Consider the following 113,338-nt stretch of genomic DNA (forward strand, 5'->3'; position numbering starts at 1 on the left):
CGGAAAATCCCGGCCGCGCCGCGTGGATGAACACCGCCGAGCCGTGCCCCGCGACGCGCGGCCGGGTGTTGTGGTCGATCACCAGCACGAGGTCATAAAGCGCGTCGTCGCGCCACATGCGCTCATGGGAGGTCGCGACCGGCAGCGCGACCGGGCGGTTGTAGCGCCGGTCCGCGGGATCATCGCTCCAGCCGTCCCCGGGCCGGATGGCGGCGAGCGGCAGGCGCGTCTTCGGCCGCGCCATGCGGTCGGGCCGATAGAGCGCCCTCAGGATGCGGTAGCGGCCGACCGGGGTGCGGCCATCCCCTTCCCGCTTGCGCACGGCGGGGCCGGCGCGGCCGAGCGCCACGGGAATGGCGCGTCCGCCGGCGATCAACAGTCCGAAATGACGGGCGCCGGGCCGGCGGCGCACGAGGAGGCGTGAGATGCCCACAGGATGTTCACCCTTCATACCGCATCAATTTACCTATAAAGCTCGCCCCAAGCGCCGGGAAATTTGCATGCGCGCTCCGGCATGCTGTACTTGCGCGATTCGCGCGCCTCACAGGGCGCAGGAGGATTGACATGGCCAACGCCTGGAAAATCCTGGTGGTCGAGGACGACCCGGAGCTGCGCGACGCCCTCGTCGAGCAGTTGACGATCCAGGAGGAGTTCGAGCCGGTGCCGGCAGAGACCGCCCAGGCGGCCATCGAGACCGCCAAGAACGGCGCCATCGACATCGTCATCATGGACGTGGGCCTGCCTGACATGGACGGCCGCGAGGCGGTGCGGCACATGCGCCGCAACGGCTTCAAGGCGCCGATCCTGATGCTGACCGGCCACGACACCGACAGCGACACCATCATGGGCCTGGAGGCGGGGGCGAACGACTACATCGTCAAGCCGTTCCGCTTCGCGGTGCTGCTGGCGCGCCTGCGGGCGCAGATGCGCTCGCACGAGGCGAGCGAGGACGCGGTGTTCGCCATCGGCCCCTATTCCTTCCGGCCCGGCGCCAAGCTGCTGCTCACCGAGCGCGGCTCGAAGATCCGCCTGACCGAGAAGGAAACCGCGATCCTGCGCTACCTCTACCGCGCCGGGAAGACGCCGGTGCCGCGCGAGACGCTGCTGCAGGAGGTCTGGGGCTACAATTCCGGCGTCACCACCCACACGCTCGAAACCCACATCTACCGCCTGCGGCAGAAGATCGAGCCCGATCCCTCCAATCCCACGCTTCTTGCCACCCAGGCCGGGGGATACAAGCTCGTTCCCTGAGCAGAAGGCCGCCCCGATGCCCGCCCGCCGAAAGAACCGCCCTTGAGCCTGGAGACGGACATCGCCCTGCTCCGGCAGGTGCCCACGTTCGACATCCTGAACGGGGAGGCGCTGCGCATCCTCGCCATCAGCTCCGAGCAGAAGGTGCTCGCCGAGGGCGACGTGCTGTTCAAGGCCGGGGACGACGCCGACTGCGCCTATGTGCTGGCCTCCGGGCTGCTCCACTTCATCCGCGAGAAGGAGGGCGTGGAGCCGGAGCTTCTGCACGCCCTGGAGCCGGTGGCGCTGATCGGCGAGACCTCGCTCATCCTTGCCAACAAGCGGCCCGCGACGGCGGTGGCGGCAGCGCCGTGCGTGCTCATGCGCCTGTCGCGCTCCACCTTCGTGCGCACGCTGGAAGGCTTCCCGGACGTGGCGCAGCGCATGCGCAAGATGTTCGCGGCGCGCCTCGAGGCGACCCTCGGCGCGCTCGGCACCGTCGCCGCGCGGCTGGAGAGCGAGGGCCTCGGTCCGCGCCGCCGCTGAGGCCGTCCGGCTTCAGGCGTTCCAGAACGCCTTCATCTCGTCGCCGTCGGCGAGACCGCGCTCATGGCCGTTCTTCAGGCACGGCTCGATCCATTTCGGATCCATCAGGCTGTCCACGAACGTGACGCCGGGCAGAAGGCCCACCACCTTCAGCACCGTCTTCGTGCCCTGGCTCTCCAGGGTGGCGACCTCCGCGTCGAGCGTGTTGGGCAGGCCTGAGGTGCGCAGGCCCACCTTTACCGCATCGGCGCCGCCGTCGGAGAGCGAGATGACGAGCGCCCGCGCGACGCCGGCGACCACGTCCGCATGGGTGCTGGTCTGGCAGATGCCGCCATCCATGCACAGGCGGTTCTTCAGCCAGATCGGACCCATCGAGCCGGGAAGCGAAGAGCTGGCGGCGCAGGCGACGTTGATCGGGATGCCGTCCGCGGCCGACACCACGAGGCGCTCGCCGGTGTAGCAATCGTTGGCGGTGGTGTGGAGCTTGGGCGACGGCCAGTCCGCTTCGCCGATCAGGTGCCGCACCGTGGTCGGATACTGGCCGCCGCCAGCCGGATTGCGCGCGGCCATCGCGGTACGACCGATCGCCTGGATGGTGGCCGGATCGGCCTGCGTCGCGCCGTTCGCGGCGGCGCGGGCGCGCAGCTGGCTGGGATTGGGCGCCTGGGTCGGGATCAGGTCCGCGAACAGCCCCGGAAACCGGCCGAGGAAGCTCAATTCCGCCGAAAGCCGCCAGAGGTGGCCGCCCATCAGCGCGGCGCCCATCACCGAACCGGCGGACGTGCCGACCACGATGTCGGCGGTGGCGAGATCGACGCCCTTGGTCTTCAGGCCGTGGAAATAGCCGGCCATCCATGACGCGAGATAGGCCCCGCCGCCGCCGAGCACCAGGCCGCGCTCTTTGCCGGCGCCGAGGCGCGGCTCATAGGGGATGGGATGGGCAAGGCCGTCGTCCCAGGCGCCGGCCGGCACCGCGGGGGCGGGCGCCGCACCGCCCGGAGCCCCCTGCGCTCGCGCCTCGCCGGCCACGAGCGCGGCCGCGCCCAACGCCAATATGTCTCGCCGCCGCATCATCCCGGCCTCCCTTGAATACTCCCTCGGCAGGATACAGCCCTTGCCGCCGAAGGCGAGCGCGAACCGCCCCCCATTGAACGGACGCAACTCGGAAACGGTCAAGGAATCAATTGGATACCGCATCACCCGAAGGTGAGGGCCACCGGCACGTGGTCGGAGGGCTTCTGCCAGGAGCGGGCTTCCTTCAGCACCGTCATGGCGCGGGCACGGGGCGCCAGCGAGCGGCTCGCCCAGACGTGATCCAGGCGGCGGCCGCGGTCGTTCACGGTCGGGTCGGGCGAGCGGTAGCTCCACCAGGTGAACAGCTTCTCGGCCGGCGGCACCATGTCCCGCATCACGTCCACCCAGGGGCCGGACGCCTGGAAGGCGCCGAGCTTCTCGACCTCCACCGGGGTATGGCTGACCACGGTGAGGAGCTGGCGGTGGCTCCAGACGTCGGTCTCCAGCGGCGCGATGTTGAGGTCGCCCACCACCACCGCATGGCGGTCGGGATCCGCCGCGTCGGCGCGCAGGGTCGGCCACGCCGTCACCTCGTCGAGGAACGAGAGCTTGTGGGCGAACTTGGGGTTCAGCTCCGGGTCCGGCACGTCGCCGCCGGCGGGGACGTAGAAGTTATGCACCGTCACCGGCTTGCCGAGCCCGGCCTCGGGGCCGAGCGTGACGCTCACATGGCGCGCATCGCCCTTGCCGCAGAACTCGCCGCGGCCGATGTCCACGAAGGGATGGCGCGAGAACGTCGCAACCCCGTGCCAGCCCTTCTGCCCGTTGAGCGCGATGTGCTCGAAGCCCATGTCGCGGATGGCGTTGAGCGGGAACTTGTCGTCCTGGCACTTGGTCTCCTGCAGGCACAGCACGTCCGGCTTCAGCCGCTCCACCACCTCGCGCACGATGGGCAGGCGGATGCGCACCGAATTGATGTTCCAGGTGCAGACGGTGAGGGACAAGGCGGAGCGCTGTTCCGGTATCGGGAGGAGGGTCCCAAGCCTTAGCCGCCTCGCCGGCAAGGTGCAAGGCGGCAGCTTCGATCCCGCCGGGGGCGATGGCCGGCGCCGCTCAAGCCGGCAGAGCGGCGCCGAGGCCCACCGCGATCTGGGCCGTCATGGCGGCGATGATCGCGCCATAGTCGCCGGCGCCGAAAATGGCACTGCCGGCGACGAAGGTGTCCGCCCCCGCGGCGGCGATGGCGGCGATGTTGTCCACTTTCACCCCGCCATCCACCTCCAGGCGGACGTCGCGGCCCGACGCGTCGATCAGAGCCCGGATGCGGGTGAGCTTGCCGAGCGCGCCGGGAATGAAGGCCTGCCCGCCGAAGCCGGGATTGACCGCCATGACCAGCACCAGATCCAGCTGGTCCAGCGTGTGGTCCAGGACCGAGAGCGGCGTCGCCGGATTGAGCACGAGGCCCGCCTTCACGCCGCGGGAGCGGATGAGCTGGAGCGAGCGGTCCACGTGCTCGGACGCTTCCGGATGGAACGAGATGAGGTCGGCGCCCGCGTCCGCGAACGCCTCGATCATGGCGTCCACCGGCTTCACCATCAGATGCACGTCGATGGGCGCCGCCGTGAGCGGCCGCAGCGATTTGAGCACCAGCGGGCCGATGGTGAGGTTGGGCACATAGTGGTTGTCCATCACGTCGAAATGGATCCACTGCGCCCCCGCCGCCAGCACGGCGTCCACCTCCGCGCCGAGCCGGGCGAAGTTGGCCGAGAGGATCGAGGGGGCAATGACGGGCGGCTGGCGGGCCATCAGTGCACCACCTGGCTGAGCCATCCGGAGGCGTAGCGCTTCGCCATGTCGTCGAGATCGATGGGCCGGATCTTCTCCGCCTGCCCCGCCGCGCCGAACGCCTCGAAGCGGGCGATGCAGACCTTGCGCGCCTCATCCATGGCGGCAGCGAGGAACTTGCGCGGGTCGAACTCGGACGGGCTGTTCGCCGCCACCCGGCGCAGGCCGGCGGTCATGGCGAGGCGGATGTCGGTGTCGATGTTCACCTTGCGCACGCCGTGGCGGATGCCCTCCTGGATCTCCTCCACCGGCACACCGTAGGTTTCCCGGATGTCGCCGCCATACGCGCGGATGTCCTCCAGCAGGTCCTGCGGCACGGACGACGAGCCGTGCATCACCAGGTGGGTGGTCGGAATGCGCTGGTGGATCGCCTTGACGCGGTCGATGGCGAGGATGTCGCCGGTGGGCCTGCGGGTGAACTTGTAGGCGCCGTGCGAGGTGCCGATGGCGATGGCGAGCGCGTCGCACTGGGTCGCCTTGACGAACGCGGCCGCCTCGTCCGGATCGGTCAGCAGCTTGTCGCGGGAGAGCGCGCCCTCGGCGCCGTGGCCGTCCTCGGCCTCGCCGTGGCCGGTCTCCAGCGAGCCGAGGCAGCCGAGCTCGCCCTCGACCGAGACGCCCACGGCGTGCGCCAGCTCGGCGACGCGGGCGGTCACCTCGACATTGTAGGCATAGTCCGCCGGGGTCTTGCCGTCCTCCTTCAGCGAGCCGTCCATCATCACCGAGGAGAAGCCGGACCGGATGGCGCCGATGCACACGGCGGGGGAGGCGCCGTGGTCCTGGTGCATCACCACCGGGATCTCGGGATAGGCCTCCACCGCGGCGGTGACGAGGTGGCGCAGGAACGGCTCGCCGGCATATTTGCGCGCCCCCGCCGAGCCCTGGAGGATCACCGGCGCGGAGGTGGCGCGGGCCGCCTCCATGATCGCCTTGATCTGCTCCATGTTGTTCACGTTGAAGGCCGGCAGGCCGTAGCCATGTTCCGCCGCGTGGTCGAGCAGCTGGCGCAGGGAAACGAGGGGCATTGTCCTCTCCTTCTGGGTTCGATCGTTACCGTTGCTGTTCCCCGGACCAGCGACAGCGCAGCTGGAGCGCCGATCCGGGGTCCAGGAGAAAAGTCGGCGCAGCCGGCCGCGTGCCGGAACGCTGCGGATCAAGCCGACTTCGGCGCATTCCTGCGCTGGGTCCCGGCTCTCCTTCCACGGCGCTTTCGCTTCGTTCCAGTCGGCCGGGACTCGTCATCTCACCCGAGCGCGCGTTTCACCGCCTCGACGACCGCCGCGGGTGTGAGGCCGAACAGCGGCCACAGGTCCTTCTCCGGCGCGCTCTCGCCGAAGCGATCGATGCCGAGGGCGATGAGGCCGCCGCCGCGCATGCCGGCGAGGCCGCGCCAGCCACGCGTCACGCCCGCCTCCACCGTCACCACCGGCATGCCGCGCGGAAACAGCGCGGCGCGCGCGGTCTCGGGCAGCGCCTCGAAGCGCTCGCGGCAGGGCATGGAGACGATGCGGGTGGCGATGCCTTTCACCTCCAGCTCTTCGGCGGCGGCGACCGCGAGGCCCACTTCCGAGCCGGTGGCGACCAGGATTGCGCGCACGCAGCCCTCGCTCTCACGCAGCAGGTAGGCCCCGGCGGCGATGGCGTCCGCCTGCTCCGCGGTGCGCGGCTGGCCGGGCAGGTTCTGGCGCGACAGGATGAGGGCGGACGGCCCATCCCTGCGTGCCAGCGCCGCGCGCCAGGCCTCCAGCGTTTCCACCGCGTCGCAGGGGCGCCAGACGTCGAGATTGGGGATGAGGCGCAGGCTCTCCACATGCTCCACCGGCTGGTGGGTCGGCCCGTCCTCGCCGAGGCCTATGGAATCGTGGGTGAGCACGTAGATCACCCGCTGGCCCATGAGCGCGCTCATGCGGATGGCGTTGCGCGCATAGTCGGAGAACACCAGGAAGGTGGCGACGAAGGGGATGAAGCCGCCATGCAGCGCCACCCCGTTGGCGATCGCCGCCATGGCGAACTCGCGCACGCCGTAGAGCACCTGGTTGCCCGCCGGATCGCGCGTCACCGGGCGCGCGCCCGGATAGGTGGTGAGGTTGGAGTGGGCGAGGTCGGCCGAGCCGCCGAGCAGCTCCGGCACGATCGGCGCGAGCGCGGCGAGCGCCTGCTGGCTCGCCTTGCGGGAAGCGACCGTCTCCCGCTTGTCCATGGCGGCGTCGCGCGCCGCCGCGAACACGCTGGCGAAGCCTTCCGCGAGGTCGCCCGAAAGCCGGCGCCGGAACTCCGCCGCCTCGGACGGATAGGCGCGCTCGTAGGCGGCCACGCGCGCCTCCCAGGCCTGCTGCCGGGCGGCGCCGGCTTTGCGGGCGTCCCATTGGGCGTAGATTTCGGGGGGGAAATGGAACGGCGCATGGTCCCACCCCATGGCGGCGCGGGCGCGGGCGATCTCCTCCGGCCCGAGCGGCGCGCCATGGGTGTCCTGGTGGCCCTCTTTGGTCGGCGCACCGCGGCCGATGGTGGTGCGGCAGCAGATGAGGCTGGGGTGTTCCGTATCGGCGAGTGCGGCGGTGATGGCGGCGTCGAGCGCGGCCGGATCGTGCCCGTCCACGCGCATCACCTGCCAGCCATAGGCCACAAAGCGCGCCGGCGTGTCGTCGGCGAACCACTCCTCGACCTTGCCGTCGATGGAGATGCCGTTGTCGTCCCAGAAGGCGACGAGCTTGCCGAGGCCGAGCCGGCCGGCGAGCGAGCATGCCTCGTGGCTGACGCCCTCCATGAGGCAGCCGTCGCCGAGGAACACGAAGGTGCGGTGATCGACGATGGCGAGCCCCGGCCGGTTGAACTGCGCGCCGAGCGTCCTCTCGGCCAGCGCCAGGCCCACCGCATTGGCGAGCCCCTGCCCGAGCGGCCCGGTGGTGGTCTCCACACCCGGCGTCAGGCCATGTTCCGGGTGGCCGGGGGTGCGCGCATGGAGCTGGCGGAAGCGCTTCAGCTCGTCCATGGGCAGGTCGTAGCCGGTGAGGTGCAGGAGCGCGTAGAGCAGCATGGAGCCGTGGCCGTTCGAGAGCACGAAGCGGTCGCGGTCGGGCCATGCCGGGTCGGCGGGATTGTGCCGCAGGTGGGAGCGCCACAGCACGGCGGCGATCTCCGCCATGCCGAGCGGCGCGCCGGGATGCCCGGAGCGCGCCTGCTCCACCGCATCCATGGCGAGCGCGCGCAGCGCGGCGGTGACGGGCCAGCCGAGCGCACCCGGCGTGCGGTCAACCGCGGGGAGCGGGGCGGCGAGGGCCTCGGCGGTGGCGCTCATCGGGGTCATGGCGGTCCTCCCGGGAATGATGTTGTTTCGGGGCAGTGGCCGGCGGGCGGGCGACGGCCCTTCATCCCGCCCGGTGCTTCCTGTCCATCAGCTTCAGGATCAGCGGCGTCAGCAGGAGCTGCATGGCGAGGTCCTGCTTGTTGCCGGGGATGACGATGGAATTCGCCCGCGACATGAAGCTGTTCTGGATCATCGACAGCAAATACGGGAAGTCGATGCCGCGCGGATTCTTGAAGCGGATCACCACCATCGACTCGTCCGGCGTCGGGATCCAGCGCGCCACGAACGGGTTCGACGTGTCCACCGTGGGCACGCGCTGGAAGTTGATGTCGGTCTCGGTGAATTGCGGGCAGATGTAGCGCACATAGTCCGGCATGCGCCGCAGGATGGTCTCGGTGACGTCTTCGGTGGAATAGCCGCGCGTCGCCTTGTCCCGGTGGATTTTCTGGATCCATTCGAGATTGATCACCGGCACCACGCCGATCTTCAAGTCCGCGTGCCGGGCAACGTCCACGCCATCGGTGACGGATGCGCCGTGCAGGCCCTCGTAGAACAGAAGGTCGGTGCCCGCGTCGATGTCGCGCCAGTCGGTGAAGCGGCCCGGCTCGGCGCCATAGAGCTTCGCCTCCTCGGCATCGTGGACGTAGTGGCGGGTGCGGCCGGTGCCGCCGGCGCCGTAGTCGGCGAACAACGCCTCAAGCTCGGGCAGAAGGTTGGTCTGCGGCGAGAAGTGGCTGAAGTGGCCGTTGCCCCTGCGGCCCTCCTCGGCCATCAGCGCGCGCATCTCGAAGCGGTCGTAGCGGTGGAAGCTGTCGCCCTCCACGAAGGCGGCCTTCACCCCCTCGCGGCGGAAGATCTGCTCGAAGGTGCGCTTCACCGAGGTGGTGCCGGCGCCGGAGGAGCCGGTGACGGCGATGATGGGATGCCGGACGGACATGATGGGCTCCTTCCGGCTCAGATGAACAGGCCGCGGCGCGCGAACAGCGGCGCGCGGTCGGCTTCGCCCGCAGGGGCGAGGTGATAGCGCCGGACGCGCTCCACCTTGTCCCGCGACCCGAACACCAGCGGCGTGCGCTGGTGGACGCCGGTCGCGGTGAGATCGAGGATGTCGGTGCGCCCGTCGGTCGCCGCCCCGCCCGCCTGCTCCATCAGGAAGGCGACGGGAAAGGCCTCGTAGAGCAGGCGCAGCCGGCCCTGGCCGTAGCCTTTCCGCGCGTCGCCCGGATAGAGATAGACCCCGCCGCGGCGGAAGATCCGGTGCGCGTCCGCCACCATGGAGGCGACCCAGCGCATGTTGAAGTCGCGCTCGCGCGGGCCTTCGCGGCCGGAGATGCAGTCGTCCACATAGAGCCGCACCGGCGCGTCCCAATGGCGGTAGTTGGACATGTTGACCGCGAATTCCGCCGTGCCCTGGGGCACCCGCGCCGCGGGCTCGGCGAGGCGGAAAACGCCGTCGGCGTCGAGCACGAACGGCCAGGTGCCGGCGCCCACCGTGAGCATCAGCGCCACGTGCGGCCCGTACATGACATAGCCCGCCGCCAAGAGGCTGCGCCCGCTCTGGAGGAAGGCGGCGGGGGCCGCGCCGTCGATGCCCGCGGGGCACGCCAGCACGGCGAAGATGGTGCCCACCGAGAGGCAGGTGTCGATGTTGGACGAGCCGTCCAGCGGGTCGAGCGCCACCAGCAGCGGCGCGCCGGCCTTCAGCGGCACCGGCAGTTCGTCCTCCTCCGAGGCCACCGCCGCGACCGGGGCGGCGTGGAGCGCGGCAATCAGAAGCTCGTCGGCGATCACGTCGAGCGCCTTCTGGCCCTCGCCCGCCTCGCCGGCCGACAGCGTGGCCCCGAGGTCGCCGCCGAGCGGCCCCTCGGCGATGCGCCGGGCAAGGGCGGTCGCGCCGCGCGCCAAGGCGGCGACGGTCGCGGCGACGTCCTGCCGGCGGGCGTCCGCGCCGGCCCAGTCGTCGAGCGCGGCGGCGAGTGGGATGCCCTTGGCAAAAGTCGCGGCGGGCCGGGTTTCGGCGGTCTTCTCCAACATGGCGGTCTCCCTGAGGGGTGTCCTCCGCGCGGCCCGTTCGGCGGGCCGTCATGGTTTGGGGCGACGGACCGCCGCGGGGCGGGCCGTCAGGGGATCGGGCGGCCGGGCTTAGCCCGGCGCGGCGGGCGCATCGATGCCGCCCGCGAACACGCGGCTGGCCCGCACGTCCTCGGCGCCGATGGTGGCGAGGCGGGCGCGGTCCACCGCGCCGCCGGTCTCGAACAGGCGCAGCGACTGGCGCAGGCGCATGCGGTCGAACGCGTTGCGGATCGAGCGGGCGTTGGCGAAATTGGGCTGGCTCCGGCGCCGCCGCACATAGTCGGCGAGCGCCGCCTCCGCCTCGGGCGCGAAGGCGTAGTCGGCGCCCTCGGCCATGGCCTTGGCGATCCGGACCAGCTCGTCGTCGGCATAGTCCGGAAAGTCGATGTGGTGGGCGATGCGCGAGCGGAAGCCGGGATTGCTCTCGAAGAAGCGATCCATGCGGTCCTGGTAGCCGGCGAGGATCACCACCAGGTCGTCGCGCTGGTTCTCCATCACCTGGAGCAGGATCTCGATCGCCTCCTGGCCGTAATCGCGCTCGTTCTCGGGCCGGTAGAGATAATAGGCCTCGTCGATGAACAGCACGCCGCCCATGGCCTTCTTGAGGATGTCCTTGGTCTTGGGCGCGGTGTGGCCGATATACTGGCCGACCAGGTCGTCGCGCGTCACCGAGACCAGGTGCCCGCGCCGCACATAGCCGAGCCGGTGCAGGATGCCGGCCATCTTCAGGGCGACGGTGGTCTTGCCGGTGCCGGGATTGCCGGTGAACGTCATGTGCAGCGTCGGCGCGCCGCAGATGAGTCCCACCATCTCGCGTGCCCGGCCGACCACCAGGTGGGCCGCGATCTCGCGGATGCGGCGCTTGACCGGCTCAAGGCCGATCAGGTCGCGCTCCAGTTCCGCCAGGAACTGCGGCACCTCGCTCTGGGTGAAGAGAGCGCCGAGGTCGAGCCCTGCCTGCGCAACGCCTGCCGGTGCCGCGGCGGTCGGGGCGGGAAGGATTGCGGTGGACATGGCTCGAACCTCGGCAAGGTTGCGCGGTGGGAACGGCCGCGCGGGTGAAGCTCAGGGGTCAGAGGGCGCCGGCGCGGTGGCGCAAGGCGTAGCGCTGGGTGCGGCCTTCCACTTCGGTGCGGTCGAGGCGGAAGCCCTTTTCCTCGGCCGGGCGCTGGACGATGAAGGAGAGGCGCACCGTCTCCCAGCCGCGGGCGGAATCGAAGGCGTTCACGCGGACATAGTCCGCCGGGTGCGCCGCCTTGCAGGCCTCGATCTCCCCCATGACGCCGGCGGCGTCGGCGAGGTCGAACAGGGGCGCGCCCCACATCTCCCAATAGGTGTTGCGCGGGTGCGGATCGTCGGTGTGCTCGATGGAGACGGCCCAGCCGCGGTCGAGGCAGTACTGGACCTGGGCTGCGACCTGCGCCTTGGTGAGGTCCGGCAGGAAGGAGAAGGTGCCCTGGGTGATGCGCATCTTTCCCTCCTCAGGCGACGGACGCGGTGGGGACGAAGTCGGACGTGTCGGTGGAGGCGTAGTCGAAGGTGACCTCGCCCCAGGTATCGAGCGCGGCGCGCAGCGGGCGGCACCAACTGGCCGCCTCGATCAGAATCTCCGGGCCTTCCCTGGCGATGTCCCGGCCCTCGTTGCGGGCGAGCACCATGGCTTCCAGCGCCACGCGGTTGGCGGTGGCGCCGGCCTGAATGCCGTCCGGATGACCGATGGTGCCGCCGCCGAACTGGAGCACCACGTCGTCGCCGAACAGGTCCAGAAGCTGGTGCATCTGGCCGGCATGGATGCCGCCCGAGGCCACCGGCATGACCTTGCGCAGGCCCGCCCATTCCTGGTCGAAGAACAGGCCGCGCGTGTAGTCGGTCTTCGTCGTCATCTCGCGGCAGACGTTGTAATAGCCCTGCACGGTCATGGGGTCGCCTTCGAGCTTGCCCACCGCGGTGCCGGCATGCAGATGGTCGACGCCGGCGAGGCGCAGCCACTTGGCGATGACGCGGAACGAGATGCCGTGGCCCTTCTGGCGCGTATAGGTGCCGTGCCCGGCGCGGTGCATGTGCAGCACCATGTCGTTCTCGCGGCACCAGTTGGAGATGGACTGGATCGCGGTCCAGCCGACGATCAGGTCCACCATCACGATGCAGGAGCCAAGCTCCTTCGCGAAGTCCGCGCGGCGGTACATCTCCTCCATGGTGCCGGCGGTGATGTTGAGGTAGTGCCCCTTCACCTCGCCGGTCTCGGCCTGCGCCTTGTTGACGGCCTCCATGCAGTAGAGAAAGCGGTCGCGCCAGTGCATGAAGGGCTGCGAGTTGATGTTCTCGTCGTCCTTGACGAAATCGAGACCGCCCTTCAGCGCCTCATAGACCACGCGCCCGTAGTTCTTGCCGGACAGACCGAGCTTCGGCTTGGTGGTAGCGCCGAGCAGCGGCCGGCCGAACTTGTCGAGGCGCTCGCGCTCCACGACGATGCCGGTGGGCGGGCCGCGGAAGGTCTTCACATAGGCCACCGGCAGGCGCATGTCCTCCAGCCGGCAGGCCTTCAGCGGCTTGAACGAGAAGACGTTGCCGATGATCGAGGCGGTGAGGTTGGCGATCGAGCCTTCCTCGAACAAATCGAGGTCGTAGGCGACCCAGCAGAAATACTGCCCCGGCTGGCCCGGCACCGGCTCCACCTTGTAGGCCTTGGCGCGATAGACGTCGGCGGCGGTCAGGCGGTCGGTCCACACGACCGTCCACGTTGCCGTGGAGCTTTCGCCGGCGACGGCCGCGGCCGCCTCCACCGGGTCGACGCCCGCCTGCGGGGTGACGCGGAACAGCGCCAGGATGTCGGTGTCCTTCGGCTGGTAGTCGCCGTCCCAATAGCCCATCTGGGCGTATTTCAGCACGCCGGCGGCGTACCTCTTCTTGGCGTCGGTGATCTGTCCGATGGCGGCGTCGGCACCCATGACGGAAGCCCTCCCTCGTCGTTGCTGTTGTTGAACGAAGGTTGCGGGCCGCAGGTCTTCAGGTAAATTTCAATGATGTGAAGACAGCATTCAGGAAACCTGAAATTGCCTGCCCATTGGACCCTCCGCCAGCTCAAGATCGTGGCGCTTGCCGCGCGCTCCGGCTCCTATGCCAAAGCGGCGCAGGACATGGGTTTGAGCCCGCCCGCCGTGACCGCGCAGATGAAGCAGCTGGAGGCGGACCTCGGCCTTCCCTTGTTCGAGCGCCGCGACGGCCGTCTGCGACCGACTGCCGCTGGGCGCGAGCTGGTGGTGGCCTATGGGCGGGTGGAACTGGCCCTGGCGGAGGCCGAACGCTCGATCGAGGCGATCCGCCGGCCCGGCGAGGGCTCGGTGGTGGTGGGGGTGGTGTCGACCGCGAAGTATTTCGCCCCCATGGCGCTGGCCGCCTTCCGCGCGCGCCAGCCGCGCATCGAGCTGAAGCTGGTGGTGGGCAACCGGGAGGACATCATCGCCGGGCTCGAAAGCCTGGAGCTGGACCTCGCCGTCATGGGCCGCCCGCCCGCCGCGCTGGAGGCGGAGACGCTGGTGATCGGCGCCCATCCCCACCTCATCATCGCCCCGCCGGGACACCGGCTCGCCGCGCGCCGGCTGAAGCCCGCGCACCTCTCGCGCGAGCCGTTCCTGATGCGCGAGGAGGGGTCCGGCACGCGCATGCTCATGGCGCGCCTGTTCGAGGAGCACGCAGCAGCCCATCCGCCGCGGGCCATGGAGATCGGCTCCAACGAGACCATCAAGCAGGCTGTGATGGCCGGCCTCGGCCTCGCCTTCCTCTCCGCCCACACGGTGGCGGCGGAGCTTGCCGACGGGCGCCTGGTGGCGCTCGATGTGGACGGACTGCCGATCGTGCGGCAATGGCTCTGCGTGCGGGCGAAGGAGAAGCGCCTGATGCCGGCGGCGCTGGCGCTGATGGAATTTTTGGCGCGCGAGGGCGGCGCCTTCCTGCCGAAGGTGCCGTGAGGGCCTCCGCCAGCGTCCCTTGATCCCGCTTCATTTGCCTGCCGGAAGCGAACCCCTCTCCCCAACCCTCTCCCCGTCGGGGAGGCGGGCGCCCGCGCATGTCTGGCCGCCAACGGGAGAGCGACGGGAGAGCGGACGCCCTCAGGCGACCGCGACGATCGCCCGGCCCGCGTCATCGAAGAACGGGAACGGGCCGGGATAGGCGCCGATCTGGCTCACATGGCTCACCAGCCGGCCGCCGGTCCACAGATGCAAAGCGAGCGCGGGCGGCTCCATGTGGAAGGTGGCCGGGCCGTCCGGGGACAGATCGAGGCTCACCACATGGGCCGGCGCCGGCGCGATGGTGGCGGCGATGCCGGCGAAGGTGGTGGTGATCGCCCGGTGCACATGGCCGCAGACCAGTCCCACCACCTGCGGATGGCGGCGGATGATGGCCTCCAGCGCCGCCCCGTCGCGCAGGTTCTGCGCGTCCATGTGGGCGATGCCGGTGAGGAACGGCGGATGGTGACCGCAGATGAGCGTCGGCCGATCGGGCGCCTGCGCGAGCGCGGCGTCGAGGAAGGCAAGGCCGGCGGCCCCGAGCTCGCCATGGGGCGCGCTGGCGACCGAGGTGTCCAGCATCACGAGGCGCAGCGCAAACCCGTCCTCCACGTAATTGGCGCGGGTGCCGTCGGTGCGCGCGGCCACCTCCGGGAAGGCGGCAAGGAGCCCGGCGCTGCTGTCGTGGTTGCCCGGAATGGGCAGCACCGGCATGGGCAGGGGCGCGGCGAGCGCGCGGAAGCGGGCATATTCCTCGGGCAGGTCGAAATCCGTGAGGTCGCCGGTGACGACCACCACGTCGGGCCGGGGATCGAGCGCCAGGAGATGCGCCACCGCCGCCTCCATATGGCGCGCGGTGTCGACGCGCCCATAGGCGCGGGCGCCCTCTGGGCGGATGTGGGTGTCGGTAAGCTGGGCGATGAGCATCTGCGTCACACGAGGCTGAAGCGGTTGGGATCGAGGGCGAGGCCCATCAGCATTCCGGGGGCGATTTCGAGGTCCGGCGGCGTCTCCACCACCACGCGGACGCTGTCGGGGGTGCACAGCGTCACCTTCTGGCGCGCCCCCTGGAACTGCACCTGCTCCACCTTCAGCACCAGCCCGGCGGGCGGATCGAGCACCAGGCGGGCGGCCTCGGGGCGGAACAGCAGCGCCGCCTTCGGCATGTCCGGCGCATCCAGCGCCATCGTTCCCGCCGCGCATGCGAAGCGCCCGCCGCGCACCGTGCCTTCCAGGCGGTTGGTGGTGCCGACGAAGGAGGCGACGAAGGCATCCGCCGGACGCTCATAGACCTCGCGCGGCGTTCCCACCTGGGCGATCTCGCCCTCGCGCATAACGACGATGCGGTCGCCGAGCGCCAGCGCCTCCGCCTGGTCGTGGGTGACATAGACGGCGGTGATGGAGAGGCGGCGCAGCAGCGCGTCGATCTCGCCCCGCAGGTGCTCGCGCAGCGCGGCGTCGAGCGCCGCCATGGGCTCGTCCAGCAGGATCGCCTTCGGCCGCACGGCGAGCGCGCGGGCCAGCGCCACGCGCTGGCGCTGGCCGCCGGACAGCTGGGTGATGCGGCGCTCCGCCAGGGCGTCGATGCGCATCATCTCCAGCACTTCGTCCGCGAGCCGGCTCCGCTCGGCCTTGCCGACACCGCGCACCCGCAGGCCGTAGGCGACGTTCTCCCGCACGTTCATGTTGGGGAACAGCGCATAGGACTGGAACACCATGCCCACGTTGCGCTTCTCGATCGGCAGCGCGGTCACGTCCGCCCCGTCGAACAGCACCCGCCCGCCCGCATCCGGGCTCTCCAGGCCGGCGATGATGCGCAGCAGCGTGGTCTTGCCGCAGCCGGAGGGACCGAGCAGCACCAGGGTCTCGCCGGCCGCGACCGAAAGGTCGAGCGGCGCCAGCGCGCGGGTGCCGTCGGCAAACGTCTTGCCGCAGCCGGCGAGGGTGACGGCGGCGCCGGTCCTGGGCTTCATGGCCTTCCTCCTTTCGCGGGCGCGGCCGGCAGCGCACGCCCGAACATCTGCAGCGCCACCAGCAGCGGCACGATCAGGACGAAGAAGATCAGAGTGTAGGCGCTGGCGATCTCGAGCCGCATGGAGGCGTAGCTGTCGGCGAGGCCCACGGGCAGCGTCTTGGTGAGCGGGGTGTGCAGCATCCAGGTGAGGTTGAACTCGCCGATGGAGAGCGTCACCACCATCAGCGCGCCGGCAAGGATGCCGCCCTTGGCGTTGGGCACCACCACGTGGAAGAAGCGCTGGAGCGGGGAGGCTCCGAGCGAGGCCGCGCCCTCCTCCAGCGCCTTCACGTCCACCGCCGCGAGCACCGCCATCACCGCGCGCAGCATGAAGGGCAGCGTGTAGAGCACGTGGCCGACGAGGATGAAGAGCGGGCTCATCCGGAACGCGCGGAAGCCGCCATAAGCGAGGATCAAGGCGAGCGCGAGCGCGAGGCCGGGGATGGCCACCGGCAGCGTCACCACCTCCTCCACCAGGCGCGAGAGCCGCGACGGCTTGCGCGCCAGCGCCCAGGCGGCGGGCACGCCGAGCACCAGCGTCACGCCGAGCGTGCCGAGCGCGATGGCGATGGAGAGGCCGATGGTGCCGGAATAGAGCGCCAGCACCTCGCCAATCCAGCGCAGCGTGAGGCCGGAGCGCAGGCCCTGGAAATAGTTGGCGGTGACGCCCGCCAGCATGGAGGCGAGCGCCGGCACCAGCAGGAAGGCCGCGCAGGCGAGCGTCACCAGGAGCTGGAGGACGAAGGTGAGGCGGTGCGGGATCATGGCGCTACCCCGCCGCCGCGACGCCGGTGCCGGCCATGTTGCGGGTGAGCGCGAGCACGCCCCAGGTGATGAGGCCGAGCGCCAGCGACAGCGCCGACGCGGTGGCGAAGTTCGCGTTGAGGGTGAACTCGGTGTAGATCGTCATGGCCAGCACGTCGATGCGGGTCGCCAGCGTGAAGGCGGTGCCGAACGCACCCATGGCGGTGGCAAACGCGATGGCGCCGGAGGCGATCAGCGCCGGCGAGAGCCCCGGCAGCGTCACGTCGCGCAGCACCGCGAGCCGGCTCGCGCCCAGCGAGCGGGCGGCCTCCTCCAGCGCCGGATCGAGCTTTTCCGCGGCCGCCATCAGCGTCACCAGCACGCGCGGCAGCGAGAAATAGAGATAGCCCGCGAACAGCCCGGCCATGGAATAGGCGAACACCAGCCGGTCCATGCCGAGCGACTGGGTGAACGCGCCGAGCAGCCCCTGCCGGCCGGCGAGCAGGATGATCATGAAGCCCACCACCACGCCGGGAAAGGCGAGCGGCAAGGTGAGCGCCGATACCAGCAGCGCCCGGCCGGCGAAGCGCGTGCGCGCCAGGAACAGCGCCACCACGGTGCCGAGCGCCAGCGTCGCAACGCTCACGCCCGCCGACAGCGCGAGGGTAGCGACCAGGGTCTGGACATGGCGTGGATTGGCAAGGATGGCGAGATACTCAAAGGCCCCGTTCGGCCCCGATCCCGCCACCAGAACCAGTTCCGCCAAAGGCAGCACGAAGAACGCCGCCGCGAACGCGAACAGCGGCGCGAGGAACAGGACGGCGAGGCGGTCGGCGCTGCGCATGGCTTCGGTCCGGTGGGGTGAGGTCCCCCCTCCCCCTTGCGGGGAAGGGCGGGGGGAGGGGGTGTCAGCGGCGCTGCAAGGCGCCGGACAGCGGCACCCCCCCGCCCTGTCCCTCCCCCACAAGGGGGAGGGGATCGCGTTGTGCGGGGCGCGGGCGCGCCGCCCTTCACTTCACCTCGTTGAGGTAGGCCTCGGCGAACGCCTTCTGGGCCTGCTCCATCCGGGCGTAGTCCACCGGCTTGGCGCGGGCATAGTCGGCGGCGGGCAGGAAGCGCGCGGCCACGTCCTTGGGCAGCTCGATGGCGCGCGCCGGGCGCAGATAGGCCTTGGCCCACATGGCCTGGCCCTTGTCGGAGAGCACGTAGTCGAGCACCTTCTTCGCCGCCTCCGGATGGGGCGCGCCCTTCACCATGGACATCACGTAGGGCACCACCACCGTGCCCTCGCAGGGGATGACGAACTGGAAGTTCCCCATGTCCGAATAGCGGGCGCGGTAGGCGTTGAAGTCGTAGTCGAGCAGGATCGGGATCTCGCCCGAGAGCACGCGGGCATAGGAGGTCTGCTTCGGCACGATGGGCTGGTTGGCCTGCAGCTTCTTGAAGAAGGCGATGCCCGGCTTGAAGTCGTCGAGCGTGCCGCCCATGGCGCCGTTCACCGCCACCGCGCCCACATAGCCGACGAAGGCGGAGGTGGGATCGAGATAGCCGACGAGGCCCTTGTACTCGGGCTTCAGCAGGTCGGACCAGCAGGCCGGAACGGGCATCTTGCCGAGCGCGTCCTTGTTGATGAACAGGCCGAGCGTGCCGGAATGGATGGTGAACCAGTGGCCCTCGGGATCCTTGAGGCCGGCGGGGATCTCGGCGAAGCCCTTGGGCTCGTAGGGCTGGGTGACGCCAGCGTCCTTGGCCTTGATGCCGAAGGTGACGCCCAGATAGGTGACGTCCGCCACCGGGCTCGCCTTCTCGGCGATGATCTGGGTCAGCGACTGGCCGGAATTCTTGTTGTCCTGCGGCACGTCGATGCCGGTGTCGGCCTTGATGGCCTTCAGCATGGAGCCCCAGTCGGCCCATTCCGGCGGGCAGTTGTAGCAGATGGCGTCGGCGGCGCGGGCCGGCGCGGCGGCGGCAAGGATCGCGCTCGCGAGGGCGCCGGCGAGAAGGGCATGTTTCATCGGACGAAGCATGTGCGGTGTCCTCATTCGGATGGCGGTTCGGGTGACGCGGGAAAGGACGGGGACGCGGCATCGGGCCGGCGCGCGGACGCGACGGGCGAGGCGTCCGGGGCAGGCGCGAGCGTGCCGCCGGGCCGCAGCTCGAAGGGCAGCCGCTCCAAAGTCGGGGCGGCCGATCCGTCCAGCAATTCGAAGATCTTCTCCACCGCCCGCTCGCCCATGCGGCGGGTCGGGGTATCGACGGTGGCGAGCGAGGGGTAGGCCGCGCCCGCGAGCGCGATGCCGTCGAAGCCCGCCACCGACACGTCCTGCGGCACCTTGAGCCCGAGGGCGCGCAGCGCCGCCATCACCGAGAGCGCGAGCAGATCGTTGGAGCACAAGGCGGCGGTGGGCCGCCCCGGCGGCCCGAACACGCCGGCGAGCGCCGCGCCATGGCCCGCCGGGTCGGCGAGATAGTCGAGCTCCAGCGGCGCCTCGGCGGCAAGGCCCGCCTCGCTCATGGCGGCGAGGTAGCCGAGATAGCGCGTGCGGGCGCGGTCGGAGGTGGCGAAGCGCCCGGCCACATAGATCACGCGGCGATGACCCGCGGCGATCATCGCCTTGGCGAGGGCGAAGGTCGCGCCGGCATTGTCCACCGAGACCGCGGCCCGCTCGGTGCGGCGCGGCTCGTTGTAGATCAGCACGTAGGCAATGCCCTCGGCGTCCAGGCGGTCGAGCGTGGGGTTGTCGTCGGCGTCGGTCACGGTGAGGACGAGGCCGGCGACGCTCTGCGCCACCAGCGTCTCCACCACTTCCGGCTCGCGCGCGGCGTCGTAGTCGGTGGCGGTGAGCAGCAGCGTGTGGTGGCGCCGCCGCGCTTCCGCCTCCATGCCGGCAACCGAGGCGGCGAACACGGGATTGGTCAGGCTCGGGATCACCACGCCGAGGGTGCGGGCGCGCAGCGTCTTCAGCGAGCGGCCGATCTCGCTCGGGCGGAACCCGAGCTCCTCTATCGCCGCGCGCACCCGCGCTTCCACCTCCGCGCTGGTGCGGGCCGAGCCGTTGATGACGCGGCTCACCGTGGCGATGGAGCAGCCGGCGCGCTCGGCGACGGTGCGGATGGTGACGACGCGCGGCAAGGATATCCCCTCCGGCGCGCGATGTGGCGCGCCGAGCTGCGGTTGCGAAGCGGCAGGACCGGCGGCGCGGCGCGCCTGAAACCGTTTTCACAGCCGTTCTACCGGCCGCGTGCAACGCGCATATGACAGGGGGGATGTCGGCGGCGAGCGATGGCTCCCGCATGAAAGGGGACGGCGGGGTGCCGGGCACCATCCACAGGCCGCCGTGACAGCGCCGCACGCCTGGGCTATGGCCTGCACCCCCTTTGCGAGGAGCAGCGCTTATGGCCGCCGAGGACATCGCCCGCATCATCGCCGCCGAGATCGGCGCGCGGACCGCCCAGGTCAGCGCCGCCGTCTCCCTGATCGACGAGGGCGCCACCGTCCCCTTCATCGCGCGCTACCGCAAGGAGGTGACGGGCGGCCTCGACGACACCCAGCTGCGCACGCTGGAAGAGCGCCTCTCCTATCTGCGCGAGCTGGAAAGCCGCCGCGCCGCCGTGCTCTCCTCCATCGACGGGCAGGGCAAGCTCTCCGACGAGCTGCGCGGCAAGATCGAGGCGGCCACCACCAAGGCGGAGCTGGAAGACCTCTACCTCCCCTACAAGCCCAAGCGCCGCACCAAGGCGGAGATCGCCCGCGAGAAGGGCCTCGGGCCCCTGGCCGAGGCGATCCTGGCGGATCGCTCCGTCGCCCCGGCGGACCGCGCGGCCGCCTTCCTCACCGAGCAGGTGGCGGACATCAAGGCGGCGCTCGACGGCGCCCGCGACATCCTCGTTGAGACCTTCGCCGAGAATGCCGAACTGGTGGGCCGCCTGCGCGCGCACATGAAGACGGGCGCGGTGCTCAAGGCCAAGGTGGCCGAGGGCAAGGAGGAGGCGGGCGCCAAGTTCCGCGACTATTTCGACCATTCGGAAAAGTGGGCCACCGCCCCCAGCCACCGCGTGCTCGCCATGCTGCGCGGGCGCAACGAGGAGATGCTGACCCTCGACCTCGTGGTGGACGAGGATGCCACCACCCCGGTGAAGCCGGCCGAGCGCATCGTCGCCGAGGCCTACGACATCCCCCTCGCCAATGGCGCCCCGGCGGACGGCTTCCTGCTGGAGGTGGCACGCTGGGCGTGGCGGGTGAAGCTCTCGCTCCACCTCACCGTAGAGCTGATGGGCGAGATGCGCGAGCGGGCGGAGGAAGAGGCCATCCGCGTCTTCGCCCGCAACCTCAAGGATTTGCTGCTCGCCGCCCCGGCCGGCTCCCGCGCCACCATGGGGCTCGATCCGGGCATCCGCACCGGCGTGAAGGTGGCGGTGGTGGACGGCACGGGCAAGCTGATTGCCACCTCCACCGTCTATCCCTTCCAGCCGCGCAACGACGTGCAGGGCGCCATGGCGGAGCTGGCGCACCTCATCCGCCGCCACAATGTGGAACTGATCGCCATCGGCAACGGCACGGCGAGCCGCGAGACGGACAAGCTCGCCGCCGACCTCATCGCCGCGTTGCCACCGGACGCGTCGGGGAAGAAGCCCATCAAGGTGGTGGTGAGCGAGGCCGGCGCCTCGGTCTATTCCGCCTCGGCCACCGCCGCCGCCGAGATGCCTGACATCGACGTGTCCATCCGCGGCGCCGTCTCCATCGCCCGGCGCCTGCAGGACCCGTTGGCGGAGCTGGTGAAGATCGAGCCCAAGGCCATCGGCGTCGGCCAGTACCAGCATGACGTGGATCAGGCCCGCCTGGCGAAGGCACTCGATGCGGTGGTGGAGGACGCGGTGAACGCCGTGGGCGTGGACCTCAACACCGCCTCCGCCTCGCTGCTCGCCCGCGTGTCCGGCCTCGGCGCCTCGCTGGCGGAGGCCATCGTGGCGCACCGCAATTCGGTGGGAGCGTTCAAGACCCGCAAGGAACTCTTGAAGGTCGCCCGCCTCGGCCCGCGTACCTTCGAGCTGGCCGCCGGCTTCCTGCGCATCCCGGACGGCGCCGAGCCGCTGGATGCGTCCGCCGTGCATCCGGAAGCCTATGAGGTGGCGAAGAAGATCGTCGCCGCCTGCGGGCGCGACGTGCGCCAGATCATGGGCGACACGGCGGCGCTGAAGGCGCTGGACCCGCGCGCCTTCGTGGACGAACGCTTCGGCCTGCCCACCGTGCGCGACATCCTCACCGAGCTGGAGAAGCCCGGCCGCGACCCGCGCCCCGCCTTCAAGACCGCCACCTTCGCCGAGGGCGTCCACGAGATGAGCGACCTCAAGCCCGGCATGGTGCTGGAAGGCACGGTGACCAACGTCGCCGCGTTCGGCGCCTTCGTGGACATCGGCGTCCATCAGGACGGGCTGGTCCACGTTTCGGCGCTCGCCGATCGCTTCGTGAAGGACCCGCACGAGGTGGTGAAGGCGGGCGACGTGGTGAAGGTGCGCGTGGTGGAGGTGGACGTGAAGCGCAAGCGCATCGCCCTCTCCATGCGCAAGGACGATGCCGGCGCGCGCCCCTCGGGCGGGCGTGGCGAGGGTGCGGGCGGCGATGGCCCCCGCGGTCCGCGTCCCGGAGGCGCCCCGGGGCGCGGTCCGGGCGGGCAAGGCGGCGGCAAGGCCGGCGGGTCCGGCGCCGGACAGGGGGCCTTCGGCGCCGCCCTCGCCGATGCCATGCGGCGCAAGGGCCAATAGGAGGCCGAAGCGCCCTTTGCATCGCCCCAGGGCGCCGGCGCGACGCCGCGCCGGCCGCAGCCTCAGGAGCGCAGGCGGGCGAAACCGGCCACCGCCAGCCCGGCGGCGAGGCCGAGCACCGGCGCCCCGAGGCCGAAGGCCGAGGCGCCGGAAGCCGTGGTGGCGAAGGTCGCGACCGCCGCGAGGCGGTGCCGGTCCTCGACCATGGCGGCGGTCAGCGCGCCGGTCAGCGGCGACAGCAGCGCAAGCCCGGCTACGGTGGCGATCAGCGCGGCCGGCATGGCGGCGAACACCGCCACCATGGAAGCGCCCGCCAGCGCCAGCAGCAGATAGAAGAAGGCGTAGAACGGCCCGGTGCGCCAGCGCGTCGCCGGGTTGGGGTCCGCTTCCGGGCTGGTGCAGATGGCGGCGACGATGGCGGCGAGGTTGATGGTGATGGAGCCGAACGGCGCCGTCAGCAGCGAGGCGAGCCCGGTCGTGCCGAGGATAGTGCGCGCCGGCGGCGGATAGCCGTAGGCCTTGAGCACCGCGAAGCCGGTGAGATTCTGCGACGCCATGGTGATGAGGAACAGCGGCAGGCCGAGGCTCGCGAGCACACCGAGATCGAACTCCGGCGGGATCAGCACCAGGCGCGAGAAGGAGAGGTCGCCGAACGCCGGCAGCGGGGCGCCGAGCGCCAGCGCGAACAGAAGGCCCGCGGCGAGCGCGGCGATCACCGCAAGCTGCGGCGCGAACGGGCGCATGGCGAGGAACAGCACGACCAGCGGCAGCACGAGGAGCGGGCTCACCACCGCCTGCTCGGCGATGCCGGCGACGAAGCGCAGCAGCACCCCCGCCAGCATGCCGGCGGCGATGCCCGACGGCAGGCGCGCCACCAGCCCCGCCAGCGGCCGCACCGCCGCGCACGCCAGCGTCAGCACGGCGACGAGGAGAAACGCGCCCACCGCCTGGGGCATGGTGACGCCCTGGGCGAAGCCGGCGATCACCGCCGCGCCCGGCGTCGACCACGCGGTGACGATGGGCATGCGGTAGCGGATCGACAGATAGGCGCTGGTGGCGGCGACGCCGAGGAACACGCCGCACACCCAGGACGAGGTCTCGGCCTCCGTGGCGCCGAGCGTCTTGGCCGCCGACAGCAGCACGGCGAGCGTCCCGCCCGCGCCCACCAAGGCGGCGACCAGCGCCGAAAGCGGCACCGAGACGGGCAGGCTGGCGATGCCGGGTGGCCCGGCCCTTTTTTGTTCTGCGACGGCTTCTTCGCTCATGGCCGCCTCCCTCATTGTTCTTGTTGTGGCGTTTCCTCGTCGTCCGGCCTGCGGGGTCACGCGCCCCGCTCGTGCTCCTAGTTCTGCGCGGCGAGAACCGCCGCGAGCGCGCCCAGTGCCTGGCGGCGCGCCATGAGGCCGAGGCCCTCCTCGCTCTTCTGGTCGAGCGAGATGAAGCGCGCGAACACCGCGGTGCGCCCGCTTTTCTGGGCGAAGCCGACGAACCAGCCGAGCGGCCGGTGGGGATCGGGCAGACCGTCCCCTCCGGGCGAGAAGCCCGTGCCGGTCTTGCCGAACAGCTGCCAGCCGGCCGGCTGTTCCTGTTGCGCCAGCAGGGCCATGGTCTCGGTGACGGCCTTCTCCGAGACCTTCAGTTCGCCCTTCAGCATGCGGCGCAGGAAGTCCACCTGCTCGCGCGGCGAGATGCGCAGCGAGGACGACAGCCAGAAATGGGTGATCGGCTCCGCCCGGCCCGGCGTGCCGGAGATGTTCAGCGTGCCGTAGACGAAGCGTTCCAGATACGCCCGGATGCGCTCCGGCCCCAGTTCGCGGGTCAGCACCTGCGAATACCAGACCACGGAATTGCGCATCCAGCTCTGCGGCGTCTGCGGCCCGCGCGTGACCTCGCGGGAGGTGTCGGCGTCCGGCGGCGGTTCGAGCACCGGCTGGGTGGCGCTCTTCAGCAAGCCGGCGTCGAAGCCCATGAGGGCGAGCGGGATCTTGAAGGTGGAGGCGGGCGAATGGCGGGTCGCGCACAGGCCCTGCTTCGCCAGCACCCGGCCGGTATCGAGATCGGTGACGAGGAAGCATTCCTCCGCCGCCCGCGCCGGCATGACGCCGAGCAGCAGGAGCGACAGGACGAGGGCGCACGCCGCTGCGGGGGCGCCGCGGCGCCCCCGGTTACCGCACGCCACCTCAGGAGGCCTTGGCGGGCTTCTGGACCAGCCGCGGGCCGTAGACATGCTCCGGACCCGGGAAGGCGCGCTCGCGCACCTCCTGCGCGTAGGTCGCCACGGCCTTCTCGATGTCGGGGCCGAGATTGGCGTACTTCTTGACGAACTTCGGCACCCGCTCGCCGAGGCCGAGCATGTCCTCCAGCACCAGGATCTGGCCGTCGCAGGCGGGCGAGCCGCCGATGCCGATGGTGGGGCAGCCGACTTCCGCGGTGATGCGGCGGGCCACCGGTTCGGCGATCGCCTCCACCACGAGGGAGAAGGCGCCCGCCTCGGCGATGGCGCGGCCGTCGTCGAGGATGAGCGAGGCCTCGGCGTCGTCGCGTCCGCGTGCCTTGAACGAGCCGAGCGTGTTGATGGCCTGGGGCGTGAGGCCCACATGGCCCATCACCGGCACGCCGCGATCCACCAGGAAGCGGACGGTGTCGGCCATGCGGCGGCCGCCCTCCAGCTTCACGGCGCCGGCGCCGGTCTCCTTGAGGATGCGGGCGGCGGTATGGAACGCCTCGGTGGGGCTCGCCTCGTAGCTGCCGAACGGCAGGTCGACGACCACCAGCGCACGCTTCGTGCCGCGCATCACCGCGCGGCCGTGCACGATCATCATGTCCACCGTGACCGGAACCGTGGTCTCCAAACCGTGCATGACCATCCCGAGGCTGTCGCCCACAAGGATCACGTCCACGTGATTGTCGAGCAGGCGCGCGGTATGGGCGTGGTAGGAGGTGAGGGCGACGATGGGATCGCCTCCCTTGCGGGCCTGGATCTGGGGCGCCGTGATGCGGCGGGCTTCGGCCTGGCTGGACATGGGCTTCCTCGTCTCGTGGGCGTTGCGAGCCCCCTGGCTGGTGTTGCGCCTTCTTGTCGGGCGCCGACGGCTAGCCCATCACGGGCACGCCGATAATGTACGGATGAAATAGGTAGGCGAGAGCGAGGAAGAGCACCAGCCCCAAGCCGAGCGCCAGCGCGTCGCCGCCCCACCCCTTGGGCGCCACGGGCAGCGGCGCGCCGCGCTTCTTCAGCGCGATGCGGTCATAGACCGCCCAGGCGAGGATGACGCCGAACAGCACCATGGAGGCGGCATCGCCGTTCACCAGCAGGTGCGCCAGCGCCCAGGTCTTCACCGCCACCAGCAGCGGGTGCTTGAGCACGGCGCGGATGTGGCTCGGCACGTAGGCCGCCACCGCGGCGATGGCGGCGAGGAGCAGCAGCAGCATGGCGAGATGCCGCATCGCATGGGGCGGATTCCAGATCAGGGCCGGGCCGGCGGCGCGCCACAGCTCGTAGCCGTAGGCCGTGAGCAGCAGGCCCGAGGCGGCCAGGAGCGAATAGAAGCCCTTGTAGGCCCCCTCCCCCAGCCGGGCGATGAGGTCCGACCTCAGGCCCCTCAAGCTCGTCACCACGTGCGTGGCGACGAACAAAGCGAGACCGAGCAGCATCATCACCATGGATTGATCTCCCTTCCGCGTTCCGCCCGAAAGCGCGCGTTTCGGCCGGGAAGTCAAGCGCGGCCACGCTCAGGCCGGGCCGGGCGCCGGCGCCCGCTTTGCTCGCATCGCCACCGGCAAAACGCAAAGGTTGCGCTTGCCCGGCCTTGCTTAGTATTTCTGGGTGAGGGGGAGGGGGAACACATGGGACACGGAGCTTCTTTACTTCGCCTCATCCGCCGCGCCGCCGTCGCGCTGGCCGTGTCGGGCGTTGCGGGCGCGGCCGAGGCGGCGGTGGTGGCGCGCGTCGACCTCTCGTCGCAGCGCATGACGGTGACGGTGAACGGCGTCCCGTCTTATTCCTGGCCGGTCTCCACAGCGCGGCGGGGCTATGTGACCCCCACCGGCACCTACCGGCCGCAGCGCATGTACCGCTCGTACTTCTCGCGCAAATACTACAATTCGCCGATGCCCTACTCGATCTTCTTCCGTGGCGGCTATGCGATCCACGGCAGCACCGCCATCAGCCAATTGGGCTCGCCCGCCTCCCACGGCTGCATCCGCCTGCACCCCGGCAATGCGGCGACGCTCTACGCGCTGGTGCAGGCGCACGGCCCCGGCGACACCGTCATCCTCATCACCTACTGAGGCGGGCGCGGGCGGCCATGCGGCGGCCGCATGGCCGCCCGGCGGTGGTATCGCCAAAGCCGGGTCTTCTATTCGTCGTCTACTCATGGTATCGGCCACTGCCAACTCGAAGCGGGCTGCGTTGCGGCGATCCGTTCCGATCCCACGACGCCCGGAGCGCCCGCGTTCCGCCACCAGGAGTTGGCAATGTCCGCCCCCACCTCATCCGGCAACGGCCTCGTCGTTCCCGCGCGCTCGATGTTCCGCGAGGCGCTCACCTTCGACGACGTGCTGCTGAAGCCCGGCGCCTCCGAAGTGATGCCGGGACAGGTGAGCGTCGCCACCCAGCTCACCAAGTCCATCAGCCTCAACCTGCCGATCCTGTCCGCCGCCATGGACACGGTGACCGAATCGCGCCTCGCCATCGCCATGGCCCAGGCCGGCGGCATCGGCGTGATCCACCGCAACCTCTCCCCCGAGGTGCAGGCCGAGCACGTCAAGCAGGTGAAGAAGTACGAATCAGGCATGGTGGTGAACCCCGTCACCATCCATCCCGACGAGACCCTGGCGCACGCGCTGACGCTGATGAAGCACTATTCCATCTCCGGCATTCCGGTGGTGGAGCGCGGTTCCGGCGGGCGCGCCGGGCGCCTCGTGGGCATCCTCACCAACCGCGACGTGCGCTTCGCCACCGACCCCTCGCAGACGATCTCCGAGCTGATGACCAAGGACCGGCTCATCACCGTGCGCGAGGGCCAGGTGAACCAGGAGGAGGCCAAGCGCCTGCTCCACCAGTTCCGCATCGAGAAGCTGCTGGTGGTGGACTCGGATGACCGCTGCGTCGGCCTCATCACCGTGAAGGACATCGAGAAGGCGGTCACCTATCCCGACGCCGCCAAGGACGAGCAGGGCCGGCTGCGGGTCGCCGCCGCCACCACGGTGGGCGAGGACGGCTACGAGCGCACCGAGCGGCTGATCGACGCCGGCGTCGACCTCGTGGTGGTGGATACCGCCCACGGCCATTCCCGCAAGGTGCTGGACCAGGTGGAGCGCATCAAGCGCCTGTCCAACAAGACCCAGATCCTCGCCGGCAACATCGCCACCGTGGACGGCGCCAAGGCGCTGATCGACGCCGGCGCGGACGCGGTGAAGGTGGGCATCGGCCCCGGCTCCATCTGCACCACCCGCATCGTCGCGGGCGTGGGCGTGCCCCAGCTCACCGCCGTGCTCGACGCGGTGGAGGCGGCGGCGGCCACCGGCACGCCGGTGATCGCCGACGGCGGCATCAAGTATTCCGGCGACCTCGCCAAGGCGCTGGCGGCCGGCGCCTCGGCCGCCATGGTGGGCTCGCTGCTCGCCGGCACGGACGAGAGCCCGGGCGAGGTGTTCCTCTACCAGGGCCGGTCCTACAAGGCCTATCGCGGCATGGGCTCGGTGGGTGCCATGGCGCGCGGCTCGGCCGACCGCTACTTCCAGGCCGAGGTGCGCGACACGCTGAAGCTGGTGCCCGAGGGCATCGAGGGCCAGGTGGCCTACAAGGGCCCGGTCGGCGCGGTGCTGCACCAGCTCGCCGGCGGCCTCAGGGCGGCCATGGGCTATGTGGGCGGCAGCACGCTCAAGGAGTTCCGGGAGAAGGCGGAGTTCGTGCGCATCTCCTCCGCCGGCCTGCGCGAGAGCCACGTGCACGACGTCATCATCACCCGCGAGAGCCCGAACTATCCCACCTCGGTGTGAGGCTGCGGCCGGCCAGGCCGTCGCGCCCCGCATCGCTCCCCCGCCGAGCACAAGGCCGGCGGATCGTGCCGCCGATGGCCCGGGTGGGTTAGGTGGGAGGGTGGCGTGGGAGGGTGAGGCGGTCCGCCGCCCATGCGGCCTGTCCGCGCCTCACATGAAACAGGCCGCTTGCGCGGCCTGTTGAACCCTCGCCTCTTGAAACAGCCCGCTCACGCGGCCTGTTGAGCCGTTGCCTCTTGAAACAGTCCGCTCACGCGGCCTGTTTCTTGGGCTGCACTTCCGCCGAATAGGCGTCCATGAGCTGGTGGGTGATGCCCGTGGGGGTGAAGGTCCAGTCGGCGATGGAGCCGACCGGCGTCACCTCGGCGGCGGTGCCGGTGATGAAGCATTCCGAGAAGTCGGACAGCTCCTCCGGCTTGATGTGGCGCTCCACCACCTCGATGCCGTGCCGGCGCGCGAGGTCGATCACCGTGCGGCGGGTGATGCCGTCCAGGAAGCAGTCCGGGGTCGGGGTGTGGATCACGCCGTCCTTGACGAAGAACAGGTTGGCACCGGTGCACTCGGCGACCAGGCCGCGATAGTCCAGCATCATCGCGTCGGCATAGCCGCGCCGCTCGGCCCGGTGCTTGGAGATGGTGCAGATCATGTAGAGGCCCGCCGCCTTGGCGCGGCAGGGAATGGTGGCCGGGTCGGGCCGGCGCCACTCCGACAGATCGAGCCTCAGGCCCTTCAGGCGCTGCTCGGGGTCGAAATAGCTCGGCCACTCCCACACGCCAACGGCGAGGTGGATTTTGTTGTTCTGCGCCGAGACGCCCATCATCTCGCTGCCGCGCCACGCCACCGGGCGGACATAGGCGTTGGTCAGGTTGTTCTTCTCCAGCGTCAGGCGCTTGGCGGCGTCGATCTCGGAGATGGTGTAGGGGATGGTGAAGTCCAGCATCTCCGCCGACAGGCGCAGGCGCTCGGAATGCTCCGAGGACTTGAAGATCTCCCCGCCATAGGCGCGCTCGCCCTCGAACACGCAGCTCGCATAGTGCAGGCCGTGGGAGAGCACGTGCAGCTTGGCATCGCGCCAGGGCACCAGGGCCCCGTCGTACCAGATGAAGCCGTCACGTTGATCGAAGGGGACAGACGCCACGCTCATGATGAAAACTCCTCCTCGGCGCGCAAATGCCCGCCGCCTCCCCACGGGCCCGCATTTGCTTTGCAGCGGTGCCACATGAAGATATCTTTACGCCCGCTAAGGAAGCTGGCAACACCGCGAAAGGATCGAACGTCTGCGATATCGTCGGCGACCGATCATTTCGCGAAACAGAGTTCCTGCGTAACGATCACACCGAAAAAAGTCAACATGGCTGACATAAACATTCTCGCCGCCCCTCCCGCCCAAGCCGAGCGCGCCGCCCCGGCCGAGCGCGGCGAAGACGCGCCGCTGGTGGATCTGATCGAGCTCTTCTTCTTCGCATACCGGGATTTCGTGGGCGATCCCGACGAGATTCTCGCGCCCATCGGCTTCGGCCGCGCGCACCACCGGGTCATCCATTTCGTGAACCGGCACCCCGGCATGCGTGTCACGGACCTGCTCGACATCCTGCGCATCACCAAGCAGAGCCTCGGCCGGGTGCTCCGCGAGCTGGTGGACGAGGGTTTCGTGGAGAGCCGCGCGGGGGCCTCGGACCGCCGCCAGCGGCTGCTGTTCCCCACCCCCAAGGGCGAGACGCTGGCGCGCCAGTTCACCGAGATCCAGGGCCGGCGCATCTCGCGCGCGCTCGACGCCTGCGGGCCGAACGGCCGCGAGGGGGCCTACCGCTTCCTTCTCGCCATGATCAACCCCGATGATCGCGCCGCGGTCGAGCGGCTGATCCAGCGCGCCGACAAGGCGCGGCGCGCCTGAGACCCGCCGCCCGCGCGCCACAGACCACGAGAGCCCCGCGCGCGGCGCGGGCGCCGGGAGCATTCGATGTCCGAGACCGCCACCGCACCCTCCGCCCAGGCGCGCCTGCCGGACGACGCGCCCCATCTTCTGGTGGTGGACGACGACAGCCGCATCCGCACCCTGCTGATGCGGTTCCTGAGCGAGAACGGATACCGCGTCACCACCGCCGCCTCCGCCGCCGAGGCGCGCGCGCGGCTTGACGGGCTCGCCTTCGACCTTCTGGTGCTCGACGTGATGATGCCCGGCGAGAGCGGCATCGACCTCGCCCGCTCCCTGCGCACCACCTCCGCCGTACCGATCCTCATGCTCACCGCCCGGTCCGAGATCGCCGACCGCATCAACGGTCTGGAAGCGGGCGTCGACGACTATCTCGGCAAGCCGTTCGAGCCGCGCGAATTGCTGCTGCGCATCGGCTCGATCCTGAAGCGCGCCGCCCCGCCGCCCCAGAAGGCGATCGAAAGCGTGAAGTTCGGCGACTTCACGTTCCATCTGGACCGCGGCGAGCTGACCCGCGCCGGCGAGGTGGTGCGCATCACCGAGCGCGAGCGCGACATGCTGCGCACGCTCGCCACCGAGCCGGGCGAGACCGTGCCGCGCCTCGCGCTGGCGGGCGGCGGCGCCATCTCCGAGCGCGCCGTGGACGTGCAGGTGAACCGCCTCAGGCGCAAGATCGAGCGCGATCCCGCCAATCCCGCGCACCTGCAGACCGTGCGCGGCATCGGCTACCGGCTGGTGGTGACCCCTTGAGCACGACCGACACGGGGCTGGGGGCCCTCAGAAGCCTCGGCGTCCGGCTGGGGGAGGCCAACGCGAAATTCTCCGCGTGGCTCAACCGCGTGATGCCGAAGGGGCTCTATCCGAGGTCGCTGCTCATCATCGTCACGCCCATGGTGATCCTCCAGTCCGTGGTCGCCTTCGTGTTCATGGAGCGCCACTACAACACCGTGACGCGGCGGCTCTCGGCCTCCGTGAGCCAGGACATCTCGGCCGTGGTGGCGCTCTACAAGGTCCTGCCGCCGGACAAGGACCACGCGATCCTGCGCCGCATCGCCTGGCGCAACCTGCTGCTCAATGTCGAGGTGCTGCCGCCCGACCCGCTGCCGCCGCAGGGACCGAAGCCGTTCTTCTCGATCCTCGACAGCGCGCTCTCGCGCGAGATCGGCAAGCGCGTCAGCCAGCCGTTCTGGATCGACACCGTGGGCCGCTCCGACCTCATCGACGTGCGCATCCAGATGGACGACGCGGTGCTGCGCATCTTCGCCCCGCGCAGCGCGGCCTACGCCTCCAACTCGCACATCTTCCTGTTGTGGATGGTGGGCACCTCGCTGGTGCTGCTCACCGTCGCCATCCTGTTCCTGCGCAACCAGATCCGCCCGATCGAGAACCTCGCCGACGCGGCCGAGGCATTCGGCAAGGGGCGGGACGTGGAGAATTTCCGCCCCTGGGGGGCGCGCGAGGTGCGCCGGGCGGCGATCGCCTTCCTGGAGATGAAGCGGCGCATCGAGCGGCAGATCGAGCAGCGCACCACCATGCTGGCGGGCGTGTCGCACGACATGCGCACCATCCTCACCCGCTTCAAGCTGGAACTCGCCTTCCTGCCCGAGGGGCCGGAGGTGGAGGCGCTGAAGAAGGACGTGGACGAACTGCAGGGCATGCTTGAGGCCTATCTCGCCTTCGCCCGCGGCGATCCCGGCGAGCAGGCCCAGCTCACCGACATGAGCCAGCTCATCGAGGACCTGCGCCTCAATGCCGAGCGCGACGGCGCGGTGGCGCGCGCGAGCTTCATGGGGCCGCCGCTGGTGGAGGTGAAGGCCGAGCAGCTCAAGCGCTGCATCGGCAACCTCGTCGGCAATGCGGTGCGCTACGCGAAGACGCTGGAGATCACCGGCACGCGCGACGCGCGCTATCTCATCGTCAGCATCGACGACGACGGGCCGGGCATTCCCGAGGAGAAGCGCGAAGAGGTGTTCCGCCCCTTCCTGCGCCTCGACGACGCGCGCAACCAGGACGCCTCCGGCACCGGCCTCGGCCTGTCCATCGCCCGCGACATCGCCCGCGCCCACGGCGGCGACGTGGTGCTCGCCGACAGCCCCATGGGCGGGCTCAGGGCCACCCTGCGCCTGCCGGTCTGATGGCGCGTCATCCCGCCGGACCGCCGGCCGCCGCGTCCCGCTCCGCCAGCGCCGCCTCCAGCTCGGCGATGCGGGCGCGCATGGCGTGGACGGAGGGCGCGAGATCGGCCGCGGTGAAGCGCGGCGTGATGTGCTGCGAGCAGTTCCACTCGAACGCCTCCACCGAGATGACGAAGGCCCGCTCCACGCGCGCCTTGTAGCCGGCGTCGCTCAGCAACGCCACGAAGTCCGGGTCTGAGCCTGCGTCCACCGCGCGCATCCGCCCGAGCAGCTTCAGGCGGGCGCGGCGCGCATAGTCCATGAAGAACAGCGCGACGCGGTCGTCGGCGCTGGCATTGCCGAGGCTGATATACTGCCGGTTGCCGCGGAAATCGGCGAAGCCGATGGTCGCCGGGTCGAGGATCTTCACGAAGCCCGGCGGTCCGCCGCGATGCTGCATGTAGGGCCAGCCGGTCTCGGTGACGCTGGCGAGATAGAAGCTGTCCCGCGCGCCGATGAAGGCGGCTTCCGGCTCGCCGATGCGGTCGGGACCGTCCGCCCCGAGCCGGTGCGTGAAAGCCTCGCGGCTGCCATTGGCCGCCTGCGCGGCCAGCACGGCGGGGGTGAAGACGGTTTCCAGGAAGCGAGCGGTCATCCGAGAAGCTCCTGCGGCAGGTCGTCCAGCATCTGGCGAAATGGCGTGTGAGAACCGAGCGCGCGGGCCATCACCAGGCTGCCCTGGATCATCATCACGGCGCGGACGGCGCGGCGGCGCGCCGCGTCGGGCGGGTGGCCGGCCTCGGCGGCGAGCGCGGCGAACGCGGCGACGGTGCGCTCCAGCGACCCCTTGATGCGCTCGGCGAAGGGTCCGTCCTCCCGCCCCTGCGGCGCCAGCATGTTGAGGAGGCACGCCCGCTGGCCGCCGGCATAAAAGGCATCGAGCCCCGCGAGCGCCGCGTCGAGTCGCGCGCGCGGCGCGCCCGGCGCATCAAGCGGGGCCAGGACCTGCGCGCGAAAAGCGTCGCGCGAGCTGTCGAGCACCTGCTCCGCCATCTGCTGCTTGCCGCCGGGAAAGCGGTGATAGAGGCTCGCTTTCCTGAGCCCGGCCTCCTGCGCGAGGCGCTCCAGCGATGCACCGGAAAAGCCGGTCCGCCGGAACACTTCGGCGAGCCGCGTCAGGAGGGCCGCATCATCGGTGGTCTGGGGCCGCGCCATGGTCACATATTTTCCGAACGTTCGTTCCGGAATTTTGTGACATCATTTCCACCCCCTGGCAAGCGCGGAGCGGTGCTGCGGCATCGGGGCGCCCATGCGAAAAAGCAGGGTCTGGAAAGCAGGGTCTGGCGGCGTCCCGGACCGGCGCCGCCGGCGGCTCAGAACAGCCGGCCGCCGTCCGGCACTTTCACGGAGGGCGAGACTAGCACCACGGCGCCGTTCTCGTCCGGAAAGCCCAGGGTGAGCACCTGCGACATGACGGGGCCGATCTGGCGCGGCGGGAAGTTCACCACCGCCGCCACCTGCCGGCCGACCAGCTGCTCCGGCGTGTAGTGCACGGTGATCTGGGCCGACGAGCGCCTGGTGCCGATCTCGGGTCCGAAGTCGATGGTGAGCTTGAAGGCCGGCTTGCGCGCCTCGGGAAACGGCTCGGCGGCGACGATGGTGCCGACTCGGATGTCCACCTTCATGAAGTCGTCGAAGGAGATGGTCCCGCTCGCCGTGTCCTCGCCCGCCATGCTCGCCTCCCGGATTGAGGGGGCGACTAAGGCGTCGCACGGCAGCCGGGTCAAGGGTGGCTCTTCTTCAATCGCGCTCGGCCCCCTCACCCCAGCGCCACCACCACCCCCTCATTGGCCCGCAGCGCCAGGGCGCCGTTCACCGCCTCCCCTTCCCGGTCGCAGAAGGTGGAGAGCAGCACCTCGCCCTTCGGCCCGCCGTCCGGCAGCGCGAGCGCGAGCGGATCGCCGCCGAGATTGAGCGCCACCAGGAGCCGCTCGCCCTCGGTCTCGCGCAGGTAAGCGAGCAGCCCGCCCTGCGCGCCCAGACTGCGGTAGGAGCCGCGCGCCAGCGCCGCCCGCGACCGGCGCAGCGCCAGCAGCGACCGCGTGAGCGTGAGCATCGAGAACGGTCCGGCCTTTTCCACCTGAACGTTCACCTCGGTGAAGTCGTCCGCCAGCGGAAGCCACGGCTCCACGGTCGAGAAGCCCGCAAACGGGCCGCCGTCCCACTGCATGGGGGTGCGTGCGCCGTCGCGGCCGAGGCCGAGGCCCGGCACGCGCTTTTCCCATGGGTCCATCACCCGCTCGGGCGGCACCTCCACCTGCGCCATGCCGATCTCGTCGCCGTAATAGAGCGTCGGGGTCCCGCGCAGCGTCAGCAGCAGCATGGCGGCAACCCGCGCCTGGTCGGGCCCCACCCGGCCGGCGATGCGCGGCCGGTCGTGGTTGGAGAGCACCCAGTTTGGCCAGGCCCCTTCCGGCAGGCTCGCCTCGTAGCGGGCGATCAGGTCGTCGAGCGCGCGCGCGGTCCACGGCGCCTGGATCAGGGCGAAGTTGAACGGCAGGTGGACCCCGCCTCCCTCCCTGCCGTAATAGGCAGCCAGCCGGTCGAACGGCAGATAGGCCTCGCCGATCAGCAGACGGTCGGGGAACTCCTCGGCCACGCGGCGCATGCCGGCGATCACCCCATGGACCTCCGCCGTGTCGCAGCTGTAAAGCGGCAACAGGCGGCGATAGGGGTTCATGCCCTCCCGGAAGTCGGGATCCGGCGGGTTGTCGGGGAAGGCCGCGTCCTTCATCACGTGCAGCAGCGCATCGATCCGCAGGCCGTCCACGCCGCGCTTGAACCAGAAGCGCATCACGTCGTGCATCGCCCCCACCACCGCGGGATTACGCCAGTTGAGGTCCGGCTGCTCCGGCAGGAAGGCGTGGTAATAATATTGCCCGCTCACCGGATCGCGCGCCCAGGCGCTGCCGCCGAACTCGGAGAGCCAGTTGTTGGGCGGCCCGCCGTCCGGCGCCGGGTCGCGGAAGATGTACCAGTCGCGCGTGCTGCTCTGCGGCGAGTTGAGCGCCTCCAGGAACCAGGGATGCCGCTCCGAGGTGTGGTTCGGCACGAAATCCAGGATCACCTTGAGGCCGAGGTCGTGCGCCGCCGTCACGAGCGCGTCGAAATCGGCGAGCGTGCCGAACAGGGGATCGACCGCGGCATGATCGGCGACGTCATAGCCGAAGTCGGCCATGGGCGAGGGATAGATGGGCGAGATCCAGATCGCCGCGACACCGATGTCGGCGAGATAGGGCAGCCGGCTTGTGATGCCGGCAAGGTCGCCCACGCCATCGCCGTTCGCGTCCTGAAAGGAACGCGGGTAGATCTGGTAAATGACGCCGTCCCGCCACCACATGGGCCTCTCCCCGACTCTTTTCACACCATCATGGGCATTCGCCCGCAATGGCGGGAACCTTGCCGCCGCGCGAGCGTTGGCTCGGCAGTAGCCGGCGTCCGCAACGCTGGCCGGCTGTCCGCGGCCGTCCTTTCGACCGTCCCGCCAAGGAGCTGCCCGATCTTGCCAGCCCCGTCCCCCTGCCCGCCTTTCCGTTCAGCGCCACTCCCGCCCTGCGCAATGCGCTCCCCCGCCGGACACATCTCACAGGAGCGCGCTCATGGCTGATCCCATCACCGCCGGCGACGACCCGCTCTGGTACAAGGACGCGATCATCTACCAGCTGCACGTGAAGTCGTTCTTCGATGCCAACGACGACGGCATCGGCGACTTCAAGGGGCTGATCTCGCACCTCGACTATATCGAGGCGCTCGGCGCCACCGCGGTCTGGCTGCTGCCCTTCTACCCTTCGCCCCGGCGCGACGACGGGTACGACATATCGCTCTATGAGGGCGTCTCGCCCGACTACGGCACCATGGACGAGGCCCGCCGCTTCATCGCCGAGTGCCATGCCCGCGGCCTGCGCGTCATCACCGAGCTGGTCATCAACCATACGAGCGATCAGCATCCCTGGTTCCAGGCCGCGCGCCGGGCGCCGAAGGGCAGCCCCGAGCGCGACTTCTATGTCTGGTCCGACAACGACGCCGGCTATCCCGGCGTTCCCATCGTCTTCTGCGACGTGGAGAAATCCAACTGGACCTATGACGAGGTGGCCGGCCAGTACTACTGGCACCGCTTCTATTCCCACCAGCCGGATCTCAATTTCGACAATCCGGAGGTGCTGGAGCGCGTGCTCTCCGTCATGCGCTTCTGGCTCGATATGGGCGTCGACGGACTGCGGCTCGACGCGGTGCCCTACCTCGTGGAGCGCGAGGGCACGGACTGCGCCAGCCTGCCCGAGACCCACGCCATCCTGAGGAAGATCCGCGCCCATCTCGACGCGCACTATCAGGGCCGCATGCTGCTCGCCGAGGCGAACATGTGGCCCGAGGACACGCAGCAGTATTTCGGCGCCGACGCCGACGAATGCCACATGGCGTTCCACTTCCCGCTGATGCCGCGCATGTACATGGCGATTGCCAAGGAGGACCGCTTCCCGATCACCGACATCCTGCGCCAGACGCCGGAGATCCCGGGCACCTGCCAGTGGGCCATCTTCCTGCGCAACCACGACGAATTGACGCTGGAGACGGTCACCGACGCCGAGCGCGACTATCTGTGGAACGTCTATGCGGCGGAGCGGCGCGCGCGCATCAATCTCGGCATCCGCCGCCGCCTCGCCCCGCTGATGGAGCGCGACCGGCGCCGCATCGAGCTGATGAACGCGCTTCTGCTCACCATGCCCGGAACGCCGGTGATCTATTACGGCGACGAGATCGGCATGGGCGACAACATCCATCTCGGCGACCGCGACGGGGTGCGAACCCCCATGCAGTGGTCGCCCGACCGCAATGGCGGCTTCTCCAAGGCGGACCCGGAAAAGCTGGTGCTGCCGGTGATCCAGGATCCGCTCTACGGCTTTGCCGCGCTCAACGTGGAGGCGCAGCAGCGCGACGCCTCCTCGCTGCTCAACTGGATGCGGCGCGTGCTGGCGGTGCGCAAGCAGCACCGCGCCTTCGGCCGCGGCACGTTCCATGCGCTGTATCCCGCCAACCGGCGCATCCTCGCCTTCGTGCGCGCCCATGGCGACGAGCGCATCCTGTGCGTCGCCAACCTCTCGCGCACGCTCCAGGCGGTGGAGCTCGATCTGTCCGAGTTCGACCGCCGGGTGCCGGTGGACCTCATGGGCGGCACGCCCCTGCCACCGATCGGACGCGGCCCCTATGTGCTCACTTTGCCGCCCTACGGCTTCTACGCCTTCGCCCTCTCCGCCGAGGCGGCCGAGCCCGACTGGCGCGCCGGCGCCAGCGAGCAATTGCCGGAGTTCGCCACGCTGGTGGTGCGCGGCGGGCTGATGGACGCGCTCTCCGACCGGCACCGGGCGACGCTGGAGGAGGAGTGCCTGCCGCCCTATCTGGCGCGCCGCTCCTGGTTCCCGCTCGACGGCGCGCCGCAGGGCGTGCAGGCCGCGGCCCTGCCGCAGGTGAGGATCGCCTGGGTGGCGGTGGTGCCGAGCGCCCGCCGTCCGGTGGCGCTGACCGAGATCGAGGCGACGCGCGACGGCCGCACCGAGCGCTTCCTCCTGCCGCTCGCCGTGGTCTGGGAGGACGAGGCGCCCCCGGCGCTGGTCCCGCAGCTCGCCTTGGCGCGGGTGCGCCACGGACGGCGCGTCGGCTACCTCACCGACGGCGTGGCGCTGGAGCGCTTCGCCCATGGCGTCGTGCAGGCGGTGAGCGAGAACGGCAGTCTCGCTCTGCCGGACGGCAGCGCGCTCGTCTTCTCGGCGACCCCCGGCCTCGGCGAGGCCGCGCCGGGCCAGGACGAACCGTCCGAGATCGTCGAGATCGCCGAGCCCACGGGCACGCTGGCGGCCGCCGGCGACGTGGCGGTGAGGCTGTTCCGCCGCACCGATCCGGCGCGCGGCGCCCAGGCAGAGATGGCGCGCCGGCTGACCGAGGCGGGCTATCCCCACATGCCCGCTCTGCTCGGAACGGTGCTGCGGCGCCAGCCGGGCGGCGCGGCGATCCCCGTGCTGCTGATTTCCCGGCGGGTGCGCCACCAGGGCAACGGCTTCTCGTTCATCGCCAACCAGTTGCGCCGCGCGCTCGACGAGGCGGCCGGAGCGGGCGAGGCGGGGCGGCGGCGCTTCGACGAGGAGGTATCGGGGCTGGCGCCGTTCCTGCGCGGCATCGGCCGGCGGCTCGCCGAAGCCCATGGGATGCTCGACCCGGCGTCTTCGGGCCTGCCGGCCACGGCCGCCGGGGAGGCGGAAGCGGAGGCGTGGGCGCTGCGCGCCATGCGCGCGGCCGATCGCGCCGGCGAGCTGCTCGCCCGCACGCCGGACGGCGCGGCGGCCATCGCGCGCCGTCCGGAGGTGGCGGGCCGCATCGCCGAGCGTGCCGCCGACGTGCTCGGAACGCCGGTGTTCCCCGTCCACGGCCGGTTCGGCCTCGACCGCGTCCTGGTGGCGGCGGGGGAGGCGGTGCTGGTGGGCTTCCAGGGCGCCCGCGCCGACATCGTCGCGGCCGCGCCGGCCGGCGCCCTGCCCGCGGACAGCCCCTGGCAGGATGTCGCCTCGCTGCTCGCCTCGCTGGAGCGCGTCGCCGCTTCCGTGCCCGGCGAAGGAGACGGCATTCCGGGCCTCGGCGCGGCCATGCTGCGGGAATTGCTGGACCAGTTCCGCGCCCGCGCCGAGCGCGCGCTGCTGGCGGGCTACCTGGAGGCGGCGCCCGGGCGGCGGCTCGACCGGCCTTTCCTCGATCTGCTGCTGCTCGGGGCGCTGCTCGACGTGCTGGACGAGGCGCCCACCGCGCCTGCCGCCGCAGCGGCGCTGGGACGGCGCATCCTGGACATCGCCTCGCGCCTCGCCGACGGCCGCAGCGACGAGACGGACCATGAGATGCCTCCCGCTCCAACGTGAGCGGGGCGGTCTCAGCGGGCGCTCTCGCGCTATTGGTGCAGGCGCACGATGGTTGCATCTCCCGGCCGCCCTGCAAACGGAGGTATTCCCCCCGCGCCGGATGCACTGCGATAGTACCTCCGAATCAACCCGCCATAGCAAATCTGCCGGGTAACCTGTTCTTCTTTCTTCGCATGGAGGGATTGTCAGAATCCAGTTCTCGGCCCCACCAATCGCGACTAGGATAAACTCGGAGCGTCATCTGGCCGCGCGATGCGGGGATCGTTTCCAAGACGAACAGCAGCCGCGTCGGGGGGCGCGTCAAGGACGGGATAGGCGAGAGTGGGCGTCAGGTTTGCCGATGAGGCAGGAACACATCGCGACTTCGAAACACATCGCGACGAGAAGACTCGCGCCGCCGGAGATGTGAAATTCGGGCCGGCGGCCGAAGGAGTGGTGGCCGCACGAGCGGTGGCCGAACGAGCGGCGACAACGGGACGGCCCTCTTTCGTGGGACGCGGATGCCGCACATGAGCCAGCTGTTCAAGGTCGATCCCTTTGCGGGCGCTGGCGACGCCGAGATGCCCGTGCCGCTCGGCATCGGCACGCTCGCCGGTTTCGGCACCTCCGCCTTTCCCGCGCCGCTGCTGTGGCGCGACGGCATCGCCACGCTGCCCCGCGCGCTCTACCGTCTGCGCTTCCACAAGGGCTTCCCGCTTGAGGCCGCGATCCCGCTCGCCGGCTATCTCGCCGATCTCGGCGTGAGCCATGTCTGCGCCTCGCCGCTGCTGCGCGCGCGGCCGGGCCGCCGTCAGGGCGCCGGCGTCCTGGATTTCTCGGCCATCGACCCCGACCTCGGCGGCGCCCGGTCGCTGGAGCGCCTGTCGAGCGCGCTGCACCGGCAGCAGATCGGCCTCCTGATGGAGCTGGCGCCGGGCCACATGGCCATCGGCGGCACCGACAACGAGGCCTGGCTCGATTTGCTGGAGTGGGGCCGCGACAGCGCCTACGCCTCCTGGTTCGACGTTGACTGGCGCGCCGGGGACATCGACCTGCGCAACAAGGTGCTGGTCCCGTTCCTCGACCGCCCCTATTGGGAGGCGATCTGCGACGGCAGCCTCGCCCTCGCCTACGACGCCGCCCTGGCCGGCTTCGTGGCGCGCCACAACGCGCACGCCTTCCCCATCTGCCCCACCGACTGGGCGGCGATCCTGGAGCAGGCGGATACGCCGGCCTTCTCCGGCATGGGCGACGTGTTCCGCTCGCTCTCCGGCGTGCGGCCGGACCGGGAGGCGCTGCGCTCCGCCAAATACCGGCTCCTGACCCTCGCCGAGACCGAGGAGGGCGCGCGCGCCATGCGCGGCGTGCTCGCCGGCTTCGACGGCCACGCGGCTGACGGGCGTGCCCGCTTCGACCGCCTGCTGGAGAAGCAGAACTACCGCCTCGCCTCGTGGCGCACCGCGAACGACGACCTCAACTACCGCCGCTTCGTCGAGGCGCCCGACCTCATCGGCCTGCGGCTGGAGCGCACCGACGTGTTCGAGGCGGTGCACGCTCATGCCTTCCAGCTCTACGGCGAAGGCCTGCTGGACGGCTTCTGCGCCGCCCATCTCGATCTCATGGCCGACCCCGCGGCCTATGCCCGGCGCCTGGCGCTGAAGCTGCGCGACCTGTCCGGCCGGCGGCCCGAGGGCGCGCCGCCGCCGGTGGGCTGCATCGGCCTTCCGGCGGACCTCCTGGACGACCGGCGCGCCGCGCGCGCGCCGGCGGATGCGCCGCCGGCCACGCCGGGCGAGGACGCCATGGCCGAGGCGATCTCGCTGGCGCTGCACGATCCGCTCGCCACCCCCGCCCTCACCGACCTCTGGGCCGGCCTCTGCGGCGAGCGGCAGCCGTTCGAGGAGGTGCGCGAGGCCTGCCGCCGCACGCTGCTGGCGGAGACCTTCAGCGCGGAGCTGCAGGCCGTCGCCCGCGCGCTCCACGACGTGGCGCGCGCCACGCCGGAAGGGCGCGACGTGACCTTCGCGGCGCTCAAGCGCATCGCCCACGATCTGGCGGCCGCCTTCCCCGCCCGCCGCGCGTTCGGCGACATGGACGGCCGCACGCCTGAGGACACGGCGCTCTATGCCGCCGCCTTCGCCCGCGCCCGGCACACGCTCTCCCCCATGGACCTGCCGGTGGCGGACCTGGTGGAGCGCTGGCTCGGCGGGGAAGCGCCCCGCGCGGTGCCCGACTTCGCCCAGAGCGGCGCCCGCGCCCACGCCATCGCCCGCTTCCAGCAGCTCACCGCGAGCCTCGACCGCGCGGTCCACGAGGACATGCTCAGCGAGCGCTATGCCCGCCTGCTGTCCCGGGTCGAGCGCGGCGCCGACCCGGCGGTGATCGGCCTGCGCGTCGGCGCGATCCATGCGCGCATCGGCGCACTGGGCGCGGCTTGGCCGGCGGCGCCCATCGTCACCACCGGCCCGGAGCACAAGCGCGGCGAGGACGCCCGCATGCGCCTCGCCGTCCTTTCCGAGGTGCCCGGCGAGTGGGAGACCTTGGTGCGCCAAATGATGGATGCGGCCGGCGCGCTGCGCGGGCGCACCGATCACGGCCCCTGCCCCCTGCCGGCGGACGAGGCGCTGCTCTATCAGGGGCTCGTGGGCGCCTGGCCGCTGACGCTGCGGCTGGACGACCCGGCCGCGCTGGCCGACTTGAAGGCGCGGGCCGGGCGCTGGTTCGTCGAGGCGGTGCGCCATGCGCGCCGCGGCACCCGGCCCCTGTTCGGGAACGCCGACTACGAGGCCGGCTGCGCGCGCTTCGTCGATGCCCTGTTCGATGTGCCGGAGGGGGCGCCCGCGCGGCGTCTGCTGGCGGCGTTCGTCGAGCGCATCGCGCTGGCGAGCGTCATCAACGGCTATGCCCAGGCGGTGCTGAAATGCACCCTGCCGGGGATTCCGGACTTCCACCAGGGCACGGAGTTCTGGGACTTCGCGCTGGAGGAGCCGGACAATCTGCGCGCCGTCGACTTCCCGGCCCGCACCTCCGCGCTCGCCTCGGGCCTGCCCACCGAGGTTCTGCTCGGCACCTGGCCGGACGGGCGTGCCAAGCAGGCGCTGGTCTCCCGCCTGCTGCGCCTGCGCGCGGCCGAGCCGGCGCTGTTCGCCAAGGGCAGCTACGAACCGCTCCACGTGGAAGGCATGCGGGACGGCAGCGGCTTCGCCTTCCTGCGCCGGCACGAGGGCAAGGCGGTGATCGTCGCCGTGACGCGGCTCGCCGCCCACCTCGTCGGACCCGACCCGATGCCGCCGCGCGTGCCCACCGTGCGCTGGGGCGACACCGGCTTCGAGCTGCCGGACGGGCTCGGCGGCGCGTTCCGCGATGTGCTGACCGGCCGGCGCGCCGAACCGAGCCTCGGACGCCTGGAATTCAGCGACCTGTTCGCCGCCTTTCCGGCGGCGGTACTGACCCAGGTCGCCTGAGCGGCGGAACCGGGCCGCCACGGCTGCGTTTCCTTCCGAAAGCGCAGCGCATGACGCGCACGCATTCCGAGGCGCGGACGAAGACGTCCGTGCCGCCGAACGGAGGCTTGCCGTGACCGATCCGTTGTCCGCCGGACCCTCGCCCGCCGAGCAGGCCCGCGCCCAGAAGGCGCAGGCCGACCGCGAGCTGGACCAGGCCCTGGAGCAGAGCTTCCCGGCCAGCGATCCGCCCTCTCCCGTGCGCGACCCGTCCGTCGAACAGGCCGCCAATGCCGAGGCGGACGCCGCCGCACGCCAGGAGGCCAAGCGCCGGTCGAAGCAGCTGGACGAGGCGCTGGAGGAGAGCTTCCCCGCCAGCGATGCGCCCGCCGCCACCCAGCCCTATGGCGGGGAAACGCCCAAGACCTGACCGCGGGCACTCCGCTCACGGCCGCGGCTTCTGGGGCCGCGGGCGTCCCGGCCCGTCCTCGGGTGCGGGAATGAACTCGTCATGGTCCATGGGGATCAAGTCGAAACGGCCGCGCCGCCAGGCGTCCTTCGCCTGGTCGATGCGGTCGAGGTCGGACGCGACGAAATTCCACCAGATATAGCGCGGCCCCTCCATGGGCTCGCCGCCCAGCACCATCACCCGCGCCGGCTCCAGAGCCGTGACGGAGGTGGCGACGCCGCGCCGGATCACCAGCATCTGGCCCGGCGGGAATTCCGTGCCGTCCACCTCCACGGCGCCGCCCAAGGTGAACAGCGCACGATCCTCATGGGTCGGATCGATCGGCAGCCGCGCGCCGGCGGCGAGCTGCGCCTCCACATAGAAGGAGGGCGATGAGAGCGGCACCGGCGAGGTGGCGCCGAACGCCGTTCCCAGGACCACGCGGGCGCGCACGCCGGCGTCTTCCACCACCGGCAGCGCCTCGGTGCCCGAATGGTGGAAGGCGGGCGCGCATTCCTCGTCGCCCTTCGGCAGCGCCACCCAGCTCTGGATGCCGAACAGCGGGCCGCCGCGCGCCTTCACGGTGGCGTCGTGGCGCTCGGAATGGACGATGCCGCGCCCGGCGGTCATGAGGTTCACCGCGCCCGGCTCGATCACCCGCTCGGTGCCGAGGCTGTCGCGGTGGATCATCGCGCCCTCGAACAGATAGGTCACGGTCGACAGGCCGATATGGGGGTGCGGGCGCACGTCCTGCGCCTGGGCCGCATCGAAGCGCACCGGCCCCATGCGGTCGAAGAAGATGAAGGGGCCGATCATCTGCCCCTCGACGGAGGGCAGCACGCGCGCCACCTCCATGCCGCCGATGTCGCGGGCGCGGGGCACGATCACGGTCTCAACCGCGGCACAGCTCGCGGCATCGCCGGGCACGGGATCGGGGCAGGGCACGAAGCTCAAGGGGGCCTCCTCGCGGCGTTGGGCGGCTTGAGCCTACCGTGATCCGCGGCCGGGCGCCTCCTCCGCCGCATCACCATGTGGACATCGGGCGACGCGCGCTGGGCGCCCGCTCCCCTCCCGGCAGAGCCTCAATGGGCGCGGGAGAGGCAGAAATCCACGGCTTCCATCAGCGCGTCCTTGGCCGCGCTCGGCGGGAACAGGGCGAGCGCGTCCTTGGCGATGGCGCCGTAGTGGCGCGCGCGCTCAATGGTGTCGGAGAGCGCGCGGTGCTTGGTGAGCAGGCCGATCGCCTGGGCGAGGTGCGCGTCCGTGACCTCGCCGGTCTCCAGGCATTTCTGCCAGAAGGCGCGCTCCGGCCCGTCGCCGCGGCGGAAGGCGAGCAGCACGGGCAGCGTGATCTTGCCCTCGCGGAAGTCGTCGCCCACGTTCTTGCCGAGCTTGGCCTGGCTGCCGCCATAGTCGAGCGCGTCGTCCACGAGCTGGAAGGCGATGCCGAGATTCATGCCGTAGGAGCGGCAGGCGCCGAGTTCGGTCTTCGTGCGCTGGCCGAGCACCGCCCCCACCTCGCAGGCGGCGGCGAACAGCTCGGCCGTCTTGCCGCGCACCACGGCGAGGTAGTCGTCCTCGGAGGTGGCGGTGTTCTTGGCGGCGGCGAGTTGCATCACCTCGCCCTCGGCGATCACGCACGCCGCGTTGGACAGGATGTCCAGGCACTGCATGGAGCCGACCTCGACCATCATCTTGAACGCCTGGCCGAGCAGGAAGTCGCCCACCAGGACGCTGGCCTCGTTGCCCCAGAGCTTGCGCGCGGCGAGCTTGCCGCGGCGCATGTCGCTCTCGTCCACCACGTCGTCGTGCAGCAGCGTCGCGGTGTGCATGAACTCCACCGCGGCGGCGAGCTTCACATGGCCCTCGCCGCGATAGTCGCACAAGGCGGCGCAGGCGAGCGTGAGCATCGGCCGCAGCCGCTTGCCGCCGGACGAGATGAGGTGGTTCGCCACCTCCGGGATCATGGCGACGTCGGAGCCGGTGCGCGACAGGATGGTCGCGTTGACGCGGTTCATGTCCGCGGACACAAGGCGCACCAGAGCCTCGATGGACGGCTCGTTGGGCTCGAACGGTAGGACGAGGGCCAAAATGCGCTCCCGCTTGAGTTTATCGGAGCCGGATGCTTTTGGACGCCATCGCGGAGCGATATCGTCCAGAAGCCGGGTCCGTCTCCATTCGATCGTTGCCGCACCATAGGGATGCCGGGGGGTTGGGTGCAAGCGGCGCACCGCCGCAAGGCCCGGCACGGACCGGCGAAGAGGAGCTCATGAAGGAACTGGCGCGGACCAACGACGTGGTGCTGCTCGGGGCGATGGAGGCGCTTCTGGTGGCCGCCGACATCGGCCACATGGTGGCGGACGCCCATATCAGCGCGCTCGAAGGCTCCATCGGCATCCTGCCGCGCCGCCTCCTGGTGGTCGACGACGACGTCCCGCGCGCCCGGCGCCTGCTCACCGATGCCGGCTGGGCCTATGCGCTGCTGGATGCAGGCTGACGCCGCCATGGCCAAGCCGTCGCCCGGCGCAACCACCTGCGACAGCGTGCTCGGCGGCCGCCTGACGCTGACGCAGCCGAAGGCCGGCCACCGGGTGGGCCACGACGCGGTCCTGCTCGCCGCCGCCGCCCCCGCCGGTGCGCGGGGCATGGTGGACCTGGGCGCGGGCGTCGGCGCGGCCGGGCTGTCATTCCTCGCCCGCTGCCCGCAGGCACTGGGCGTGCTGGTGGAGATCGATCCCGCTCTGGCGGAGCTGGCGCGCGCCAATGCCCAAGCGAACGGCATGGCCGGCCGCTGCCGGGCGGTGGCGGCGGACGTGCTGGCGCTGGGGCGCCGCGCGGGACCCGCCGAAGTGGCGGCCGGGGCGGCCGACCTCGTGCTCATGAACCCGCCCTACAATGCCCGCGCCGCCCACAACGTGTCGCCCCAGAGCGGGCGGGCGCTCGCGCATGACGCTGGGGAAGGCCTGCTGGAGGACTGGATCAAGAGCGCCCACCGCTGCCTTGCGCCCGGAGGCACGCTGTGCCTGATCCACCGGCCGCAGGCGCTGGAGGAGATTCTTGCCGCGCTGTCCGGCCGGTTCGGGGCGGCGGAGCTGATCCCACTCTTTCCGGCGCCGGGCGCGCCCGCAGGCCGGCTGATCGTGCGGGCGCTCAAGGGCCGGCGCACGCCGCCGGCGCTGCTGCCCGGCCTCGTGCTCGCGGGAGCGGACGGCGCCCCGAGCCCCGCAGCGGAGGCGATCTTGCGGGCAGCTCAGCCGCTCGCCTGAGCCGGCGACGGGGGGATGGCGCAGCATCATACCGCAGGCCATTGACCTCCCGTTAACCCTACTCCCGCGGCAGGACGGCATAAGCCTTTGAAAAGACGTGACCACCGCGTATGCCGGGCGGGCAGCCGCCGCTTTGGCCCGTGCGTCTTTTCTGCGCACACTGTCTTAACCAGCGGCATTGAAATATAAAGGGCCTGACCGCAAAGACGGGAACGTGCCGCTTCGGGGGCCGTTGCCAGTGTCAAGCGATCTCGCGTCGAACAGCCGGAGTAGCGTAATGGAGAGCCCGCGCGTCTATGTCTACCAATTCGCCACCGGAGCCCAGTGGGCTGCGGGGGACAGCGTGGAGGCCTATCTGCGCCACCTTCTGGACGTGGATTTTCTTCAGGGCCTGCGGGCGGACCGCCTCGCAGCGGTGAGCGCCTTCCTCGACGAGGCCTTCCAGCTGGCCCACACTTTGGGCTGGAGCGGACGGGCGCGCGAGATGCCGCAGATGTTCTCGCTGCCGGGCATGCCGGCGGACGAGGCCGTCTACATGGTCGCCTGGGAGCAGGATGACGGCGTCGCCTACATCGCCTCGCCCTATCCGCTGCCGTGGCTCGACGCCAAGGCGACCCGCACCACCGATTCCTCGCGCGCCATTCCGGTGGACGACGAGGAGCGCGATCTGCGCCCCGCCGCGGCGCCGGAGCCCGTGGCACTGCGCGCCGAGCCGGCCGCCGAGGAGGCGGACCCGCTGGAAGCCTTCGCCGACTTCGTGCGGCGCGAGGAGACCACCATCCGCCTGCGCGAGGCCGCCCCGCCGGCCGAGGAAGAGCGCGAGGCCGGCCGCCGCTTCTTCTGAGGCGGCACAAAAGCGCGCTCCGCCCGGGAGCGCGCCCCGACCCGCATCCGCAATCTGAAGGGCCTTTCGAAGGCCCTTCAGGACGTGCGCGTCACGGACGCCAGCCCGGAGGCGGCGTACCGTTGCGCTCGATGGCGTCGACGATTTCCCGCTGGCGCCGGTCGCTGCGCTTCATGTGCACCGCGATCACCGCATGGGCCGACGGCACCAGGAAGAACAGCGGGAAGATCAGGCCGAGCAGGATGCACGGCACGATGATGACCAGGTTCACCAGCGCCGAGATGGGCTGCCCGTTCACCAGAAGGCCGAGCGGCGGAAGCAGAGCGGCGAGAATGTAGACCATAGCGCGTAAAGCCCCTCCTTCGAGGCCCGATCTGCATATGGGCCCGCCGCGCCCGCACGCAAGGGAGGGGGCTTTTCCCGCCATGGCGGGAAAAGCCCCGCAGCACGATCCCCTCCTGTCGTGGCACCCCTCCGCAGCCCATCTCCCCTCGCCGCCGTCATGCTTCGAGCGGAGCAGCCACGCCACGTCCTGGCCTTGCGCCGGCCGCAGGATGGGCCCTCCGATCAAGTCGGAGGGCGACGGCGGGGAAACGGGCGCGGCGGGGAAGCAGCGACGGCGGGGGACGGCGGGGAGAAGCGGCAGCGGTGGCGCAAGAGAGCCGGCGGCCATACCCCTAAACCGCCGTCATGCCCCGGCACGTCCGGGGCATCCACTGTGCCGCCGGCGGGCGTCCAAGTGTGAAGCGCCAGACCGGTCGCCGCGTGGATCCCCCGGACGAGCCGGCGGATGACGGGGGTGAAAGATCGGGAGGACGCTGAAAGCCCTCAAAGCCGTCATGGTCGCGCTCGACCGGAGCGTCCCCGCGCCACGCCGGCCGCCGGATGGGCCCTCCGATCAAGTCGGAGGGCGACGGTGGGAGAGAGGCGACGGCGGACCAGCGTGAGCGTGGCCGCGTTCACCTCGGCGCGATGCCTGCGGCGCCCTCTTCTACGCGCGCGGGCAATGGCCTAAGGATGGCCGGCCCGATGGGAACCACCATGGCCCGCCTCCCCCGCCTGTCTCTGCCGCCGCATCTGCTGATCCCGCTCATCGTCGCCTGCGCCCTGTTCATGGAGCAGGTGGACGCGACGGTGATCGCCACCTCGCTGCCCGCCATCGCCGCCGACCTCAACGAGGACCCGGTGGCGCTGAAGCTGGCGCTGACCTCCTATCTCCTGTCGCTCGCGGTGTTCATCCCGGCGAGCGGCTGGGCAGCGGACCGCTACGGCGCGCGCACCGTGTTCCGCTCCGCCATCGTCATCTTCACGCTCGGCTCGATCCTGTGCGGGCTCTCCTCCTCGCTGCTCGACTTCGTGCTCTACCGCATCGTCCAGGGCCTCGGCGGGGCCATGATGGTGCCGGTCGGGCGGCTCGTGATCCTGCGCGCGGTGCCCAAGAGCGAGCTGGTCGCCTCGCTCGCCTGGCTCACCATCCCGGCGCTGCTCGGGCCGGTGTTCGGCCCGCCGCTGGGCGGCTTCATCACCACCTATTTCGACTGGCGGCTGATCTTCTTCATCAACGTGCCGATCGGTGTGCTCGGCGTGTTCCTCGCCACCCGCTTCATCGAGAACGTGCGCGAGGAGGACGTGCCGCCGCTGGACCTCAAGGGCCTCGTGCTCTCGGGCGTGGGCCTCGCCGGCCTCGTGTTCGGCTTCGCGGTGATGGGCCAGCATTTGGTGCCCGCCTGGATCGCCGGCGTGGTGTCGAGCGTCGGCTTCGCGAGCCTGGTGCTCTACTGGTTCCACGCGCGGGTGACGCCGCACGCGGTGATCGACCTCAAGCTGCTGCGCTACCCCACCTTCCGCGCCGGCGTGGTGGGCGCGAGCTTCTTCCGGGTCGGCATCGGCGCCATGCCGTTCTTGCTGCCGCTGATGTTCCAGCTCGCCTTCGGGCTCTCGGCCTTCGCCTCGGGCATGCTCACCTTCACCGCCTCGGCGGGCGCCATGGTGATGAAGTTCACCGCCGCGCCGATCCTGCGGCGGCTCGGTTTCAAGCGGGTGCTGGTGGTGAACTCCCTGCTGTGCGCCGGCTTCATCGCGGTGAACGCGCTGTTCACGCCCGGGACGCCGCACTGGGTCATCATGAGCGTGCTGCTGCTGGGCGGCTTCCTGCGCTCGCTGGAATTCACCGCCCTGAACGCGCTCACCTATGCCGACGTGGAGACGGAGGAGATGAGCCGCGCCACCTCGTTCGCGAGCGTCGCGCAGCAGGTCTCGCTCTCCATGGGCGTCGCGCTCTCGGGCTTCGTGCTAGAGCTGATGCGCGGCGCGCGCGGGGAAAAGGCGGTGACGCTCGACGACTTCACCATGGCGTTCCTGGTGGTGGCCTGCGTGAGCGCGGTGAGCTTCGTGTTCTTCGTGGTGCTGCCGAAGGACGCCGGCGCCTCGCTCTCGGCCAAGAAGCCGGACCTGCCGGATCCGCGCGCCGAGGTGCCGAACACGCCGTGAGGCTCACGCCTCGTCCGGCTCCGCCGCCGGCGCGCCCCGGAAGCCGGTCGCCAGAACATACAGCTCCGCCGAATCGGCGCGGCTCGCGGCCGGCTTGATGTGCTTCACCTGGGCGAAGTCGCGCTTGAGGTCGGCGAGCAGCTCCCCCTCCGTTCCGCCCTGGAACACCTTGGCGAGGAAGGCTCCGCCCGGCGCCAGGACCTTGCGGGCGAAATCGGCGGCCAGCTCCACCAGGCCGACGATGCGCAGATGGTCGGTCTTCCTGTGGCCGGTGGTGTTGGCCGCCATGTCGGACAGAACGAGGTCGGCCGGCCCGTCCATCAGCTTGAGCAGGCGCTCGGGCGCGTCGTCGGCGAGGAAGTCCATCTGCTGGAAGATCACGCCCGGGATCGGGTCGATCTCCAGGAGGTCGATGGCGACGATGCGGCCCTGGCCCTCTTCGAGGCCGATCTTCTTCGCCGCCACCTGGCTCCAGCCGCCGGGCGCGGCGCCGAGATCGACGATGCGCAGGCCGCGCTTCAAAAGCCGCGCCTTCTCGTCGATCTCGATCAGCTTGAACGCCGCGCGCGAACGCCAGCCCTCGCGCTTCGCGCGGGCGACGTAGGGATCGTTGAGCTGGCGCTGCAGCCATTTCTGCGAGGAGGTGGTGCGGCTGCGGGCGTTCTTCACCCGCACCTTGAGCGGCCGTCCGTCCGGCCCGCGCGTCTCGCCGCTCACGAGCAGGCGTCCTGCGGCTCGGCTTCGGGCCGGCCGGCGCGGCGCCACACGCCGTCGGCGCGCATGAGCTGCACCAGCATGCCCTCGCGCAGGCCGCGGTCGGCGACGCGCAGCCGCTCGGCCGGGAACATCTCGCGCACCGCCTCCATGATGGCGCAGCCGGCCAGAACCAGGTCCGCCCGCTGGGCGCCGATGCAGGGATTGGAGACGCGTTCCTCGAAGCTCATGCCCATCAGGCGGTCCACCACCTCGCAGATGTCGCTGGCGCCGAGCCAGGCGCCGTCGACCCGGGTGCGGTCGTAGCGCGACAGGCCGAGATGGATGCCGGCCACCGTCGTCACCGTGCCGGAGGTGCCGATGAGGTGCATGCGGTTGGGCGCCCGCACGCCCCAGCTCTGGCGCACGCCCTCCAGCATGGCGCACACCTCGTCCACCATGGCGCGGAACATCTCGCAGGAGACGCTCACGCCGCCATGGCGCTCGGACAGCGAGACCACGCCCACCGGCAGCGACACCCAGGAGCGGATGCGCGCGCGCGGCGGGCCGTCGTCGCCCGCCGAGCGCCGGCTCAGCCACACCACCTCGGTGGAGCCGCCGCCGATGTCGAACAGCACGGCGCCGTCGCAATGGGGGTCCACCAGCGGCGCGCAGCCGGCGGCGGCGAGCCCGGCCTCGGTGCGGCGGTCCACCACCTCCAGCCGCAGGCCGGTGCGGGCTTCGACCCGGTCGAGGAATTCGTCGCCGTTCTCGGCCGCCCGGCACGCCTCGGTGGCGATGATGCGGGCGCGGGCGACGCCGCGCGCCACCATCTTGCCGGCGCAGATGTCGAGCGCCCCGATGGCGCGTTCCATGGCGGCGGGGCTGAGGCGGCGGGTGCTGGACAGGCCTTCGCCGAGCCGCACGATGCGCGAGAAGGCATCCACCACGCGGAAGCTGCGCGGGGTGGGGCGCGCCACCAGCAGGCGGCAATTGTTGGTGCCGAGGTCGATGGCGGCATAGGGACCCGCCGGCGCGGCCGAGCGGACCGGTTCAGGGCGCGTCTCATCGGGGTGGGTGGAATCGGTGGGGGTGGAAGCAGCGCGCATCAGGTCGCTGCGCACAAGGGAGTCGCTGCGCACAAGGGAGTCGCCGCGCACCGCGGCGGGACGCGCCCCTTCGCCCGTGCGGCCGCGCTCGTCGGGCGCCTGCCCGCGATCGATGCGACCGCTCTCATCAAGCCCGCGCTCCGCTGGAGCGCGATCCCGGCCGAACCCCTCGCGGCAAGACGGCTCCGGCCCCGCGAGGGATCCGTGCGCCTCGTCCTTCATTCTCGTCCCCTTGCCACGGCTGCCGCTGCTGCCAGTCCGGCGCAGCGGTGCCGCCTGCGTTGGGGGCAGTCTAACAGCCTGTGGCGGCGGCGCAACGTCGCGGGGAAATTGCGCCCGGATCGGAGCGCGCCTACCGCAGCGCCAGCCGGTAGGTCTGCGGAAACGGCGTGCCGCCCATGTCCACCGGCCCGAGGGGGCGGGCGGCGGCGCGCTTCAGCACGCTCTTGACGATCTCCGGGATCATCGCCGCGCCCACATAGCGGCCGAGGCACTCGTGGTGCCCGAAGCCGAAATGGAGATAGGTATGGCTCGCCCGGTCCGGGCGGAAGGCGTCCGGCTCCTCGACGAAGTCGGGGTCGAACATGGCGGAAAGGCTCAAGGGCAGCACGCTGGTGCCCTTGCCGATCACCTTCTCGCGCGCCGTGCCCTTGGCGATCGTCACGGTCTCGGCCGCGTGGCGGAACATGAAGGCGACGATGGGCGAGAAGCGCAGCGCCTCCCAGACATAGCCCGCCACCAGCGCGTCGTCGTCCGCCTGCGCCGCCGCGCGGGCACCGGCGAGCGCGTCCGGCCGTGCGAACAGCTCGGCGAGCGCGTTCACCACCGCCTCGGCGGTGGTCTCGATGGCGCCGATCAGCAGCCCGCCCACATTGATGACCACCCGGTCCATGCCGAAATGATCCGCCGCCGGCAGGTTCAAGGAGAGGATGCGGGTGAGCATGTCGTCGGGCGCGGTGCCGGCCTTGATCTCGGCGAGGCGCGCCGGGATGAGGACCGCGAACAGGGCGCGCAGCTTCACCCGCGCTGCCTCCGCCGCCTGGTGGATGGCGTCGGCGTCGGGGCGCCCGTCGAACGGCAGGTTGTTGAACTGGTCCATCTGGTTGGCATAGGACCAGTCGAGCAGGTCCTGGTCCGGCCCGTTGATGCCGAAATAGCGCTGGACGATGCGCATGGGCACGAAGCGGGCGAGCTGGGACACCACCTCGATCTCGCAGCCCGCCGCCTCCAGCGCGGCTTCCGACACCTCGCGGACCATCTCCCGCACGCGCGGCAGGTCGCCCCAGGCGAGGATCGAGCGCATCACCGCCTTGTCGCGATAATTGATCTCGGTCTCGTCCAAGGCGAGCATGAACTCGCCCATCTTCGGCTTGTAGAGGTCCACCGTGAACACACGCGGCATGGAGAGCACCTCCATCACGTCCGCGCGCCGGGAAATCAGCGTCACCTCGCAGGTTTCGTAGAGCGGCGCATGGGCGCGCAGCTCGGCGAAGAAGGCGCGCGGCTCGCTGGCGATGAGGTCGCGGGCGAGCGGCCAGCGCTGCGCGGGCGGCAGCGCGGCGAGCCGGTCGAGAATGGGCGTCGGCGTCGTCTTGGGCGGCACGGCCGTCTCGGCGCACGCGGTCATCGCGGTCCCTCCAGGATCTTTAGATATTCGATGATGGCGTACCGGTCCTGCGGCTTCAGCCGCGGCTCCGGGAACGGATGGCCGGCATTGGAATTGCCCGGCAGAGCCGTGTCGAAGCGGAACGCCTTCGCCTTCTCGGCGGCGCTCAGCTCGTCTTCGCCGGAGACGAAGCCGAGCTTCTTCGCGTCGTAGCGCGTCGCGCCGACATAGAAGGCCTTGGGCCGCTCGTCCTCGGGCGAGAGCAGGTCATAGACCGTTGGCACCGAGCCGTTGTGCAGGAACGGGCCGGTGGCCCAGATGCCGGCCAGCGGGCCGGCCTTGTAGGCGAGCGGCGCGCTCCAGCCGGCCTGCGGCTTGTCGGAGCCGGGGGCGAAGCGCCAGCCGTAATAGGCCTTGCGCGCATCCCCGGTGATGCCGCGGGCGCGCAGGTCGTTCTCCACCATGGCATTGACGGTGAGCAGCAGGATGCCGCCCGCCGGCACCTTCGGCGCGCCGCCGAAGGCGGGGGCGAGCATGCCGGTCTCGGCGGTGCGGCCGGCGAAGTTGGTGAGCATCTTCGGGTCGGTCTTCACCACGTCCTGCGGCACCATGGTGACCGCGAGCCAGCGCCGGCCGCCCTCGGTCTCCTCCGGGGCGGTCAGGCGATACTCGGGGCCGCCATGGCAGCCGGCGCAGTGGGTCTTGAACAGCTCCGCGCCGGTGGCCGCGAGCATGGGATCGACCGGGCCGAGCAGGTTCTGCGGGAAGGGCGGCGGCTTCAGCGTCGCCACCCAGTCCTCCAGCTGCTTGAGGTTGTCGATCAGCGCCGCCGAGGAGAAGGCCGCGACGTTGCCGCCGGCGAGGTTCGCGTGGCCGAACACGCCCAGCACCTCGCCCAGATTGCGGCCGATCGGATTGCCGGCGACCCCGTTCCACTGCACGTAGCGCTGGGCCGGCGTGGTCCACAGGAAGGGATAGCTCACCGGCGCGTCGGGGATGCGGAAGTTGGCGTCCTGCTGCAGCGCCTCGGCCGCCACCGCATTGAGGATGTGGCCGAACGCGTCGAGCCGCCCGCGGCCATAGGGGTGGGGCGTATAGGCCGCGGCCTCGATGCGCCTGAGCTCGGTGGCGGTGGCTTCCAGCAGCGGGCGCACCGCCTGCGGCACCTCCTTCAGCCGCGCGGCGAAGCGGGCGAACTTCACGGGGTCTGCGAGCGTCGCGTCGAGCGCCTTGGAGAGGCGCGTCATCAGCATCTGGAAGTCGCCGAGCGCCGCGCCGCCGTCGATCCACACCCGCGCGCCGGCAAGCGTCACCTCGCCGGTGTGGCAGGCGGCGCAGGTGAGGCCCACCATGGGGCCGGTCGGCCCGCCCGGCGCGGGGTCCTTTGCGAAGCCCACCGGAAGCCGGTCGGGATTGCGCACCGAGGCGGCGGGCGCCGGCAGGAAGCCCATGGCGGCGATGTGCCGGTCGTCGAGGAACAGCGCCTCCCGGCCCGGCTGCTCCAGCGCCAGCAGGAAGGCGTAGGGCAGCAGCCGGGAGCCCTGGGGCGTGTAGTAGAACGCCTCGCGCATCTCGCCCGACCAGCCCTGGTCGAGGAAGGTCGGCGGCAGGAGCGCCGTCTGCTCGTCCGGCGGCTGGGGCGCGGGCGGCGGCGCCGGCCGCGTGAGATAGAGTTCCAAGCCGGCCACCACGGCGCCGACGAACAGGATGACGGCGATCACGCCGAAGATCCGCCTGGCCATTGTCGTTCTTCCCCCAAGCGCGCCGGGCGCGCCCACCCTGTTCCGTCCGGAGCCCGCACGACGGGCCCCGCCCCCTTCCGTGCGCCGCCCCCCGAGCGCCGCCGCGGACCATGGATAGTGCACGCCCGCGACGGGCGTGTTGCGCAGGCGCGGCCGGCGGCCGCCCGCCTCACGCCAGCGTCAAGTCGAGGCTCTCGCGCAGGCGCGCCACCAGTTCGCCCTGGCGCCGGGTGTCGGTCTTCTCGTAGAGCGCCTTGAGCTGGCTGCGCACCGTGGACATGGCGACGCCGCGCTGCTCGGCGAAGTCGGCGAGCGAGGCGCCCACCGCCAGCGCCGCCGCCAGCGCCGCCTCGGCGGGCGTCAGCGAGAAGGTGGTGGCGAGGCGCCGCGCCGCATCCGCCGCGCCGCGGCCGGGCGCGCGCACCACCACGGCGATCTGCGAGCGCAGGGTGAGGTTCACCTTGCCCTGCACCTGCGGCAGAGGGTGCAGCGAGACCCGGTAGGGCGCCTCGTCCGGGTCCGCGCGCGCCACCTCCAGGTGGTCGGCATGGGGCAGGTCCGCCTCGCCCCGGCGCGCGGCCAGCGCCTGCGCCACCGATTGCCCGAGCTGGCGCGTGGCGCGGGCGTCGCGCAGCACGAGCTTGCCGGAGCGGATGGCGATCTCGCCGCCCTTGAGCATGGCCTCCCCGGCGCGGTTCACATGGGCGATGCGCAGGTCCGCGTCGGCGAGGAAGATGCCGGCGTCGACGATGTCGAGCGCGGCGCCGATGTCGTCCACCTTGGCCTTCGCCTCGTCGAGGATGGCGTAGTATTCGAACGCCCGCCGCAAATGCGGCACGACGAGGCCGAGCTTCTGCTTCTCCGGCCCGCCGAACGGCCCCTTGGCGCGCCCGCGCATGGCGCAGATGGTGGCCATCACGTCCGCCTCCTGCGCGAAGTAGGAGACGAGCGAATGCTCGATGTCCATGGGCTCCACCACCTCGCGGAACAGCGCCGAGGCGCGGAACTGGTCGGCGTCGACCCCGTCCTCGCCGCAGATCACCCGGCCGGGATTGGAGAGGATGTAGGACAGACGCGGGTCCTCGGTCGCGTGGCGATAGAGGAAGGTGCGGTAGGCCAGATGGTCGTAGCCCCAGACGCGCCAGGTGGGCTTGCGCTGCTGCTTCAGGCTGTACACCGCAAGCTGGCCGACGCGCCCGTCGACGAAGCGCGTGACGCCTTCCAGCAGGATGCCCCATTGGCCGGGGTCCACGCTGTATTCGTAGACGTCGTTGAGAAGACGGGAATATTCGTCGAGATCGCTCATGACCGCCCCTTGCTGGCGCGCCCCGGAGCCCGCTCTCCGGAACGCTTCATGGTCGAACGCAGAACTATCACAATCCAAGGATGCAAACACGCTCGCCGACCACCCCGCAGCCGGAAGAGCGCGACGCAATGGGCCGGCGGAGGATGCCGCCTGGGCGTTCATTGCGCAACGCTCGCCAAGGTGGCGGGCCGCCAGAGGCCGGTCATCCCCCATATGCATGATGCCGCCGGTACCGCCCCCGTGCTCGCTTGGCCCCGCCGCGCGATGGCGCCCGTTTCAAGGTGGCGCCCCCCGGCGGAGACGGCGATGACGGTGATGACGAGGCGGGAGACCATGGACCGCGACCCCCTGCGGCCAACCATCAAGGACACCATCGGCGACCGGGTGCGCTCGCTGGCGCTGGAGGCGGGGGCGCGGCCGCGCGCGCAGGGCTTCGGCCGCCTGTTCCCGCAGCTCGTGGCGCCGCGGCACCGGCTGCCCGAGGGGCCGCGCACGCTCGACGCCCTGCTCGACCTCGCCGAGACCATGGCCGAGGGCGAGGAGATCCACCGCGAGCCGCGGCGCAAGTGCGCGGGCGACGGCGACCTGCCCGCGGCCTACACCTATCTGACCGAGTTCGTGCTCAACGACCTCGTGTGGCAGCGCCGCTCCGCCGCGCCGCCGGCGCGCCCTTCGGAGAGCGCGCCGCTGGAGAGCCTGGACCTGCTGGTCAACCGGCGGGCGGGCGTGCTGGAGCTCGAAAGCGTCTACGACGCCCCGCGCGACCCGCAGGACGTGCGGCGCATGCTGCTCGGCCAGGTGGCGCCGGCGCCGGCGGGCCAGGCGCGGCCGCCGCGCAAGGGCGCCGCGAACGACCTGCCGCGCCACCCGCGCAGCCTCGATCCCGGCCGCGACCGGATCGCCCGCGCCGGCGATCCGCGCAGCGATGCCATGCTGGTGCTGAGCCAGCTCCATGTGGCGTTCCTCAAGGCGCACAACCGCCTGGTGCGCGACGGCCTCGGCTTCCAGGAGGCGCGGCTTGCCTTGCGCGAGCGCTACCGCTGGATGGTGATGAACGACCTCCTGCCGCGCCTGTGCGATCCGCAGGCGCTGGAGGAGGCGCGCGGCCGTGCCGGCGCCGGGTCGCCGGGCGCGGTGCCGGCGGAGTTCGCCGCCGCCTTCGTGCTCGCGCCCGCCATGGCGCGGCCGAGCTACGACTACAATGCCGGCTACCGCAACGTGGAGCGCGGCGCGCTGGCGACGCGCCTGGTGCTCGGCGCCGCCGGGCGCGGCTCCGACGCCTTGCCGGAGCACTGGATCATCGCCTGGGAGGGTTTCCTGCCGCTGGAGGGCCTCGCGCCGCAGCGGGCCCGCGCCATCAACACCCGCATCGCCGGTGCCGAGAGCACGGCGAGCACGCTGGCGCGGCGGCATCTGCTGGAGGGCTACCGGCTCGGCCTGCCCACCGGGCAGGCGGTGGCGGCCCATCTGGGGCTGACGCCGCTCGCCGGGGAGCGGCTGCTCGCCGCCCTGCCCGAGAGCCAGCGCGGCGCGGCCGCCCCGTTCGCGCAGGCGACGCCCCTGTGGTTCTACGTGCTGGCGGAAGCCGGCGATCCGGAGGGGCCGGCGGGCGCGCGGCTCGGCCCGGTGGGCAGCCGCATCGTCGCCGCGACCTTGTATGGCCTCCTGGGCGCGCAGCCGCAGGCCGCGGGCGCGCCGGGCCGGCCGTTCGACCATTTCACCCTGAGCGACCTGATCCTGCTGGCCGAGGAGGAGGACCTCCTCGCCCTCTGAACGCCGCGCCTATCCGGCCGCCTGCGGCGGGCCGTAGGTCAAGGCGAGGATGGTGATGTCGTCGAACTGCGCCGCGCCCTGGGCGAAGCCTTCCACCTCGTCGAGGATGTGATCGACGAAGGCGGTGCCGGCCTTCAGCCGCGCCGCCTCGGCGACGGCGCTCAGCCGGTCCTCGCCGAACGGATTGTCGGCGGGGTCGGCGGCATCCGGCAGGCCGTCCGTGAACAGGAACAGGCGGTCGCCCGGCGCGAGGTGGATGCGCTGGGCGGCAAACCGCGCGCGGTCGAGGATGCCCACCGCCATGCCCACCGGCGGCAGGATCTCGGTGGTCCCGTCCCGCCGCAGCAGCATCACGTCCAGATGGCCGCAATTGCAGTAGTCGAGCGTGCCGTCGTCGAGGTTCAGGACCGCGCTGAACAGGGTGACGAACATGCTCTCGCTGTTGGTGGCGCAGAGCAGCTCGTTGACGATGCCGATGGCGGCGGCAAGGTCGCTCTCCCGCCGCAGCACGTAGCGCAGGGCGGTCTGGGTCGCGCTCATGAACAGCGCCGCCGGCACGCCCTTGCCCGAGACGTCGCCGACACTCATCACCAGCCGGCCGTCGGGCAGCAGGAACATGTCGTAGAAGTCGCCGCCCACCTCCTTGGCGGGCCGCATGCAGGCCTGGATCTCGCCCTTGTGGCGCAGGTCGGCCGGGGTGAGCGGCTCGGGCAGCATGGCGCGCTGGATCGCGGTGGCGCTCTCCATCTCGCGCCGGTGCGCCTGGCGCACCATGATCTCCTCGGCGAGGCGCCGGAACGAGGCGGCGAAATTGGCAAGCTCCGGCAGCGGGTTGCGCAGGTCGTCCAAGAGCCGCATGTCGAAGTCGTGGCGCTCCAGCGCGTTGAGCGCCGTGGAATAGAAGCCCACCGCCCGGTTGAACGTCTCAAGCCGCCCGCCGATCTGCTTCAGCGCCGCCTCCAGGAACGGCGGATGGGCGCGGCCGGCCTCCTTCAAGGCGTGGGCGCAGATGCGCACCGCGCGGATCGCGCTCACCGCCTGCACGTGCGCGGTGCGCGGCACGCCGGTGAAGGCGGCGACCTCGCCCACCACCGCGGGGCCGGGAACGTCGGCGAGGTGGACGTCGCCATACAGCGTGTCGATGAAGACGTGCGCCGTGCCCTCCAGCAGCAGCAGCGCGAAATCGCTGGTCTCGCCGCGGCGGATCAGGAATTCGCCCGGCGCGAAGCTGGCGAGGGCGCCGCCGGCGACGAGGTCGGCGAGGGCGTCGACGGGCAGCGTGCCCAGGATCGGGTGGCCGCCGACGAGGGCGGCGACGCGGCGCGCGTCCGCCGGCGGAAGGCGCGGCGGCACGCTGTCCCCGGGCGGTGGAAGGTCCGATGGGTGCGTCATACCTGCGTGCTTACCGTGCCCCGGCGCCCGCCGCCAGGGGCGCCGACATTGATCTCCGGGCGTTTGTGTGTATTTTGCGCCGCAACACTTCCCCCATCGAAGCGGGCCCGAGCACGTCGGACCCGCGTTTTTGTGCTGGACGGCCCATGAAGCTGCGCAACATCGCCATTATCGCCCACGTCGACCACGGCAAGACCACGCTGGTGGACGAGCTGCTCAAGCAGTCGGGCTCCTACCGCGAGAACCAGCGGGTGGCCGAGCGCGTGATGGATTCCAACGACCTGGAAAAGGAGCGCGGCATCACCATCCTCGCCAAGGCCACCTCGGTGGTCTGGAAGGACACGCGCATCAACATCGTCGACACTCCCGGCCACGCCGACTTCGGCGGCGAGGTGGAGCGCATCCTGAACATGGTGGACGGCGCCATCGTGCTGGTGGACGCCGCCGAGGGGCCGATGCCGCAGACCAAGTTCGTGGTCGGCAAGGCGCTCAAGATCGGCCTCAAGCCCATCGTCGCCATCAACAAGGTGGACCGCTCGGACGCCCGCGCCAGCGAGGTCATCAACGAGGTGTTCGACCTGTTCGCGGCGCTCGACGCCACCGACGAGCAGCTCGACTTCCCGATCCTCTACGGCTCCGGCCGCAACGGCTGGATGGCCGAGAGCCCGGAAGGCCCCTCCGACCAGGGCATGGCGCCCCTGTTCGACCTGGTGCTCAAGCATGTGCCCGAGCCCACCGTGGACGACGGCCCGTTCCGCATGATCGGCACCCTGCTGGAAGCCAACCCCTTCCTCGGCCGCATGATCACCGGCCGCATCACCTCCGGCTCCATCAAGCCGAACCAGCCCATCAAGGTGCTGGCGCAGGACGGCTCGCTGGTCGAGCAGGGCCGGGTCTCCAAGATCCTCGCCTTCCGCGGCATCGAGCGCCAGCCGATCGAGGAGGGCGTGCAGGGCGACATCGTCGCCATCGCCGGCCTCTCCAAGGGCACGGTGGCCGACACCTTCTGCGCGCTCGACGTGACCGAGCCCATGGCGGCCCAGCCGATCGATCCGCCCACCGTCACCATGACCTTCATCGTCAATGACAGTCCGCTCGCCGGCACCGAGGGCGACAAGGTGACGAGCCGCGTCATCCGCGACCGCCTCTTGCGCGAGGCGGAAGGCAACGTGGCGCTCAAGATCGAGGAATCCACCGAGAAGGATTCGTTCTTCGTCTCCGGCCGCGGCGAGCTGCAGCTCGCGGTGCTGATCGAGACCATGCGCCGCGAGGGCTTCGAGCTGGCCGTGTCGCGCCCGCGCGTGGTGTTCCAGAAGGACGAGGCCACCGGCGCCGTGCTGGAGCCGATCGAAGAAGTCCTCATCGACGTGGACGAGGAATATTCCGGCACCGTGGTGCAGAAGATGAGCGAGCGCCGCGCCGAGATGGTGGAGATGCGCCCCTCCGGCGGCAACCGCCAGCGCCTCGTGTTCTACGCCCCCACGCGCGGCCTCATCGGCTACCAGTCGGAACTGCTCACCGACACCCGCGGCACCGCCATCATGAACCGGCTGTTCCACGCCTACGCCCCCCACAAGGGCGAGATCGCCGGCCGCATCAACGGCGTGCTGATCGCCAACGAGCCGGGCGAGGCGGTGGCCTATGCGCTGTGGAACCTGGAAGACCGCGGCCCGATGATCATCGAGCCGGGCTGGAAGGTGTATCAGGGCATGCTGGTGGGCATCCACAACCGGGACAACGACCTGGAAGTGAACGTGCTCAAGGGCAAGAAGCTCACCAACATCCGCACCACCTCCAAGGACGAGGCGGTGCGCCTCACCCCGCCGATCCGCATGACGCTGGAGCGCGCTCTGGCCTGGATCCAGGACGACGAGCTGGTGGAGGTGACGCCCAAGTCCATCCGCCTGCGCAAGCGCTTCCTCGACCCGAACGAGCGCAAGCGCAACGAGCGCAAGAGCGTCAGCGAGATGGCCTGAGGGCCAGCGGCCGGCCGGCGTTTGCGCCGGCCGTGCTCCATCGTTTCGCACTCTTGCGGGCCGGCCTTACGGAGCACCAGCCTTGACCGGCGTCCGCAGCGGCGGGCGCGGAATGCCGCGAACGGCGCTCCTCACTCCGCCGCGGCGCGGCCCGAGAGATCGAGCGTGATGCCGGCGGCGAGCGCGTCGGAGCGGAACGCCTTCACCGCGTCCAGCGCCAGCTCCTCGTCGGTGCGCGTGCCGAGCGCCGGCAGCTTCTTCAGCACGTCGGCCGGGGCGGTGATGATGTGGCAGCCCATGCGGTCGGCCTCGATCACGTTCCACACCTCGCGGGTGGAGGCCCAGATCACCTCCACGTTCGGCGTCGCGCGGGCGAGCGCCACCGCCTTCGTTATCGCCGGCTCGTAGGGGATGCCGAAATCGGCGAGGCGGCCGGCGAACACCGAGATGATGGAGGGCGCGCCCCCGGCGAGCGCGGCCACGCCGGCCTCCACCTGCGGCACGGAGAAGATGGCGGTGAGGTTCACCTTCACCCCGTCCTGCACCAGGTCGCGCACGAGGTCGTAGAGCGTCTCGCCGCGCGTGGTGCACACCGGCAGCTTGACGTGGACGTTCTCGCCCCAGGTGGCGATGAGGCGCGCCTGCTGGCGCATCTCCGGAATGTCGTCGGAGATCACCTCGAACGAGATGTGCCGGTCCGGCACCGCGGCCACGAGGTCGCGGGCATAGGCGGCATAGTCGGTGACGCCGGCCTTGCGCAGCAGCGAGGGATTGGTGGTGAAGCCGGCGATGAAGGACTGCTTGGCCATCTCGACGATCTGCGCCTTGTCGGCGCCGTCGGTGAACAGCTTGATCTTGAGATCCTTCAGCGTCACGGACATGGGGTGCTCCATCAGGGGGCCATCGGGACCGGGCCCATCGCGGCCGGCGGCGGATGCCGGCGTTGCGGCCATACCACACCTTTGCGGACGCGCGGGAGCGGCACCCCCGTTTTAAGGCTTCATTGACCATGATGCCAACAAGTGGTCGCCCGCAACCTTCGGGAAAGGCGCGCGCGCCATGCTGGCGCCGGGATTGGGAATTTTGCGCGAGGGCGGGATGGTCTCGGCGGACATGGTGGAACGCGTGGCGCGCGCCATGCACGCGTTTTCCCAGCAGCGCTACCCGCTGCTGGAGCCCTGGGAGCAGCTTGCCCCGGAGCGGCGCGCCTATCAGCGCCAGCTTGCCGCCCATGCGCTGCAGGCGCTGACGCCGCACGACATCGTCGTCATCACCACGCGCAACGCGCCCGAGATCGCGGCCCTGCCGATGGAGCCCAATCCCTGGGCGCTGGCGGAGCTTCAGGAAGCCGCCATCTCCGACAACGGCACCGCCGCCGACGCCCGTCGCCGCTATCGCTCGCTGCTCGCCACCGCGTGCATGCCGCTGGCCATGCGCCACGCCGACGAGGGCGCGACGCCCTGAGGGCTCCCTCCCTTGCCGTCACGGCCCGGCCGCGCCCGTCCCTCGCCGCCACGCAACGCATCTCCCCGCCGCGCCTGCCTTTCCGTCATGGCCGGGCCTGACGGCGGTTCGGGGTGGAGGGGCCTCTGAAAGCGCCGGGCGCCCGGCCCGATCAGGCGCGGGCGGTGCCGGCGGGCTCGGGCTGCGCGGGCTGTGCCGCCCGGGGGCGGGTGCGGGCGATGCGGCCGTTGACCAGGGCCGAGAGCGCGACGATCACCCCCACCGTCACGGCATAGGCGATGAGCTGCATGCCCGTGGGCTCCGCGCGGTAGCCGACGAGCGTGCGCAGCACCCGGCCCACCGCGCTGTCGTCGGCCAGAAGCCAGGCGGAGTTCCACACCGGATCGGCCAGCGACTGGATGAAGCCGGCATCCTGGAGGATGCCCACCACCTGGGCGGAGAGGCCCGCCGCCAGCAACGTGATGAGGATGGTCGTGACCTTGAACAGGTGCTTCAGCGGGATCGCCACCAGCCCGCGATAGAGCACGAACGACACCAGCGCCCCGCCGGCGAGGCCAAGGCCAGCGCCGAGCGCCACGTCCTGGGCGGTCTCGGCGCCGGTGGCGACGATGCCGTACATGAACAGCACGATCTCCACGCCCTCGCGCAGCACCGCCATGCCCACCACCACGGCGAGCGCGGCGAGCGGCTTGCGGCCTTCCTTCACGTCGCGGCCGACGGCCTTCATCTCGGCCACCATCTCGCGCCCGTGGCTCGCCATCCAGACCACGGTCCACACCAGCATCACCACCGCCACCGAGAGGATGGCAGCGTTCAGCACGTCCTGGCCGGAGCCCTCGAACAGGCCGGAGATCTGGTCGGCGAACAGCGCCAGCAGGGCCGAGCCGAGCACGCCGGCGACGAGACCGCCGGTGATGAAGAGGCCGCGGCCGCGGATGCCCTCGGTGGCGGCGAGCACGACGCCCACCACGAGGCCGGCCTCAAGCACTTCCCGGAACACGATCAGCAACGCGGCAAGCATGGCACTGGCCCTCGCAACGCACTCCCGCGGACCGCCCGGCGGATCGCGCCGGGGCATGAACTCGGAAGGGAGCGGCGGAATACTCGGTTCCGCCCGGTGGACAACAAATCGCCGGTAAAATGACCTTGCGTAAGATCGCGAAAACTCGCGCTTCCAGGTCAAGTCCTACACCCCGGCAGGCCGGCCTGTCATCGGCGCGGGGCTTCATTGGATTTGGATTAATTCCAATCTATAGCCGCTCACATACCGTAAATCCGTGCTTGGCGGCCGCAATGGCAGGATCGGCGCGCGTGGCGGCGAGGGATGCCGCGCGCGGCGAAGATATCGCCGCCGACCACCCGCGACGATCATTTGCCACACCCGCCCCCCGCCGGCCGATTTTATCTTCCGAATGCACGGATCTGCCGGCGAATTCATAAGATAGAACAATTCTATCCTTATTCCGCCGCCTTGCTGCGCCGGAGCGCTCTCCCTAAGGTCGCGGCACGGGCGGGTTGCCCCTCGTATTCCCAAACGCGCCTTTTCGAGGAGACAGGTCGATGCGCGTCCACATCATCATTGGCGCCCTTGCCGCAGCGGTCGGCGCCGCGGCCTTCGCCGGCCCGGCTGCCGCGGCGGCGCCGAAGCCGCGCGACGTCGTCGTCCATTATGCCGACCTCGCCCAGATCATGTACGAGGGCTCCGCGGCCGCCGCGAAGGACCTCCAGGCCAAGGTGGACGCCTTCATCGCCGCACCGAGCGCCGCGACCCAGGCCGCCGCCCGCGACGCCTGGCGCAAGGCGCGCGAGCCCTACCAGCAGACCGAGGCGTTCCGCTTCGGCAACCCGATCGTCGACGAGTGGGAGGGCAACGTGAACGCCTGGCCGCTCGACGAGGGCCTGATCGACTACGTGGACAAGAAGGCCTACGGCGAGACCTCGGACGAGAACCCGCTTTATACCGCGAACATCATCGCCTCGAAGTCGATCCGCGTCGGCAAGAAGACCATCGACGTCTCGAAGATCACCCCCAAGCTGCTGCACGACCTCAACTCCGCAGGCGGCGTCGAGGCCAACGTGACGAGCGGCTGGCACGCCGTCGAGTTCCTGCTCTGGGGCCAGGACCTGCATGGGACTGAGAAGGGCGCCGGCGAGCGGCCCTATACCGACTACGACACCAAGGCCTGCACGAACGGCAATTGCGAGCGCCGCGCCCAGTTCCTCAAGGTCGCCACCGACACGCTGGCCGCCGACCTCGACGAGATGGCCAAGGCCTGGGGCCCGAAGGGCAAGGCCCGCGCCGCTCTGCTCAAGAAGAAGGACAAGGCCGGCCTCGCGGTGATCTTCACCGGCATCGGCTCGCTCTCCTATGGCGAGCTGGCCGGCGAGCGCATGAAGCTCGGCCTCATCCTGCACGACACCGAGGAGGAGCACGACTGCTTCTCCGACAACACCCACAACTCGCACTATTTCGACGAAGTGGGCATCCGCGACGTCTATTACGGCCGCTACAAGAAGGCGGACGGCACCGAGGTGACCGGCCCCTCGGTCGCCGATCTGGTGCGCGCCGCCGACCCGAAGGTCGCCGACGAGATCGACGCGAAGTCCGACGCGGCGCTGGCCGCGCTCAAGAAGATCAAGGACTTGGGCGACAGCGGCGAGATGTATTACGACATGATGCTGGCCGAGGGGAACGCGGCCGGCAACAAGCTGATCCAGGATGGCGTCGACGCTCTGGTGGCCCAGGCCCATGCCATCGAGCGGGGCGTCGCGGCGCTCAAGCTGCAGATCAAGATGGAAGGCTCCGCCAGCCTCGACGATCCGAGCAAGGTCGGCAAGAAGTGAGGCGGGCGGGAGCACGCGGATGATGACGCGGCGGGGTTTTCTCCTCGGGGGGGCGGCGGCGGGAACGCTGGCGCTCTCCCCCTCCGCCGCGGGTCCCCTGCCCCCTGCCGTCGATACCCTGCCGGCCGACGCGCCGGTGCGCCGCCTCACCTTGTCCGCCGCCGAGATGGAGGTGCCCCTGCTCGGGCCGGGCCGGCCGGCGACGCGCCGGTTCTGCGCCTATAACGGCACGCCGCTGATGCGGCTTCGGGCGCCGCGCGGCACCCGCCTGAAGGTGGATTTCACCAACCGCCTGCCGAGCGCCACCACGGTGCACTGGCACGGCATCCGCGTGCCCTATCTGTCCGACGGGGTCGCGCCCATCACCCAGGAGCCGATCCCGCCCGGCGCCGCCTTCGCCTATGACGTGCCGCTGCCCGATCCCGGCTTCTATTTCTTCCACCCCCATTGCGACGAGACCGGCCAGGTGGGCCGCGGCCTCGTCGCCCTGCTCATGGTGGACGACCCGGCCGAGGCCAAGGTGCCGTTCGACCTTGAGCACGTGATCGTGGTGAAGGACTGGCGCCTCGGCGCGGACGGCCAGTTCCTGGAGATGTTCACCGATGAGGGCGCCTCCACCGCCGGCACGTTCGGCACCGTGCGCGCCACCAATGGCGCGGTCGTGCCGCCGCGCATCGAGGCGCCGGCGTTCGGCGACGTGAGGGTGCGCGCCATCGTCGCCGACGCCACCCGCGTCATCGACTTCGGATGCGACACCGAGGATGCCGCCATCCTCGCCTGCGACGGCCAGGCGATCCCGCCGATCCTGCTCGACACCGTGCCGGACGGCGTCTGGCGCATGGGGCCGGCCCAGCGGCTCGACGTGCATGTGCGCATGCCGGGGCCGGGCGGCGAGGTGAAGATCTACGACTACCGCACCGCCGAGCCCTATCTGCTCACCACCCTCGTGGCGGTGGAGAGGGGGAAGAAGAAGCGCCCCTTCAGGCCGCTGGCCCTGCCCGTCGCCAAGGAGGTGCCGATGCCGGACCTCAAGCGGGCGACGCGGCTCGAATTCCTGGTGCAGACCGCGGCCGGCGCCATCGCCGTCGCCCCGTCGCTGCCGCCGGACGACCCGCTTGCCAAGGCTTTGATCGATTCCGTCTGCGTCGGCGACAAGACCTTCTGGGCCATCAGCCGCAATTCCTGGGGCGCGGGCGCTGACCTGCGCCTGCCGCCGCCGCTGGAGACGCTCAAAGACGGGCAGAGCTACATCCTGTCGATCTCGAACGTCACCAAGCACCCGCACCCCATGCACCTGCACGGCCACATCTTCCGCGTGCTCTCCTCCTCGCGGAAGAAGATGCCGCAATATCTCGCCGACACTGTGCTGGTGGAGCCGAACGAGAGCGTGGAGATCGCCTTCAAGGCGACCAGCGGCAATTGGGTGTTCCATTGCCACATCCTGGAACACATGGATTCCGGCCTCATGGGCTGGTTCAGGGTGGCATGAGCGCGCGCCGTCTCCTGGCCGCCGCGCTCGGCCTCCTCCTTCTGGCGCAGCCGGCGGGCGCGCAGGAGGTGCTGGACGCGCTCGACATCAAGATCGGCAAGGCGCTGTTCAAGCGCCCCTGGGTGCCGGCGCCCGCCTCCACCCGCGGCGACGACGGGCTCGGCCCGCTGTTCGACGCCCGCTCCTGCGCCTCCTGCCATCCGCGCGACGCCCGCGCCGCCGCCCGGTTCGACGCGGACGGCCATCTGGACGGGCGCGGCGTGGTGCTGATGATCGGCATGCCGGACGGCGCGGGCGACCCGGTCTATGGCCGCCGGTTCCAGATCGACGCCGCCCCCGGCATCCGCGCCGAGGGCGTGCTCGGGGCGCGCGACGAGATCCTGCCCGACGGCCGCCGCGCCCGCCATCCGCAACTGAGCGACCTCGGCTACGGCCCGCTCGCGCCGGCGAGCGGCGTGTCGCTGCGCGTCGCGCCGGACCTCTACGGCCGCGGCGCCATGGCGCGCATCCCCGACGCCGACATCCTGGCGGTGGAGGCCGAGCAGGCGCGCGCCGGCGGCGAGGTCTCCGGCCGCGCCCGCCGCATTACCCGGCCGGACGGGCGGGTGACGATCGGCCGGTTCGGCTGGAAGTCCGCCCACCCCAGCTTGCGCGAGCAGATCGCCGAGGCCTTCTTCCTCGACCTCGGCATGTCCAATTCGCTGCACGGCGAGCCGTGGGGCGACTGCACGCCGGCCCAGGCCGCGTGCCGCGACGCGCCGCACGGCCAGGGCGAGGGCACGCGCGGGCCGGAGGGCAATGCGCTGGAGATCGGCGATCCCATCCTCTCGCGCGTGGTGGCCTATGTGGCATCGCTTCCGGTCCGCGCGCCGGATGCGCCGGCCGCGCGAGAGGGTGGGCGCCTGTTCGCCGGCACCGGCTGCGCCGCCTGCCACCGGCCGCAGATCGGCGCCGGGCCGCAGGCGCCGCGCCTGTTCTCCGACCTCCTGCTGCACGACATGGGCGAGGGGCTGAAGGACGGCATGTCCGAGCCCGGCATCGCCCCGAGCGAATGGCGCACCGCCCCGCTCGCCGGCCTGTCGGACGCGCTCGCCCGCGACACCGGCCTGCTGCATGACGGGCGCGCCCGGACCATCGCCGAGGCGATCGCCTGGCACGGCGGCGAGGCGGACGGCGCGGTGCGGCGCTTCAACGCGCTCACGGGGCGCGAGAAGGCCGCGCTCATCGCCTATGTGTCGTCGCTATAATGATGGCGTGACGCCGCGCCTTTGGCCGGCCGCGTCCCTTGTCCGGAGCCGCGCGGAATGACCCAGCAACGCCCCTTCGCCCTCGCCCGCCGCGCGGTGCTCGCCGGCGCCGTCCTCGCGCTGCTGCCCGCCGTGCCGGCGGCCGCCGCGAGCCTCGACCCGGTGCCGCTGATCGAGACCTGGCTGCTGCCGCGCTACGATGCGCTGGTGGCCTCGACCGGCGCCCAGAAGGAGGCCTGGGGCGCCTTCTGCGCCAAACCGGACGCCGCGGGCGTGGCGGCGCTCAAGGACGCCTACGGCAAGGCCGCTGACGCCTGGACTGCGGTGGAGTTCATCACCTTCGGCCCGGTGACCCTGTCGCTCCGGGCCGACCGCTTCTCCTTCTTCCCCGACCGGCGCAACGCCATCGCCCGCGCCATGGCGGACATGATCGGCGACGGCGACGCCGACCGGCTCGCCCCCGCGCGCTTCGCCCAGGCGAGCGCGGCGGTGCAGGGCCTGCCGGCGCTGGAGCGGCTGCTGTTCGAGGACGGGGCTCAGGCGGCGCTCGTCTCCGGCGACGAAGCCGCGCGGCGCTGCGCCTTCGGGATCGCCATCGCCGGCAACCTCGCCGCCATCGCGTCCGACATCCGCACCGGCTGGGGCGACAGGGCGAGCGGCGCGCTCGGCGCCATCGTCTCCGGCAAGGGCGACCCGGCTTTGTTCGCGGATGTGGGGGCGCTGCCCGGCCTGATCCTCACCGACCTTTCGGGCGCCTTCCAGCGGGTGACCGACACCAGGATCATGCCGGTGCTCGGCTCCGGCCCGGCGGAGGCCAAGCCCGCTCTGGCGGACAACTGGCGCTCCGGCCGCTCGGGGCGCGTGGTGCGCACCATGATCGAGAGCGCCGATGCGCTCTTGAAGGCGATCGCGCTGCAATTGCCGAACCGGCCGCAATTCGTGGTGAACAAGGCCGCCGCCGCTGCCGACCAGGCCGCGGCCGCCTTCCCCGCCGATCTCGGCGCGGCGGCGCAGACCGCTTCCGGCGCGGCCGCGATCCAGGCCGCCGTCAAGGCGTTCAAGGGCGCGCAGATCACGGTCTACAAGCCGATCGCCTCCTATTTCGGCATCTCTCTGGGCTTCAACGCCCTCGACGGCGACTGAGGCGCGCCATGGCCGCGCTCTCCCGCCGCGCCCTCCTCGCCGCCGGGGCGCTCGCCGCGCTGCCGGGCCGCGCGTTCGCGGGCGGGCTTCATGCGCTCGACCATGCCGTCGAGGAGGGCTGGATCACCACCGCCGGCATCGGCGAGGGCTTCGCGGCGGTGGCGGTGGACGGCGATTTCGCCGCCGCCGAGCGCGCCCCCTCCCCCGGCCGCCTGCATGGCATCGAGCCCAGCCCCACGGGTCCGCTGGCGGTGGCCGTGGGGCGCCGGCCGGGCCATGTGGCCATCGTGTTCGACCGCCGGCACGGCGGCGAGGTGGCGCGCTTCGCGCCCGGCGCCGGCCGCGTGTTCTCCGGCCACGGGCGGTTCGCGCCGGACGGCGCGCTGTTCCTCACCAATGAGATCGAGCGGCCGGCCGGCGGCGCGGTGCCCACCACGGGGCGCGGCGTGGTCGCGGTGCGGCGGGCCGATGCCGGCTTCGCGATCGTCGCCGAATGGGCGAGCGGCGGCGACGGCCCGCACGACCTCATGCGCTCCGGCGCGGCGCTGGTGATCGCCAATGGCGGCGTCGAGCCCAACACGCCGGAGGCGCGCGACGCCGAGGCGACCGGGTCCGGCATCACGCTGCTCGACCCCGCGACGGGCGCCGCGATCGGCGAGGGCCGGCTCTCCGCCGACCTCGCCAGCCTCTCCTTGCGCCATCTCGACCGCGACGGGCGCGGCGGCACGCTGGTGGCGGCGCAGGACCTTTTGAAGGACGGGGTGGCGCGCCCGCTGCTGTTCGCCATCGGCGCGGGCGGCGCGCTCACGCCGTTCGACGCGCCGGAGGCAGAATGGCGTGCCCTGCGCGGCTATGTGGGCTCGGTGGCCTATGACCGCTCCGGCCGCTTCGTCGCCTGCGCCAGCCCGCGCGGCGCGCGGGTATCGGTGTGGCAGGCGGACGGGCGCTATCTCGGCTTCGTGCCGCTGAACGACGGCTGCGGCCTCGCGGCGGGGCCTGAGGCCGGCAGCTTCGTCGCCACCTCGGGCTATGGCGAGGTGGTGCGCATCGCCGCCGCGCGCGAGGGCGTCGCCATTGTCGCCCGGCGCACCGGCGGCCCGCGCTACGACAACCACATGGCGGCGCTCGGCTGAGGCGCGCTCATTCAACCGGCGGCAAGGGGCGCGGGCGTCCGCTCTCGTCGATGGCGACGAAGGTGAACACCGCCTCCGTCACCTTCATGGTCTCCTCGCTGGCGCGCGCGCGCCGCCAGGCCTCCACCTCGATCCGCAGCGAGGTGCGCCCCTCCTTCACGATGTCGGCGAACAGGCTCACCTCGTCGCCCACCGCCACGGGGGAGAGGAAGCTCATGGCCTCCACCGCCACGGTCGCGGTACGCCCCCGCGCCCGGCGCGCCGCCACGTTGCCGGCGGCGAGGTCCATCTGCGACATGAGCCAGCCGCCGAAGATGTCGCCGTTCGGGTTGGTGTCGGCCGGCATGGCGATGGTGCGGATGACGGGGATGCCGGCGGGCATCGTCGAACCCTTGTCGTGCATGAAGATCTCCGGGGAAACGCGGGAGGCGGGACCATCGGGCGCGGGACTTGGCCAGAATAGTCGGGATTTGTGCGGGACGAAGGGGAATAGGCCGGATTTCTGGGGGACCATGGCGGAACCAGGCGGGCGTCGGCGCCTCCGGTCCCGCCCGATAAGCCAGATCGGCGTCGGCGCCCAGCCGAATCTGCTCCCCGGCATGGCGAAAGGCCCAATCGCGAGGGGGCCTTGGGCTCTCACCCGCATTCGCCGTATGCTCGCCGCCCGATCGATGTCGCAGACGCCGAGGAGAACCGCCATGGCCCACCGTCCCGCCCGCCGCCTCCTCCGGCTTGCGAAAGGCCTGGCCGCCGCCTTCTGCGGCATCGCCGGAGCGTTGGCGCCGCTCGGCTCCGGGCCGGCGGAAGCCTGCACCCGCGCGGTCTATCTCGGCAGCGGCGGGGTCAACATCACCGGCCGCACCATGGACTGGGCCGAGGACATGCGCACCAACCTCTGGGCCTTCCCGGCCGGCATCGCCCGCACCGGCGCCGCCGGCGGCAGCACGCCGAAATGGACATCGAAATACGGCAGCCTGATCGCCTCCGGATACGATGTGGGAACCGCCGACGGCATCAACGACCAGGGCCTCGTCGCCAACCTGCTCTACCTCGCCGAATCGGAATATCCGGCGGCGGACGGCAAGCCCGTGCTCTCCATGGCCCTTTGGGCGCAATATGTTCTGGACAATTTCGCCACCGTGAACGAGGCGGTGGAGGCGCTCTCGAAGGAGACCTTCGTGGTGCGCACCGCCGTGCTGCCCAACGGGCGGGCGGCGCAGCTCCACCTCGCCATCTCGGACGCCTCGGGCGACAGCGCCATCTTCGAGTATCTCGGCGGCAAGCTCATGATCCATCACGGGCGGCAGTACCAGGTGATGACCAACTCGCCGAGCTTCGACCAGCAGCTCGCGCTCGATGCCTACTGGCAGCAGATCGGCGGCGACGTGTTCCTGCCCGGCACCTTCCGGGCGGCCGACCGGTTCGCCCGCGCGAGCTTCTTCATCAAGTCGCTGCCCACCAAGGCCGAGCCCGCCATCGTCTCGGCGGTGCCGGACCAGAGCTACGAGAACCAGGCGGTGGCGTCGGTGGCCAGCGTGATGCGCTCGGTCAGCGTGCCGCTCGGCTTCTCGATGCCCGGTGCCCCCAACCTCGCCCAGACCATCTGGCGCACGGTGAGCGACCAGAAGAACAAGGTCTATTATTTCGACAGCTCCACCAGCCCCAACAGCTTCTGGGTGCCGCTGGCGGACCTCGACCTGAAGCCGGGCGCGCCGGTCAAGAAGCTCACCCTCACCGGCGGCAAGGTCTATGCGGGGAACGCGGCGGCGCTGTTCGAGACGGCAAAGCCCTTCACCTTCATGCCGGTGGATATGAAATAGGCCGGATGCCGGCCGGCGAAGGGCCGGCGGCGGCCGCAGCATTGCCTTCCGGCGCCATTTCGGCTAAGCAGCGCCCTTCGCGTGGGCGCTTGCGCCCGCATCCCTGAAATTTCCGACCGGAAGAAGCCCGCCCTTCGAGGCGCGGCGGAACAGAGCGAGACAAGAATGTTCGCGGTCATCAAGACGGGCGGCAAGCAGTACCGTGTCGCCGCCAATGACGTCATCACGGTAGACAAGATCGAGGCCGAGGCCGGCGCCTCCGTGACCTTCCCGGTGCTCATGCTCGGCGGCGAAAGCGTCGTCGTCGGCGCCCCCCTGGTGGACGGCGCCGCCGTGACCGCCGAGGTGGTGGAGCAGGGCCGGGGCGACAAGGTCATCGCCTTCAAGAAGCGCCGCCGGCAGAATTCGCGTCGCAAGCGCGGCTTCCGCGCCGAGCTGACCACCGTGCGCATCACCGAGATCCGCGGCGCCTGAGCCGCATCTCATTCCCCAGAGGCCGCGCCGGCCGAACGGCCGCGGACGAGGCCTGAAAACGAGACTTAGGAGAGCAAGATGGCTCATAAAAAGGCAGGCGGCTCCTCGCGCAACGGTCGCGATTCCGAGAGCAAGCGCCTCGGCGTGAAGCGCTTCGGCGGCCAGGACGTGATCGCCGGCAACATCATCGTGCGCCAGCGCGGCACCAAGTGGCATCCCGGCCTCAATGTGGGCATGGGCCGCGACCATACCCTCTTTGCGCTGATTCAAGGCAAGGTCGAGTTCCGCACCAAATCCAACGACCGAACCTTCGTATCCGTCATCCCCGCCGCCGCCGAGGCGGCCGAGTAAGCGGCGAGACCTGAAAATGCAGGGTCCCGCCGGTGTCGTCGAACCGGGGGGAGCCTGATCCAGGACCGCGCATCGCGCATCTGGGCTCCCGAAAGACCGGGGAGGCGGCACGCCTTCCCGGTCTTTCGTTTTGTCGCACCCGACGTCGACAGGAGCCCGCCATGACGACCATCGAGACCACGCCCGGAGCGCCGCTCGCGGAAAGCTGTATCCCCGTCCTCGAGACCGAGCGGCTGGTGCTCCGCGCCCCGCGCATCGAGGACGTCGCCGCCGTCGCGGAGCTTGCCAACAACCGCAAGATCGCGGAGATGACCGCGAATCTGCCCTACCCCTACCGCGCCTCGGACGCCCGCGCCTTCGTCGAGACGCTCGGCGCCGCGCCGGACGCCGCCACCTTCGCCGTGTTCCTGAAGCGCGAGGGCGACCTCGCGTTCGCCGGCATGTGCTCTTTCGGCCGCCGTCCGCCCGAGCCGGCCCCGGAGATCGGCTACTGGATCGGCGAACCCTTCTGGGGCCTCGGCATCGCCACCGAGGCGGTGCGCGCCGTGATCGACTACGCCTTTTCCGAGACCCCCACCGAGCAGCTCATCGGCGCCGCCCGGGTGGTCAATCCCGCCTCGCGCCGGGTGCTGGAGAAGTGCGGCTTCCAGTGGTCCGGCGTCGGCCTGTGCCGGGTGAAGGCGCTCGGCGCCTCGGTGCCGGTGGACCGGTTCCAGCTCGACCGGCGCATCTGGGCCTCGATCCGTGCCTGGGGCGCCGCCGCGCTGCCGCAGCACCGCGCCCATTGAGGCGGCGCGGAAGCCGGCGCCCCGGCTTCCGCCCACCTCGCCTTTACAACCGCCCTGTCTCCACCCATGGTTGTCGCGGGAGGGGGCGGCCATGGGCCTGTCGTCGTCGCGCGTCTCACGCGCCGCCGGAGCGCTGCGCCGGCTGGGGGGCGGCCTGCTCGGACTCGCTTTGCCGCCCACCTGCATCTCCTGCGGTGCCGTCACCGGCGTCGCCGGCGGCCTGTGCGGCGCCTGCTGGGGCACCATGGCCTTCGTGACGCGGCCCTATTGCGCGCGCACCGGCGCCCCGTTCGCCTTTGACGCCGGCGCCACCCTCTCCGCCGCCGCCGCTTCCGACCCGCCCGCCTTCGACCGGGCCCGTGCGGCGGTGCTGTTCGAAGGCGTCGCGCGCGACCTCGTGCACAATCTCAAATATGCCGACCGGCTCGATCTGGCGCGACCCATGGCCCGGCTGATGCGGCAGGCGGGCAGCGAGCTTCTGGCGGATGCGCAGATGCTGGTTCCGGTGCCGCTCCATCCGCTGCGCTTGTGGCGCCGGCGCTTCAACCAGGCGGCGCTGCTGGCGCGGCATATCGCCCGCGACAGCGCCGTGCCGGCCCGCGTCGACCTGCTGGAGCGCACGCGCGGCACCCCGTCCCAGACCGCGCTGTCGCGCACCCAGCGCCGGGCGAACGTGGCGGGCGCCTTCGCCGTTCGCCGCACCGCAGCATCCGCGGTGGCGGGCGCGCGGGTGGTGATCGTCGACGACGTCTACACCACGGGCGCGACGCTCGACGCCTGCGCCATCGCGCTGCGCCGCGCCGGCGCCGCGCGGGTGGATGCCCTCACCTTCGCGCGGGTTGTGGAAATGGGGTGAATCCCTATGATGCGACGCTTTCGTGACGGCATCCGCCCCGTCATTGCGAGACCCCCGTGACCACCCCATGAAACCCATCGTCATCTACACCAAGAGCTACTGCCCCTATTGCCACGCGGCAAAGGAGCTGCTGCGCCGCAAAGGCTGGACCTTCACCGAGATCGACGTCACCACCGACGCCGAGGGCCAGCAGGAGATGAGCCGCCGCGCCGGCGGGCGCACCACGGTTCCGCAGATCTTCATCGGCGACACCCATGTGGGCGGCTGCGACGACCTCTATGCGCTCGAAGAGGCCGGCCGGCTCGACCCGCTGATGGCCGCCTGAAGCCGAACCGGGTTGCGCCCGCCTGCGGTGCCGTGACACGGTCCGCCGACATGAGCTAGTCATGGTGGGACACGCCCGGGACGGCCGCGCCGCGGCCGGCGCGGCGTCCCCGCCCATCGAGAGATCGCTCAATGACCTCTTCCGACACGCCGCCCACCCTGCGGGTGGGCCTGGTGCAGATGCGCTCCGGGCGCGAGGCCGGCGCCAACCTCGAGGCCGCGCGTGCTCTGGTGCGCGAGGCGGCGCGCGACGGCGCCCAGTATGTCCAGACGCCCGAGACCACCAATCTGATGGAGCTCGACCGCGCGCTGCTGTTCGACAAGCTCGCCGCGGAGGAGGACGACATCACCCTCGCCGCTTTGCGCGAGACCGCGCGCGAGCTGAAGATCCACCTGCACATCGGCTCGCTGGCGCTCAAGGTGTCGGAGAACCGAGCCGTGAACCGCGCCTTCCTGATCGACCCCGAGGGCGAGATCACCGCGCGCTACGACAAGATCCACATGTTCGACGTGGACCTCGGCAACGGCGAGAGCTACCGCGAATCCACCGCCTATCGGCCCGGCGAGCGCGCGGTCGTGGCCGAGGTTGGGGCGGTGCCGCTCGGCCTCACCATCTGCTACGATTTGCGCTTTCCCGCGCTCTACCGGGCGCTCGCCGAGGCGGGCGCGAAGGTGCTCACGGTGCCGGCCGCCTTCACGAGGCCGACCGGCGAGGCGCACTGGCAGGTGCTGCTGCGCGCCCGCGCCATCGAGAACGGCGCCTATGTGCTCGCCGCCGCCCAGGGCGGGCGGCACGAGAACGGGCGCGAGACTTACGGCCATTCGCTGATCGTCGATCCCTGGGGCCGGGTGATCGCCGAGGGCGGCACCGATCCCGGCATCATCCTGGCCGAGATCGACCTCGCCGAGGTCGCCTCCGCCCGCGCCCGCATCCCCTCCCTCACCCACGGCCGGCGCTTCGAGGTGGCGGGACCGGGCCAGGCCGGGCACCTGCACGTGGTCGGGGCGTCGTCGTGATCCGCTACACTTTGAACTGCGCCTGCGGCCACGCGTTCGAGAGCTGGTTCCCCTCGTCCGCGAGCTATGACAGCCAGCGCGCCCGCGGCCTCGTGACCTGCCCGAGCTGCAACGCCACGACGGTGGAGAAGGCGGTGATGGCGCCCTCCGTCGCCCGTACCGACAAAGGCGAGCGCGCGGCGCCTGCCTTGGCTGAGCCGGGCCGCGAGGGCGGAACGCCCACGGTGCCCACGGCGCCGGCGGCACCGATGGCGCTTATGGGACGGCCGGAGGGCGAGCTCGCCGATCTGCTGCGCCGCCTGCGCGACCACGTGGTCTCCAACGCCGACTATGTGGGCACGGAGTTCGCCGACCTCGCCCGCAAGATGCACGAGGGCGAACTGGAGCACCGCTCCATCTATGGCGAGGCAACGCAGGAAGAGGTGAAGGCCCTGCGCGAGGACGAGGTGGAGGTGTTTCCTCTGCCGGTCCTGCCGGAGGACAGGAACTGAGCGGGCGTTCCGTTCACCCCCGCTCCGCAACCATGAAATAGTTCACGTCCATGTCCGTCGACAGGCGGAAGGCGCTCTTCAGCGGGTCGTAGACCATGCCGGCCTTCTCGCTCACCGCGAAGCCGGCGCCGGCCAGCGTCGCCTCCAACTCGTCGGGGGTGATGAACTTCTCCCAGCGGTGCGTGCCGGGCGGCAGCCAGCGCAGCACGTATTCCGCGCCGACGATGGCGAGGGCGAAGCTTTTCGGCGTGCGGTTGAGCGTCGAGAGCACCAGCGCGCCGCCCTCCGCCACCAGCGCACCGGCGGTGCGCACGAACAGGCCCACGTCGGCCACGTGCTCCACCACCTCCAGCGCCACCACCGCGTCGAAGCGGGCGCCGCGCGCCAGCAGCTCCTCGGCGGTGATGGGGAAATACTCGATGTCGAGCCCGGCCTCGGCGGCATGCGCCCGCGCCACGTCCACGTTTCCGGCGGCGGGATCGATGCCCGTCACCTTCGCGCCCATGCGGGCGAGCGGCTCGCTCAGAAGCCCGCCGCCGCAGCCGATATCGAGGATCGACAGGCCCTTCAGCGGGCGCAGCGCGCCCGGATCACGGCCGAAGCGGCGCACCAGCGCATCGCGCAGGAAGGCGAGGCGCGCCGGGTTCATGGCGTGGAGCGGCGCCATCTTGCCCTTCTCGTCCCACCACTGCGCGCCAAGCGCGTCGAAGCGGGCCACCTCGGCGGGATCGACGGTCGGCTGGGGGTTCGGCATGGCGGGCCTCCTTGCGGCCACAGCAATACGCCCGTGCGCCATCGGGGGCAAACCGGCGCCTCGCGCGCCATCCACCGCGCGCTTGATTCCCCGCCTTGCCTCCGGCGAAAGGAGCCGATATAGAGGCCGCTCCTGCGGAGGGGCGCGTAGCTCAGCGGGAGAGCACTACGTTGACATCGTAGGGGTCACAGGTTCGATCCCTGTCGCGCCCACCATCCCTCACCCCGTTCGCTGCCGGCAGAACCAGCCCCTTCCCGGGGGCCGCGCTTCGGCCTGCGGCAACGGCGCGCGCATCCGGCTGCCGCCGCCTTGCGTATCGGCCTTGAGCGCCCGCCGCATTGACGCCCCCATCCCCTTGCCCCAATGGGGGTAGCCCCGCTTGGCCGAGGTGAGACGAATGACCACGAGCCCGCACGCCTTCACGCCCGACACCTCCCCTTTCCCGAAGGACCATCCGAAGGTGGCCTTCGGCCGCATCGGCGTTCTGATCGTCAATCTCGGCACGCCGGAGGGCACGGACTACTGGTCCATGCGCGCCTATCTGAAGGAGTTCCTGTCCGACCGTCGGGTGATCGAGGTGAACCGCATCGTGTGGTGGTTCGTGCTCAACGCCATCGTGCTCACCAAGCGCCCCGGCCCGAAGGGGAAGGACTATGCGAGCATCTGGAACAATGAGCGCGACGAAGGCCCGCTGAAGACCATCACCCGCGACCAGGCCGAGAAGCTCGCCGCGCACCTTGCGGGCCGCGATCCGCGCATCGTCGTCGACTGGGCCATGCGCTACGGCAAGCCGCCCATCGCCGAGCGCATCGCGGCGCTGCAGGCGCAGGGGTGCGAGCGGATCCTGATCGTGCCGCTCTATCCGCAATATTCCGCCGCCACCACCGCCACGGTCTGCGACAAGGCGTTCGACGCGCTCAAGGCCATGCGCTGGCAGCCGATCATCCGCGTCGCCCCGCCCTGGCACGACGACCCGGTCTATATCGACCAGGTGGCTGCCTCCCTGGAGCAGCACCTCGCGGCGCTCGACTTCGAGCCGGAGGTGATCCTCGCCTCGTTCCACGGCGTGCCGAAATCCTACCTCCTGAAGGGCGATCCCTATCACTGCCAGTGCGCCAAGACGGCGCGCCTGCTGCGCGATCGGCTCGGGATGAGCGAAGAGAAGCTGCGCCTCACCTTCCAGTCCCGCTTCGGCACCGAAGAGTGGCTCCAGCCTTATACCGACATGACCGTGAAGGCGCTGGCCGAGGGCGGCGTGAAGCGGCTCGCCATCTTCAATCCCGGCTTCGTGGCGGACTGCCTGGAGACGCTGGAGGAGATCGGCGGCGAGAACAGGGAGATCTTCCTGCACCACGGGGGCGAGAAGTTCGCCGCCATCCCCTGCCTCAACGCCACGCCCGAGGGCATGCGGGTTCTGGAGGCGGTGGTGGAGCGGGAACTGAAGGGGTGGGTGGGGTAGGAGGCAACCTCGGGGGCGGCTTATCGGCTATAGGGTGGCGCAGCTTGCCTAGTGTACACTTTTTATGTACGTTTTCAGGTGCAAGATAGGGCACCTATTCGCGATCTGGCTTCGAAGGTGCGATGGGACATTCACCCGTGCAATAGCTGGACTTCGGAGCCGCGGACCTTGAATGGGATGAAACCAAGCGCCATGCCCCATTCAGAAACACGCGGTTGATTTCGTATATGCCGCACTGATTTTCGATGGATACACATTAACGCGCTTAGATGACCGCAAAATCTACGGCGAAGAGCGAAGAATTTTCGTCGGCTTGGGGGACGACGAATGCTTCGTAGTGGTCTACATCGAACGGAAAGATCGCATCAGCCTCATCTCCGCGTGGAAAGGAGGCCGCGATGAACGCGCCGAATATCAAGCGAGCCTCGCTCGCGGACATCCGGAAGATGAAGGAGCGGGGTGAGCTCTTTCACGACCCGAACGCGCCGGAGGGCGAAAACCTCGGCCCCGACTTCTGGGCGGAAGCCAAGCTTGAACCGCCCCGCAAGCCGCGCTCGGTGCACCTGAAGCTCGACCCGGAGGTGTTCGACTTCTTCTTCGCGGAGGCGAAGGGCAAAGGCCACCTCACGCGCATGCAGAACGTGCTCAAGGCCTATGTGAAGGCGCGCCGCAGCGCCTGAGGCTTTGTCCGCTTGGGGCCAAGCGCTGGCAACGCCGTCTCCCTCCGGCTTGACCGGAGGTCCCAGGGGCGGCCTCGGCAGGCCCAGCGCGAGGATGCCCCGGCCACGGGAACACGCCAGGGCATGACGGCGGTGCGGGGCCGGCACCTCATGCGAGAGGGCGGCGGGTGCGTGACCGGGGGCCGGCAGCGCCGCGCGCAGCGGCCCCCCTGCCCGCTCAGGCTTCCTTGAAGCCGTAGTCGGGGATGCCCTGCTCGTTGCCGTAATACTTGTAGGGCAGGAACTTGCCGGACATGGTGATCTGCACCCGGTCGCCCTTGGGGTTGGGCTCGCGCACCATGTCCATGTTGAAGTCGATGGCCGACATGATGCCGTCGCCGAACTCCTCCTCGATCAGCGCCTTCCAGGCCGGCCCGTTCACCATGACGAGCTCGAAGAAGCGGTAGATCAGCGGGTCGGTGGGCGGCATGGGCGTGCCGCGCATGGGCACCTCGTTCAGCATCCGCTCCTCCACCTCGGAGAGGCCGAACAGCTCGGCGGCCTTCTTGGCCAGCGGCTTCACCAGCTTCATCTGGCCGAGCAGCGCGCCCACCACGAGCACCTCGGACATGCCGCCGATCTCGGAGCAGATATACTTCCAAGTCCAGCCGTTCTCGCGCTTGATATCGAGGATCTTCTCGGTGAGCTGTTCACGCTTCATGGTCTTTACTCCACGTTTTTCGTTGGACCACCTTGGACGGGGCAGAAGACGCCCCCGGCGGCTAGTCGCGGCCGCCGGCGACGGAGGGGAAGGGGATGGTTTTCGCCACCGGACGCTCGGGCGCCGCCGGCTCAACCGGCAGGCTCCCGGCCGGGCGCACCAGTGGCGGCTTCCGCTGGTCGTAGCCCGCCGGCATCTCGTCGCGGAAGGTCTTGGAGCGCGCCACCAGGAAGTCCACCAGGTGGTTGCGCACGGCGTAGTAATCGCCTTCACGGTGGATGGTGTCGCGGGCGCGGTCCTTGGGCAGCGGGTTCTCCACCACCTCGGCGATCATGGCCTGCGGGCCGTTGGTCATGAGCACGATCTTGTCGGCGAGGTAGATCGCCTCGTCCACGTCGTGGGTGATCATGAACACGGTCTGGCCGGTGGAGGTGCAGATGCGCCGCACCTCGTCCTGCAGCGTGCCGCGGGTGAGCGCGTCGAGCGCCGAGAACGGCTCGTCCATGAGCATGATCTTCGGCTCGATGGAGAGCGCGCGGGCGATGCCCACGCGCTGGCGCATGCCGCCGGACAGCTCCGCCGGCTTCTTCAGCTCGTTGCCCTTGAGGCCGACGAGATCGATGAAGCGCTTCGCCCGCTCCTCGATCTCGGCGCGCGAGGCTTTGCGCCAGCGCGAGGAGACCGCGTAGCCCACATTGCCGATCACGCTGCGCCACGGCAGCAGCGCATGGCCCTGGAAGATCACGGCGCGGTCGAGGCTCGGCCCCTCGATCGCCTGGCCGTCCACCACCACCACCCCCTCGGAAGGCGCCTCCAGCCCGGCGAGGATGTTGAGAACGCTGGTCTTGCCGCAGCCGGAATGGCCGATGACGCAGACGAACTCGCCCCGCGCCACGGCGAGCCAGAGGTCCTCGAAGATGGTGGTCGTCCCGCCCCCCGGCGCCGGATAGCGCCGGGCGATGCCCTCTATGGAGATGAAGCGCTCGTTCATGCGGTTGGTCGCGGTGTCCATGGCGCTCACTCCGGGAAGGTCACGCGCCGCTGCAGGCGCGCGAGGATGAGGTCGAGCACCATGCCGACCACGCCGATGAGGAGGATGCCCACGATCACGTTGGAGATGGACAGGTTGTTCCACTCGTTCCAGACGAAGTAGCCGATGCCGGTGCCGCCCACGAGCATCTCCGCCGCCACGATGACGAGCCAGGCGATGCCGATGGAGATGCGCATGCCGGTGAGGATGGTGGGCGCCGCCGCCGGCAGGATCACCGTGAAGGCGCGGCGCCATGGCCCCACCTCCAGCGTGCGGGCGACGTTCAGCCACTCCTTGCGCACCGCGCCGACGCCGAACGCCGTGTTGATCAGCATCGGCCACACCGAGCAGATGAAGATCACGAAGATCGCCGAGAGCGAGGAGTCCTTGATGGTGTAGAGCGCGAGCGGCATCCAGGCCAAAGGCGAGATGGGTTTCAGCACCTGGATGAACGGGTCGAGTGCCCGGTAGGCGAGCGGCGACATGCCGATCAGGAAGCCGATCGGCACCGCCACCAGCACCGCCAGGGCATAGCCGATGGCGACGCGGCCGATGGAATAGAGGAGCTGGAGGCCCAGCCCCTTGTCGTTCGGGCCATTGTCGTAGAACGGGCGCTTCAGGTTGTCCCAGAGCTTGCCCGCCACGTCGAGCGGCCCCGGCATGGCGGACTGGGCGCCCGCGGTGGAGATGCCCATGAGCTTGGCATATTCCGGATCGAGCGCCGGCCCCGTGCTTGCGCTCGGGGTGACGGCGATCTGCCAGACCGCGCACAGGACGACGAACAGCACCACCGAGAGGATGCCGGCCCGCAGGCCGAGGCTCTTGGTCATGGCTCAGGCCCGCTTGATGGCGAAGGAGGCGACGTATTCCTCCGGCTTCGACGGATCGAACACCTTGCCCATCACCGAGAAGCTCTTGGAGGTGGTGGCGGGCGGTGTGAGGCCCATCTCCTTCATCACCTTGGCGGCGTCGGTGGCGAGGAACACCTGGTTGGCGATGGTCTTGTAGTCCACGTCGCCCTTCACCTGGCCCCAGCGCTTCATCTGGGTGAGCATCCACACGGCGAAGCTCTCCCACGGGAAGGGGTCGAAATCGACCCGCTTGGGGTCGTCCTTGATGTTGCCGAGCCCGTCGGCGTACTTGCCCACCAGCACCTGCTCCAGCACGATCGGGGGCGCGTTGAGATAGGCCGCGGGCGCGATCGCCTCGGCGATGGCCTTGCGGTTCTCGGCCTTCGAGGCATAGCCGGTGGCGTCGACGATGGCGCGCAGCAGCGCCGCATAGGTGTTGGGCATGGTGGAGATGAACTCCTTGCTGGCCGCGAACGAGCAGCAGGGATGTCCGTCCCACATGGTCTTCGACAGGGAATGGATGAAGCCGACGCCGTCGAACACCGCGCGCTGGGCGACATTGTCCGGGGCGAGGAAGCCGTCGATGTTCTCGGCCCGCAGGTTCGCCACCATCTCCGGCGGCGGCACCACGCGCAGCTGCACGTCGGTATCGGGATCGATGCCATTCTCCGCCAGGAGATAGCGCAGAAGGTAGTTGTGCATGGAGAAGTCGTAGGGAATGGCGAACTTCAGCCCCTTCCACGACTTCACGTCCATCTTGTCCTTGTGCTTGATTCCGAGCGTGAAGGACTGGCCGTTGATGTTCTCGATCGCCGCCGCCACGAACGGGATCGGGTTCGAGCCGAGGCCCTGGGAGATGGCGAGCGGCATGGGCGCCAGCATGTGGGCGGCGTCGTATTCCTTGTTGATGGTCTTGTCGCGCACCACCGCCCAGCCGGCGGTCTTCACCACCTCCACGTTCAGGCCGTGTTTCTTATAGAAGCCCATGGGGTGGGCCATGATGATGGGGGTGGCGCAGGTGATCGGGATGAAGCCCACCTTGAGGTCGGTCTTCTCCGGCGTGCCGGTCTGGGCGAACACCTCGGTGGCGGTGCCGAGCGGGAAGAAGGTGGCGACCGCGGCCGCGGCGGTGGAGGCGCCCACCGCCTTCAGGAAGGCGCGGCGCTGGGCGTCGTGCGGGAACATGGCGCGCATGACGCCCGAGGCGACGATCTCCCGGTAGCGCGTCTCCGCGTCGAGCCCCGCCGCCCGCTCCGCCGCCGCGTGCGCCTCCGGCGTGGCATGGCGCCCGCACAGGCAGCGGCCCAGTTTCGACTTCAGCGAGAACGGGTTCGAGAACATCGACATCAGGGTCTCCTGCGCGGTGGCGTGTCAGAGGTGGCTTCTTGAAGGCAACCCTCGTGCCATTGGGGAAGGCCTCATGCGGCGCTCCCCTGGGCGAGGGGCGCGGCGAGCGCGCGGCGCGCCAGCATGTGGCTCCTGGGATCGTTCACCGAGCACACGGCGATCGGCCGCTCGCCCGCGAAATAGCGCACGCAGAACCGCCCGGCGGCGACGTCGCCCTCGGTCTCGGTGCGCTCGAAACCGTCCAGCAGGCCGGCGATCTGGAGCTTGGTGTCGTACTGGTCGGACCAGAACCACGGCACCGGATCGTAGGCGACGGCGCCGCCCAGCATGGACTTTGCCGCCGCCTTGGCCTGATCGATGGCGTTCTGCACGGATTCCAGGCGGATGCGCCGCCCGTAGAGCGCGCTCGGGAACGAGGCGACGTCCCCGGCGGCGAAGATGCAGGGGTCGGAGGTGCGCGCCGCCGCGTCCACCTTGATGCCGTTCTCGATGGCGAGGCCGGCTTCGGCCGCCAGCTCCACGTTCGGCACCGCGCCGACCGCCGAGAGCACGAGGTCCGCCGGCAGCACCGCGCCGGTGGAGAGCTCGACGCCGCTCACGCGATCCGTGCCGGTGAGGGTGGCGACGCCGGTGGCGGTCAGCACCCGCACGCCGTGGGCGAGCTGGAGGCCGGCGGCGTAGCGCGAAATGTCCTCGCAGGCGACGCGCGCCAGCACGCGCGGCTGGCCCTCCACCACGGTCACGTCGAGGCCCATCTTGTTGGCCTTCGCCGCGACTTCGAGGCCGATATAGCCGCCGCCGACGATGACCAGCTTCGCCCCCGCCTGCGCCGCCGCCCGGAAGCGGGCCACGTCGTCGATGGTGCGGATGGAGAACACGCCTTGAAGATCCGCCCCCGGCACCGGCAGGGCGCGGGCGCGGGTACCGGTGGCGATCAGCGCCCGCTCATAAGGGATGCGAATGCCGCCATCGGTCTCCACTGCCTTCTCGGCAGGCAGCAGGCGCACGGCGCGGGTGCCGAGGCGCACGTCGATGCCGCTGTCGGGATAGAAGTTCGGCGCCTTCAGCTCCAGCCGGTCGGCGCTCATCTCGCCGGCGAGGAAGGCCTTGGAGAGCGGCGGGCGCTGGTAGGGCAGATGGGTCTCGTCGCCGAGCATGACGATCTCGCCGCCATAGCCTTCCGCGCGGAGCGAGACGGCGGCCTGGGCGGCGGCCTGGCCGGCGCCGATGATGACGAAGGGCGCGCTCATTGGGCCGCCTCCTTCATCGCCGCGAGCTGCGCCTCGACGAAGTGGAGGCGGTCCTGGCCGAAATACACGTCCGCGCCGATGACATAAGTGGGCGAGCCGAACACGCCCTTCTCCACCGCCTCGGCGGTATAGGCCTCCACCAAGGCGGCGGTTTCCGGCGCCGCGGCGCGCTCGGCGAGCGCAAGGGCGTCGAGCCCGGCTTCGGCAGCGAGTTGGTAGAGCACCTCAGGGTCGGCGATCTGGAGGTCGCGCGCCCACACGGCGGCAAGGCAGGCGCCGATGAGGTCGGCGGGGTCCTCCCCGGCCGCGATGGCGGCGGCGATCAGGCGGCACGCGGGCAGGGTGTCGGTGGGCCAGAATTTCGGCTCGGTATTGATCGGGACGCCGGCGGCCTTGGCCCAGCGCACGATGTCCTGCTTGCGGTAGGCGTTGCGCTGGGGCGACTGCTTGGCCGGGGCGGTGGAGCCGCCCGCGGCGAACACCTTCATGATGTCCACGGGCCGCCACTGGATGGCGGCGCCGTGGGCGCGGGCGATGGCCCGCACGCGCGCGTGCCCCAGATAGGCATAGCCGGACTGGGGGCTGAAATAGCAGGTGATCTTGGGCACGGCGCGGCTCCTCCTTGCGCTTGTCAGGTCGCCGCCGGATGCCCCTCCTCGATCGGGAGGCTCGGGTCGCGCGACCACTCGTTCCAGGAGCCAAAGTACATCTTCACGTCCTTCACGCCCGCTTCCTTGAGCGCGAGGAAGGTGTTGGAGGCGCGCGCGCCCTTGAAGCAGTAGAGGTAGACCGGCGTCTCGGCGGTGATGCCGACGCTGGCGCACTCCGCCATGATCTCCGCCGAGGACTTGAAGCGCGGCCCCTCGGCGGTCGGCTTCATCATGCGGTACCACTCGATCCACCTGGCGCCGGGGATGCGGCCCTTGCGCGGGCAGAAATCCTTGCCGTAGGGCGAGGAGCTTTCGCCGATCCACTCGTCCACGTCGCGCACGTCGAGCTTGGCGATGGCCGGGTCGGAGACCGCCTCCAGCATCGCCTCCATATCGATGATGACCTCGCCCGCCGCCTCGTCCACCGGGAAGGCGGCCGCGCTAGGGGCCGGCGCCTCGGTGGAGAGCGGCAGGCCGGCGGCGGTCCAGGCGGCAAGGCCGCCGTGCAGCACCTTGACCTTGGGATAGCCGAGGAAGGTCAGCAGGAAATAGCCGCGGCACGACTGGCCGAAGCCGGAATTCATGGACTGCTCGTAGATCACCGCCGTCTCGCTACCGGACAGGCCCGCCTTGCCGAAGGCGTCGGCGAACTTGGCCTTCAGCTCGGCGAAGCCCTCGGGCGTCGAGGTGGCGAGATAGGTGAAGATCTCGTGCAGGTTCACCGCGCCGGGGATGTGGCCGGCGGCATAGGCATCGGGCGAACGGGTATCGATGATCACGGCGGGCGCGGCGGCCATCAGGTCGGAAAGCTCGGTCGGCGAAATGAGAACGGTCATGGTGATCCCCTCTCGGAAAACGAACGATTGCGGCTGGGAAGGCATTGTTGGCCGGGGCTTTGCGCCCCGTTTCGTCTGCCGGCGGGTCAGGCCGGAAGCTGGTCGAGCATCAGGCGCAGCTGCTTGGTGGCGGGCGTGACGATGGCGACGAAGTAGGATTCGCGCAGGCGCCGCTGGCAGCGGTGGGCGGCCACATAGCCGCGCGCGCCGCAATGGAGCATGGCCGCATTGGCCGCCGCGACGCTCGCATCCCCGGCGGCGAGGCGCGCCGCCACCACCCGGCGGAAGAAGCCGGGGGACGGGTCGTCCACGCTCGCGCAGAGCGCCGCGACCTCCGCTTCCAGCGCCTCGATCTCGTTCGCGAGATCGGACGCCTGCATGGGCAGATAGCGGTTCACGTGGCCGAGCGGTCCGTCCACTTCGCCCATCATGGCGAGGCAGTCGCGCATCAGGCCGAACGCCATGCCGGCCTGGAGCAGGATGAAGCCGGCGCGCATCTTCTTCACGAACGGCATGGCCTCGTGCGCCAGCACCAGGTCGTCGGGGATGAACAGGTCGCGCACCTGCACGGCGTAGGTGCCGGTGCCGTCCATGGCGAGAAACGGCTCGCAGGGCTTGAGCGTCACCGCCGGGTCGGCGCAGTCGATCAGCGCCATCACCGGCTGGCCCTCGCGGCCCTCCAGCGCGAACACGGCGCCGAAAAAGTGGTCCGGGCCGAGGTTCGACACCCACGGCAGCAGGCCCTTGACCCGGTAGCCGCCCTCGACGCGGGTGCCGCGCAGCTTCAGCGTCTCGATGCCGAAGAACGACTTCATGGGATTGGACAGGCCGGTGCCGCCGAGCACCTCGCCGCTGACCACCTTCGGCAGCAGGCGCGCGCGCAGCGCGGCGTTGTCCGACATCATCAGGTACCAGGCGAGCGTGTTCTGGCACCACGCCATGAAGCCGGTGGAGACGCAGGTCTGCGCCATGGTCGTCATGGCGGCGACGGCATCGTTCAGCGCGCCGCCCGCCCGGGCATGCAGGCCGAACGCGCCGGCGGCCGCGAAGCGGCGCAGGATGTCGCCGGGATACGCGCCCTCGTCGATGGCGCGCGCGGCCGGCGCGAGGTCGGACGCGCAGATGCGGGCCACCTCGGTGAGCACCTCGGCGGGCGAGGCTTCAGCCGGGATCGCGGACGCGGAAGGGGCGAGGGTCGTGGCGAGCATGCGGATCTCTCCAGGTTCGGCAGGCGGCCGGCCGGGGGGCCGGCCGCACTCTCTCGGCAAGCCTCAGCCCAGCGCCACTTCCAGGTTCACCGGGCGCACGAAGGTGTTGGCAACGGGCGACCACTTGGTGACGTGGGAGATCAGGGCCTCCACGTCCTCCTTCGGCACGCCGTCGCATTCCATGTCGACCTTGACGCGCACGTCGGTGAAGCCGACCGGCTTCTCGCTCACGTCCCCGGTGCCCCACACGGCGGTGATGTTGAGGTCACCTTCGAGCTGGAGCTCCAGCTTGCGCACGGTCCAGCCGCGATGCACCGCATTGGCGTGCAGGCCCACCGCGAGGCAGGAGCCGAGAGCGGCGAGCGAGGCCTCGGACGGGTTCGGCGCGGTGTCGTCGCCCAGCAGGCCCGGCGGCTCGTCGACGATGTAGGGGGCGAGGTTGCGGATATAGTTGGCGTGCCGGAAGCGGCCCTCGGCCACGGTCTTGCACTTCAGGGTCTTGATGACCTTGGGGTCCGCCTTGCCGGCCGCGATGAGCTTCTCAAGGCCGTCCTTGTCGATGGGGGCGAGGCAGCCGGTGGGCGCGGTCTGCTCCGGCATGAGGCAGCCCGTGAGGGCGGTCTGGGGTGCTGACATCTCGATCTCCTTGGGCGCGTCTAAAGACAGACCGGTCTGTCTAATGCAGAGACCATGCCAAGCCGACCGCACTGACGCGCGGACATGTCGGATCGGCGAATTTCCATGGTATCGGCTGGATTTGAGGCTCGCGGCGCCCGCGGAAATCCGGCATGATCCTCGCATGAATCAGTCAGACAGGTCTGTCTTTCTGCCTACCGATCGGGCATCAAGGCGGTCCGCAGTCAAAAATTGCCCGCGGAACGGGCAGGACGACACCGAGACAGTGGGTCCAGGCAGATGACGGTCACCTTCAATCCCCACAAGGCCAGGAGCACCCCGCAGGAGGGCGCCGACGCCTCCGCACGCCAGCGCCTGATCGAGGCAGCCACGCGGCTGTTCTGCCAGTACGGCATCACGGCCGTGGGGGTGGATGCGGTGGTGGCCGAGGCCGGCACCGCCAAGGCGACGCTCTACAAGACGTTCGGTTCCAAGGAAAAGCTGGTGGAAGCGGTGCTGGAGCGCGAGGGCCAGGCCTGGCGCGACTGGTTCCTCGGCGAGCTGGCGCGGGGCGAGGCGGCGCCGGTGGCGCGCCTCAGGCGCATCTTCCCGGTGCTGCGGCAGTGGTTCTGCGACGACGCCTTCTTCGGCTGCCCCTTCATCAATGCGGTGGCGGAGACCGACAAGCGCGACGACCGCATGCGCCAGATCGCCCTTGCCCACAAGAAGGTGGTGCTGGAGACCCTCGGCAAGCTGGCCGAGGAGGCGGGGGCGCGCGATCCCGGCGGGCTTGCCCACCAATTGGGCCTGCTCATCGACGGGGCGATCGTCGCCGCCATGATCACCAAGGACGCGAACGTCGCCTTGCTGGCGGGCGAGACCGCGGACGCGCTGCTGCGCCCACTCGCCGCCGAGGCCGCCTGAGCTTCGACCAACAGCGCGTTCCGCGCCCCGGACGCCTGTGCTATCAGCGGGTCAGCGGCCCCTCGAACCCCACCGGGCAGACATTCCAGGAGCTTCATGTCGAGCGCCAAGCGCGGCCGGGCGACGAACACGGCGCAGACCGCGGGACCGGAGCACGCCACCCCCAACGCGCCCCCGCACGCCGGCCGGGCGGAGCATGCCGTCAAGGTGGAGCTGACCGCCGTGCTGGTGGCGGTGGCCGGGGGCGAGCCGCGGGTGATGACGCTCGACGAGGGCCGCGCGCTGCCTTCCGGCCCGTTCGAGCTGGCGCACCGCTCGCTCCAGGCGGGACTGCGCGACTGGGTGGAGCAGCAGACCCACCACCCGCTCGGCTATGTGGAGCAGCTCTACACCTTTGCCGACAAGGACCGCACCGGCTTCGCCGGCCCGGACCGCTCCGGCGGGGAAAGCGAGGCGCGCACCATCTCCATCTCCTATCTCGGCCTCACCCGCGAGCGCGAGCCGTCCGAGGGCGGGTGGCGCTCCTGGTACGACTATTTCCCTTGGGAGGACCACCGCGCCGGCGCGCCGGCGGTGATCGGCAAGGTGATCGCGCCGCGCCTCCACGAATGGGCGCAGGCCGAGAAAGGGCCGAAGCGCGCCGAGCGGCTGGAGCGGGCGCGCGTGACCTTCGCCCTCGACGGCCACGCCTGGAACGACGAACTGGCACTGCAGCGCTACGAACTGCTCTATGAGGCCGGCCTTGTGGCGGAGAGCTGCCGCAGCGGCGCCAAGCCGGGCGAGGTACTGCCCGGCGAGGCGCTGGCCGGGCGCGCCATGTTCGCCGACCACCGGCGCATCCTCGCCACCGGCATCGCCCGCCTCAGGGCCAAGATCAAGTATCGCCCGGTGGTGTTCGAGCTGATGCCGCCCACCTTCACGCTGCTGCAGCTCCAGCGCTGCGTGGAGGCGCTGGCGGGGCGTGCTGTGCACAAGCAGAATTTCCGCCGCCTCGTCGAGCAGCAGGAACTGGTGGAGGAGACCGGCGCCACCACCTCGGAAGCCGTTGGCCGGCCTGCGAAACTCTTCCGCTTCCGCCACGGCGTCGTGGCCGAGCGGGCGGTGGCGGGCACGAAAGTTCCTCTCACACGCACTTGACAGGGATTATGCTCAGGATAAGCATATGCTGGATATATGCTCAATGTGAGTATAGTTATGATGCTCGCGCTTCCCGACAGTTTCGCCCGCACCCAGGCGCTCTATGAGAAGGTCCGCCGCGTGGTGCCGCCCACCGACTGGGCGCTGTTCGCCGACGACGTGGAGGCGATCTGGCGCCTGAAGCGCGAACGCAATGCGGTGATCCTCGCCCACAACTACCAGACCCCGGAAATCTTCCACGGCGTCGCCGACATCGTCGGCGACAGCCTGGCTCTGGCGCGCGAGGCGGTGACGGCAGAAGCCGACGTGATCGTGCTCGCCGGCGTCTACTTCATGGCCGAGACGGCGAAGCTGCTGAACCCGTCCAAGACGGTGCTGATCCCGGACGCCGGGGCCGGCTGCTCGCTCGCCGATTCCATCACCCCCGCCGACGTCCGCCTGATGCGGCTCGCCCATCCCGGCGTGCCGGTGATCGCCTATGTCAACACGTCCGCCGCAGTGAAGGCGGAAGTGGACATCTGCTGCACCTCGGGCAACGCGAAGAAGATCGTGGAAGGCCTCGGCGTGCCGAAGGTCATCATGCTGCCGGACCAGTACCTGGCGAAGAACGTCGCGGCCGAGACCGACGTCGAGATCATCGCCTGGGCCGGCCAGTGCGAGGTCCACGAGCGCTTCACCGCGCAGGACGTGCGCGAATTGCGCGCCGGCCATCCGGGCGTCACCGTGCTGGTGCATCCCGAATGCCCGCCGGACGTGGTGGCGGAGGCCGATTTCGCCGGCTCCACCGCCGCCATGGCCGACTTCGTGGGCGACAGGCGCCCGGCGCGCGTGGTGCTGCTCACCGAATGCTCCATGAGCGACAACGTCGCCGTGAAGTATCCCGACATCGACTTCGTGCGCCCCTGCAACCTCTGCCCGCACATGAAGAAGATCACGCTCAAGAACATCCGCGCGGCGCTGGAGGACAATCTCCACGAGGTCACCATCGACCCCGCGCTCGCCGAGCGCGCCCGCGCCTCGGTCACGCGGATGCTGGCGCTGTGACCGCGGTCGCGGGCGGCGCAGCGTTCGCCGATCTCGCCGGCCGGCCGGTGGTGGTGGGAAGCGGCCTCGCCGGGCTCGCCACCGCTTTGTTCCTCGCACCCGAAAAGGTGGTGCTGGTCACCAAGGCGCCGCTCGGCGAGCTCGCCTCCAGCCCCTGGGCGCAAGGCGGCCTTGCCGCAGCCCTCGGCGAGGACGACGACGCCGGACTGCACCTTGAGGACACGCTCGCCGCCGGCGACGGGCTGGTGGACGCGGCCGCCGCGCGGCGCATCCTCTCCCGCGCCAAGGACGCGGTGGCCGACCTCATGGACCTCGGCGCGCGCTTCGACCGCGACATCCACGGCCGCATCGCGCTCGGGCTGGAGGCGGCCCACAGCCGCCGCCGCATCGCCCATGCGGCGGGCGACGGCACCGGGCGCGAGCTGGTGCGGGCGCTCGCCGCCGCCGTGCGCCGCACCCCCTCCGTCACGGTGATCGAGCACGCCGAGGCGCGCCGCCTCCTGGTGGCGGACGGCCGCATCGCCGGCCTGCTGGCGGAAGGCCCGAAGGGCGGCTTCGTGCTGGAGACCGCGCGCGTCGCGCTCGCCACCGGAGGCCTCGGCGGGCTGTTCGCCGACACCACCAATCCCCCCGCCTCCTTCGGCCAGGGCCTCGCCCTCGCTGCGCGCGCAGGCGCGGTGCTGCGCGACATGGAGATGGTGCAGTTCCATCCCACCGCTCTGGCGGTGGGCCGCGCCGGTTCGGGCGGCCTGCCGCTGGTCAGCGAGGCGGTGCGCGGGGAAGGCGCGCTCTTGGTGAACGACCACGGCGAACGCTTCCTCGCCGGCACGCCCGGCGCCGAACTGGCGCCGCGCGACGTGGTGGCCCGCGCGGTGTGGGCCGAGCTTGAAGCCGGTCGGCAGGTCTATCTCGATGCCCGCACCAGCCTCGGGCCGCGCTTCGCGGCGCGCTTTCCCGCCGTGGCCGCCTTGTGCCAGGCGTCGGGGCTCGACCCGGCGCGCGACCTCCTGCCGATCCGTCCCGCGGCGCACTACCATATGGGCGGCGTCGAGGTGGACGGCGCCGGCCGCAGCTCGGTTCCCGGGCTGTGGGCGGTGGGCGAGGTCGCCTCCACCGGGCTCCACGGCGCCAACCGGCTCGCCAGCAATTCGCTGCTGGAGGCGGTGGTGTGCGCCCGCGAGGCGGCAACGAGCATGGCCAGTGCCCCCGCTTCGGCGCCGCGGCCACGCCCGGAACCGGCGGCCGCGCCCCGGCCCGGCGCCGAAGCCGTGCGGCCCGTCCTGTCGCGCCATCTCGGCGTGGCGCGCGACGGCGACGGCCTCGCCTGCGCCGCCGCGCGTCTGCTGCCGCTCGCCGAGAGTGCGGGTCCGGACTGCGATGCCGCGCTCGTCGGCCTCGTCATGGCGCTCGCCGGCCTGGAGCGGCGCGAAAGCCGCGGCGCCCACTGGCGCACCGATCACCTCCGCCGCGCCGCGGAGGCGCGCCATACCCGCCTCACCCTCGATGCCGCCCTGAGCGCCGCCCGCGCCCACGCCGCGCTCGCGCTCTCGCACTGAAGGCCTGCCGCCATGAACGCCCACATGAATGCCCATATCACCGCCCCCCTCGCCTCCCGCACGCTCTCCCCGCTCCCCGCCATCATGGTCGAGCCGATCGTGCGCATGGCGCTGCTGGAGGATCTCGGCCGCGCCGGCGACCTCACCTCAGATGCCGTGGTGCCCGCCGGCGCGCGCGCCCGCGCCGAGCTGCGCGCCCGGCAGGCGGGCGTGCTCGCCGGCCTCGACGCCGCCCGCCTCGCCTTCACGCTGATGGATGACGCAGTCGCCTTCACCCCCGCCACGCGCGACGGCGACGCGCTGGCGCCGGGCGCGCTGGTCGCGACCGTGGAGGGGCCGGCGCGCGCCATCCTCACCGCCGAGCGCACCGCGCTGAACCTCTTGTGCCGCCTTTCGGGCATCGCCAGCGCCACCGCCGGGCTGGTGGAGGCGGTGAAGGGCCACAAGGCGGCCATCGCCTGCACCCGCAAGACCACGCCCGGCCTGCGCGCGCTGGAGAAATACGCGGTGCGCGCCGGCGGCGGCTCCAACCACCGCTTCGGCCTCGACGACGCGGTGCTGGTGAAGGACAACCACATCGCCATCGCCGGCGGCATCCGCCCCGCTTATGAGCGCCTGCGCGCCCAGGTGGGCCACATGGTGAAGATCGAGATCGAGGTGGACACCCTCGCCCAGCTCGAAGAGCTGCTTCCGCTCAAGGTGGACGCGGTTCTGCTCGACAACATGACGCCCGAGACGCTGGCGCAGGCGGTGAAGATGGTGGACGGCCGCATGCTCACCGAGGCCTCCGGCCGGGTGACCCGCGAGAGCGCCCCGGCCATTGCCGCCAGCGGGGTGGACCTGATCTCGGTGGGCTGGCTCACCCACAGCGCGCCGATCCTCGACCTCGGGCTCGACTTCGCGGATTGAGGGCACGGCGGACCGGGTGCACTTGATCCAGTCGGTTGCCTTCGGTGGGTGCTTCCCTAAAGTCGCCCGGTCCAATGCGCCGAACCGGCGCGGTACCGCCCCGGAGGGAGACGACATGCTCAAGCGCATCCTGGTTCTGCTCGGCGAATCGGCCCCCTCGGTGGCGGCGCGCGCCTTTGCCTTCCGCCAGGCGCGGTCGAGCGGGGCGAGCCTGTCGGGCCTCGCCGGCATCGACCTCGCCGCGCTGCGCTTGCCCACCCTCGGCCGGGCCGGCACCGCCTCCTTCCAGATCAAGCTGGAGCAGGGCATGCGCGCGGATGCCGATGCCGGGCAGGTGCGCCTCCATGCGGCCTTCGAGGCCGAATGCGCCCGCAACGGGATGCCGCTGGACTGGCTCTCCTTCGAGGGCGATCCCATGGAGGCGCTGGTGGCCGCTTCCGAGACCCGCGACATGCTGGTGACCGGCAGCGACACCGCATTCCAGGGCACGCTCTCCACGCCGCTTCCCGACCTGCTCTCATCGCTCCTCGCCAAGACGCCGCGACCGGTGGTGGTCTGCGGCGACGAGGCGACGGAAGGTGTGGGGAACCTGATCGCCTATGACGGCAGCCTGCCGGCCATGCGGGCGCTGCAGATGTTCGTGCTGCTCGGCACCGGCCGCGGCCAGCCGGCGCAGGTGGTGAGCATCGATCCGAGCCGCGAGCAGGCGGCCCGGATGGCGGTCGCCGCCGGCGCCTATCTGCGCGCCCACGGCTATGAGGCGAGCGAACTGCCGCTGGCGACCCGCGCCGACCCCTCCGAGGTGCTGCGGCTGGAGGCGGAGGCGCACAAGGCCAACACCCTGGTCATGGGCAGCTACGGCCGTCACGGGCTGAAGGAGATGCTGTTCGGCTCCAGCACCGTGAAGCTGGTGGAGAACCCGCCCTGCCCGCTGTTCATCTATCACTGACGGCCGCGGCGCAGGACGCCCCGCGCGCAGAAGCGACGCGGGCCGGAATGCCCGGCCTCCCGGCCCGTTGCCCGCTTGACGCCTGCGCGCGCCATATCTCCCGACGGACCACGCGGCCCCGGCAGGGGCTTTGCATCGGCGCGAACCCGTGCGAAGCAGGGGCATTGATGTCCGGGTGCCGCCCGGCCCGCCTTATTGCCAGCACGGCGGCAGCCCGAGGGAGACGACGATGCCCGACGTGACCGAAGACCTCGTGCGCAGCGCCCTCGCCAAGGTGCGCACGCCCGAAGGCGTGCCGCTTTCCGCCTCGCCGGCGCTCGCCGGCATCGTGGTCACCAGCGGCAAGGTCTATCTGTCGATCAATATCGACGAGGCCCAGGCGCGGGCGTGGGAAAACGTGCGCGGGGAGGCCGAGGCGGCGGCGCGCAGCGTGCCCGGCGTGACCTCGGCTCTGGTGGCGCTCACTGCCGAGCGCAAGGCCGCGGCCCGCCCCGGCCCGCCGCCGCCCGCTCCCGGCGCGCCGGCGCCCGGCCGCGCCATCGAGGTGCCGGGCGTCAAGTCCATCATCGCCGTCGCCTCCGGCAAGGGCGGCGTCGGCAAGTCGACGCTCTCCATCAACCTCGCGCTCGGCCTGCGCGACCTCGGCCTGAAGGTCGGCCTGCTCGACGCCGACATCTACGGCCCCTCGGTGCCGCGTCTGTCGGGAGTCGCCCAGAAGCCCGAGCTGGTGGACGGCAAGACCATGCTGCCGCTGGAGAATTTCGGGCTCCAGCTGATGTCCATCGGGTTCCTCGTGGAGGAGGAGACGCCGATGATCTGGCGTGGGCCCATGGTCATGTCCGCCATCTCGCAGATGCTGCGCGAGGTGAAGTGGGGGCCGCTCGACGTGCTGGTGGTGGACATGCCGCCCGGCACCGGCGATGCCCAGCTCACCATGGCGCAGCAGGTGAACCTCACCGGCGCGGTGATCGTCTCCACGCCCCAGGACCTCGCCTTGATCGACGCCCGGCGCGGCGTCGCCATGTTCCAGCGCGTGAACGTGCCGATCCTCGGCGTGGTGGAGAACATGGCCTATTTCGTGTGCCCGCACTGCGGCGGGCGCTCGGAGATCTTCGGCCATGGCGGCGCGCACCAGGAGGCGGACAAGCTCGGCGTGCCGTTCCTCGGCGAGATCCCGCTGCACATGCGCATCCGCGAGATGTCGGATGCCGGCCTGCCGGTGCTGGTGGCGGACCCGCAGAGCGCCGAGGCCGGCGCCTACCGCGCGGTGGCGCGCGAGGTGAAGGCGGCGATCGAGCGCGCCAGCGGATCGGCCCGCAAGGCTCCCCGCATCGTGATCGAATAGGCGCAGCGGGCGCGCCTCTACGACTAAGGTTGTACCGGCACGCATGCTTCCCTATCGGGGACGGGCGCACTAGAAGTGTGGGATGCCGCCCGCCCGCGCGTCCTGCGCCCGCGTGCGCGGCCAAAATCGTCTAGGGAGCCTCCCTTCATGAAACGCCGTGAATTCCTCACCGCCGCCACCGCGGGCGTCGCCGCTTCCTCGGTCGCCATGCCCGCCATCGCGCAGTCCGCGCCGGAAGTGAAGTGGCGCTGCACCTCGTCCTTCCCGAAGTCGCTCGACACCATCTACGGCGCCGCCGAGCTGATGGCGAAGACCGTCTCCGAGCTGACCGACGGCAAGTTCCAGATCCGCGTGTTCGCGGCGGGCGAGATCGTGCCCGGCCTGCAGGCGCTGGACGCGACGCAGAACAACACCGTCGAGATGTGCCACTCGGCGTCCTATTATTACGTCGGCAAGGACCCCACCTTCGGCATGGGAACCGCCATCCCGTTCGCCCTGAACACCCGGCAGATGAATGCCTGGTTCCTGTTCGGCAACGGCCTGACGCTGATGAACGAGTTCTACAAGGACTACAACGTCACCATGCTGCCGGGCGGCAACACCGGCGGGCAGATGGGCGGCTGGTTCCGCAAGGAGATCAAGACCGTCGCCGACCTCAACGGCCTGAAGATGCGCATCGCCGGCATGGGCGGCCAGGTGATGGCCAAGCTCGGCGTGGTGCCGCAGCAGCTCGCCGGCGGCGACATCTACCCGGCGCTGGAGAAGGGCACCATCGACGCCGCCGAGTGGGTCGGCCCCTATGACGACGAGAAGCTCGGCCTCTTCAAGGTGGCCAAGTATTACTACTATCCCGGCTGGTGGGAAGGCTGCGCGGCCCTCAACTTCTTCTTCAACACCGCGCAGTGGAACAGCTTGCCGCCGCTCTACCAGCACGCCCTCACCGCCGCCTGCGCGCGCGCCAACGAGAGCATGCTGGCGAGCTACGACGCCAAGAACCCGGTTGCCATCCAGAGCCTCGTGAAGAGCGGCACCCAGCTGCGCCGCTATCCCAATGACGTGATGGACGCGGCCTACAAGGCGTCGCACGAGATCTACGAGAAGCTGTCGACCGAGAACCCCAAGTTCGGCAAGGTGTGGAACGACCTCAAGGCATTCCGCAACAACGCCTACACCTGGTGGCAGATCGCCGAGTTCAACTACGACGACTACATGGTGCGCGCCCGCTCGCGCGGCTGACGCCCCTGACCGCACGCGTCGAAGCGGCCCCGGAGCACGTGCTCCGGGGCCGCTTTCGTTCCGTCCGCCGCAGGTTACGGGCGCGCCTGGTTCTTGCCGCCCTCGATCGCGCCGCCGCTATGGGCGTCGGGACGCGCGGGGGTCGAGGGGCGCGGGTTGACCGAACCCGTCGGGTTCATGTCCGTCCCGCCGCTGGCGCCCGGCGTCGCCTGGTTCTTGCCGGCCTCGACGGCACCGCCGGAGTGCCCGCTCGGCCGCTGGGCGGTGTTCGGGATCGGATTGGCCGGCGCGGCGCTCGGATCGACTGCGCTGCCACCCGGCGTCGCCTGGGTGCGGCCGCCTTCCATCGCCGGTCCGGTGGAGGTGTTGGCATTGGGCTTCGACTGCGCCATGGCCATGCCGGCGCTGGCGATGAGAACGGTGCCTGCCACGAGAAGACGTTTCATTCCTCGGCTCCCTTGCTGGTGATGCATGGTCAACACCGCAGCGGCCGGATGGTTCGCGTGAGCGCGGCCATGGGCCGGCGCGAGCGGCGCTTGATCCGCGGGCGCCGCGAAACTAGGGTCGCGCCGCGCGTGACCGCGCGCCGGCGCCTGCCGTCCCCGTTTTGCCGCCGACCTGCCGGCGGACGACCACCGCGAGCACCATGACCGACCCCGCCCTGCCGCCGCACATGCGGCCCGACCGCTCCTTCCAGGCCCTGCTGCTGACGCTTCAGCGCTTCTGGGCGGACCAGGGCTGCGTCATCCTCCAGCCCTACGACATGGAGGTGGGCGCGGGCACGTTCCATCCGGCGACCACGCTGCGCGCGCTCGGTCCCCGGCCCTGGAAGGCGGCCTATGTGCAGCCCTCGCGCCGGCCCAAGGACGGGCGATACGGCGAGAACCCCAACCGGCTGCAGCATTATTACCAGTTCCAGGTGATCCTGAAGCCGTCGCCCGAGAACCTGCAGGAGCTGTACCTCAAGTCCCTGGAGGCCATCGGCATTGACCTGAGGCTGCACGACGTGCGCTTCGTGGAGGACGACTGGGAGAGCCCGACGCTGGGCGCCTGGGGCCTCGGCTGGGAGTGCTGGTGCGACGGCATGGAGGTTTCGCAGTTCACCTATTTCCAGCAGGTTGCGGGCTTCGAGTGCGCCCCCGTCGCAGGCGAATTGACCTATGGCCTGGAGCGCCTCGCCATGTATGTGCAGGGGGTCGAGAACGTCTACGACCTCAATTTCAACGGCCGCGAGGGCGACGAGAAGACCACCTATGGCGACGTCTTCCTCCAGGCCGAGCAGGAATATTCCCGGCACAATTTCGAGGCGGCGGACACCGACATGCTGTTCGAGCAGTTCCGCATGGCCGAGGCCGCCTGCCGCAAATACCTCGCCTTCGGCGACAAGGGCGACACCCACCAGATGGTGCTGCCCGCCTACGACCAGTGCATCAAGGCCTCGCACGTCTTCAACCTGCTGGACGCGCGCGGCGTGATCTCCGTCACCGAGCGCCAGAGCTACATCCTGCGCGTGCGCGAACTGGCCAAGGCCTGCGGCGCCGCCTGGCTGAAGACCGATGCAGGCGGGAGGGAAGCGGCATGAGCGGCGCCCGCACCCTGCTCCAGATGGCCGGCGCGCCGGCACGCACGCCGGACCTCGCCCGCGCGGCCCTCGTCGTCATCGACGCCCAGCGCGAATATGTGGATGGCCTCGTGCCGCTCGCCGGCATCGCCCCCGCGCTGGACGCACTGGGCCGCGTGCTCCAAGCCGCCCGCGCCGCGGGCGCGCCGGTGATCCATGTGGCCCATCGCGGCAAGGCCGGTTCCGGCGGGCCGTTCGACCCCGAGGGCCAGGGCTTCGGCTTCGCCGCCCCGGCTCTGCCCGCGCCCGGCGAGGCGGTGGTGGAGAAGGGGCTGCCGAACGCCTTTGCCGGCACAACCCTCATCGACCTGCTGCGCGCGACCGGCCGCGGCGAGATCGTCTTTGCCGGCTTCATGACCCATATGTGCGTCAGCGCCACGGCGCGGGCGGCGCTCGACCTCGGCTTCGCCTCGTTCGTCGTCGGCGATGCCTGCGCCACCCGCGCCTTGCCGGACCCGCTGGGCGGCGCCGACATCCCGGCGGAGCAGGTGCACCGCACGGCGCTCGCCGAGATCGCCGACCGCTTCGCCTTCGTGGTGCGCGCCGACGCCCTGCGCTGAGGGCGGCGGCGCCCTCGACGCGGGGGCGCAAACGCACTAGAGCACGGCCAGAACCTTTGCCCGCCTGCGCCCCGCGCGCCGGCCCGCCGATAAGGCGACGAGCCCGAGACCATGCCCGACCTTCTGCTTGAACTCTTCTCCGAGGAAATTCCCGCCCGCATGCAGGCGCAGGCGGCGGAGGCGCTGCGCAAGCTCGTCACCGACAAGCTGGTGGAGCGCGGCCTCATCTATGAGGGCGCCAAGGCCTTCGTGACGCCGCGCCGCCTCGCGCTCTCGGTGCACGGCCTGCCGGGCCGGCAGGCGGACCAGAAGGAGGAGAAGAAGGGTCCGCGCGTCGGCGCGCCCGAGGCCGCGCTCCAGGGCTTCCTGAAGGGCGCGGGGCTTTCCTCCATCGATCAGGCGACGATCCAGAGCGACCCGAAGAAGGGCGACTTCTACGTCGCCGTGATCGAGAAGAAGGGCCTGCCGACGCCCGACGTGATCGCCGAGATCATCCCCGAGATCGTGCGCAGCTTCCCCTGGCCGAAATCCATGCGCTGGGGGCCGGACAGCGCGAAGCCGGGTTCGCTCAAGTGGGTGCGCCCGCTGCACTCCATCGTCGCGACCTTCGGCGCCGAGGGCGACGAGCCGGAGGTGGTGCATTTCTCGGTGGACGGCATCGAGGCCTCCAACGTCACGCGCGGGCACCGCTTCATGGCGCCGGCGCCGTTCACGGTGAAGCGGCTCGACGACTGGATGGCGAAGCTGGAAGCCGCCAAGGTGGTGGCCGACCGCGACCGCCGCAAGCAGATCATCCTCAACGACGCCAAGGACCTCGCGCTCGCCGCCGGGCTGGAGCTGGTGGAGGACGAGGGCCTTCTGGACGAGGTGTGCGGCCTGGTGGAATGGCCCGTGGTGCTCATGGGGTCGTTCGAAGAGCGCTTCCTCGACATCCCCGACGAGGTGATCCGCGCCACCATCCGCGCCAACCAGAAGTGCTTCGTGCTGAGGAACCCCGAGACGGGCCGCCTCGCCAACCGCTTCCTGCTGGTGTCGAACCTCGTCGCCAGCGACGGCGGCAAGGCCATCGTCGCCGGCAACGAGCGGGTGATCCGGGCGCGGCTGTCGGATGCGAAATTCTTCTGGGACACGGACCGGGTGAACGGCCTCGCCAGCCGCCTGCCGAAGTTCGCGCACATCACCTTTCACGAGAAGCTGGGCTCGCAGGCCGAGCGCATCGAGCGCATCCGCCGCCTCGCGGTGGAACTGGCGCCGAAGGTCGGCGCGCCGGCGGCTCTGGCCGAGGAGGCCGCCCTGGTGGCCAAGGCGGATTTGCTCACGGAAGTGGTGGGCGAGTTCCCCGAGCTTCAGGGCCTCATGGGCCGCTATTACGCCGAGGGCGAGAAGCTGCCCCCCGAGGTCGCCGCCGCCTGCGAGGATCACTACAAGCCGCAGGGGCCGAACGACCGCGTGCCCACCGCGCCGGTCTCCGTGGCGGTGGCGCTGGCGGACAAGATCGACACCCTGGTCGGCTTCTGGGCCATCGACGAGAAGCCGACCGGGAGCAAGGACCCTTATGCGCTGCGTCGGGCGGCGCTGGGGGTGATCCGGATTGTGCTGGAGAATGGACTCAAGTTGAGGTTGCGAGAAACTATTTTAGAGGCCGGAGAAATTTTCCGCCTTTGGAAAATTAATAGCTATTTTAATTTTGATAACAATATACGTGTTCCATACGTCTTGAATTCAAGAGGAGATTATTCCGTTATTCCTGAATACGCTTCAGATGGCATCGGATTCAGCGATTGGCCTTTTATACACGCGGCTAGCACTGATTTGGATATTTTCGATGAAATATTTTCAGCCAAGGCTTTTAAGGTTGAAAAAAATGGCAATCTTTATCTTGAAGTTGTGAAAAATCCCGACACTGTTTCTCGTGTATTTTCATGGAGTAATCTAGACTCTGACCTCCTCGCCTTCTTCGCCGACCGCCTCAAGGTCTATCTCCGTGACCGCGGCGCGCGGCACGACCTTGTGGATGCCGTCTTCGCCCTCGAAGGGCAGGACGATCTGCTGCTGGTGGTGCGCCGCGTGGAGGCGCTGGGCCGCTTCCTCGACACCGAGGACGGGAAGACCCTGCTGGCCGGCTATCGCCGCGCGGTGAACATCCTGCGCATCGAGGAGAAGAAGGACGGCCGCGCCTTCACCGGCCCCACCAATGCCGCGCTGCTCAAGGAGCCGGCCGAGGAGCACCTCGCCGCCGCCATCGAGGACGTGAAGGCGCGCGTGACCAAGGCCGTGGCGGCGGAGGACTTCGCCGCCGCCATGACCGCGCTCGCCGATCTGCGCGCCCCGGTGGACGCCTTCTTCGACGCCGTCACGGTGAACGACAAGGATGCAGCCCTGCGCGAGAACCGCCTGAAGCTCCTGGACGAAATCCGCGCCGCCACCCGTACCATCGCCGACTTCGACCTGATCCAGGGCTGACGTCCCCCCGCGCGGCCGGCCCGCCGGCATCGCATCGCTGCCGCCGCCCTCCCGCGCCCCGTCGCCCTCCGGCTTGACCGGAGGGCCCATTCTGCGGCCAGGCGCGCCGTGGGGAGGGTGCGATGGATGCTCCGATCAAGTCGGAGCATGACGGCAGCTTTTCAGGCCGCCTTGGGACCCGATTGCGCGCGCCCCCACCCTTTTCACCGCCGTCATCCCCCGGCTTGTCCGGGGGATCCACGCCGCGTCCGGGCCGGCGCTTCGTCTGCGCGACTCCCGCTCGCGGCCCGGTGGATGCCCCGGACAAGCCGGGGCATGACGGCGGTTGAAGGTTCCTCGTGTGGGGCTTCCGCCTTGCGCGTCCACCCTCCCTGCCGTCGCCCTCCGGCTTGACCGGAGGGCCCATTCGGCGACCGGGCGCGTCTTGGGGAGGGTGCAATGGATGCTCCGATCAAGTCGGAGCATGACGGCAGCTTTTCAGGCCGCCGTGGGACCCGATCGCGCGCGCCCCCCGTCTTTTCACCACCGTCATCCCCCGGCTTGACCGGAGGGCCCATTCGGCGACCGGGCGCGTCTTGGGGGGGCGCAACGGATGCTCCGATCAAGTCGGAGCATGACGGCAGTTTAGCGGGGCCGCCGTGGGACCCGGTTGCGCGCGCCCCCACTCATTTCACCACCGTCATCCCCCGGCTTGTCCGGGGGATCCACGCCGCGTCCGGGCCGGCGATTCATTTTTAGGACGCCCGCTCGCGGCCCGGTGGATGCCCCGGACAAGCCGGGGCATGACGGCGGTTGAAGGTTCCTCGTGTGGGGCTTCCGCCTTGCGCGTCCACCCTCCCTGCCGTCGCCCACCGGCTTGACCGGAGGGCCCATTCGGCGACCGGGCGCGTCTTGGGGAGGGTGCAATGGATGCTCCGATCAAGTCGGAGCACGACGGCAGCTTTTCAGGCCGCCGTGGGACCCGATTGCGCGCGCCCCCCTCTTCTCACCGCCGTCATCCCCCGGCTTGTCCGGGGGATCCACGCCGCGTCCGGGCCGGCGATTCATTTTTAGGACGCCCGCTCGCGGCCCGGTGGATGCCCCGGACAAGCCAGGGCATGACGGCGGTTGGGGGGAAGTCCGTGGGATCCGCGTCGGGGGTTTCAGCCCCTGCATCCGCGCTCCCCGCCGTCGCCGCCCCCTCCCTGCCGTCGCCCTCCGGCTTGACCGGAGGGCCCATTCGGCGACCGGGCGCAACGCCGGGAGGCGCAATGGATGCTCCGATCAAGTCGGAGCATGACGGCGGCTTTGCAGGGTCGCCTTGGGACCCGGTTGCGCGCGCCCCCACCCTTTTCACCGCCGTCATCCCCCGGCTTGTCCGGAGCATGACGGCGGCTTGATGGGGCCGCGCGTCCGCCGGGCGCTATTCCGCGGCGCGGGGCAAGGCGCTCCGGGCGGCGGCGGTGAAGTGGGCCATGGCGGCGGCGACGCCGCCCTTCTTGTGCGGGATGCCGGCCAGCTCCAGCCCCATCTCGACCCCGGCGAGCGCGCCGAGGATGGTGAGGTCGTTGGTGTCGCCCAGATGGCCGATGCGGAACACCTTGCCCGCGAGCTTGGTCAGCCCGGTGCCGAGCGAGATGTCGAACGCCTCCAGCGCCCGGGCGCGGAAGGCGTCGGCGTCATGCCCGTCCGGCACCAGCACCGCGGTGAGCGAAGAGGAATAGTGCTCCGGCACGCGGCACAGCACCTCAAGCCCCCAGGCCTCCACCGCCGCGCGCGTCGCCGCCGCATGGCGGTCGTGGCGGGCGAACACGTTCTCAAGCCCCTCCTCGTGGAGCATGTCGATCGCCGCATCGAGGCCGTAGAGCAGGTTGGTGGCGGGGGTGTAGGGGAAGTAGCCGGCGCGGTTCGCGGGCAGCATCTCCTCCCACGACCAGAACAGCTTCGGGCTGCGCGAGGCCTTGGCGGCGGCCAGCGCCTTGTCGCTCACCGCGTTGAAGGACAGGCCCGGCGGCAGCATGAGCCCCTTCTGCGAGCCCGCCACCGTGACGTCCACGCCCCATTCGTCGTGGCGATAGTCGATGGAGGCGAGGGAGGAGATGGTGTCCACCAGAAGCAGCGCGGGGTGATTCGCCTGGTCGATGGCCTTGCGCACCTTGGCGATGGGCGACACGCAGCCGGTGGAGGTCTCGTTGTGCACCACGCACACCGCCTTGATGGCGTGGGCCTTGTCCTCGGCGAGCGCCGCGCCGATGGCCTCCGGGTCGGCGCCCTGGCGCCAGTCGGAGCCGATGAACACCGGGTCGAGCGCGAGCTTGACCGCCATGTTGCGCCACAACGTGGCGAAATGGCCGGTCTCGTACATCAGCACCTTGTCGCCGGGGGACAGGCAGTTGGACAGCCCCGCCTCCCATGCGCCCGTGCCCGAGGCCGGGTAGATGATGACCGGCGCGCGGGTCTTGAACACGGTCTTGACGTTTTCCAGCACCCGCCGGCCGAGCTTCTGGAACTCCGGCCCGCGATGGTCGAGCACCGGCATGTCCATGGCGCGCAGAATGCGGTCCGGAACCGGCGTCGGACCGGGGATCTGCAGGAAATGTCGGCCCGCGACGCGGGCGGTGTTGGACGGCATGAGGCGGGCCTCCGAATGAGGGGTGGTTCCCTTCTGGCTTGCCAAAATGAATTATGAATGCAAAAAACAGTCAAGAACACTTTTCTGGGAGCGCTCCAGGGATGGCAGGGACCGTGGCACGGATCGTGGAACCCGGCCTTGAGCGGCGCCTGAAGGCGGAGCTCGCCGGCGAGGTCCTGTTCGACCGCTTCAGCCGGGGACGCTACGCCACCGACGCCTCAGCCTACCAGCAGATGCCCGCCGGCGTCGTGGTGCCGAAGACGCGCGCCGAGGCCGAGCGCGCCGTCGCCATCGCCTTGGAGGAGAAGGTGCCCGTGACCGCCCGCGGCGGCGGCACCTCCCAGTGCGGGCAGACCATCAATACCGGCCTCATCGTCGACTGCTCGCGCCACCTCACCGCGATCCTGGATCTGGACGTGTCCGGCCGCCGCGCGGTGGTGGAGCCGGGCATCGTGCTCGACGAGCTGAACCGCCAGCTGCGCCCGCACGGCCTGTGGTTCCCGGTGGACGTCTCCACCGCCTCGCGCGCCACCATCGGCGGCATGGTGGGCAACAATTCATGCGGCGGGCGCTCGCTGCGCTACGGCACCACGCGCGACAACGTGGTCGCCATCGACGCGCTGCTGGCGAGCGGCGCGACCGCGCGATTCGGCCCGGTGAAGGGCGACCTCTCGGACCTGTCCGCCACCGCCCCCCTGCGCCCGCTCGCCGAGCACCTCGCCGCGCTCGGCGCGCGCGAGGCGGCCGAGATCGAAGCGCGCTTCCCGAAGGTGCAGCGCCGGGTGGGCGGCTACAATCTAGATGCGCTCGTGCCGGCCTCCGAGATCAACCTCGCCCATGTGCTGGTGGGCTCGGAGGGCACGCTCGGCTTTTCCACCGCCATCGAGCTGAAGCTCTGGCCGCTCATGGGCCGGCGCGCGGTGGGGGCCTGCCACTTCGGCTCGTTCCATGCCGCCATGGATGCCGCCCAGCACATCGTGAAGCTCGGCCCCATCGCCGTGGAGCTGGTGGACCGCACGCTGCTGGAACTTGCCTCCGACATCGCCATGTTCCGCCCGACGCTGGACGCCTTCGTGCGCGGCCGGCCGGAGGCGATCCTTCTGGTGGAATTCTCCGAGGACGACGCGGAGAACGCCCGCCGTCTCGCGAGTCTCCACAATCTGATGGGCGATATCGGCCTCGGCTGGGACCATCAGGGCGCGCGCTGGGGCGGCGTGGTGGACGTGACCGAGCCGGCGCTCCAGGCCGCCATCGCCGACGTGCGCACCTCCGGCCTCAACATCATGATGTCCATGAAGGACCAGGGAAAGCCGGTGTCCTTCGTGGAGGATTGCGCGGTGCCGCTGGAGCACCTCGCCGACTACACCGCGCGGCTGAGCGACGTGTTCGAGAAGAACGGCACGCGCGGCACCTGGTATGCCCACGCCTCGGTCGGCTGCCTGCACGTTCGCCCGGTGCTGAACCTGCGCCAGGACCTCGACGTGAAGCGCATGCGCGCCATCGCCGAGGAGGCGTTCGAACTGGTGCGCGCCTACAAGGGCTCGCATTCGGGCGAGCACGGCGACGGCATCGTGCGCTCGGAGTTCCACGAATTCATGTTCGGCAGCCGCCTCGTCGCGGCGTTCGGCGCGGTGAAGCGCGCCTTCGATCCGCGCGGCCTGCTGAACCCCGGCAAGATCGTCGATGCGCCGAAGTTCGACGACCGGACGCTGTTCCGCTACGGGCCGCAGTATCACCCCGTCGAGGTGAAGACCCATCTCGACTGGTCCGCCTTTCCCGGCGCCTCCGGCGGCCTCCAGGGCGCGGTGGAGATGTGCAACAACAACGGCGCCTGCCGCAAGCTCTCCGGCGGCACCATGTGCCCGTCCTACCGCGTGACGCGGGACGAGAAGGACGTGACGCGCGGGCGCGCCAACACCCTGCGCCTCGCCCTCTCCGGCCAGCTCGGCGAAGACGCCCTCACCTCGGACGAGATGATGGAGACGCTGAAGCTGTGCGTCTCTTGCAAGGGGTGCCGGCGCGAATGCCCGACCGGGGTCGACATGGCGCGCTTCAAGATCGAGGCGCTCGCCGCCCGCACCGCCCGGTTCGGCCATTCGCTGCGCGACCGTCTGGTCGGCTTCCTGCCGCGTTATGCGCCGTTCGCCGCGAAGCTGCCGGCGCTGCCGAACCTGCGCGACCGCGTGCCGGGGCTGGCGAAGCTCGCCGAGCGCGTCACCGGCTTTGCCGCCGAGCGGGCGCTGCCGCGCTGGCGGCGCGACGTGTTCGCCGACACCCCCGCCGCCTTCGGGCCGGCGGACGGGCGGCCGGTGATCCTGCTGGCGGACACCTTCAACCGCTATTTCGAGCGCGAGAACCTGGACGCCGCCCTCACCGTGCTCGCCGCGGCGGGCTACCGGGTGGAGATCGCCCGGCCGGCCGATGGTTCGTCGCGGCCTTTGTGCTGCGGGCGCACCTTCCTGTCCATCGGCGCGGTGGACGAGGCGAAGAGGGAGGCGCAGCGCGTGCTCGACGCGCTCGGCCCGCGCCTTAAGGACGGCGTGCCGGTGATCGGCCTGGAGCCGAGCTGCCTGCTGTCGTTCCGCGACGAGGTGCCGGCGCTGCTGCCCGGCCCGGCGGCGGAGAAGCTCGCCGCTTCGGCGCTGCTGTTCGAGGAATTCCTGGCCCGCGAGGCGAAGGCGGGGCGCCTTGCGCTCGACCTCGCCCCCATCGCCCCGCGCGCGCTGCTGCACGGCCACTGCCACCAGAAGAGCTTCGCCGCCATGGGCGCGGTGGAGCAGACGCTGCGCCTCGTGCCGGGCCTCGCGGTCGAGACGGTGGAGACCAGCTGCTGCGGCATGGCCGGCGCGTTCGGCTACGGCACTGAAACGGTCGCGGCGTCGAAGGCCATGGCCGAGCTGGCGCTCCTGCCGGCGGTGCGGGCGGCGGACGGCGATACCTTGGTGGTGGCGGACGGCACCTCCTGCCGCCAGCAGATCGCCGACGGCACGCCGCGCCAGGCGGTGCATGTGGCGCAGGTGCTGGCGCGCGCGGTCGCCGCCGCCAAAGCGCGGCCGGCGCTGAAGGAGGCAGCGGAATAACGCGCAGGGCGGCTTTGCATCCTTGCCTTTCGGATTTCTGCATTCATAATTCACTTGCCGCGCACCGGCCGAAGATGCCGGGCGCTCGACCGAGAGCCTCCCTCTCGGGAGGAAACGGAGGAGACGCCAAATGCGATCGATCATCACCCTCGTGCTTGCCGCCGCCGGCGCGCTGACCGCCTCGGCGGCCCTCGCCCAGACCGATATCAAGCTCGGCCATGTGGGCGAGCCGGGCTCGCTCTTCGACCAGACCAGCCAGGAATTCGCCAAGCGCGCCAACGCCAAGCTCGGCGACAAGGCGAAGGTGGTGGTGTTCGGATCGAGCCAGCTCGGCGGCGACGACGAGATGCTGAAGAAGCTGAAGCTCGGCACCATCGACCTCGCGCTGCCCTCCACCGTGATGACCACGGTCGCGCCCGAGTTCGGCGTGTTCGAGATGCCCTATCTGGTGAAGGACCGCGTTCACGCCGCTCGCATCCGCGACGAGGTCATCAAGCCGACGCTGGTGCCGATCGCCCAGAAGGCCGGCTTCACCATCATCGCCACCTGGGAGAACGGCGTCCGCCACATCACAAACAGCAAGCGGCCGATCGTGAAGCCCGAGGACCTCCAGGGCATCAAGCTGCGCGTGCCGAAGGGCGTATGGCGGGTGAAGATGTTCCAGGCCTACGGCGCGACGCCGAGCCCGATGGCGCTGTCGGAGGTGTTCGTCGCGCTCCAGACCGGCGTGATGGACGGGCAGGAGAACCCGTTCGCGCAGATCTATCCCTCGCGCTTCCAGGAAGTGCAGAAGTATCTCTCGCTCACCGGCCACGTCTATACTCCGGCCTACCTCACCGCCGGCCGCTCCTGGCAGAACCTGCCGCCGGACGTGCGCAAGGCGCTGGAGGAGACCGCGATCGAGATGGAGCCGGTCGCGCTGGAGATCGCCGCGCGCCTCGACGCCGAGCTGCTGGAGAAGCTGAAGGCCGCCGGCATGCAGGTCAACGAGGCCGACAAGGCCGCCTTCATCGCCGCCTCCAAGCCGGTCTATGACGAGTTCGCCAAGCAGGTGAACGGCGGCCAGGCGCTGATCGACAAGTCTCTGGCCCTCGGCAAGGGCTCCTGAGGCGCCAAGACCGCCGGCCTGCACGCCGCGGCCCATCCCATGACATGGCCTCCCCGCACCCGCGGGGAGGCGCAGCGGCCGCCGCCGGGCGGCCACGCCCCCTCCCGCCGAGACCAGCTTCGCCGGAGCAGCCCGTCCATGCAGAGCGTCCGCAGATATTACGACCGGTTCCTGGAGGTGATCGCCGCCGCGCTCATGGCGGGGCTCACGATCATCCTCGTCATGGGCTTCGTCTACCGTTTCTTCGGCGCCTCGCTGGTCTGGTATGACGAGATCGCCTCCATCGGCCTCGCCTGGCTCACCTATTACGGCAGCGCGCTGGCCGCCCTGCGCGGTGCGCACATCGGGTTTCCCGGCATCGTCAATGCGTTCTCGCCGAACCTCCGGGTGGCGGTGACGCTGCTGTCCGAGGCGATCGTCATCGGCTTCTTCGCGCTGCTCGCCATCTACGGCACGGAAGTGGTGATGATCCTCCAGGGCTCCACCCTGGTCTCCCTGCCGGACGTGTCGCAGCAGCTCACCCAGTCGGCGCTGCCCGTCGCGGCGGTGCTGTTCATCATCGCCGAGCTGCTCCGGCTGCCCGAAGTGCTCGCCGCCGCGCGCGGCCACGGCTTCGAGGACCACGAACTCAAGGAGGCGCTGGAGAGCGTCGGCGTGGAGGCGCCCGGCGACGCGGCGCCCGATCGCGCGTCCGCCCCGTCCAAGCCCCTGACCTCCGGCCTGGCCGAAGGAGGCCGCGCGCGATGACCGCCACGCTCGGATACATGTTCGTCGGCCTGTTCGGCATGGTGCTGCTCAACGTGCCCATCGCGGTGGCGCTCGCCGTGGTGGCGGTGGCGGCGATCTGGATCACGCAAGGGGCAGCCATGCTCCCCAACGTGCCTTTGGTGATGTTCGACGGCGCCACCAACTTCCCGCTGCTGGCGATCCCGCTGTTCATCTTCGCCGGCGGCATCATGAACTCGTCGTCCATCTCGCGGCGCCTCGTGAACCTCGCCTCGGCGATGCTGGGCTTCATCCGCGGCGGTCTCGCCATGGTGACGGTGGGCGCCTCCATGTTCTTCGCCGAGATTTCCGGCTCGGCAGTCGCCGGCGTCGCCGCGCTCGGCACGCTGCTGATCCCAGCCATGAAGAGCCGCGGCTATTCCAAGGAGGTGGCGGCGGCCATCTCCTCCTCGTCGGCAAGCCTTGCGATCATCCTGCCGCCCTCCATCCCCATGATCCTGTATGCGGTGATGGCGCAGGTGTCGGTGGTGAAGATGTTCATCTCCGGCCTGCTGCCGGGCCTTCTGGGCGGCGCCGGCCTCGCCATCACCAGCTATTTCTACGCCCGCAAGTACAACTTCCCGGTGGAGCAGCGCTTCTCCCTGTCCAAGCTCGGCACCGCGTTCCGCGAGGCGGCCTGGGCGCTGATGCTGCCGGTCATCATCCTCGGCGGCATCTTCGGCGGCTTCGTCACCGCGACCGAAGGCGCGGCGGTGGCCGTGGTGGCGGCGCTCTTCATCTCCACCGTGATCTATCGCGAGCAGACCCTGCGCGATCTCTACAAGTCGCTGGTCGATGCCGCGCTGCAGACCGCCGTGGTGATGCTGCTGGTGGCGTCCTCGGCGCTCATCGGCGTGTTCCTGACCGAGGCGCGGGTGCCGCAGGCGCTGGCCGGCTCGATCCTCGAATACACCACCAACCCCTACATGGTGCTGCTGCTGCTGAACATCTTCTTCCTGATCCTCGGGATGTTCCTGCATTCGGCGGCCGCCATCATCCTCACCGTGCCGATCGTCTTGCCGCTGATCCAGCAGGTGGGCATCGACCCTGTGCATTTCGGCCTGGTGCTCACGCTGAACCTCGCCATCGGCCAACAGACGCCGCCGGTGGCCTCGGTGCTCATCGCCGCCTGCGCCATCGCCAAGTCGGACATCTGGAAGACCACCAAGGCCAATCTCGGCTATATCGCGGTGCTGCTCCTGGTGCTGATGATCTGCACCTACGTGCCCTGGCTCGCGCTGGCGCCGACGCGGTGGTTCTACGGCGACGCGGCCGGCTAAGCCGTCGCCGGTCGGCACGCCGTCTTCGGCGTGCCGACCGCCACCCGGGCCGGGATCGTGTTATCGATGGCCACACCCCACGCGCCGGGCGCCCTGCCGCCCGGCGCGATCGTCTTTTCTTCCCTGCTGCGGACATAGCCCATGACCAAGATCCCCGAGCCCGCCCGCCCGCTGCCCCTCGAAGGGGTGCGCGTCCTCGACGTGAGCCAGGTGATGGCGGGGCCGGTCTGCGCCATGCTGCTCGGCGACCTTGGCGCCGACGTCATCAAGATCGAGCCGCCGGGCGCGGGCGACCAGACCCGCGGCGCCATGGGCTTCAAACTCAAGGGAGACGACAGCCTCGGCTTCCTCAACATGAACCGCAACAAGCGCTCGGTGGCGCTGAACCTGAAGACGCAGGCCGGGCGCGACGCCTTCTATGCGCTCGCGGACGGCGCCGACATCCTGGTGGAGAACTACCGGCCCGGCGTGACCCGCAAGCTCGGCATCGACTACGACACGCTCAACGCCAGAAACCCGCAGCTGGTCTATGCCTCGATCTCCGGCTTCGGCCAGACCGGGCCATGGGCCCAGCGGCCGGGCTTCGACCTGATGGCGCAGGCCATGTCCGGCGTCATGAGCGTCACCGGCCATCCCGGCATGCCGCCGGTGAAGGCGGGCGTGCCGGTGGCCGACATCGGCTGCGCGCTGTTCGCCACCTACGCCATCCTGTCGGCCTATATCGGCCGCCAGCGCAGCGGCCTCGGGCAGTTCATCGACGCCAGCCTGTTCGACGCCGCGCTCGCTTTCTCCATCTGGGACGTGTGCGAATACTGGGGCACCGGCGTGGTGCCCGGGCCGGTGGGCACCTCCAACAAGATGAGCGCGCCCTATCAGGCGGTGCGCTCCAAGGACGGCTGGTTCGTCATGGGGGCCACCAACCAGCGCCTGTGGACCCGCCTGTGCGAGGCCATCGACCGGCCGGAACTGCTCGCCGACCCGCGCTTTGCCGACAATCCGGCGCGCCTGAAGAACCGCGAGGCGCTGATCGCCGCGCTGGAGGAGACCTTCGTCACCCGCAACTCTGAGGAATGGGTTGGGGAATTGCTCGCCATGGGTCTTCCCGCGGGCGCGATGCACACATACCCTGAAGCCTTCGACAGCGAGCACGGGCGGCACAGGGGGATGCGCATGGAGATCGAGCACCCGGTCGAGGGCACGGTGCCCAATATCGGCTTTCCGGTGAAGCTCACCGGCACCCCCCAACAGGTGCGGCGGCATCCCCCGCTGCTCGGCGAGCACACGCGCGAGGTCCTGGCCGAGGCCGGGCTCGACGCGACGGCGCTCGCGGCGCTGGAGGAGGCCGGCGCGTTCGCGCCGGAAGCCCCATGAGCGGCGAGGGCGCGTCCCGCGCCGAGGGCTCGACCCGCCTCGCCGTCGCCGACGGTATCGCCCGCATCACGTTCGACCGCCCTGCCGCCCGCAACGCCATGACCTGGCGCATGTATGAGGAGCTGGCCGAGGCCTGCGCCGCCATCGCCGCCGACCCGAGCGTGCGGGTCTGCGTGCTGCGCGGGGCCGGCGGCAAGGCGTTCGTGGCCGGCACCGACATCACCCAGTTCGACGCCTTCGCCTCGGGCGAGGACGGCATCGCCTACGAGAAGAAGGTCGAGCGCTTCATCGCCGGCATCGAGCAGCTGTCCGTTCCCACCCTGGCGGTGGTGGAGGGGGTGGCGGCCGGCGGCGGCATGGCGATCGCCAATGCCTGCGACCTCAGGGTGGCGGCGGCCGGCGCCCGCTTCGGCGTGCCGATCGCAGCGACGCTGGGCAACTGCCTCTCGGCCGGCAACATCGCGCGGCTTTCCGCCAATCTGGGCGAGGCCTGGGTGAAGCGCATGCTGCTGCTCGCCGAGATGCCCACGGCCGAGCAGATTGCGCCCACCGGCTATCTCGCCGCCGTGGTGCCGCAGGAGGAGCTGAATGCCAAGGTGCGGGTGATGTGCGCGGCGCTGAAAAGCCACGCGCCGCTCACCATGGGGGCCACCAAGGCGGCGCTGGCGCGCCTGCGCACCGACCTCACCCCGCGCGACGAGGACCTGGTGCGCGCGGTCTATGGCAGCGCCGACTTCAAGGCCGGGGTGAAGGCCTTCACCCAGAAGCGCAAGCCCGAATGGGAAGGCCGCTAGGCGGCAAGGGGATGGGCCGGGCGGCCGGCCGAACCGGCCACCGCGCGTCCGTCCTGCCCGGGCTTGACCCGGGCATCCACGCCAGGTCGCGGGAGACGGCTCAGGGACGCCGTCACCCCACGGGACCTTCCCCCGAGGCACCCCG

General features: G+C 70.6%; 101 protein-coding genes, 1 tRNA gene and 1 pseudogene (1 of these 103 running past the window's edge). 53 read left to right on the top strand and 50 right to left on the bottom strand.

The genetic code is table 11. The annotated features are described in order from the left end of the window. Positions 1-451, bottom strand: partial view of a L,D-transpeptidase family protein gene (locus D9R14_RS02100; RefSeq protein ID WP_121621621.1) — the 5' portion only. The gene continues 92 nt to the left of window position 1, outside the view; 451 of the gene's 543 nt are visible here — the first part of the coding sequence; the start codon lies at positions 449-451; its stop codon lies beyond the left edge, outside the window. Between the two features lie 113 nt (positions 452-564). On the opposite strand from D9R14_RS02100, the gene D9R14_RS02105 reads away from it, so the two are divergent. Both D9R14_RS02105 and D9R14_RS02110 read left to right on the top strand, forming a co-directional pair. Next, on the top strand, positions 565-1,251 hold the full coding sequence (locus D9R14_RS02105) for a response regulator transcription factor (protein WP_121621622.1): 687 nt from the start codon (positions 565-567) through the stop codon (positions 1,249-1,251). 42 nt (positions 1,252-1,293) lie between these two features. Then, complete coding sequence (locus D9R14_RS02110; protein WP_121621623.1) at positions 1,294-1,776, top strand: cyclic nucleotide-binding domain-containing protein; 483 nt, start codon at positions 1,294-1,296, stop codon at positions 1,774-1,776. Between the two features lie 12 nt (positions 1,777-1,788). Here the strand turns inward: D9R14_RS02110 and D9R14_RS02115 are convergent, their stop codons facing one another. The 10 genes from D9R14_RS02115 to D9R14_RS02160 all read right to left on the bottom strand — a co-directional run bounded on the left by D9R14_RS02115 (position 1,789) and on the right by D9R14_RS02160 (position 12,963). Beyond that, positions 1,789-2,850, bottom strand: a complete 1,062-nt coding sequence (locus D9R14_RS02115; protein WP_170168448.1) for a patatin-like phospholipase family protein — start codon at positions 2,848-2,850, stop codon at positions 1,789-1,791. A gap of 122 nt (positions 2,851-2,972) precedes the next feature. Next, positions 2,973-3,794 carry an exodeoxyribonuclease III gene (locus D9R14_RS02120; protein WP_121621625.1) on the bottom strand — a complete coding sequence of 274 codons (822 nt, stop codon included), beginning with the start codon at positions 3,792-3,794 and terminating at the stop codon, positions 2,973-2,975. Positions 3,795-3,903: 109 nt separating this feature from the next. Continuing rightward, complete coding sequence (rpe, locus tag D9R14_RS02125; RefSeq protein WP_121621626.1) at positions 3,904-4,596, bottom strand: ribulose-phosphate 3-epimerase; 693 nt, start codon at positions 4,594-4,596, stop codon at positions 3,904-3,906. Continuing rightward, a complete protein-coding gene (gene fba / locus D9R14_RS02130) occupies positions 4,596-5,660 on the bottom strand; it encodes a class II fructose-bisphosphate aldolase (protein WP_121621627.1) in 1,065 nt (354 codons plus the stop codon). Before fba ends, rpe begins: the two co-directional genes overlap by 1 nt. 218 nt (positions 5,661-5,878) lie before the next feature. Further along, positions 5,879-7,933, bottom strand: a complete 2,055-nt coding sequence (gene tkt, locus D9R14_RS02135; protein WP_170168462.1) for a transketolase — start codon at positions 7,931-7,933, stop codon at positions 5,879-5,881. Between the two features lie 70 nt (positions 7,934-8,003). Then, entirely contained in the window at positions 8,004-8,879 is an 876-nt protein-coding gene (locus tag D9R14_RS02140; RefSeq protein ID WP_121621629.1) for a phosphoribulokinase, read from the bottom strand. Between the two features lie 17 nt (positions 8,880-8,896). Then, positions 8,897-9,976: a class 1 fructose-bisphosphatase gene (locus D9R14_RS02145; protein ID WP_121621630.1), complete on the bottom strand. Its 1,080-nt coding sequence runs from the start codon at positions 9,974-9,976 to the stop codon at positions 8,897-8,899. A gap of 108 nt (positions 9,977-10,084) precedes the next feature. Then, a complete protein-coding gene (gene cbbX, locus D9R14_RS02150) occupies positions 10,085-11,029 on the bottom strand; it encodes a CbbX protein (RefSeq protein WP_121621631.1) in 945 nt (314 codons plus the stop codon). Positions 11,030-11,087: 58 nt separating this feature from the next. Beyond that, positions 11,088-11,486, bottom strand: coding sequence for a ribulose bisphosphate carboxylase small subunit (locus tag D9R14_RS02155; RefSeq protein ID WP_121621632.1), 399 nt, complete (start codon positions 11,484-11,486; stop codon positions 11,088-11,090). Between the two features lie 10 nt (positions 11,487-11,496). Beyond that, positions 11,497-12,963 (bottom strand): form I ribulose bisphosphate carboxylase large subunit, encoded by a 1,467-nt coding sequence (locus D9R14_RS02160; protein ID WP_121621633.1) that lies wholly within the window; start codon positions 12,961-12,963, stop codon positions 11,497-11,499. A gap of 105 nt (positions 12,964-13,068) precedes the next feature. On the opposite strand from D9R14_RS02160, the gene D9R14_RS02165 reads away from it, so the two are divergent. Then, complete coding sequence (locus D9R14_RS02165) at positions 13,069-13,983, top strand: LysR family transcriptional regulator (protein WP_121621634.1); 915 nt, start codon at positions 13,069-13,071, stop codon at positions 13,981-13,983. A gap of 141 nt (positions 13,984-14,124) precedes the next feature. On the opposite strand, the gene D9R14_RS02170 is transcribed toward D9R14_RS02165, so the two are convergent. The 6 genes from D9R14_RS02170 to D9R14_RS02195 all read right to left on the bottom strand — a co-directional run bounded on the left by D9R14_RS02170 (position 14,125) and on the right by D9R14_RS02195 (position 19,913). After that, positions 14,125-14,949, bottom strand: a complete 825-nt coding sequence (locus D9R14_RS02170) for a phosphodiesterase (RefSeq protein ID WP_121621799.1) — start codon at positions 14,947-14,949, stop codon at positions 14,125-14,127. 5 nt (positions 14,950-14,954) lie between these two features. Then, complete coding sequence (locus D9R14_RS02175) at positions 14,955-15,995, bottom strand: ABC transporter ATP-binding protein (RefSeq protein ID WP_121621635.1); 1,041 nt, start codon at positions 15,993-15,995, stop codon at positions 14,955-14,957. Further along, positions 15,992-16,801, bottom strand: a complete 810-nt coding sequence (locus D9R14_RS02180) for an ABC transporter permease (RefSeq protein ID WP_121621636.1) — start codon at positions 16,799-16,801, stop codon at positions 15,992-15,994. Before D9R14_RS02180 ends, D9R14_RS02175 begins: the two co-directional genes overlap by 4 nt. Before the next feature lie 4 nt (positions 16,802-16,805). After that, a complete protein-coding gene (locus D9R14_RS02185) occupies positions 16,806-17,624 on the bottom strand; it encodes an ABC transporter permease (protein ID WP_121621637.1) in 819 nt (272 codons plus the stop codon). A 166-nt stretch (positions 17,625-17,790) separates the two neighbouring features. After that, complete coding sequence (locus D9R14_RS02190; protein ID WP_210210798.1) at positions 17,791-18,795, bottom strand: ABC transporter substrate-binding protein; 1,005 nt, start codon at positions 18,793-18,795, stop codon at positions 17,791-17,793. 23 nt (positions 18,796-18,818) lie between these two features. Next, positions 18,819-19,913: a LacI family DNA-binding transcriptional regulator gene (locus D9R14_RS02195; protein ID WP_121621639.1), complete on the bottom strand. Its 1,095-nt coding sequence runs from the start codon at positions 19,911-19,913 to the stop codon at positions 18,819-18,821. Positions 19,914-20,176: 263 nt separating this feature from the next. Between D9R14_RS02195 and D9R14_RS02200 the strand changes: the two genes are divergently transcribed. Next, positions 20,177-22,543, top strand: a complete 2,367-nt coding sequence (locus tag D9R14_RS02200) for a Tex family protein (RefSeq protein WP_121621640.1) — start codon at positions 20,177-20,179, stop codon at positions 22,541-22,543. 62 nt (positions 22,544-22,605) lie between these two features. Here D9R14_RS02200 and D9R14_RS02205 read toward each other — a convergent pair whose 3' ends face one another. The 4 genes from D9R14_RS02205 to D9R14_RS02220 all read right to left on the bottom strand — a co-directional run bounded on the left by D9R14_RS02205 (position 22,606) and on the right by D9R14_RS02220 (position 26,206). Further along, a complete protein-coding gene (locus D9R14_RS02205; RefSeq protein ID WP_121621800.1) occupies positions 22,606-23,751 on the bottom strand; it encodes a benzoate/H(+) symporter BenE family transporter in 1,146 nt (381 codons plus the stop codon). Between the two features lie 134 nt (positions 23,752-23,885). Next, entirely contained in the window at positions 23,886-24,722 is an 837-nt protein-coding gene (locus tag D9R14_RS02210; protein ID WP_170168449.1) for a penicillin-binding transpeptidase domain-containing protein, read from the bottom strand. A 1-nt stretch (position 24,723) separates the two neighbouring features. Next, complete coding sequence (gene panB, locus D9R14_RS02215) at positions 24,724-25,566, bottom strand: 3-methyl-2-oxobutanoate hydroxymethyltransferase (RefSeq protein WP_121621642.1); 843 nt, start codon at positions 25,564-25,566, stop codon at positions 24,724-24,726. Between the two features lie 70 nt (positions 25,567-25,636). Next, positions 25,637-26,206 carry an NnrU family protein gene (locus D9R14_RS02220; RefSeq protein WP_121621643.1) on the bottom strand — a complete coding sequence of 190 codons (570 nt, stop codon included), beginning with the start codon at positions 26,204-26,206 and terminating at the stop codon, positions 25,637-25,639. Between the two features lie 183 nt (positions 26,207-26,389). On the opposite strand from D9R14_RS02220, the gene D9R14_RS02225 reads away from it, so the two are divergent. Both D9R14_RS02225 and guaB read left to right on the top strand, forming a co-directional pair. Then, positions 26,390-26,833 carry a L,D-transpeptidase gene (locus tag D9R14_RS02225; protein WP_121621644.1) on the top strand — a complete coding sequence of 148 codons (444 nt, stop codon included), beginning with the start codon at positions 26,390-26,392 and terminating at the stop codon, positions 26,831-26,833. Positions 26,834-27,019: 186 nt separating this feature from the next. Continuing rightward, positions 27,020-28,546: an IMP dehydrogenase gene (gene guaB, locus D9R14_RS02230; RefSeq protein WP_394010079.1), complete on the top strand. Its 1,527-nt coding sequence runs from the start codon at positions 27,020-27,022 to the stop codon at positions 28,544-28,546. A 250-nt stretch (positions 28,547-28,796) separates the two neighbouring features. On the opposite strand, the gene D9R14_RS02235 is transcribed toward guaB, so the two are convergent. Then, positions 28,797-29,684, bottom strand: a complete 888-nt coding sequence (locus tag D9R14_RS02235; protein WP_394010206.1) for a branched-chain amino acid aminotransferase — start codon at positions 29,682-29,684, stop codon at positions 28,797-28,799. Between the two features lie 213 nt (positions 29,685-29,897). Here D9R14_RS02235 and D9R14_RS02240 point away from each other — a divergent pair, with 213 nt between their 5' ends. The 3 genes from D9R14_RS02240 (at position 29,898) to D9R14_RS02250 (ending at position 32,614) form a co-directional block, all read left to right on the top strand. After that, a complete protein-coding gene (locus tag D9R14_RS02240) occupies positions 29,898-30,440 on the top strand; it encodes a MarR family winged helix-turn-helix transcriptional regulator (protein WP_121621646.1) in 543 nt (180 codons plus the stop codon). Between the two features lie 66 nt (positions 30,441-30,506). Beyond that, entirely contained in the window at positions 30,507-31,229 is a 723-nt protein-coding gene (locus D9R14_RS02245; RefSeq protein WP_121621647.1) for a response regulator, read from the top strand. After that, a complete protein-coding gene (locus tag D9R14_RS02250; protein WP_394010078.1) occupies positions 31,226-32,614 on the top strand; it encodes an ATP-binding protein in 1,389 nt (462 codons plus the stop codon). Before D9R14_RS02245 ends, D9R14_RS02250 begins: the two co-directional genes overlap by 4 nt. Positions 32,615-32,621: 7 nt before the next feature. Here D9R14_RS02250 and D9R14_RS02255 read toward each other — a convergent pair whose 3' ends face one another. The 4 genes from D9R14_RS02255 to D9R14_RS02270 all read right to left on the bottom strand — a co-directional run bounded on the left by D9R14_RS02255 (position 32,622) and on the right by D9R14_RS02270 (position 35,993). Further along, positions 32,622-33,248 (bottom strand): pyridoxamine 5'-phosphate oxidase family protein, encoded by a 627-nt coding sequence (locus D9R14_RS02255; RefSeq protein ID WP_121621649.1) that lies wholly within the window; start codon positions 33,246-33,248, stop codon positions 32,622-32,624. Then, the gene (locus D9R14_RS02260) at positions 33,245-33,808 is read right to left on the bottom strand and encodes a TetR/AcrR family transcriptional regulator (RefSeq protein ID WP_121621650.1); all 564 of its coding nucleotides are present in this window, start codon (positions 33,806-33,808) and stop codon (positions 33,245-33,247) included. The genes D9R14_RS02255 and D9R14_RS02260 overlap by 4 nt, the downstream gene beginning before the upstream one ends. A 158-nt stretch (positions 33,809-33,966) precedes the next feature. Further along, the gene (locus D9R14_RS02265; RefSeq protein WP_121621651.1) at positions 33,967-34,326 is read right to left on the bottom strand and encodes a tRNA-binding protein; all 360 of its coding nucleotides are present in this window, start codon (positions 34,324-34,326) and stop codon (positions 33,967-33,969) included. An 86-nt stretch (positions 34,327-34,412) separates the two neighbouring features. Beyond that, positions 34,413-35,993 carry an alpha-amylase family glycosyl hydrolase gene (locus D9R14_RS02270; protein WP_121621652.1) on the bottom strand — a complete coding sequence of 527 codons (1,581 nt, stop codon included), beginning with the start codon at positions 35,991-35,993 and terminating at the stop codon, positions 34,413-34,415. Between the two features lie 259 nt (positions 35,994-36,252). Here D9R14_RS02270 and treS point away from each other — a divergent pair, with 259 nt between their 5' ends. From treS to D9R14_RS02285, 3 genes are all read left to right on the top strand, one after another. Beyond that, positions 36,253-39,552: a maltose alpha-D-glucosyltransferase gene (treS, locus tag D9R14_RS02275; RefSeq protein WP_170168450.1), complete on the top strand. Its 3,300-nt coding sequence runs from the start codon at positions 36,253-36,255 to the stop codon at positions 39,550-39,552. 509 nt (positions 39,553-40,061) lie between these two features. Then, positions 40,062-42,995, top strand: a complete 2,934-nt coding sequence (gene treY / locus D9R14_RS02280) for a malto-oligosyltrehalose synthase (RefSeq protein WP_170168451.1) — start codon at positions 40,062-40,064, stop codon at positions 42,993-42,995. 112 nt (positions 42,996-43,107) lie between these two features. After that, positions 43,108-43,404: a hypothetical protein gene (locus tag D9R14_RS02285; protein WP_121621654.1), complete on the top strand. Its 297-nt coding sequence runs from the start codon at positions 43,108-43,110 to the stop codon at positions 43,402-43,404. 15 nt (positions 43,405-43,419) lie between these two features. On the opposite strand, the gene D9R14_RS02290 is transcribed toward D9R14_RS02285, so the two are convergent. Both D9R14_RS02290 and D9R14_RS02295 read right to left on the bottom strand, forming a co-directional pair. Next, a complete protein-coding gene (locus D9R14_RS02290) occupies positions 43,420-44,376 on the bottom strand; it encodes a pirin family protein (protein WP_245420487.1) in 957 nt (318 codons plus the stop codon). 128 nt (positions 44,377-44,504) lie between these two features. Further along, complete coding sequence (locus D9R14_RS02295; protein ID WP_121621655.1) at positions 44,505-45,512, bottom strand: polyprenyl synthetase family protein; 1,008 nt, start codon at positions 45,510-45,512, stop codon at positions 44,505-44,507. Between the two features lie 179 nt (positions 45,513-45,691). On the opposite strand from D9R14_RS02295, the gene D9R14_RS02300 reads away from it, so the two are divergent. The 3 genes from D9R14_RS02300 (at position 45,692) to D9R14_RS02310 (ending at position 47,532) form a co-directional block, all read left to right on the top strand. Further along, a complete protein-coding gene (locus D9R14_RS02300; RefSeq protein WP_121621656.1) occupies positions 45,692-45,919 on the top strand; it encodes a putative signal transducing protein in 228 nt (75 codons plus the stop codon). 7 nt (positions 45,920-45,926) lie between these two features. Next, positions 45,927-46,688 carry a tRNA1(Val) (adenine(37)-N6)-methyltransferase gene (locus D9R14_RS02305; protein ID WP_184759595.1) on the top strand — a complete coding sequence of 254 codons (762 nt, stop codon included), beginning with the start codon at positions 45,927-45,929 and terminating at the stop codon, positions 46,686-46,688. Between the two features lie 277 nt (positions 46,689-46,965). Then, complete coding sequence (locus tag D9R14_RS02310) at positions 46,966-47,532, top strand: hypothetical protein (RefSeq protein WP_121621658.1); 567 nt, start codon at positions 46,966-46,968, stop codon at positions 47,530-47,532. A 91-nt stretch (positions 47,533-47,623) separates the two neighbouring features. On the opposite strand, the gene D9R14_RS02315 is transcribed toward D9R14_RS02310, so the two are convergent. Next, positions 47,624-47,875, bottom strand: a complete 252-nt coding sequence (locus D9R14_RS02315; protein ID WP_121621659.1) for a hypothetical protein — start codon at positions 47,873-47,875, stop codon at positions 47,624-47,626. A 698-nt stretch (positions 47,876-48,573) separates the two neighbouring features. Between D9R14_RS02315 and D9R14_RS02320 the strand changes: the two genes are divergently transcribed. Beyond that, positions 48,574-50,022 carry an MFS transporter gene (locus D9R14_RS02320; RefSeq protein WP_121621803.1) on the top strand — a complete coding sequence of 483 codons (1,449 nt, stop codon included), beginning with the start codon at positions 48,574-48,576 and terminating at the stop codon, positions 50,020-50,022. Between the two features lie 3 nt (positions 50,023-50,025). On the opposite strand, the gene D9R14_RS02325 is transcribed toward D9R14_RS02320, so the two are convergent. The 5 genes from D9R14_RS02325 to D9R14_RS02345 all read right to left on the bottom strand — a co-directional run bounded on the left by D9R14_RS02325 (position 50,026) and on the right by D9R14_RS02345 (position 56,478). Then, positions 50,026-50,739: an RlmE family RNA methyltransferase gene (locus tag D9R14_RS02325; protein WP_121621804.1), complete on the bottom strand. Its 714-nt coding sequence runs from the start codon at positions 50,737-50,739 to the stop codon at positions 50,026-50,028. Next, complete coding sequence (locus tag D9R14_RS02330; protein ID WP_394010072.1) at positions 50,736-51,824, bottom strand: Ppx/GppA phosphatase family protein; 1,089 nt, start codon at positions 51,822-51,824, stop codon at positions 50,736-50,738. The genes D9R14_RS02325 and D9R14_RS02330 overlap by 4 nt, the downstream gene beginning before the upstream one ends. Positions 51,825-52,176: 352 nt before the next feature. Continuing rightward, positions 52,177-53,451 carry a cytochrome P450 gene (locus tag D9R14_RS02335; protein WP_121621661.1) on the bottom strand — a complete coding sequence of 425 codons (1,275 nt, stop codon included), beginning with the start codon at positions 53,449-53,451 and terminating at the stop codon, positions 52,177-52,179. Further along, entirely contained in the window at positions 53,448-55,172 is a 1,725-nt protein-coding gene (locus D9R14_RS02340; protein ID WP_121621662.1) for a di-heme-cytochrome C peroxidase, read from the bottom strand. The genes D9R14_RS02335 and D9R14_RS02340 overlap by 4 nt, the downstream gene beginning before the upstream one ends. Positions 55,173-55,341: 169 nt before the next feature. Next, on the bottom strand, positions 55,342-56,478 hold the full coding sequence (locus D9R14_RS02345) for a helix-turn-helix transcriptional regulator (protein WP_121621663.1): 1,137 nt from the start codon (positions 56,476-56,478) through the stop codon (positions 55,342-55,344). Between the two features lie 306 nt (positions 56,479-56,784). On the opposite strand from D9R14_RS02345, the gene D9R14_RS02350 reads away from it, so the two are divergent. Further along, positions 56,785-58,251 carry a peroxidase family protein gene (locus tag D9R14_RS02350; RefSeq protein WP_121621664.1) on the top strand — a complete coding sequence of 489 codons (1,467 nt, stop codon included), beginning with the start codon at positions 56,785-56,787 and terminating at the stop codon, positions 58,249-58,251. A gap of 9 nt (positions 58,252-58,260) precedes the next feature. Here the strand turns inward: D9R14_RS02350 and D9R14_RS02355 are convergent, their stop codons facing one another. After that, positions 58,261-59,604, bottom strand: a complete 1,344-nt coding sequence (locus tag D9R14_RS02355; RefSeq protein WP_170168452.1) for a PP2C family protein-serine/threonine phosphatase — start codon at positions 59,602-59,604, stop codon at positions 58,261-58,263. 185 nt (positions 59,605-59,789) lie between these two features. Between D9R14_RS02355 and typA the strand changes: the two genes are divergently transcribed. Further along, positions 59,790-61,619 (top strand): translational GTPase TypA, encoded by a 1,830-nt coding sequence (gene typA, locus D9R14_RS02360; protein ID WP_121621666.1) that lies wholly within the window; start codon positions 59,790-59,792, stop codon positions 61,617-61,619. Between the two features lie 131 nt (positions 61,620-61,750). Here the strand turns inward: typA and D9R14_RS02365 are convergent, their stop codons facing one another. Continuing rightward, positions 61,751-62,500 (bottom strand): transaldolase family protein, encoded by a 750-nt coding sequence (locus D9R14_RS02365; RefSeq protein ID WP_121621667.1) that lies wholly within the window; start codon positions 62,498-62,500, stop codon positions 61,751-61,753. 217 nt (positions 62,501-62,717) lie between these two features. Between D9R14_RS02365 and D9R14_RS02370 the strand changes: the two genes are divergently transcribed. Beyond that, on the top strand, positions 62,718-63,083 hold the full coding sequence (locus tag D9R14_RS02370) for a hypothetical protein (protein WP_121621668.1): 366 nt from the start codon (positions 62,718-62,720) through the stop codon (positions 63,081-63,083). 151 nt (positions 63,084-63,234) lie between these two features. On the opposite strand, the gene D9R14_RS02375 is transcribed toward D9R14_RS02370, so the two are convergent. Continuing rightward, complete coding sequence (locus D9R14_RS02375; protein ID WP_121621669.1) at positions 63,235-64,104, bottom strand: FTR1 family iron permease; 870 nt, start codon at positions 64,102-64,104, stop codon at positions 63,235-63,237. Positions 64,105-64,643: 539 nt separating this feature from the next. On the opposite strand from D9R14_RS02375, the gene D9R14_RS02380 reads away from it, so the two are divergent. From D9R14_RS02380 to D9R14_RS02400, 5 genes are read left to right on the top strand one after another with little or no spacing between them, the layout of a single operon-like run. Further along, positions 64,644-65,927, top strand: coding sequence for an imelysin family protein (locus D9R14_RS02380; protein ID WP_121621670.1), 1,284 nt, complete (start codon positions 64,644-64,646; stop codon positions 65,925-65,927). Positions 65,928-65,946: 19 nt separating this feature from the next. Next, positions 65,947-67,416, top strand: a complete 1,470-nt coding sequence (locus D9R14_RS02385) for a multicopper oxidase family protein (protein WP_121621671.1) — start codon at positions 65,947-65,949, stop codon at positions 67,414-67,416. Then, positions 67,413-68,663 carry a di-heme oxidoredictase family protein gene (locus D9R14_RS02390; protein ID WP_121621672.1) on the top strand — a complete coding sequence of 417 codons (1,251 nt, stop codon included), beginning with the start codon at positions 67,413-67,415 and terminating at the stop codon, positions 68,661-68,663. Before D9R14_RS02385 ends, D9R14_RS02390 begins: the two co-directional genes overlap by 4 nt. Before the next feature lie 57 nt (positions 68,664-68,720). Then, a complete protein-coding gene (locus tag D9R14_RS02395; protein ID WP_121621673.1) occupies positions 68,721-69,806 on the top strand; it encodes an imelysin family protein in 1,086 nt (361 codons plus the stop codon). 8 nt (positions 69,807-69,814) lie between these two features. Then, positions 69,815-70,939: a DUF1513 domain-containing protein gene (locus D9R14_RS02400; protein ID WP_121621674.1), complete on the top strand. Its 1,125-nt coding sequence runs from the start codon at positions 69,815-69,817 to the stop codon at positions 70,937-70,939. A 7-nt stretch (positions 70,940-70,946) separates the two neighbouring features. On the opposite strand, the gene D9R14_RS02405 is transcribed toward D9R14_RS02400, so the two are convergent. Further along, entirely contained in the window at positions 70,947-71,342 is a 396-nt protein-coding gene (locus D9R14_RS02405; RefSeq protein WP_121621675.1) for an acyl-CoA thioesterase, read from the bottom strand. 295 nt (positions 71,343-71,637) lie between these two features. Between D9R14_RS02405 and D9R14_RS02410 the strand changes: the two genes are divergently transcribed. The 8 genes and pseudogenes from D9R14_RS02410 (at position 71,638) to D9R14_RS02445 (ending at position 77,060) form a co-directional block, all read left to right on the top strand. Further along, a complete protein-coding gene (locus tag D9R14_RS02410; RefSeq protein WP_121621676.1) occupies positions 71,638-72,759 on the top strand; it encodes a linear amide C-N hydrolase in 1,122 nt (373 codons plus the stop codon). 165 nt (positions 72,760-72,924) lie between these two features. After that, positions 72,925-73,221, top strand: a pseudogene (rplU, locus tag D9R14_RS02415) (50S ribosomal protein L21); the annotation flags it as partial. A gap of 90 nt (positions 73,222-73,311) precedes the next feature. Further along, positions 73,312-73,584: a 50S ribosomal protein L27 gene (gene rpmA / locus D9R14_RS02420; protein WP_121621678.1), complete on the top strand. Its 273-nt coding sequence runs from the start codon at positions 73,312-73,314 to the stop codon at positions 73,582-73,584. Positions 73,585-73,745: 161 nt separating this feature from the next. Then, positions 73,746-74,372, top strand: coding sequence for a GNAT family N-acetyltransferase (locus tag D9R14_RS02425; RefSeq protein ID WP_121621679.1), 627 nt, complete (start codon positions 73,746-73,748; stop codon positions 74,370-74,372). A 91-nt stretch (positions 74,373-74,463) separates the two neighbouring features. Further along, positions 74,464-75,228: a ComF family protein gene (locus D9R14_RS02430; protein WP_121621680.1), complete on the top strand. Its 765-nt coding sequence runs from the start codon at positions 74,464-74,466 to the stop codon at positions 75,226-75,228. A gap of 67 nt (positions 75,229-75,295) precedes the next feature. Continuing rightward, on the top strand, positions 75,296-75,553 hold the full coding sequence (gene grxC, locus D9R14_RS02435) for a glutaredoxin 3 (protein ID WP_121621681.1): 258 nt from the start codon (positions 75,296-75,298) through the stop codon (positions 75,551-75,553). 131 nt (positions 75,554-75,684) lie between these two features. Next, positions 75,685-76,569 carry a carbon-nitrogen hydrolase family protein gene (locus D9R14_RS02440; RefSeq protein ID WP_121621682.1) on the top strand — a complete coding sequence of 295 codons (885 nt, stop codon included), beginning with the start codon at positions 75,685-75,687 and terminating at the stop codon, positions 76,567-76,569. Then, positions 76,566-77,060 carry a DUF1178 family protein gene (locus D9R14_RS02445; protein WP_121621683.1) on the top strand — a complete coding sequence of 165 codons (495 nt, stop codon included), beginning with the start codon at positions 76,566-76,568 and terminating at the stop codon, positions 77,058-77,060. Before D9R14_RS02440 ends, D9R14_RS02445 begins: the two co-directional genes overlap by 4 nt. Positions 77,061-77,073: 13 nt before the next feature. Here D9R14_RS02445 and ubiG read toward each other — a convergent pair whose 3' ends face one another. Continuing rightward, positions 77,074-77,814, bottom strand: coding sequence for a bifunctional 2-polyprenyl-6-hydroxyphenol methylase/3-demethylubiquinol 3-O-methyltransferase UbiG (gene ubiG, locus D9R14_RS02450; RefSeq protein WP_121621684.1), 741 nt, complete (start codon positions 77,812-77,814; stop codon positions 77,074-77,076). A 140-nt stretch (positions 77,815-77,954) separates the two neighbouring features. On the opposite strand from ubiG, the gene D9R14_RS02455 reads away from it, so the two are divergent. The 4 genes from D9R14_RS02455 to D9R14_RS02470 all read left to right on the top strand — a co-directional run bounded on the left by D9R14_RS02455 (position 77,955) and on the right by D9R14_RS02470 (position 79,953). After that, a tRNA-Val gene (locus tag D9R14_RS02455) sits at positions 77,955-78,029 on the top strand. A 182-nt stretch (positions 78,030-78,211) separates the two neighbouring features. Continuing rightward, positions 78,212-79,273 (top strand): ferrochelatase, encoded by a 1,062-nt coding sequence (hemH, locus tag D9R14_RS02460; protein WP_121621685.1) that lies wholly within the window; start codon positions 78,212-78,214, stop codon positions 79,271-79,273. Between the two features lie 199 nt (positions 79,274-79,472). After that, the gene (locus tag D9R14_RS23565; RefSeq protein ID WP_121621686.1) at positions 79,473-79,736 is read left to right on the top strand and encodes a BrnT family toxin; all 264 of its coding nucleotides are present in this window, start codon (positions 79,473-79,475) and stop codon (positions 79,734-79,736) included. Next, entirely contained in the window at positions 79,672-79,953 is a 282-nt protein-coding gene (locus tag D9R14_RS02470; RefSeq protein WP_147452927.1) for a BrnA antitoxin family protein, read from the top strand. The genes D9R14_RS23565 and D9R14_RS02470 overlap by 65 nt, the downstream gene beginning before the upstream one ends. 217 nt (positions 79,954-80,170) lie before the next feature. On the opposite strand, the gene cynS is transcribed toward D9R14_RS02470, so the two are convergent. The 9 genes from cynS to D9R14_RS02515 form a co-directional block, all read right to left on the bottom strand. Next, entirely contained in the window at positions 80,171-80,653 is a 483-nt protein-coding gene (gene cynS / locus D9R14_RS02475; protein WP_121621688.1) for a cyanase, read from the bottom strand. A 61-nt stretch (positions 80,654-80,714) separates the two neighbouring features. After that, complete coding sequence (locus tag D9R14_RS02480) at positions 80,715-81,644, bottom strand: ABC transporter ATP-binding protein (protein WP_121621805.1); 930 nt, start codon at positions 81,642-81,644, stop codon at positions 80,715-80,717. 26 nt (positions 81,645-81,670) lie between these two features. Further along, complete coding sequence (gene ntrB / locus D9R14_RS02485; RefSeq protein ID WP_121621689.1) at positions 81,671-82,513, bottom strand: nitrate ABC transporter permease; 843 nt, start codon at positions 82,511-82,513, stop codon at positions 81,671-81,673. 3 nt (positions 82,514-82,516) lie between these two features. Continuing rightward, complete coding sequence (locus D9R14_RS02490; protein WP_121621690.1) at positions 82,517-83,881, bottom strand: CmpA/NrtA family ABC transporter substrate-binding protein; 1,365 nt, start codon at positions 83,879-83,881, stop codon at positions 82,517-82,519. Between the two features lie 71 nt (positions 83,882-83,952). Continuing rightward, a complete protein-coding gene (locus tag D9R14_RS02495) occupies positions 83,953-85,131 on the bottom strand; it encodes an NAD(P)/FAD-dependent oxidoreductase (RefSeq protein WP_121621691.1) in 1,179 nt (392 codons plus the stop codon). After that, positions 85,128-85,739, bottom strand: a complete 612-nt coding sequence (locus tag D9R14_RS02500) for a 2-hydroxychromene-2-carboxylate isomerase (protein ID WP_170168453.1) — start codon at positions 85,737-85,739, stop codon at positions 85,128-85,130. Before D9R14_RS02500 ends, D9R14_RS02495 begins: the two co-directional genes overlap by 4 nt. Before the next feature lie 23 nt (positions 85,740-85,762). Beyond that, positions 85,763-86,617 (bottom strand): sulfurtransferase, encoded by an 855-nt coding sequence (locus D9R14_RS02505; RefSeq protein WP_121621693.1) that lies wholly within the window; start codon positions 86,615-86,617, stop codon positions 85,763-85,765. An 86-nt stretch (positions 86,618-86,703) separates the two neighbouring features. Beyond that, a complete protein-coding gene (locus tag D9R14_RS02510; protein WP_121621694.1) occupies positions 86,704-87,825 on the bottom strand; it encodes an acyl-CoA dehydrogenase family protein in 1,122 nt (373 codons plus the stop codon). A 63-nt stretch (positions 87,826-87,888) separates the two neighbouring features. Beyond that, positions 87,889-88,461 (bottom strand): OsmC family protein, encoded by a 573-nt coding sequence (locus D9R14_RS02515; protein WP_210210792.1) that lies wholly within the window; start codon positions 88,459-88,461, stop codon positions 87,889-87,891. Between the two features lie 279 nt (positions 88,462-88,740). On the opposite strand from D9R14_RS02515, the gene D9R14_RS02520 reads away from it, so the two are divergent. The 8 genes from D9R14_RS02520 to D9R14_RS02555 all read left to right on the top strand — a co-directional run bounded on the left by D9R14_RS02520 (position 88,741) and on the right by D9R14_RS02555 (position 97,540). After that, positions 88,741-89,364: a TetR/AcrR family transcriptional regulator gene (locus D9R14_RS02520; RefSeq protein WP_121621695.1), complete on the top strand. Its 624-nt coding sequence runs from the start codon at positions 88,741-88,743 to the stop codon at positions 89,362-89,364. 96 nt (positions 89,365-89,460) lie between these two features. Next, positions 89,461-90,501 carry an NUDIX hydrolase gene (locus D9R14_RS02525; protein ID WP_245420489.1) on the top strand — a complete coding sequence of 347 codons (1,041 nt, stop codon included), beginning with the start codon at positions 89,461-89,463 and terminating at the stop codon, positions 90,499-90,501. A gap of 60 nt (positions 90,502-90,561) precedes the next feature. Continuing rightward, positions 90,562-91,545, top strand: coding sequence for a quinolinate synthase NadA (nadA, locus tag D9R14_RS02530; RefSeq protein WP_121621808.1), 984 nt, complete (start codon positions 90,562-90,564; stop codon positions 91,543-91,545). Next, the gene (locus D9R14_RS02535; RefSeq protein ID WP_121621696.1) at positions 91,542-93,101 is read left to right on the top strand and encodes an L-aspartate oxidase; all 1,560 of its coding nucleotides are present in this window, start codon (positions 91,542-91,544) and stop codon (positions 93,099-93,101) included. Before nadA ends, D9R14_RS02535 begins: the two co-directional genes overlap by 4 nt. A 12-nt stretch (positions 93,102-93,113) precedes the next feature. Continuing rightward, positions 93,114-94,010, top strand: coding sequence for a carboxylating nicotinate-nucleotide diphosphorylase (gene nadC / locus D9R14_RS02540; protein WP_245420491.1), 897 nt, complete (start codon positions 93,114-93,116; stop codon positions 94,008-94,010). A gap of 115 nt (positions 94,011-94,125) precedes the next feature. Then, positions 94,126-94,959 carry a universal stress protein gene (locus D9R14_RS02545; RefSeq protein ID WP_121621697.1) on the top strand — a complete coding sequence of 278 codons (834 nt, stop codon included), beginning with the start codon at positions 94,126-94,128 and terminating at the stop codon, positions 94,957-94,959. Between the two features lie 229 nt (positions 94,960-95,188). Continuing rightward, positions 95,189-96,304: an Mrp/NBP35 family ATP-binding protein gene (locus tag D9R14_RS02550; protein WP_121621698.1), complete on the top strand. Its 1,116-nt coding sequence runs from the start codon at positions 95,189-95,191 to the stop codon at positions 96,302-96,304. A gap of 147 nt (positions 96,305-96,451) precedes the next feature. Further along, the gene (locus D9R14_RS02555; RefSeq protein ID WP_121621699.1) at positions 96,452-97,540 is read left to right on the top strand and encodes a TRAP transporter substrate-binding protein; all 1,089 of its coding nucleotides are present in this window, start codon (positions 96,452-96,454) and stop codon (positions 97,538-97,540) included. Between the two features lie 74 nt (positions 97,541-97,614). Here the strand turns inward: D9R14_RS02555 and D9R14_RS02560 are convergent, their stop codons facing one another. Further along, complete coding sequence (locus D9R14_RS02560) at positions 97,615-97,986, bottom strand: hypothetical protein (RefSeq protein WP_121621700.1); 372 nt, start codon at positions 97,984-97,986, stop codon at positions 97,615-97,617. Positions 97,987-98,186: 200 nt separating this feature from the next. On the opposite strand from D9R14_RS02560, the gene D9R14_RS02565 reads away from it, so the two are divergent. The 3 genes from D9R14_RS02565 to glyS all read left to right on the top strand — a co-directional run bounded on the left by D9R14_RS02565 (position 98,187) and on the right by glyS (position 102,184). Further along, complete coding sequence (locus tag D9R14_RS02565; RefSeq protein WP_121621701.1) at positions 98,187-99,122, top strand: glycine--tRNA ligase subunit alpha; 936 nt, start codon at positions 98,187-98,189, stop codon at positions 99,120-99,122. Next, positions 99,119-99,721 carry a cysteine hydrolase family protein gene (locus tag D9R14_RS02570; RefSeq protein WP_121621702.1) on the top strand — a complete coding sequence of 201 codons (603 nt, stop codon included), beginning with the start codon at positions 99,119-99,121 and terminating at the stop codon, positions 99,719-99,721. Before D9R14_RS02565 ends, D9R14_RS02570 begins: the two co-directional genes overlap by 4 nt. 111 nt (positions 99,722-99,832) lie before the next feature. Further along, positions 99,833-102,184 carry a glycine--tRNA ligase subunit beta gene (gene glyS / locus D9R14_RS02575; RefSeq protein ID WP_121621703.1) on the top strand — a complete coding sequence of 784 codons (2,352 nt, stop codon included), beginning with the start codon at positions 99,833-99,835 and terminating at the stop codon, positions 102,182-102,184. 1,402 nt (positions 102,185-103,586) lie between these two features. Here glyS and D9R14_RS02580 read toward each other — a convergent pair. Further along, entirely contained in the window at positions 103,587-104,795 is a 1,209-nt protein-coding gene (locus tag D9R14_RS02580) for a pyridoxal-phosphate-dependent aminotransferase family protein (RefSeq protein ID WP_121621704.1), read from the bottom strand. A gap of 101 nt (positions 104,796-104,896) precedes the next feature. On the opposite strand from D9R14_RS02580, the gene D9R14_RS02585 reads away from it, so the two are divergent. From D9R14_RS02585 to D9R14_RS02610, 6 genes are all read left to right on the top strand, one after another. Continuing rightward, entirely contained in the window at positions 104,897-107,875 is a 2,979-nt protein-coding gene (locus tag D9R14_RS02585) for an FAD-binding and (Fe-S)-binding domain-containing protein (protein ID WP_121621705.1), read from the top strand. Positions 107,876-108,005: 130 nt separating this feature from the next. Beyond that, on the top strand, positions 108,006-108,983 hold the full coding sequence (locus D9R14_RS02590) for a TRAP transporter substrate-binding protein (protein WP_121621706.1): 978 nt from the start codon (positions 108,006-108,008) through the stop codon (positions 108,981-108,983). 138 nt (positions 108,984-109,121) lie between these two features. Further along, positions 109,122-109,730, top strand: a complete 609-nt coding sequence (locus tag D9R14_RS02595; protein ID WP_121621707.1) for a TRAP transporter small permease — start codon at positions 109,122-109,124, stop codon at positions 109,728-109,730. Next, positions 109,727-111,028: a TRAP transporter large permease gene (locus D9R14_RS02600; protein WP_121621708.1), complete on the top strand. Its 1,302-nt coding sequence runs from the start codon at positions 109,727-109,729 to the stop codon at positions 111,026-111,028. The genes D9R14_RS02595 and D9R14_RS02600 overlap by 4 nt, the downstream gene beginning before the upstream one ends. A gap of 141 nt (positions 111,029-111,169) precedes the next feature. After that, complete coding sequence (locus D9R14_RS02605) at positions 111,170-112,399, top strand: CaiB/BaiF CoA transferase family protein (RefSeq protein ID WP_121621709.1); 1,230 nt, start codon at positions 111,170-111,172, stop codon at positions 112,397-112,399. Then, a complete protein-coding gene (locus D9R14_RS02610) occupies positions 112,396-113,193 on the top strand; it encodes an enoyl-CoA hydratase (protein ID WP_121621710.1) in 798 nt (265 codons plus the stop codon). Before D9R14_RS02605 ends, D9R14_RS02610 begins: the two co-directional genes overlap by 4 nt. Positions 113,194-113,338 lie beyond the last annotated feature (145 nt).

It is taken from the genome of Xanthobacter tagetidis (assembly GCF_003667445.1).
Classification (GTDB): domain Bacteria; phylum Pseudomonadota; class Alphaproteobacteria; order Rhizobiales; family Xanthobacteraceae; genus Xanthobacter; species Xanthobacter tagetidis.

Excerpts from the sequence above, each read along its gene's own strand:
- D9R14_RS02610 (WP_121621710.1), top strand. The coding sequence starts at position 112,396 with ATGAGCGGCGAGGGCGCGTCCCGCGCCGAGGGCTCGACCCGCCTCGCC.
- D9R14_RS02345 (WP_121621663.1), bottom strand. The coding sequence starts at position 56,478 with ATGAGCGATCTCGACGAATATTCCCGTCTTCTCAACGACGTCTACGAA.
- D9R14_RS02140 (WP_121621629.1), bottom strand. The coding sequence starts at position 8,879 with ATGTCCGTCCGGCATCCCATCATCGCCGTCACCGGCTCCTCCGGCGCC.
- D9R14_RS02545 (WP_121621697.1), top strand. The coding sequence starts at position 94,126 with ATGCTCAAGCGCATCCTGGTTCTGCTCGGCGAATCGGCCCCCTCGGTG.
- D9R14_RS02405 (WP_121621675.1), bottom strand. The coding sequence starts at position 71,342 with ATGCACGACAAGGGTTCGACGATGCCCGCCGGCATCCCCGTCATCCGC.
- D9R14_RS02155 (WP_121621632.1), bottom strand. The coding sequence starts at position 11,486 with ATGCGCATCACCCAGGGCACCTTCTCCTTCCTGCCGGACCTCACCAAG.
- D9R14_RS02555 (WP_121621699.1), top strand. The coding sequence starts at position 96,452 with ATGAAACGCCGTGAATTCCTCACCGCCGCCACCGCGGGCGTCGCCGCT.
- D9R14_RS02270 (WP_121621652.1), bottom strand. The coding sequence starts at position 35,993 with ATGTGGTGGCGGGACGGCGTCATTTACCAGATCTACCCGCGTTCCTTT.
- D9R14_RS02410 (WP_121621676.1), top strand. The coding sequence starts at position 71,638 with ATGGCCCACCGTCCCGCCCGCCGCCTCCTCCGGCTTGCGAAAGGCCTG.
- D9R14_RS02505 (WP_121621693.1), bottom strand. The coding sequence starts at position 86,617 with ATGACCGTTCTCATTTCGCCGACCGAGCTTTCCGACCTGATGGCCGCC.
- D9R14_RS02560 (WP_121621700.1), bottom strand. The coding sequence starts at position 97,986 with ATGAAACGTCTTCTCGTGGCAGGCACCGTTCTCATCGCCAGCGCCGGC.
- cbbX (WP_121621631.1), bottom strand. The coding sequence starts at position 11,029 with ATGTCCACCGCAATCCTTCCCGCCCCGACCGCCGCGGCACCGGCAGGC.
- fba (WP_121621627.1), bottom strand. The coding sequence starts at position 5,660 with ATGCCCCTCGTTTCCCTGCGCCAGCTGCTCGACCACGCGGCGGAACAT.
- D9R14_RS02145 (WP_121621630.1), bottom strand. The coding sequence starts at position 9,976 with ATGTTGGAGAAGACCGCCGAAACCCGGCCCGCCGCGACTTTTGCCAAG.
- typA (WP_121621666.1), top strand. The coding sequence starts at position 59,790 with ATGAAGCTGCGCAACATCGCCATTATCGCCCACGTCGACCACGGCAAG.
- D9R14_RS02200 (WP_121621640.1), top strand. The coding sequence starts at position 20,177 with ATGGCCGCCGAGGACATCGCCCGCATCATCGCCGCCGAGATCGGCGCG.
- D9R14_RS02105 (WP_121621622.1), top strand. The coding sequence starts at position 565 with ATGGCCAACGCCTGGAAAATCCTGGTGGTCGAGGACGACCCGGAGCTG.
- nadC (WP_245420491.1), top strand. The coding sequence starts at position 93,114 with ATGAACGCCCACATGAATGCCCATATCACCGCCCCCCTCGCCTCCCGC.
- D9R14_RS02395 (WP_121621673.1), top strand. The coding sequence starts at position 68,721 with ATGACCCAGCAACGCCCCTTCGCCCTCGCCCGCCGCGCGGTGCTCGCC.
- D9R14_RS02510 (WP_121621694.1), bottom strand. The coding sequence starts at position 87,825 with ATGCTCGCCACGACCCTCGCCCCTTCCGCGTCCGCGATCCCGGCTGAA.
- ntrB (WP_121621689.1), bottom strand. The coding sequence starts at position 82,513 with ATGACCAAGAGCCTCGGCCTGCGGGCCGGCATCCTCTCGGTGGTGCTG.
- D9R14_RS02115 (WP_170168448.1), bottom strand. The coding sequence starts at position 2,850 with ATGATGCGGCGGCGAGACATATTGGCGTTGGGCGCGGCCGCGCTCGTG.
- D9R14_RS02470 (WP_147452927.1), top strand. The coding sequence starts at position 79,672 with ATGAACGCGCCGAATATCAAGCGAGCCTCGCTCGCGGACATCCGGAAG.
- D9R14_RS02605 (WP_121621709.1), top strand. The coding sequence starts at position 111,170 with ATGACCAAGATCCCCGAGCCCGCCCGCCCGCTGCCCCTCGAAGGGGTG.
- D9R14_RS02520 (WP_121621695.1), top strand. The coding sequence starts at position 88,741 with ATGACGGTCACCTTCAATCCCCACAAGGCCAGGAGCACCCCGCAGGAG.
- rpe (WP_121621626.1), bottom strand. The coding sequence starts at position 4,596 with ATGGCCCGCCAGCCGCCCGTCATTGCCCCCTCGATCCTCTCGGCCAAC.
- D9R14_RS02225 (WP_121621644.1), top strand. The coding sequence starts at position 26,390 with ATGGGACACGGAGCTTCTTTACTTCGCCTCATCCGCCGCGCCGCCGTC.
- D9R14_RS02515 (WP_210210792.1), bottom strand. The coding sequence starts at position 88,461 with ATGTCAGCACCCCAGACCGCCCTCACGGGCTGCCTCATGCCGGAGCAG.
- D9R14_RS02245 (WP_121621647.1), top strand. The coding sequence starts at position 30,507 with ATGTCCGAGACCGCCACCGCACCCTCCGCCCAGGCGCGCCTGCCGGAC.
- D9R14_RS02310 (WP_121621658.1), top strand. The coding sequence starts at position 46,966 with ATGGAGAGCCCGCGCGTCTATGTCTACCAATTCGCCACCGGAGCCCAG.
- panB (WP_121621642.1), bottom strand. The coding sequence starts at position 25,566 with ATGTCCAGCCAGGCCGAAGCCCGCCGCATCACGGCGCCCCAGATCCAG.
- D9R14_RS02390 (WP_121621672.1), top strand. The coding sequence starts at position 67,413 with ATGAGCGCGCGCCGTCTCCTGGCCGCCGCGCTCGGCCTCCTCCTTCTG.
- D9R14_RS02565 (WP_121621701.1), top strand. The coding sequence starts at position 98,187 with ATGACCGACCCCGCCCTGCCGCCGCACATGCGGCCCGACCGCTCCTTC.
- D9R14_RS02220 (WP_121621643.1), bottom strand. The coding sequence starts at position 26,206 with ATGGTGATGATGCTGCTCGGTCTCGCTTTGTTCGTCGCCACGCACGTG.
- D9R14_RS02370 (WP_121621668.1), top strand. The coding sequence starts at position 62,718 with ATGGTCTCGGCGGACATGGTGGAACGCGTGGCGCGCGCCATGCACGCG.
- D9R14_RS02595 (WP_121621707.1), top strand. The coding sequence starts at position 109,122 with ATGCAGAGCGTCCGCAGATATTACGACCGGTTCCTGGAGGTGATCGCC.
- D9R14_RS02170 (WP_121621799.1), bottom strand. The coding sequence starts at position 14,949 with ATGCTCATCGCCCAGCTTACCGACACCCACATCCGCCCAGAGGGCGCC.
- D9R14_RS02550 (WP_121621698.1), top strand. The coding sequence starts at position 95,189 with ATGCCCGACGTGACCGAAGACCTCGTGCGCAGCGCCCTCGCCAAGGTG.
- D9R14_RS02400 (WP_121621674.1), top strand. The coding sequence starts at position 69,815 with ATGGCCGCGCTCTCCCGCCGCGCCCTCCTCGCCGCCGGGGCGCTCGCC.
- D9R14_RS02440 (WP_121621682.1), top strand. The coding sequence starts at position 75,685 with ATGACCTCTTCCGACACGCCGCCCACCCTGCGGGTGGGCCTGGTGCAG.
- D9R14_RS02190 (WP_210210798.1), bottom strand. The coding sequence starts at position 18,795 with ATGAAACATGCCCTTCTCGCCGGCGCCCTCGCGAGCGCGATCCTTGCC.
- D9R14_RS02480 (WP_121621805.1), bottom strand. The coding sequence starts at position 81,644 with ATGAACGAGCGCTTCATCTCCATAGAGGGCATCGCCCGGCGCTATCCG.
- nadA (WP_121621808.1), top strand. The coding sequence starts at position 90,562 with ATGCTCGCGCTTCCCGACAGTTTCGCCCGCACCCAGGCGCTCTATGAG.
- treS (WP_170168450.1), top strand. The coding sequence starts at position 36,253 with ATGGCTGATCCCATCACCGCCGGCGACGACCCGCTCTGGTACAAGGAC.
- D9R14_RS02330 (WP_394010072.1), bottom strand. The coding sequence starts at position 51,824 with ATGCGCGCTGCTTCCACCCCCACCGATTCCACCCACCCCGATGAGACG.
- D9R14_RS02180 (WP_121621636.1), bottom strand. The coding sequence starts at position 16,801 with ATGATCCCGCACCGCCTCACCTTCGTCCTCCAGCTCCTGGTGACGCTC.
- D9R14_RS02265 (WP_121621651.1), bottom strand. The coding sequence starts at position 34,326 with ATGGCGGGCGAGGACACGGCGAGCGGGACCATCTCCTTCGACGACTTC.
- guaB (WP_394010079.1), top strand. The coding sequence starts at position 27,020 with ATGTCCGCCCCCACCTCATCCGGCAACGGCCTCGTCGTTCCCGCGCGC.
- D9R14_RS02495 (WP_121621691.1), bottom strand. The coding sequence starts at position 85,131 with ATGAGCGCGCCCTTCGTCATCATCGGCGCCGGCCAGGCCGCCGCCCAG.
- D9R14_RS02365 (WP_121621667.1), bottom strand. The coding sequence starts at position 62,500 with ATGTCCGTGACGCTGAAGGATCTCAAGATCAAGCTGTTCACCGACGGC.
- D9R14_RS02600 (WP_121621708.1), top strand. The coding sequence starts at position 109,727 with ATGACCGCCACGCTCGGATACATGTTCGTCGGCCTGTTCGGCATGGTG.
- D9R14_RS02305 (WP_184759595.1), top strand. The coding sequence starts at position 45,927 with ATGGCCAAGCCGTCGCCCGGCGCAACCACCTGCGACAGCGTGCTCGGC.
- D9R14_RS02385 (WP_121621671.1), top strand. The coding sequence starts at position 65,947 with ATGATGACGCGGCGGGGTTTTCTCCTCGGGGGGGCGGCGGCGGGAACG.
- D9R14_RS02185 (WP_121621637.1), bottom strand. The coding sequence starts at position 17,624 with ATGCGCAGCGCCGACCGCCTCGCCGTCCTGTTCCTCGCGCCGCTGTTC.
- D9R14_RS02175 (WP_121621635.1), bottom strand. The coding sequence starts at position 15,995 with ATGAAGCCCAGGACCGGCGCCGCCGTCACCCTCGCCGGCTGCGGCAAG.
- D9R14_RS02570 (WP_121621702.1), top strand. The coding sequence starts at position 99,119 with ATGAGCGGCGCCCGCACCCTGCTCCAGATGGCCGGCGCGCCGGCACGC.
- D9R14_RS02590 (WP_121621706.1), top strand. The coding sequence starts at position 108,006 with ATGCGATCGATCATCACCCTCGTGCTTGCCGCCGCCGGCGCGCTGACC.
- grxC (WP_121621681.1), top strand. The coding sequence starts at position 75,296 with ATGAAACCCATCGTCATCTACACCAAGAGCTACTGCCCCTATTGCCAC.
- D9R14_RS02580 (WP_121621704.1), bottom strand. The coding sequence starts at position 104,795 with ATGCCGTCCAACACCGCCCGCGTCGCGGGCCGACATTTCCTGCAGATC.
- D9R14_RS02585 (WP_121621705.1), top strand. The coding sequence starts at position 104,897 with ATGGCAGGGACCGTGGCACGGATCGTGGAACCCGGCCTTGAGCGGCGC.
- D9R14_RS02375 (WP_121621669.1), bottom strand. The coding sequence starts at position 64,104 with ATGCTTGCCGCGTTGCTGATCGTGTTCCGGGAAGTGCTTGAGGCCGGC.
- ubiG (WP_121621684.1), bottom strand. The coding sequence starts at position 77,814 with ATGCCGAACCCCCAGCCGACCGTCGATCCCGCCGAGGTGGCCCGCTTC.
- D9R14_RS02490 (WP_121621690.1), bottom strand. The coding sequence starts at position 83,881 with ATGTCGATGTTCTCGAACCCGTTCTCGCTGAAGTCGAAACTGGGCCGC.
- hemH (WP_121621685.1), top strand. The coding sequence starts at position 78,212 with ATGACCACGAGCCCGCACGCCTTCACGCCCGACACCTCCCCTTTCCCG.
- D9R14_RS02260 (WP_121621650.1), bottom strand. The coding sequence starts at position 33,808 with ATGGCGCGGCCCCAGACCACCGATGATGCGGCCCTCCTGACGCGGCTC.
- glyS (WP_121621703.1), top strand. The coding sequence starts at position 99,833 with ATGCCCGACCTTCTGCTTGAACTCTTCTCCGAGGAAATTCCCGCCCGC.
- cynS (WP_121621688.1), bottom strand. The coding sequence starts at position 80,653 with ATGAAGCGTGAACAGCTCACCGAGAAGATCCTCGATATCAAGCGCGAG.
- D9R14_RS02340 (WP_121621662.1), bottom strand. The coding sequence starts at position 55,172 with ATGGCCAGGCGGATCTTCGGCGTGATCGCCGTCATCCTGTTCGTCGGC.
- tkt (WP_170168462.1), bottom strand. The coding sequence starts at position 7,933 with ATGAGCGCCACCGCCGAGGCCCTCGCCGCCCCGCTCCCCGCGGTTGAC.
- rpmA (WP_121621678.1), top strand. The coding sequence starts at position 73,312 with ATGGCTCATAAAAAGGCAGGCGGCTCCTCGCGCAACGGTCGCGATTCC.
- D9R14_RS02525 (WP_245420489.1), top strand. The coding sequence starts at position 89,461 with ATGTCGAGCGCCAAGCGCGGCCGGGCGACGAACACGGCGCAGACCGCG.
- D9R14_RS02425 (WP_121621679.1), top strand. The coding sequence starts at position 73,746 with ATGACGACCATCGAGACCACGCCCGGAGCGCCGCTCGCGGAAAGCTGT.
- D9R14_RS02315 (WP_121621659.1), bottom strand. The coding sequence starts at position 47,875 with ATGGTCTACATTCTCGCCGCTCTGCTTCCGCCGCTCGGCCTTCTGGTG.
- D9R14_RS02430 (WP_121621680.1), top strand. The coding sequence starts at position 74,464 with ATGGGCCTGTCGTCGTCGCGCGTCTCACGCGCCGCCGGAGCGCTGCGC.
- D9R14_RS02160 (WP_121621633.1), bottom strand. The coding sequence starts at position 12,963 with ATGGGTGCCGACGCCGCCATCGGACAGATCACCGACGCCAAGAAGAGG.
- D9R14_RS02335 (WP_121621661.1), bottom strand. The coding sequence starts at position 53,451 with ATGACCGCGTGCGCCGAGACGGCCGTGCCGCCCAAGACGACGCCGACG.
- D9R14_RS02350 (WP_121621664.1), top strand. The coding sequence starts at position 56,785 with ATGACGGTGATGACGAGGCGGGAGACCATGGACCGCGACCCCCTGCGG.
- D9R14_RS02255 (WP_121621649.1), bottom strand. The coding sequence starts at position 33,248 with ATGACCGCTCGCTTCCTGGAAACCGTCTTCACCCCCGCCGTGCTGGCC.
- D9R14_RS02380 (WP_121621670.1), top strand. The coding sequence starts at position 64,644 with ATGCGCGTCCACATCATCATTGGCGCCCTTGCCGCAGCGGTCGGCGCC.
- D9R14_RS02300 (WP_121621656.1), top strand. The coding sequence starts at position 45,692 with ATGAAGGAACTGGCGCGGACCAACGACGTGGTGCTGCTCGGGGCGATG.
- D9R14_RS02320 (WP_121621803.1), top strand. The coding sequence starts at position 48,574 with ATGGCCCGCCTCCCCCGCCTGTCTCTGCCGCCGCATCTGCTGATCCCG.
- D9R14_RS02240 (WP_121621646.1), top strand. The coding sequence starts at position 29,898 with ATGGCTGACATAAACATTCTCGCCGCCCCTCCCGCCCAAGCCGAGCGC.
- treY (WP_170168451.1), top strand. The coding sequence starts at position 40,062 with ATGAGCCAGCTGTTCAAGGTCGATCCCTTTGCGGGCGCTGGCGACGCC.